At 38.8% G+C, this 115,343-nt stretch carries 130 protein-coding genes, 11 tRNA genes and 1 other RNA gene (2 of these 142 cut by a window edge); 68 read left to right on the top strand and 74 right to left on the bottom strand.

Going from position 1 to position 115,343, the window contains the following annotated elements; genetic code table 11:
• Both QFX38_01000 and QFX38_00995 read right to left on the bottom strand, forming a co-directional pair.
• Positions 1-101: the 5' portion of a metal-dependent hydrolase gene (locus QFX38_01000; GenBank protein MDI9623449.1), read on the bottom strand. It extends 586 nt beyond the left edge of the window; only the first 101 of its 687 coding nucleotides appear in the window; the start codon lies at positions 99-101; the stop codon falls past the left edge of the window.
• A gap of 8 nt (positions 102-109) precedes the next feature.
• Positions 110-832, bottom strand: a complete 723-nt coding sequence (locus QFX38_00995; GenBank protein ID MDI9623448.1) for a succinylglutamate desuccinylase/aspartoacylase family protein — start codon at positions 830-832, stop codon at positions 110-112.
• A gap of 94 nt (positions 833-926) precedes the next feature.
• Here QFX38_00995 and QFX38_00990 point away from each other — a divergent pair, with 94 nt between their 5' ends.
• Positions 927-2,105: an argininosuccinate synthase gene (locus QFX38_00990; GenBank protein ID MDI9623447.1), complete on the top strand. Its 1,179-nt coding sequence runs from the start codon at positions 927-929 to the stop codon at positions 2,103-2,105.
• Here QFX38_00990 and QFX38_00985 read toward each other — a convergent pair.
• Positions 2,074-3,588 carry an NAD(P)H-hydrate dehydratase gene (locus QFX38_00985; protein MDI9623446.1) on the bottom strand — a complete coding sequence of 505 codons (1,515 nt, stop codon included), beginning with the start codon at positions 3,586-3,588 and terminating at the stop codon, positions 2,074-2,076. The genes QFX38_00990 and QFX38_00985 overlap by 32 nt on opposite strands.
• 91 nt (positions 3,589-3,679) lie before the next feature.
• Between QFX38_00985 and QFX38_00980 the strand changes: the two genes are divergently transcribed.
• Positions 3,680-5,629, top strand: a complete 1,950-nt coding sequence (locus tag QFX38_00980; GenBank protein MDI9623445.1) for a 3H domain-containing protein — start codon at positions 3,680-3,682, stop codon at positions 5,627-5,629.
• Here the strand turns inward: QFX38_00980 and fhcD are convergent.
• The 3 genes from fhcD to QFX38_00965 are packed head-to-tail and all read right to left on the bottom strand — an operon-like array spanning position 5,626 to position 8,076.
• Entirely contained in the window at positions 5,626-6,519 is an 894-nt protein-coding gene (fhcD, locus tag QFX38_00975; protein ID MDI9623444.1) for a formylmethanofuran--tetrahydromethanopterin N-formyltransferase, read from the bottom strand. The two genes, QFX38_00980 and fhcD, sit on opposite strands and share 4 nt — an antisense overlap.
• Positions 6,520-6,571: 52 nt before the next feature.
• Positions 6,572-7,588 (bottom strand): UPF0104 family protein, encoded by a 1,017-nt coding sequence (locus QFX38_00970; protein MDI9623443.1) that lies wholly within the window; start codon positions 7,586-7,588, stop codon positions 6,572-6,574.
• 5 nt (positions 7,589-7,593) lie between these two features.
• The gene (locus tag QFX38_00965; protein ID MDI9623442.1) at positions 7,594-8,076 is read right to left on the bottom strand and encodes a metallophosphoesterase; all 483 of its coding nucleotides are present in this window, start codon (positions 8,074-8,076) and stop codon (positions 7,594-7,596) included.
• A 154-nt stretch (positions 8,077-8,230) separates the two neighbouring features.
• Here QFX38_00965 and QFX38_00960 point away from each other — a divergent pair, with 154 nt between their 5' ends.
• The 3 genes from QFX38_00960 to QFX38_00950 all read left to right on the top strand — a co-directional run bounded on the left by QFX38_00960 (position 8,231) and on the right by QFX38_00950 (position 10,689).
• Positions 8,231-8,449, top strand: a complete 219-nt coding sequence (locus QFX38_00960) for a TRAM domain-containing protein (protein MDI9623441.1) — start codon at positions 8,231-8,233, stop codon at positions 8,447-8,449.
• Positions 8,450-8,535: 86 nt separating this feature from the next.
• Positions 8,536-9,978 carry a TrkH family potassium uptake protein gene (locus tag QFX38_00955; protein MDI9623440.1) on the top strand — a complete coding sequence of 481 codons (1,443 nt, stop codon included), beginning with the start codon at positions 8,536-8,538 and terminating at the stop codon, positions 9,976-9,978.
• Between the two features lie 60 nt (positions 9,979-10,038).
• The gene (locus QFX38_00950) at positions 10,039-10,689 is read left to right on the top strand and encodes a TrkA family potassium uptake protein (GenBank protein MDI9623439.1); all 651 of its coding nucleotides are present in this window, start codon (positions 10,039-10,041) and stop codon (positions 10,687-10,689) included.
• Here QFX38_00950 and QFX38_00945 read toward each other — a convergent pair.
• The 10 genes from QFX38_00945 to QFX38_00900 all read right to left on the bottom strand — a co-directional run bounded on the left by QFX38_00945 (position 10,686) and on the right by QFX38_00900 (position 13,140).
• Positions 10,686-11,300, bottom strand: a complete 615-nt coding sequence (locus tag QFX38_00945; protein MDI9623438.1) for an MBL fold metallo-hydrolase — start codon at positions 11,298-11,300, stop codon at positions 10,686-10,688. The two genes, QFX38_00950 and QFX38_00945, sit on opposite strands and share 4 nt — an antisense overlap.
• A gap of 36 nt (positions 11,301-11,336) precedes the next feature.
• Positions 11,337-11,479, bottom strand: a tRNA-Trp gene (locus tag QFX38_00940).
• Positions 11,480-11,507: 28 nt separating this feature from the next.
• Positions 11,508-11,581: transfer RNA gene (locus QFX38_00935), tRNA-Cys, on the bottom strand.
• A gap of 119 nt (positions 11,582-11,700) precedes the next feature.
• Entirely contained in the window at positions 11,701-12,108 is a 408-nt protein-coding gene (hjc, locus tag QFX38_00930) for a Holliday junction resolvase Hjc (GenBank protein ID MDI9623437.1), read from the bottom strand.
• 41 nt (positions 12,109-12,149) lie between these two features.
• Positions 12,150-12,225 (bottom strand) — tRNA-His (locus QFX38_00925).
• Positions 12,226-12,249: 24 nt separating this feature from the next.
• Positions 12,250-12,333: transfer RNA gene (locus tag QFX38_00920), tRNA-Leu, on the bottom strand.
• A 45-nt stretch (positions 12,334-12,378) separates the two neighbouring features.
• Positions 12,379-12,453: transfer RNA gene (locus QFX38_00915), tRNA-Glu, on the bottom strand.
• 5 nt (positions 12,454-12,458) lie between these two features.
• A tRNA-Ile gene (locus QFX38_00910) sits at positions 12,459-12,532 on the bottom strand.
• 4 nt (positions 12,533-12,536) lie between these two features.
• A tRNA-Asn gene (locus tag QFX38_00905) sits at positions 12,537-12,609 on the bottom strand.
• Positions 12,610-12,771: 162 nt separating this feature from the next.
• A complete protein-coding gene (locus tag QFX38_00900) occupies positions 12,772-13,140 on the bottom strand; it encodes a zinc ribbon domain-containing protein (protein MDI9623436.1) in 369 nt (122 codons plus the stop codon).
• 82 nt (positions 13,141-13,222) lie between these two features.
• On the opposite strand from QFX38_00900, the gene QFX38_00895 reads away from it, so the two are divergent.
• From QFX38_00895 to hisE, 5 genes are read left to right on the top strand one after another with little or no spacing between them, the layout of a single operon-like run.
• On the top strand, positions 13,223-14,230 hold the full coding sequence (locus QFX38_00895) for a radical SAM protein (GenBank protein MDI9623435.1): 1,008 nt from the start codon (positions 13,223-13,225) through the stop codon (positions 14,228-14,230).
• A 36-nt stretch (positions 14,231-14,266) separates the two neighbouring features.
• The gene (gatB, locus tag QFX38_00890; GenBank protein ID MDI9623434.1) at positions 14,267-15,616 is read left to right on the top strand and encodes an Asp-tRNA(Asn)/Glu-tRNA(Gln) amidotransferase subunit GatB; all 1,350 of its coding nucleotides are present in this window, start codon (positions 14,267-14,269) and stop codon (positions 15,614-15,616) included.
• Positions 15,617-15,631: 15 nt separating this feature from the next.
• Positions 15,632-15,871 (top strand): DUF504 domain-containing protein, encoded by a 240-nt coding sequence (locus QFX38_00885; GenBank protein MDI9623433.1) that lies wholly within the window; start codon positions 15,632-15,634, stop codon positions 15,869-15,871.
• Position 15,872: 1 nt separating this feature from the next.
• A complete protein-coding gene (locus QFX38_00880; protein ID MDI9623432.1) occupies positions 15,873-16,682 on the top strand; it encodes a CBS domain-containing protein in 810 nt (269 codons plus the stop codon).
• Positions 16,672-16,965: a phosphoribosyl-ATP diphosphatase gene (gene hisE / locus QFX38_00875; protein ID MDI9623431.1), complete on the top strand. Its 294-nt coding sequence runs from the start codon at positions 16,672-16,674 to the stop codon at positions 16,963-16,965. Before QFX38_00880 ends, hisE begins: the two co-directional genes overlap by 11 nt.
• Here the strand turns inward: hisE and larB are convergent, their stop codons facing one another.
• Positions 16,966-17,724, bottom strand: a complete 759-nt coding sequence (gene larB / locus QFX38_00870) for a nickel pincer cofactor biosynthesis protein LarB (GenBank protein ID MDI9623430.1) — start codon at positions 17,722-17,724, stop codon at positions 16,966-16,968.
• Positions 17,725-17,802: 78 nt separating this feature from the next.
• On the opposite strand from larB, the gene hypF reads away from it, so the two are divergent.
• On the top strand, positions 17,803-20,100 hold the full coding sequence (gene hypF / locus QFX38_00865; protein ID MDI9623429.1) for a carbamoyltransferase HypF: 2,298 nt from the start codon (positions 17,803-17,805) through the stop codon (positions 20,098-20,100).
• Here hypF and QFX38_00860 read toward each other — a convergent pair.
• Entirely contained in the window at positions 20,095-20,565 is a 471-nt protein-coding gene (locus tag QFX38_00860) for an ArsR family transcriptional regulator (GenBank protein MDI9623428.1), read from the bottom strand. The two genes, hypF and QFX38_00860, sit on opposite strands and share 6 nt — an antisense overlap.
• A gap of 99 nt (positions 20,566-20,664) precedes the next feature.
• Here QFX38_00860 and QFX38_00855 point away from each other — a divergent pair, with 99 nt between their 5' ends.
• The 3 genes from QFX38_00855 to dnaJ are packed head-to-tail and all read left to right on the top strand — an operon-like array spanning position 20,665 to position 24,161.
• Positions 20,665-21,180: a nucleotide exchange factor GrpE gene (locus QFX38_00855; protein ID MDI9623427.1), complete on the top strand. Its 516-nt coding sequence runs from the start codon at positions 20,665-20,667 to the stop codon at positions 21,178-21,180.
• An 11-nt stretch (positions 21,181-21,191) separates the two neighbouring features.
• Positions 21,192-23,006, top strand: a complete 1,815-nt coding sequence (gene dnaK, locus QFX38_00850) for a molecular chaperone DnaK (protein ID MDI9623426.1) — start codon at positions 21,192-21,194, stop codon at positions 23,004-23,006.
• A gap of 30 nt (positions 23,007-23,036) precedes the next feature.
• A complete protein-coding gene (dnaJ, locus tag QFX38_00845) occupies positions 23,037-24,161 on the top strand; it encodes a molecular chaperone DnaJ (GenBank protein ID MDI9623425.1) in 1,125 nt (374 codons plus the stop codon).
• 5 nt (positions 24,162-24,166) lie between these two features.
• Here the strand turns inward: dnaJ and rnpB are convergent.
• From rnpB to QFX38_00825, 4 genes are all read right to left on the bottom strand, one after another.
• Positions 24,167-24,488, bottom strand: an RNA gene (gene rnpB / locus QFX38_00840) — RNase P RNA component.
• 22 nt (positions 24,489-24,510) lie between these two features.
• A tRNA-Met gene (locus QFX38_00835) sits at positions 24,511-24,585 on the bottom strand.
• A 381-nt stretch (positions 24,586-24,966) separates the two neighbouring features.
• On the bottom strand, positions 24,967-25,431 hold the full coding sequence (locus tag QFX38_00830) for a hypothetical protein (protein MDI9623424.1): 465 nt from the start codon (positions 25,429-25,431) through the stop codon (positions 24,967-24,969).
• Between the two features lies 1 nt (position 25,432).
• Positions 25,433-25,858, bottom strand: coding sequence for a hypothetical protein (locus tag QFX38_00825; protein MDI9623423.1), 426 nt, complete (start codon positions 25,856-25,858; stop codon positions 25,433-25,435).
• 89 nt (positions 25,859-25,947) lie between these two features.
• On the opposite strand from QFX38_00825, the gene map reads away from it, so the two are divergent.
• The 4 genes from map (at position 25,948) to QFX38_00805 (ending at position 28,502) form a co-directional block, all read left to right on the top strand.
• A complete protein-coding gene (map, locus tag QFX38_00820) occupies positions 25,948-26,847 on the top strand; it encodes a type II methionyl aminopeptidase (GenBank protein MDI9623422.1) in 900 nt (299 codons plus the stop codon).
• Between the two features lie 122 nt (positions 26,848-26,969).
• Complete coding sequence (locus QFX38_00815; protein MDI9623421.1) at positions 26,970-27,755, top strand: class I SAM-dependent methyltransferase; 786 nt, start codon at positions 26,970-26,972, stop codon at positions 27,753-27,755.
• Complete coding sequence (locus QFX38_00810) at positions 27,736-28,266, top strand: macro domain-containing protein (protein MDI9623420.1); 531 nt, start codon at positions 27,736-27,738, stop codon at positions 28,264-28,266. Before QFX38_00815 ends, QFX38_00810 begins: the two co-directional genes overlap by 20 nt.
• Entirely contained in the window at positions 28,263-28,502 is a 240-nt protein-coding gene (locus QFX38_00805; protein MDI9623419.1) for a DUF4190 domain-containing protein, read from the top strand. The genes QFX38_00810 and QFX38_00805 overlap by 4 nt, the downstream gene beginning before the upstream one ends.
• 28 nt (positions 28,503-28,530) lie before the next feature.
• On the opposite strand, the gene frhB is transcribed toward QFX38_00805, so the two are convergent.
• The 4 genes from frhB to frhA are packed head-to-tail and all read right to left on the bottom strand — an operon-like array spanning position 28,531 to position 31,896.
• Positions 28,531-29,376, bottom strand: a complete 846-nt coding sequence (frhB, locus tag QFX38_00800; protein MDI9623418.1) for a coenzyme F420 hydrogenase subunit beta — start codon at positions 29,374-29,376, stop codon at positions 28,531-28,533.
• Between the two features lie 13 nt (positions 29,377-29,389).
• Positions 29,390-30,202: a coenzyme F420 hydrogenase subunit gamma gene (gene frhG / locus QFX38_00795; GenBank protein ID MDI9623417.1), complete on the bottom strand. Its 813-nt coding sequence runs from the start codon at positions 30,200-30,202 to the stop codon at positions 29,390-29,392.
• Complete coding sequence (gene frhD, locus QFX38_00790; GenBank protein ID MDI9623416.1) at positions 30,199-30,675, bottom strand: coenzyme F420-reducing hydrogenase, FrhD protein; 477 nt, start codon at positions 30,673-30,675, stop codon at positions 30,199-30,201. The genes frhG and frhD overlap by 4 nt, the downstream gene beginning before the upstream one ends.
• Positions 30,676-30,678: 3 nt before the next feature.
• Positions 30,679-31,896 (bottom strand): coenzyme F420 hydrogenase subunit alpha, encoded by a 1,218-nt coding sequence (frhA, locus tag QFX38_00785; protein MDI9623415.1) that lies wholly within the window; start codon positions 31,894-31,896, stop codon positions 30,679-30,681.
• Between the two features lie 227 nt (positions 31,897-32,123).
• On the opposite strand from frhA, the gene QFX38_00780 reads away from it, so the two are divergent.
• The 4 genes from QFX38_00780 (at position 32,124) to QFX38_00765 (ending at position 33,574) form a co-directional block, all read left to right on the top strand.
• The gene (locus QFX38_00780) at positions 32,124-32,618 is read left to right on the top strand and encodes a PepSY domain-containing protein (protein ID MDI9623414.1); all 495 of its coding nucleotides are present in this window, start codon (positions 32,124-32,126) and stop codon (positions 32,616-32,618) included.
• Positions 32,615-33,346 (top strand): proteasome assembly chaperone family protein, encoded by a 732-nt coding sequence (locus QFX38_00775; protein MDI9623413.1) that lies wholly within the window; start codon positions 32,615-32,617, stop codon positions 33,344-33,346. Before QFX38_00780 ends, QFX38_00775 begins: the two co-directional genes overlap by 4 nt.
• A gap of 54 nt (positions 33,347-33,400) precedes the next feature.
• Positions 33,401-33,475 (top strand) — tRNA-Arg (locus tag QFX38_00770).
• A 24-nt stretch (positions 33,476-33,499) separates the two neighbouring features.
• Positions 33,500-33,574 (top strand) — tRNA-Arg (locus QFX38_00765).
• Between the two features lie 115 nt (positions 33,575-33,689).
• Here QFX38_00765 and QFX38_00760 read toward each other — a convergent pair.
• The 16 genes from QFX38_00760 to hpt form a co-directional block, all read right to left on the bottom strand.
• Positions 33,690-34,853 (bottom strand): TIGR00375 family protein, encoded by a 1,164-nt coding sequence (locus QFX38_00760; protein ID MDI9623412.1) that lies wholly within the window; start codon positions 34,851-34,853, stop codon positions 33,690-33,692.
• Between the two features lie 6 nt (positions 34,854-34,859).
• A complete protein-coding gene (locus QFX38_00755; GenBank protein ID MDI9623411.1) occupies positions 34,860-35,633 on the bottom strand; it encodes a proteasome assembly chaperone family protein in 774 nt (257 codons plus the stop codon).
• Between the two features lie 12 nt (positions 35,634-35,645).
• Positions 35,646-35,810, bottom strand: a complete 165-nt coding sequence (locus QFX38_00750; protein MDI9623410.1) for an RNA-protein complex protein Nop10 — start codon at positions 35,808-35,810, stop codon at positions 35,646-35,648.
• The gene (locus tag QFX38_00745; GenBank protein MDI9623409.1) at positions 35,807-36,586 is read right to left on the bottom strand and encodes a translation initiation factor IF-2 subunit alpha; all 780 of its coding nucleotides are present in this window, start codon (positions 36,584-36,586) and stop codon (positions 35,807-35,809) included. Before QFX38_00745 ends, QFX38_00750 begins: the two co-directional genes overlap by 4 nt.
• A gap of 9 nt (positions 36,587-36,595) precedes the next feature.
• On the bottom strand, positions 36,596-36,775 hold the full coding sequence (locus QFX38_00740) for a 30S ribosomal protein S27e (GenBank protein MDI9623408.1): 180 nt from the start codon (positions 36,773-36,775) through the stop codon (positions 36,596-36,598).
• A gap of 15 nt (positions 36,776-36,790) precedes the next feature.
• Positions 36,791-37,069, bottom strand: a complete 279-nt coding sequence (locus QFX38_00735; protein MDI9623407.1) for a 50S ribosomal protein L44e — start codon at positions 37,067-37,069, stop codon at positions 36,791-36,793.
• Positions 37,070-37,186: 117 nt separating this feature from the next.
• Positions 37,187-37,804 (bottom strand): hypothetical protein, encoded by a 618-nt coding sequence (locus tag QFX38_00730; protein ID MDI9623406.1) that lies wholly within the window; start codon positions 37,802-37,804, stop codon positions 37,187-37,189.
• Positions 37,805-37,821: 17 nt separating this feature from the next.
• Positions 37,822-38,556 (bottom strand): proliferating cell nuclear antigen (pcna), encoded by a 735-nt coding sequence (pcn, locus tag QFX38_00725; GenBank protein MDI9623405.1) that lies wholly within the window; start codon positions 38,554-38,556, stop codon positions 37,822-37,824.
• 85 nt (positions 38,557-38,641) lie between these two features.
• Positions 38,642-38,998, bottom strand: a complete 357-nt coding sequence (locus tag QFX38_00720) for a hypothetical protein (protein MDI9623404.1) — start codon at positions 38,996-38,998, stop codon at positions 38,642-38,644.
• 25 nt (positions 38,999-39,023) lie between these two features.
• Complete coding sequence (locus QFX38_00715; protein ID MDI9623403.1) at positions 39,024-39,338, bottom strand: transcription factor S; 315 nt, start codon at positions 39,336-39,338, stop codon at positions 39,024-39,026.
• Between the two features lie 70 nt (positions 39,339-39,408).
• Positions 39,409-39,834, bottom strand: coding sequence for an NUDIX hydrolase (locus tag QFX38_00710; protein ID MDI9623402.1), 426 nt, complete (start codon positions 39,832-39,834; stop codon positions 39,409-39,411).
• A 12-nt stretch (positions 39,835-39,846) separates the two neighbouring features.
• Positions 39,847-40,446, bottom strand: a complete 600-nt coding sequence (locus tag QFX38_00705; GenBank protein MDI9623401.1) for a DUF99 family protein — start codon at positions 40,444-40,446, stop codon at positions 39,847-39,849.
• Positions 40,443-40,706, bottom strand: a complete 264-nt coding sequence (locus tag QFX38_00700; protein ID MDI9623400.1) for a DNA-directed RNA polymerase subunit L — start codon at positions 40,704-40,706, stop codon at positions 40,443-40,445. The genes QFX38_00705 and QFX38_00700 overlap by 4 nt, the downstream gene beginning before the upstream one ends.
• Positions 40,707-40,722: 16 nt before the next feature.
• The gene (locus tag QFX38_00695; protein MDI9623399.1) at positions 40,723-41,295 is read right to left on the bottom strand and encodes an exosome complex RNA-binding protein Csl4; all 573 of its coding nucleotides are present in this window, start codon (positions 41,293-41,295) and stop codon (positions 40,723-40,725) included.
• 90 nt (positions 41,296-41,385) lie between these two features.
• Positions 41,386-42,375, bottom strand: a complete 990-nt coding sequence (gene dph2 / locus QFX38_00690) for a diphthamide biosynthesis enzyme Dph2 (protein MDI9623398.1) — start codon at positions 42,373-42,375, stop codon at positions 41,386-41,388.
• Position 42,376: 1 nt separating this feature from the next.
• Positions 42,377-42,946 (bottom strand): hypoxanthine/guanine phosphoribosyltransferase, encoded by a 570-nt coding sequence (gene hpt, locus QFX38_00685; protein MDI9623397.1) that lies wholly within the window; start codon positions 42,944-42,946, stop codon positions 42,377-42,379.
• A gap of 94 nt (positions 42,947-43,040) precedes the next feature.
• Between hpt and QFX38_00680 the strand changes: the two genes are divergently transcribed.
• From QFX38_00680 to QFX38_00640, 9 genes are all read left to right on the top strand, one after another.
• Positions 43,041-44,372, top strand: a complete 1,332-nt coding sequence (locus QFX38_00680; protein MDI9623396.1) for a signal recognition particle protein Srp54 — start codon at positions 43,041-43,043, stop codon at positions 44,370-44,372.
• A 10-nt stretch (positions 44,373-44,382) separates the two neighbouring features.
• Entirely contained in the window at positions 44,383-45,585 is a 1,203-nt protein-coding gene (locus QFX38_00675) for a tRNA pseudouridine(54/55) synthase Pus10 (protein ID MDI9623395.1), read from the top strand.
• 812 nt (positions 45,586-46,397) lie between these two features.
• Positions 46,398-46,688: a 50S ribosomal protein L21e gene (locus tag QFX38_00670; GenBank protein ID MDI9623394.1), complete on the top strand. Its 291-nt coding sequence runs from the start codon at positions 46,398-46,400 to the stop codon at positions 46,686-46,688.
• 6 nt (positions 46,689-46,694) lie between these two features.
• The gene (locus tag QFX38_00665) at positions 46,695-47,030 is read left to right on the top strand and encodes an RNA polymerase Rpb4 family protein (GenBank protein MDI9623393.1); all 336 of its coding nucleotides are present in this window, start codon (positions 46,695-46,697) and stop codon (positions 47,028-47,030) included.
• Positions 47,031-47,050: 20 nt separating this feature from the next.
• Complete coding sequence (locus tag QFX38_00660) at positions 47,051-47,641, top strand: DUF655 domain-containing protein (protein ID MDI9623392.1); 591 nt, start codon at positions 47,051-47,053, stop codon at positions 47,639-47,641.
• Positions 47,641-48,468 (top strand): 16S rRNA (adenine(1518)-N(6)/adenine(1519)-N(6))-dimethyltransferase RsmA, encoded by an 828-nt coding sequence (gene rsmA, locus QFX38_00655; protein MDI9623391.1) that lies wholly within the window; start codon positions 47,641-47,643, stop codon positions 48,466-48,468. Before QFX38_00660 ends, rsmA begins: the two co-directional genes overlap by 1 nt.
• 43 nt (positions 48,469-48,511) lie before the next feature.
• A complete protein-coding gene (locus QFX38_00650; GenBank protein MDI9623390.1) occupies positions 48,512-48,940 on the top strand; it encodes a hypothetical protein in 429 nt (142 codons plus the stop codon).
• A gap of 3 nt (positions 48,941-48,943) precedes the next feature.
• Positions 48,944-49,141 carry a helix-turn-helix transcriptional regulator gene (locus QFX38_00645; GenBank protein ID MDI9623389.1) on the top strand — a complete coding sequence of 66 codons (198 nt, stop codon included), beginning with the start codon at positions 48,944-48,946 and terminating at the stop codon, positions 49,139-49,141.
• A 2-nt stretch (positions 49,142-49,143) separates the two neighbouring features.
• Positions 49,144-49,731, top strand: coding sequence for a class I SAM-dependent methyltransferase (locus QFX38_00640; GenBank protein MDI9623388.1), 588 nt, complete (start codon positions 49,144-49,146; stop codon positions 49,729-49,731).
• Here QFX38_00640 and dapF read toward each other — a convergent pair.
• Together dapF and lysA are read right to left on the bottom strand one after the other, a co-directional pair.
• Positions 49,723-50,589 carry a diaminopimelate epimerase gene (gene dapF / locus QFX38_00635; protein MDI9623387.1) on the bottom strand — a complete coding sequence of 289 codons (867 nt, stop codon included), beginning with the start codon at positions 50,587-50,589 and terminating at the stop codon, positions 49,723-49,725. The genes QFX38_00640 and dapF overlap by 9 nt on opposite strands.
• A 14-nt stretch (positions 50,590-50,603) precedes the next feature.
• Positions 50,604-51,887: a diaminopimelate decarboxylase gene (gene lysA, locus QFX38_00630; GenBank protein MDI9623386.1), complete on the bottom strand. Its 1,284-nt coding sequence runs from the start codon at positions 51,885-51,887 to the stop codon at positions 50,604-50,606.
• A 41-nt stretch (positions 51,888-51,928) separates the two neighbouring features.
• Between lysA and QFX38_00625 the strand changes: the two genes are divergently transcribed.
• Positions 51,929-52,336: an NUDIX domain-containing protein gene (locus QFX38_00625; protein ID MDI9623385.1), complete on the top strand. Its 408-nt coding sequence runs from the start codon at positions 51,929-51,931 to the stop codon at positions 52,334-52,336.
• On the opposite strand, the gene QFX38_00620 is transcribed toward QFX38_00625, so the two are convergent.
• From QFX38_00620 to hisF, 4 genes are read right to left on the bottom strand one after another with little or no spacing between them, the layout of a single operon-like run.
• Entirely contained in the window at positions 52,310-53,482 is a 1,173-nt protein-coding gene (locus QFX38_00620; protein MDI9623384.1) for an acetylornithine transaminase, read from the bottom strand. The genes QFX38_00625 and QFX38_00620 overlap by 27 nt on opposite strands.
• Before the next feature lie 24 nt (positions 53,483-53,506).
• The gene (locus QFX38_00615; protein MDI9623383.1) at positions 53,507-54,013 is read right to left on the bottom strand and encodes a hypothetical protein; all 507 of its coding nucleotides are present in this window, start codon (positions 54,011-54,013) and stop codon (positions 53,507-53,509) included.
• Positions 54,013-54,888, bottom strand: a complete 876-nt coding sequence (locus tag QFX38_00610) for a DNA glycosylase (GenBank protein ID MDI9623382.1) — start codon at positions 54,886-54,888, stop codon at positions 54,013-54,015. The genes QFX38_00615 and QFX38_00610 overlap by 1 nt, the downstream gene beginning before the upstream one ends.
• Before the next feature lie 15 nt (positions 54,889-54,903).
• On the bottom strand, positions 54,904-55,728 hold the full coding sequence (hisF, locus tag QFX38_00605; GenBank protein ID MDI9623381.1) for an imidazole glycerol phosphate synthase subunit HisF: 825 nt from the start codon (positions 55,726-55,728) through the stop codon (positions 54,904-54,906).
• Between the two features lie 177 nt (positions 55,729-55,905).
• On the opposite strand from hisF, the gene QFX38_00600 reads away from it, so the two are divergent.
• From QFX38_00600 to QFX38_00575, 6 genes are all read left to right on the top strand, one after another.
• Positions 55,906-56,304 carry a hypothetical protein gene (locus QFX38_00600; GenBank protein ID MDI9623380.1) on the top strand — a complete coding sequence of 133 codons (399 nt, stop codon included), beginning with the start codon at positions 55,906-55,908 and terminating at the stop codon, positions 56,302-56,304.
• 58 nt (positions 56,305-56,362) lie between these two features.
• A complete protein-coding gene (locus QFX38_00595) occupies positions 56,363-57,154 on the top strand; it encodes a methyltransferase domain-containing protein (protein ID MDI9623379.1) in 792 nt (263 codons plus the stop codon).
• Positions 57,155-57,170: 16 nt separating this feature from the next.
• Positions 57,171-57,437, top strand: coding sequence for a hypothetical protein (locus tag QFX38_00590; GenBank protein MDI9623378.1), 267 nt, complete (start codon positions 57,171-57,173; stop codon positions 57,435-57,437).
• 1 nt (position 57,438) lies between these two features.
• Positions 57,439-57,588, top strand: coding sequence for an FHA domain-containing protein (locus QFX38_00585; protein ID MDI9623377.1), 150 nt, complete (start codon positions 57,439-57,441; stop codon positions 57,586-57,588).
• Positions 57,589-57,653: 65 nt separating this feature from the next.
• Entirely contained in the window at positions 57,654-58,550 is an 897-nt protein-coding gene (locus QFX38_00580; GenBank protein ID MDI9623376.1) for a DUF4350 domain-containing protein, read from the top strand.
• Positions 58,547-59,854 (top strand): protein kinase, encoded by a 1,308-nt coding sequence (locus QFX38_00575; GenBank protein MDI9623375.1) that lies wholly within the window; start codon positions 58,547-58,549, stop codon positions 59,852-59,854. The genes QFX38_00580 and QFX38_00575 overlap by 4 nt, the downstream gene beginning before the upstream one ends.
• A gap of 7 nt (positions 59,855-59,861) precedes the next feature.
• Here the strand turns inward: QFX38_00575 and QFX38_00570 are convergent, their stop codons facing one another.
• Entirely contained in the window at positions 59,862-60,635 is a 774-nt protein-coding gene (locus QFX38_00570) for a metallophosphoesterase family protein (GenBank protein ID MDI9623374.1), read from the bottom strand.
• 146 nt (positions 60,636-60,781) lie between these two features.
• Between QFX38_00570 and QFX38_00565 the strand changes: the two genes are divergently transcribed.
• The 5 genes from QFX38_00565 (at position 60,782) to QFX38_00545 (ending at position 62,814) form a co-directional block, all read left to right on the top strand.
• Positions 60,782-60,857, top strand: a tRNA-Arg gene (locus QFX38_00565).
• Positions 60,858-60,965: 108 nt separating this feature from the next.
• Positions 60,966-62,003 (top strand): permease, encoded by a 1,038-nt coding sequence (locus QFX38_00560; GenBank protein MDI9623373.1) that lies wholly within the window; start codon positions 60,966-60,968, stop codon positions 62,001-62,003.
• Between the two features lie 15 nt (positions 62,004-62,018).
• Entirely contained in the window at positions 62,019-62,279 is a 261-nt protein-coding gene (locus tag QFX38_00555; GenBank protein MDI9623372.1) for a thioredoxin family protein, read from the top strand.
• Positions 62,280-62,295: 16 nt separating this feature from the next.
• Positions 62,296-62,550, top strand: a complete 255-nt coding sequence (locus QFX38_00550; GenBank protein ID MDI9623371.1) for a thioredoxin family protein — start codon at positions 62,296-62,298, stop codon at positions 62,548-62,550.
• A 3-nt stretch (positions 62,551-62,553) separates the two neighbouring features.
• Entirely contained in the window at positions 62,554-62,814 is a 261-nt protein-coding gene (locus QFX38_00545) for a thioredoxin family protein (protein ID MDI9623370.1), read from the top strand.
• A 160-nt stretch (positions 62,815-62,974) separates the two neighbouring features.
• On the opposite strand, the gene cobI is transcribed toward QFX38_00545, so the two are convergent.
• The gene (gene cobI, locus QFX38_00540; protein MDI9623369.1) at positions 62,975-63,676 is read right to left on the bottom strand and encodes a precorrin-2 C(20)-methyltransferase; all 702 of its coding nucleotides are present in this window, start codon (positions 63,674-63,676) and stop codon (positions 62,975-62,977) included.
• Between the two features lie 96 nt (positions 63,677-63,772).
• Between cobI and QFX38_00535 the strand changes: the two genes are divergently transcribed.
• Positions 63,773-65,446, top strand: coding sequence for an ATP-dependent DNA helicase (locus QFX38_00535; GenBank protein MDI9623368.1), 1,674 nt, complete (start codon positions 63,773-63,775; stop codon positions 65,444-65,446).
• Positions 65,447-65,491: 45 nt separating this feature from the next.
• On the opposite strand, the gene QFX38_00530 is transcribed toward QFX38_00535, so the two are convergent.
• Together QFX38_00530 and QFX38_00525 are read right to left on the bottom strand one after the other, a co-directional pair.
• Entirely contained in the window at positions 65,492-67,069 is a 1,578-nt protein-coding gene (locus QFX38_00530; protein MDI9623367.1) for an FmdE family protein, read from the bottom strand.
• On the bottom strand, positions 67,044-68,279 hold the full coding sequence (locus tag QFX38_00525) for an FmdE family protein (protein ID MDI9623366.1): 1,236 nt from the start codon (positions 68,277-68,279) through the stop codon (positions 67,044-67,046). Before QFX38_00525 ends, QFX38_00530 begins: the two co-directional genes overlap by 26 nt.
• Positions 68,280-68,830: 551 nt before the next feature.
• Here QFX38_00525 and QFX38_00520 point away from each other — a divergent pair.
• Positions 68,831-69,550, top strand: a complete 720-nt coding sequence (locus tag QFX38_00520; protein ID MDI9623365.1) for a DUF4013 domain-containing protein — start codon at positions 68,831-68,833, stop codon at positions 69,548-69,550.
• A gap of 35 nt (positions 69,551-69,585) precedes the next feature.
• Here QFX38_00520 and QFX38_00515 read toward each other — a convergent pair whose 3' ends face one another.
• From QFX38_00515 to QFX38_00500, 4 genes are all read right to left on the bottom strand, one after another.
• Positions 69,586-70,374 (bottom strand): radical SAM protein, encoded by a 789-nt coding sequence (locus QFX38_00515; GenBank protein MDI9623364.1) that lies wholly within the window; start codon positions 70,372-70,374, stop codon positions 69,586-69,588.
• A 7-nt stretch (positions 70,375-70,381) separates the two neighbouring features.
• Entirely contained in the window at positions 70,382-70,588 is a 207-nt protein-coding gene (locus QFX38_00510) for a hypothetical protein (GenBank protein ID MDI9623363.1), read from the bottom strand.
• A gap of 145 nt (positions 70,589-70,733) precedes the next feature.
• Positions 70,734-71,759 carry a H(2)-dependent methylenetetrahydromethanopterin dehydrogenase-related protein gene (locus tag QFX38_00505; protein MDI9623362.1) on the bottom strand — a complete coding sequence of 342 codons (1,026 nt, stop codon included), beginning with the start codon at positions 71,757-71,759 and terminating at the stop codon, positions 70,734-70,736.
• Positions 71,760-71,978: 219 nt separating this feature from the next.
• Complete coding sequence (locus tag QFX38_00500; protein MDI9623361.1) at positions 71,979-72,953, bottom strand: TRC40/GET3/ArsA family transport-energizing ATPase; 975 nt, start codon at positions 72,951-72,953, stop codon at positions 71,979-71,981.
• A 209-nt stretch (positions 72,954-73,162) separates the two neighbouring features.
• Here QFX38_00500 and QFX38_00495 point away from each other — a divergent pair, with 209 nt between their 5' ends.
• Genes QFX38_00495 through leuS form a run of 3 tightly spaced genes read left to right on the top strand, consistent with a single transcriptional unit; the run spans position 73,163 to position 77,121 of the window.
• Positions 73,163-73,942 carry an NAD+ synthase gene (locus QFX38_00495; GenBank protein MDI9623360.1) on the top strand — a complete coding sequence of 260 codons (780 nt, stop codon included), beginning with the start codon at positions 73,163-73,165 and terminating at the stop codon, positions 73,940-73,942.
• Between the two features lie 13 nt (positions 73,943-73,955).
• Positions 73,956-74,267, top strand: a complete 312-nt coding sequence (cutA, locus tag QFX38_00490; GenBank protein ID MDI9623359.1) for a divalent-cation tolerance protein CutA — start codon at positions 73,956-73,958, stop codon at positions 74,265-74,267.
• Between the two features lie 19 nt (positions 74,268-74,286).
• Positions 74,287-77,121, top strand: a complete 2,835-nt coding sequence (gene leuS / locus QFX38_00485; protein MDI9623358.1) for a leucine--tRNA ligase — start codon at positions 74,287-74,289, stop codon at positions 77,119-77,121.
• On the opposite strand, the gene QFX38_00480 is transcribed toward leuS, so the two are convergent.
• Together QFX38_00480 and hisG are read right to left on the bottom strand one after the other, a co-directional pair.
• Complete coding sequence (locus QFX38_00480) at positions 77,109-77,870, bottom strand: fumarylacetoacetate hydrolase family protein (protein MDI9623357.1); 762 nt, start codon at positions 77,868-77,870, stop codon at positions 77,109-77,111. The two genes, leuS and QFX38_00480, sit on opposite strands and share 13 nt — an antisense overlap.
• Before the next feature lie 11 nt (positions 77,871-77,881).
• Positions 77,882-78,745, bottom strand: a complete 864-nt coding sequence (gene hisG, locus QFX38_00475) for an ATP phosphoribosyltransferase (GenBank protein MDI9623356.1) — start codon at positions 78,743-78,745, stop codon at positions 77,882-77,884.
• A gap of 84 nt (positions 78,746-78,829) precedes the next feature.
• Between hisG and QFX38_00470 the strand changes: the two genes are divergently transcribed.
• Positions 78,830-80,125, top strand: coding sequence for an amidohydrolase family protein (locus tag QFX38_00470; GenBank protein ID MDI9623355.1), 1,296 nt, complete (start codon positions 78,830-78,832; stop codon positions 80,123-80,125).
• A gap of 2 nt (positions 80,126-80,127) precedes the next feature.
• Here QFX38_00470 and QFX38_00465 read toward each other — a convergent pair whose 3' ends face one another.
• Positions 80,128-81,777, bottom strand: a complete 1,650-nt coding sequence (locus tag QFX38_00465; GenBank protein MDI9623354.1) for a fumarate reductase subunit A — start codon at positions 81,775-81,777, stop codon at positions 80,128-80,130.
• Positions 81,778-81,861: 84 nt separating this feature from the next.
• Between QFX38_00465 and sepS the strand changes: the two genes are divergently transcribed.
• Genes sepS through ribB form a run of 4 tightly spaced genes read left to right on the top strand, consistent with a single transcriptional unit; the run spans position 81,862 to position 85,158 of the window.
• Entirely contained in the window at positions 81,862-83,457 is a 1,596-nt protein-coding gene (sepS, locus tag QFX38_00460) for an O-phosphoserine--tRNA ligase (GenBank protein MDI9623353.1), read from the top strand.
• Positions 83,457-84,071, top strand: coding sequence for an endonuclease V (locus tag QFX38_00455; protein ID MDI9623352.1), 615 nt, complete (start codon positions 83,457-83,459; stop codon positions 84,069-84,071). The genes sepS and QFX38_00455 overlap by 1 nt, the downstream gene beginning before the upstream one ends.
• The gene (locus QFX38_00450; GenBank protein MDI9623351.1) at positions 84,068-84,463 is read left to right on the top strand and encodes a CTP-dependent riboflavin kinase; all 396 of its coding nucleotides are present in this window, start codon (positions 84,068-84,070) and stop codon (positions 84,461-84,463) included. The genes QFX38_00455 and QFX38_00450 overlap by 4 nt, the downstream gene beginning before the upstream one ends.
• A 5-nt stretch (positions 84,464-84,468) precedes the next feature.
• Complete coding sequence (ribB, locus tag QFX38_00445; GenBank protein ID MDI9623350.1) at positions 84,469-85,158, top strand: 3,4-dihydroxy-2-butanone-4-phosphate synthase; 690 nt, start codon at positions 84,469-84,471, stop codon at positions 85,156-85,158.
• Here the strand turns inward: ribB and QFX38_00440 are convergent.
• A complete protein-coding gene (locus tag QFX38_00440; GenBank protein MDI9623349.1) occupies positions 85,153-86,649 on the bottom strand; it encodes an AAA family ATPase in 1,497 nt (498 codons plus the stop codon). The genes ribB and QFX38_00440 overlap by 6 nt on opposite strands.
• On the bottom strand, positions 86,646-88,025 hold the full coding sequence (gene gatA / locus QFX38_00435; protein ID MDI9623348.1) for an Asp-tRNA(Asn)/Glu-tRNA(Gln) amidotransferase subunit GatA: 1,380 nt from the start codon (positions 88,023-88,025) through the stop codon (positions 86,646-86,648). Before gatA ends, QFX38_00440 begins: the two co-directional genes overlap by 4 nt.
• A gap of 76 nt (positions 88,026-88,101) precedes the next feature.
• Between gatA and ala the strand changes: the two genes are divergently transcribed.
• The 4 genes from ala (at position 88,102) to QFX38_00415 (ending at position 90,963) form a co-directional block, all read left to right on the top strand.
• The gene (gene ala, locus QFX38_00430; GenBank protein ID MDI9623347.1) at positions 88,102-89,088 is read left to right on the top strand and encodes an alanine dehydrogenase; all 987 of its coding nucleotides are present in this window, start codon (positions 88,102-88,104) and stop codon (positions 89,086-89,088) included.
• Between the two features lie 255 nt (positions 89,089-89,343).
• The gene (locus QFX38_00425) at positions 89,344-89,499 is read left to right on the top strand and encodes a hypothetical protein (protein ID MDI9623346.1); all 156 of its coding nucleotides are present in this window, start codon (positions 89,344-89,346) and stop codon (positions 89,497-89,499) included.
• A gap of 66 nt (positions 89,500-89,565) precedes the next feature.
• Entirely contained in the window at positions 89,566-90,135 is a 570-nt protein-coding gene (locus QFX38_00420) for a LysE family transporter (protein MDI9623345.1), read from the top strand.
• A 33-nt stretch (positions 90,136-90,168) separates the two neighbouring features.
• On the top strand, positions 90,169-90,963 hold the full coding sequence (locus QFX38_00415; GenBank protein MDI9623344.1) for an HAD-IC family P-type ATPase: 795 nt from the start codon (positions 90,169-90,171) through the stop codon (positions 90,961-90,963).
• A gap of 10 nt (positions 90,964-90,973) precedes the next feature.
• Here QFX38_00415 and QFX38_00410 read toward each other — a convergent pair whose 3' ends face one another.
• Positions 90,974-91,729, bottom strand: coding sequence for a sugar phosphate isomerase/epimerase family protein (locus QFX38_00410; GenBank protein MDI9623343.1), 756 nt, complete (start codon positions 91,727-91,729; stop codon positions 90,974-90,976).
• Positions 91,730-91,827: 98 nt separating this feature from the next.
• On the opposite strand from QFX38_00410, the gene QFX38_00405 reads away from it, so the two are divergent.
• From QFX38_00405 to QFX38_00390, 4 genes are read left to right on the top strand one after another with little or no spacing between them, the layout of a single operon-like run.
• A complete protein-coding gene (locus QFX38_00405; protein MDI9623342.1) occupies positions 91,828-92,220 on the top strand; it encodes a PadR family transcriptional regulator in 393 nt (130 codons plus the stop codon).
• Positions 92,217-93,236, top strand: coding sequence for an ATP-binding cassette domain-containing protein (locus QFX38_00400; protein MDI9623341.1), 1,020 nt, complete (start codon positions 92,217-92,219; stop codon positions 93,234-93,236). Before QFX38_00405 ends, QFX38_00400 begins: the two co-directional genes overlap by 4 nt.
• A gap of 1 nt (position 93,237) precedes the next feature.
• Positions 93,238-94,398 carry an ABC transporter permease gene (locus tag QFX38_00395; GenBank protein MDI9623340.1) on the top strand — a complete coding sequence of 387 codons (1,161 nt, stop codon included), beginning with the start codon at positions 93,238-93,240 and terminating at the stop codon, positions 94,396-94,398.
• 9 nt (positions 94,399-94,407) lie between these two features.
• Positions 94,408-95,613, top strand: a complete 1,206-nt coding sequence (locus QFX38_00390; GenBank protein ID MDI9623339.1) for a PQQ-binding-like beta-propeller repeat protein — start codon at positions 94,408-94,410, stop codon at positions 95,611-95,613.
• Positions 95,614-95,711: 98 nt separating this feature from the next.
• On the opposite strand, the gene albA is transcribed toward QFX38_00390, so the two are convergent.
• The 6 genes from albA to QFX38_00360 form a co-directional block, all read right to left on the bottom strand.
• Positions 95,712-95,984 (bottom strand): DNA-binding protein Alba, encoded by a 273-nt coding sequence (gene albA / locus QFX38_00385; GenBank protein ID MDI9623338.1) that lies wholly within the window; start codon positions 95,982-95,984, stop codon positions 95,712-95,714.
• Between the two features lie 367 nt (positions 95,985-96,351).
• Positions 96,352-97,542, bottom strand: coding sequence for a nitrogenase component 1 (locus QFX38_00380; protein MDI9623337.1), 1,191 nt, complete (start codon positions 97,540-97,542; stop codon positions 96,352-96,354).
• 15 nt (positions 97,543-97,557) lie between these two features.
• Complete coding sequence (locus QFX38_00375) at positions 97,558-99,093, bottom strand: 2-isopropylmalate synthase (protein MDI9623336.1); 1,536 nt, start codon at positions 99,091-99,093, stop codon at positions 97,558-97,560.
• Between the two features lie 98 nt (positions 99,094-99,191).
• A complete protein-coding gene (locus tag QFX38_00370; protein ID MDI9623335.1) occupies positions 99,192-99,998 on the bottom strand; it encodes a DUF63 family protein in 807 nt (268 codons plus the stop codon).
• Positions 99,999-100,000: 2 nt separating this feature from the next.
• Positions 100,001-100,648 carry a PHP domain-containing protein gene (locus tag QFX38_00365; GenBank protein ID MDI9623334.1) on the bottom strand — a complete coding sequence of 216 codons (648 nt, stop codon included), beginning with the start codon at positions 100,646-100,648 and terminating at the stop codon, positions 100,001-100,003.
• Positions 100,645-101,673 carry a DUF1786 domain-containing protein gene (locus tag QFX38_00360; protein ID MDI9623333.1) on the bottom strand — a complete coding sequence of 343 codons (1,029 nt, stop codon included), beginning with the start codon at positions 101,671-101,673 and terminating at the stop codon, positions 100,645-100,647. Before QFX38_00360 ends, QFX38_00365 begins: the two co-directional genes overlap by 4 nt.
• A gap of 117 nt (positions 101,674-101,790) precedes the next feature.
• Here QFX38_00360 and QFX38_00355 point away from each other — a divergent pair, with 117 nt between their 5' ends.
• From QFX38_00355 to hisB, 7 genes are all read left to right on the top strand, one after another.
• Positions 101,791-103,092 carry a TrpB-like pyridoxal phosphate-dependent enzyme gene (locus tag QFX38_00355; protein MDI9623332.1) on the top strand — a complete coding sequence of 434 codons (1,302 nt, stop codon included), beginning with the start codon at positions 101,791-101,793 and terminating at the stop codon, positions 103,090-103,092.
• A gap of 226 nt (positions 103,093-103,318) precedes the next feature.
• Positions 103,319-104,512 carry a bifunctional 5,6,7,8-tetrahydromethanopterin hydro-lyase/3-hexulose-6-phosphate synthase gene (locus QFX38_00350; GenBank protein MDI9623331.1) on the top strand — a complete coding sequence of 398 codons (1,194 nt, stop codon included), beginning with the start codon at positions 103,319-103,321 and terminating at the stop codon, positions 104,510-104,512.
• A gap of 177 nt (positions 104,513-104,689) precedes the next feature.
• Complete coding sequence (locus QFX38_00345; GenBank protein ID MDI9623330.1) at positions 104,690-105,271, top strand: flavodoxin family protein; 582 nt, start codon at positions 104,690-104,692, stop codon at positions 105,269-105,271.
• A 48-nt stretch (positions 105,272-105,319) separates the two neighbouring features.
• Positions 105,320-106,882 (top strand): flippase, encoded by a 1,563-nt coding sequence (locus QFX38_00340; GenBank protein ID MDI9623329.1) that lies wholly within the window; start codon positions 105,320-105,322, stop codon positions 106,880-106,882.
• A 13-nt stretch (positions 106,883-106,895) separates the two neighbouring features.
• Positions 106,896-107,576 carry a TOBE domain-containing protein gene (locus QFX38_00335; GenBank protein ID MDI9623328.1) on the top strand — a complete coding sequence of 227 codons (681 nt, stop codon included), beginning with the start codon at positions 106,896-106,898 and terminating at the stop codon, positions 107,574-107,576.
• 11 nt (positions 107,577-107,587) lie between these two features.
• Positions 107,588-107,821 (top strand): ferredoxin family protein, encoded by a 234-nt coding sequence (locus QFX38_00330; GenBank protein MDI9623327.1) that lies wholly within the window; start codon positions 107,588-107,590, stop codon positions 107,819-107,821.
• Complete coding sequence (gene hisB / locus QFX38_00325; GenBank protein ID MDI9623326.1) at positions 107,784-108,362, top strand: imidazoleglycerol-phosphate dehydratase HisB; 579 nt, start codon at positions 107,784-107,786, stop codon at positions 108,360-108,362. Before QFX38_00330 ends, hisB begins: the two co-directional genes overlap by 38 nt.
• 263 nt (positions 108,363-108,625) lie before the next feature.
• Here hisB and QFX38_00320 read toward each other — a convergent pair whose 3' ends face one another.
• The 6 genes from QFX38_00320 to QFX38_00295 all read right to left on the bottom strand — a co-directional run.
• Positions 108,626-110,011, bottom strand: a complete 1,386-nt coding sequence (locus tag QFX38_00320; protein MDI9623325.1) for an NAD(P)/FAD-dependent oxidoreductase — start codon at positions 110,009-110,011, stop codon at positions 108,626-108,628.
• A gap of 38 nt (positions 110,012-110,049) precedes the next feature.
• Positions 110,050-110,880: a F420-dependent methylenetetrahydromethanopterin dehydrogenase gene (locus QFX38_00315; GenBank protein MDI9623324.1), complete on the bottom strand. Its 831-nt coding sequence runs from the start codon at positions 110,878-110,880 to the stop codon at positions 110,050-110,052.
• A gap of 270 nt (positions 110,881-111,150) precedes the next feature.
• Positions 111,151-112,209 (bottom strand): UDP-N-acetylglucosamine 2-epimerase, encoded by a 1,059-nt coding sequence (locus QFX38_00310; GenBank protein MDI9623323.1) that lies wholly within the window; start codon positions 112,207-112,209, stop codon positions 111,151-111,153.
• Positions 112,187-113,275: an oligosaccharide repeat unit polymerase family protein gene (locus QFX38_00305; protein ID MDI9623322.1), complete on the bottom strand. Its 1,089-nt coding sequence runs from the start codon at positions 113,273-113,275 to the stop codon at positions 112,187-112,189. Before QFX38_00305 ends, QFX38_00310 begins: the two co-directional genes overlap by 23 nt.
• A 10-nt stretch (positions 113,276-113,285) precedes the next feature.
• Positions 113,286-114,629 (bottom strand): Ni-sirohydrochlorin a,c-diamide synthase, encoded by a 1,344-nt coding sequence (gene cfbB / locus QFX38_00300; protein ID MDI9623321.1) that lies wholly within the window; start codon positions 114,627-114,629, stop codon positions 113,286-113,288.
• A 550-nt stretch (positions 114,630-115,179) separates the two neighbouring features.
• Positions 115,180-115,343, bottom strand: the 3' portion of a protein-coding gene (locus QFX38_00295; protein ID MDI9623320.1) for a hypothetical protein. It continues 1 nt past the right edge of the window; 164 of the gene's 165 nt are visible here — the last part of the coding sequence; only part of the start codon is in view: it crosses the right edge, with 2 bases visible at positions 115,342-115,343; its stop codon occupies positions 115,180-115,182.

Below are 115,343 nucleotides of genomic sequence, written 5' to 3'. Positions count from 1 at the left end.
GAAGACCCTAAAACGCTAAGTGCAAGGGCAAATATGTTCTGGAAAAAAAATGGTAAAGCAAAAACTAGAGAGAATATCACATGCTTTTTATAGGAGGACATGCCAACCACTAGATTATATTAAAGTATTTGAGGAAAGCTTTCATTTGAAGGAGCGATCTTTCAAGGCTTCCAAGGGTTAATGAACCATTCTTCGACACGACTTCACAAGTAACCGCGCCCACCCCACCAAGATTGCATTCATCCTCAAGAGCGCCTTTATAATGTGAAGCCGCATTCTCATAAACTATAACATCTGATGAGCCCATTCTACTTATATACTTTGCTATCAGATAACTTTTCCTACAAGGTTTCTTAGAACAGAAAATACTCTCCCTCCCAGGGTTACTCCTTGGCGCGGTTGAATGGAAATCCCCAAGAGCATCCACATTCAAACCAACCGCAACCTTAAATATAGTATTCGTCACAGAACCCGGAGCATGGGAAGAACGATTAAGATCAACGCCCTTAAACCAACGAGTATTGTTCATAGTCGACCATGGCGCGGCAAAAGGTATAACAAAAACCGTCCCAGTAATATCTAAATGAGCAAGAAATTTAATAAGTTCAAGAGTTGCAAGCTGCGGTGGAATCTCATTACCATGAACACCTGCAGTTATCATGACACGGGGCCTCCCCTCCCCCAAGGTCACGAGGGGAGTTCCCATCTTAGAATACTCGAACAATCTTCTAAAGGATGGATTAAACCTAAGGTACTCTCTTATAATAGCATTTTTTTCCAAATGGCCGCCGGAGTCCCTATAGATAATTTTAATATCGGAGGGGTCTAACACTATCCACACCCACACAAAAATTGTTAGGCCCATAAAATATAATAGCATACTAATGACAGAGTCACCTTTACAAAAATTATTTTAGGGTGATCTAATGGATAAAGTTGTCCTTGCATTTAGTGGAGGCCTTGACACATCAGTATGTATCAAGTTACTCGAGGAAAAATATAACATGGAGGTTATCACGGCATGTGTAGATGTGGGACAACCACGTGAAGAAATCGAAAGACCAGCCCAAGTCTCCAAGGAACTAGGCAATTATAAACATTATACAATAGATGCCAAGGGAGAATTCGCAGAAGATTACATTTTCAGGGCCATAAAAGCTAACGCATCATATGAAGGCTACCCGTTAAGCACGGCTCTTGCAAGGCCACTTATAGCCACTAAGATAGTTGAAGTTGCCGAGGAGGAAGGAGCATCTGCAATAGCCCATGGTTGCACTGGCAAAGGGAATGACCAGTTCAGATTCGAGGCCATTATAAGATCCATGTGTGATTGTGACGTTATTGCACCTATAAGAGATCTTAACCTTACAAGATCCGAGGAAATAGAGTATGCCAATTCCTGTGGAATACCATTACCACCAAAGAAACAATATAGTATAGATGAAAATTTATGGGGAAGGGCCATTGAAGGGGACATTCTAGAAGATCCTATGATGGAACCCCCAGAGGATGCCTTTAGTTGGACAAGAGCACCAGATGAAGCACCAGATAATCCTGAGACGATTCAGATAGGATTCAAGGATGGAGTCCCCTACGAGATTAATGGAGAGAAAATGGAACCTGTTGAACTTATAAAGAAGGTTAATTTTATCGCGGGAAAACATGGGATCGGCCGAGTAGACATAATGGAGGATCGTATCATAGGAATGAAAAGCCGTGAAGTCTATGAGACACCAGCTGCCCTTCTCCTAATAGAAGCTCACAAGGCCCTTGAACAGTTAACACTAACTAGGAACGAGCTTAAATTCGCAGATATGATAAGCGGCATTTATTCAGAACTAGTATATAATGGTTTGTGGCATGAACCCCTTAGGGAGGATCTTGACAAGGCCATTGACCATATGCAACGTCGCGTCACAGGCAAAGTTAATGTGAAACTACATAAGGGTAATATGAGAATCATAGGAAGAGAATCGCCCTACAGTTTGTATAATGAAAAGATTGTCTCATTTGAGGATAAAAGCTTTGATCAGCGGGAAATGAAAGGTATGGTTAAAAATTATGGGTTACAGGCTAGGTTATATCAGAAGTTGTGGAGGGAATAGACATGGCCTTGGGGATGAAATTGATCATCTCAGAGGCCGTGAAACCATAACCATATTCTTTTTCAGCCATTTCCCCTGCTCTACCGTTTATGAACGCTGCCAGTGCAGCTGCATCCATTGGCGTTAATCCTTGGGCCCATAGAGATGCTGCGATACCCGCAAGACAATCTCCGGTACCTCCTACTGTCATCCCTGGAGTCCCTGTTCTATTTAATCGCACTTTTTCACCATGGAATATCATGTCAATCGGCCCTTTTAATAATACAAGGCCTTTTATATTATTTGCTATTGAATGATAGGCTGTGACTTTCTCTTTAAAGTCTTCGATGATAATTGGAGACTTTAGTGAAAAGAATTCTCGAAATTCTCCCTCATGTGGTGTTAAGATAAGATTAGGGTAATCTTTGATGGTGTCTTTTTTTATTAGTTTTAATCCGTCAGCATCTATTACAAGGGGTTTTTCCATTTTCATGATTTCCTGGACGAGGAGGTTGAACGCCTCTGATGTATCGGGTTCTAAACCTCCCCCACAGCCTATTAGGATGCAATCAGCCCTTTTTGCCATTTTAAGTGCTTCTTTTAATATTTTGGTGTTGATGTGATCTCCTGGGAATCCTTTGACGATGAGATCTGGTGAATATGATTTGATAGGGAACATGGCGGACTCTGGGCATGCAATTGTCACAACATCTGCGCCGGCTTTGAGAGCGGCTAAACCTGCAAGTGCAGGAGCCCCTGCATATTCAGAACTTCCTCCTATTATCAGTATTCTACCATTTTCTCCTTTATGACTTGAACCTTTCCTCTTGGGTAATCTCAGAAGGTCTCCTGGTCCGGTGAATAATTCACAAATGATAGGTATCCCAATATCAGATACTATTATCTCTCCTGTGAAAGTCGGATCTGCCATTTTTAAGCCATCTTTCATCCTATGGAATGTCACAGTATAATCTGCTTCAACTGCAACATCCAACACTTCCCCTGTTTCGGGTTCAACGCCACTCGGGATGTCTACAGCGACTTTAAGTGCTTCAGATTTGTTTATGAGTTTTATGGCTGATCTTATAGGTTCTCTTAACCGCCCTTTTATGCCTGTACCAAGGATAGCGTCAACTATCACAGCACTATATAGTGTTTCAAGTTGGGATGAATCCTCAATTATCTTAAGCTCTAAAGGTACCGGAGAAATCCTCATCTTCTCTAGAACTTCCCAGTTTTTTTTAGCTTCTTTTGATCTTATCTTTGAAGGGTGGGCTAATAATATAACCTCGACTGTAAAGCCCATGTTTAAAAGGTGTCGTGCGGCCACAAAACCATCACCCCCATTACCCCCCGTACCTGCAAAGATTGTTACACGTCCATTATCTACCATCTTATTTATCTGCCGGGCAATAGCCTTTCCAGCATTCTCCATTAATGAAAGCCGGGGGATCCCAAGATATTCTGCATTTAAATCCACGACCATCATATCAATAGGCCTCATATTTATCAACATCCCAAAAAGGGTTATATTCATTAATAATGATATAATAGTCCTAGAGAGGATTAAGTTTTTCCATTTGAGGTTTTGTCCCATGCCCACACAAGAACCTAGGATTTCACAATGGGAATCTGCTGTCGAATATATACAGGCCGTACCAACGTCCATATTCTATTATGGGATATTAGCACTCATAATATTACTCATATATGGTATCATAGGTTCTATTTTTATTATGGGCCTCAACTTCTATGATGCAATCTATTTTACTATAGTCACCCTCGCAACTGTAGGCTACGGAGACATCGTACCCCATACAATTGGGCAGAAACTTTTTAGCGTGACCCTTGCACTTGGTGGTGTAGGCCTTATAGCATACGTTTTTAGCGTTGGTGTGGCGGTGGTTGCCATGACATTAGAAGAAACAATTTCGGGTGCAAAGATCCGTAGGATTATGAAGGCTATGGAAAACCATTTTATATTATGTGGTTTTGGCAGGGTTGGATCAGCCACATTTAAAGAATTGAAAAAGAGAAACCATAAAGTTATCATAATCGAAAAGGATAGGACGCTCGTTGAAAAAGAATTATGGGAGGATCCTAACATCCTCGCGATCCCAGGTGATGCCACAGATGAAGAACTATTAAAAGATGCTGGCATTAAGAGGGCGAGGAGCATCATCATAACAACTGGTGATGATGTGGATAATCTCTTTATTACACTCACATCAAGGGAGCTCAACCCTGATGTATGGATAGTTACAAGAGCAAGTAAAAAAGAAAACATAAAGAGATTATACAGGGCCGGGGCTAATCGTGTCATCTCCCCAGAGGTAAGTGGAGGGGAAGACATTTATTTCGCGGCCATGGAACCTACAATGGCAAAGATAACCGTAAAACATGAAGTCAAAGACATAGAAAAGGAAACAGAGATCATAATAAGGAACGGTTGCACCATCGAAGACATAGAATATCATCTTCCAGAATTTAAAAGGCCCCTCATACGGAAAGTTGAAGTTTCAGAAAGAAGACAATTAGAAAAATTCCTAAAGAGTCTGGAAGAGGATGCTCATCGAAGAAGATCCCTTGAGAGGATCTATGAGTCCGTGAGTGGCATACACTCCCATTGGATTTCAGGACCTGATAAAAAGGCCCTAGAAAAAGTGGTTGAAGAATTAGAAGAGGAAGGATTACTCTTAGGCGTGAACCTTTCAGAGGATGAAATAAAAGAAGTAGCACGTAAACATGGCCGCCTTGTGGAGGTCATAATAAAACCAGAAATGACAATAGTAGAAAACCATGGCGTGGAAGATATAAAAAAAGAAGCGGAGATCATAATAGATAATGGTTGCACCCTCGAAGACATAGAATATTATCTACCAGGTTTCAGAGAACCATTAAAACGAGAAATACACGTAGATAACATAGAAGACGTGGAAAGATTCGTTGAAGCTTTGAAAAAGAATCCTTCAAAGTATGAGGCCCTTGACAGACTTTACACACTCTCGGGTGGGGGTGTGCACAGTCACCGTGTTTCAGGGCCTGATACAAAAAGCCTTGAAAAGGTGGAAGATGAACTCAAAGGGCGTGGATTCCTTTTAGGTGTTAATCTCAGTCAAAAGGAAATAAAGGATCTGATCCAAAGATCTGGTAGGGTTGCTCAGATCCTAGTAAAACATGATGTTGGAGCTGTTGATGACAAAAGGATAATAGTGGAAAATGGTGGCAGGATACTTGACTCATCCCATTATCTCCCTGGGGTAAGGCAAATTTTAACAAGGAAACTGAACATTAAAAATTTTGAAGATCTTATAAATTGTGAAAAGGAACTTGAAAATCCAGATGCTAGAAGATCACTCACAGCACTTTATAAGATATCCCGCAATATACACTCACATACAGTGGCAGCCCCGGATGTGAAGATCATTAAAAAAATAGAAACTGAATTAAAAAAGAAGGGTCTGCTTTTAGGTGTGAATCTTTCAGAGGATGAGGTATGGGATATTATAGAAAAAGAAATGGTTGAAAAATTTTGTATAGACTAGAATAGTTCATGGAGTTTTATCTGATAGGCTCCAAGTTTTCCACCATAGTTCCCTGCGCTGATCTTCTTGACACCTGGCACTTTACAGGCTGCTTCTATACCAGCCCTTGTAGCCTCCTTCACAGCTTTTTCGTCGACACCATCAATGACTATTTCATAAACTCCGTTTACATCTTCTGGTATCTGGCTTCCCTCAACTTCATCCTTTAATGTGACGCACATTTTCTCATTTGTGGACGCGTCAAGGAACTTATACTTGTTAGCCCCTACCTTGGACCCTGAAGCAACTACTCCACCAGGGAATGGTGTTATAACACCACTAACAGCCTCTATTGCATCAACCGCTGCCTGGGCTGCTAAAAGCGCCGATCCTTGGCTATCGCCTAATATGAAGAAATTTCCACCAGCAACACCATCCTTTATCCCCAGGTCGCTTTCGATTAAGAAATCGCCGGACATTATAGGGATGGAATGGACTTTCCTGCCAGCTATTTCAAGATCCTTCTCATAACCGTCCCCAAAGAATTTTAATTTGAATCCGACATTCAATTTTTCATCAGGATCCTCCAACGCATCGAATACCGCAGTCGTTGGTGCTGTGAGTATGCCCATCCCTATCCTCTCAAGTAGTTCATGGTCTAGACCCTTTTTTGTGGGATTGCATATCATTATAGTGTATCCTGGTCTTCCATCAGGTGTCTCCTCTGGTGGTACATATGAATCTATACCCGCCTCGGCTGAACATCCTATGACAGATGTTCCATAGCCTGTTGCCTCCGTCGCGGCTATCTTTGCAAGTTTCTTGGTTGCTGCTGTGACAAGAACCCTTGAAACTTTAATATCGAAGGCTTCTGCAAATGTGTCCTCTATCTCGACCCCATTTATTTCCATAATATATCACCCACTTCTAGTATTATATAGACACATAATAGTACTTTCCCTTTTATAATTTTTCTGATAATTTTTTCACCACTGGCGCCCCGAAGTAAGGTAAACATGCAACCCCGAGGATAGATGTCATCCAGAATGAAATTAAACGTTCAACTACAGTTACAACCGCACTTATAGATGGTGAAATACCAGCTGCAGAATATAATATTATCATCATGCCCTCAATGGCCCCTAAGCCACCTGGAAGCAATGGGATCATCCCAATCAATGTTGCTACAATGAATACCTCTGCTATTACTATTAGTGTAACATTAGCCCCAAACGCGCAAAATATAAAGTAAACCCTTAGAATTTCCAGAAGCCAAAGCAGGAACGATAATGGTATACCATAAATGAATATTTGCTTATTCTTTAACATGACCCGCATGGAATCCTGGAATTCTATGATGGCATTTTTTATTTTAAAACTCCACTTTTCATAACCCCTTTTATAGAAAAATTTTAAAATGTTAGTTATCCAATTTGTGAATTTTTCACCAGCTTCGTTATCAACCGAAACATACAATGCCAACACAAATACTATTAATATGATAATAACAGCCACTATAAGTGATATTATCCAGATTGGGGAGAGATCGAAGTATAATATCATTGATACTATTGTGATGATTGCCAATATTATGAATGGGAACGTGTCAAGTCCTCTATCTGCTATTACTGTGGCGAGTGCAGATTCTATTGGTGTGCTGGAATACTTTCCTAGGATATAGGCTCTTACAGGTTCTCCACCACCCCTTGCACTGGGTGTTAAATTGTTTATTGCCATGCCCACAAGTAACATTGGGAGAAGATGTCGCTTCCTGATGTTAATACCAACCGCTCGAGTGGCTATCGACCATCTAAGGGTGAAAAGGCCAAAAGTTACAAAGTGTATAATCACCGCTAATAAGAGATAGAATGGGTCTGCTCTCTCAAGGTCCTTGGCGATGTCTGCAGGCCCTATAAGGTATATCATTAGGGCTATGATAGCAACCCCTACCAAGAGTAAAAGCAGACCCTTATGTTTCATTTTTATCATAACTCGACTAATTCATGGCTTAGATCATCCAAGTCCAAGAGTATGAATGTTTTTTTCCCTGAGACATAACCACATAATTCTCCAGGGTTTATTATCAGAGATCCTTTTTCTTCAACGCTATTTTGGTGGCTGTGACCCCTCACCACTACATCATATTTTCCGCATCTTGCAAGACAATCAACTAATTCTTCTTGGTGGCCGTGGATCATTGCTATACTCACACCATCAACTTCCACAACCTTAAACTCTTTCAAATCGCATATATTAGAATACGCAGCTCTTAAACCGTCTCTTTCGCCGTCATTGTTCCCGAATATAGCTTCAAATGGCATTTTAAGTTCATTAAAGTCCTTGGCAGTGAAAGGTGATATAAGGTCTCCTGCATGTAATACCATATCCACCCTTTCGCGGTTTAGGAAATCTACGGCTTCCTTTATAACTGGGATGTTATCATGTGAATCAGCCATTATAGCAATCATGTGCCCTCACCATAATAAATGTTAGTGACCATAACTTTATATACTATAAAATAAAACTTTTTATAAGGTAGGGTTTGAGCAAAAATGATCCTAATTTTTTTTTATGAGGATTAGGATTTTGCAATAACCCCACTATATCATAGGATGTGATGAATTGTTCGGAGATTATAGGAAAGAGAGTTACTCTGCACCTGTTAATGTTGGTGAAGAGTACGAGGTTAAAATAGAGGACCTAGGCCGGGACGGTGACGGAATCGCCCGCGTCGAAGGTTTCGTGATATTCGTCCCTGGTGCGAAGATCGGTGACGAAGTTAAAATAAGGATCAGCGCAACCAGGAGAAAATTCGCATTCGCAGAATTAGTAGAAGAATAATTTAATCTCACCCTTTTTAATATTTTTCCATAAAATTTTATTTTCTTTTTGAAAAAAATTTATATATACTTGTGCGTATCTCTCATATGATGAGATATGTTAGAAAACGAGATTTTCTGATTGTTGGAAATTTCCTTGGGACAATAATGCAAGCCATAGGTTTGATCGTATTATTACCTATAATAGTCGCAACCATATACAATGAGGGAAATTACCCTAGTTTTATTCTTCCCTCGTTCTTATCAATAGCTATGGGGACTCTGATTAAAACTATACTCAAGGATTATTTTGTCAGCGAGGATGTGATAAAGTTAAAGCATGGGATGATGATAGCATCCCTTGGATGGCTTTGGGCAACATTTATAAGCACGTTAATATTCCTACTCTTTTTAAACATTGATGTCACAAACGCCGCATTCGAAAGCATGTCATCATGGACTGGTACAGGACTTACAATATTTTCAGATGTCGAATCACTCCCCAAATCAATATTATTTTTAAGGAGCTTACAGCAGTGGATAGGCGGATTAGGGGTGATTATAGTAGTTATCGGCGTGTTAATAAGGCCCGGAACCGCCGCGTCAAGACTTTACAAATCCGAAGCTCGGGATGAGCGAATCAAGCCAAGTATAGTGAATACCGTTAAGATAATCTGGTGGATTTACATAACCTACACCCTTATTGGTATAACATTATATTGTATTGCTGGAATGCCATTATTCGACGCTATAAACAACACCCTCACTAATTTATCCACCGGGGGAATGTCAGTTAAAAATAATAATATAGGCTCCTATCACAACAACCTTATATATGCCATAACAATCCTATTAATGATCCTTGGAGGTACTAGTTTCATAGTCCACTACCATATACTAAAAGGAAATATAAAGCAAGCCCTCAAAGATGTTCAACTCCAAGCCACAATCATCATAATATTGATATTTTCAAGTCTTACAATCTTTCTTGGGAAAATACCATCAAATCAGGCCATATTCCATGTCGTATCAGCTTTAAGTTGTACAGGTTCAAGCATAGCCCCATCAAATGTTATGATAGTATGGCCCCCATATGTAAAGGTGATTCTAATTGCTTGTATGATAATGGGAATGGCTGCAGGTTCAACTACAGGAGCCATTAAACTCATAAGAGTGATAACAATTATTAAAGGAATCTACTGGGAGATAATCAAGATACTCGCACCTGAAGGTTCAGTCATCCCCCGGGAAATATCAGGCAAGAGTATAGGCGATGTAGAGATAAAAGAAGCCGGATCCTATCTAAACCTTTATCTTGGCTTCATGTTTATAAGCTGGTCAATCCTAGTATTATATGGGTATGAACCATTAAATTCACTTTTTGAAGTTGCCTCTGCACAGGGAAACGTAGGACTCAGTATGGGCATAACATCCGCCACGCTCCCCACAATCCCCAAAGTAGCCCTAATATTTAATATGTGGATCGGCAGACTAGAGATCATACCCATACTCGTCCTAATCAGAAGCATAATAGAAGCCTTTAAAAGATAAAAGTTTATTAATAATAAACTTAAACCTTTGAAATGAAAAATTTATTTCTCAGGTGTAGATATGTATGTTGTTATAATGGGTGGTGGAAGGGTAGGACTAACACTCGCAAGTTTCCTAATATCGGATGGACATGATGTAACGCTCATAGAAAGTGATGAATCATTATGTGCCGATGCCGCTGTTGAACTTGACGCCCTCGTAATCTGCGGTAACGGTACAGATACGAAAACCCTCGAAGAGGCTAACATAAAAGATGCTGATGTCTTTGTTGCGGCCACAGGAAACGATGAAGCTAACCTCTTAAGTTGCATACTCGCAAGAGAGTACAATGTCCCCAAGATCATTGCAAGGGTTAGTAACCCAGATCATGAAGACGCATTCCACAAGGTAGGCATTAAATACGTTATAAGCCCTGAGAGGACCGCAGCAGGATACCTTGAAAAACTCATAACCAGGCCCAAAGTGGCTGATCTTATAGTTCTTGGTCATGGGGATGCTGAAATCCTTGACATGACCGTGAAAAACCATGAAGTAGTCGGCAAAAGGATAGGGGATATTTCACCCACAGAAGAGTATATAATAATAGCAATTCATACCAATGGTGAAATTAAAATACCCCAACCAGACATGATATTAGAAGAAAATACCAAGATATCTGTCCTCGTGAAGATGGAAGCGGTCCAGAAAGTTACTAATCTCTTCGCAGGCTAAAATAGTATATTATATGCTAGTTCTAGGTGCTTGTTCCCATCCTCTACCCAGGGTCCGTGTCCTGGGAGGAGATACTTAACATCTAATTTTATGAGTTTTTTGAGGGATTTTTTCATTTCCTTGATGCTTCCACCAATGTCAACCCTGCCAAAACCACCATATGCAAATATGGTGTCACCAGAGATGAGAGTTTCCCCATCATAGAGGCATATGCTGCCCCTGGTGTGACCTGGCGTATGTATAATTTCAAAGTCTCCTATATTGTCTCCTTCCTCGAATTTCAAGTCCACTTTCATTGGTTCGATTGAAGCTCCGAACAAATATGCCGCTGTAGCTATACTGTCACCTTCTTCGAGTGGGGGGGCATCCATTCTATGTATGGCTATATCAGCATTTGGGAATAGTCTATTGCCCCCTGTATGATCGAAATGGCAGTGCGTATTTATAACCAATCTTATATCAGCTGGGCTGATATTAACTTTTTTTAAAGCTGATAATAGATGATTTTTATTGAGTCCTGTTCCTGTGTCAATTATAATATCATCGAGGATGTAACTGTTACAATCATGAATTGAACCCTCTATAAAAATAATATCCTTTATTCTCTGGATCAAAGTAATCAACCCTAAAAAAGGATGAATTAATGATGGGGTCACTGGGATTTGAACCCAGATCCTAGGATTTCTCTTGCCTCAGCACTCCAGTTGTTCATCATCTAAAATTGTCAGGAGCGCGCTTTCTTCAAAGACAACTGGAGTCCTAGATGCTAGCCTGGTTACACCATGACCCCCTATCAGTATAAGGAAAAAATTTTTGGAAGCCAAGGGTGAGATTTGAACTCACGTATAGTGGATCTGCAGTCCACCGCCTCACCAGACTAGGCTACCTTGGCTAAGATCCCCCCATTAGTTGCCTTCAATGTGGGGACAATTCATACTATCATTGGTAATCTTATAAATATTTTTCGCCCACCCACCTGGGGGTTCTACTCGAGATAATATGTTGGATTATCTAAAATTTGATTTGTTTTTCCTTACCAATAACCTCATAGATGTCTAATCCTTTCTCAAGTGCAAGTTTGAGGTCTATCTTATAATTTTTCTGTGGTGTTATTTCAAGATCATCTAAGGGTAAGAAAAACCATTTTTTATACTTGAACTTGATTCCAATGTATGGTTCAGCTCCAAACATTTTTGAGAATTTGCGCAAACCTTCCACCCTTTCAGATGCAATATAAATTTTGTCCTTGGATGTCGTTTTCACTTCGATTGCAAGGTATCTCTCTCCATTACCTGCTATTACATCAGGTAATGGTTTTTTAGTCGCCCCCCCAGAGGCTGGTGCTCTTATAGCGGCGAAATTGTTATCCCATAGCATTCTAACAAGATCTATCTCCTCTTTATAACCCTTTTTCGCCATCTGAAACCCCAAAAAAGCCATGATAAATGATATGATGAGAATGGGGCCGGGGCCGAGATTTGAACCCGAGTCGCGGGATCCACAGTCCCGAAGGATAACCAACTACCCCACCCCGGCTCTAGTTACCTCCCTTTTTGACAGTGCGGGGGCAGGGATTCGAACCCTGGTAGGCCTACGCCAACAGGTCCTAAGCCTGTCCCCTTTGGCCAGCTCGGGCACCCCCGCAATCCTAAAATAGGAAAAGGATAAAACAATTAGTAGGATTTTTGATGCTCCGGCCGGGATTTGAACCCGAGTCTTCGGCTCGAAAGGCCGAAATGATTGGCCGGACTACACTACCGGAGCATGGATGGGCCCAATGGGATTCGAACCCATGACCGCCCGGTTATGAGCCGGGCGCTCTACCTGGCTAAGCTATGGGCCCGTGACGCCGCCGACAGGACTCGAACCTGTGACCATTCGGTTAACAGCCGAACGCTCTACCTACTGAGCTACGGCGGCAGATTAAAATCTTTCAATTGAAGGGTCCACTAAAATTATAATATGCTCACCTAACGAGAGTGATATTCCAGCGTAGGATTAGTTTTATAATTATAATATATAAAATTTTTGGTAAAGTAGATTATCACATTGCAAACTTAGAATATGGGTTGGTCCTGTTTTCTATAAGCCTAGGAATGCTTTTATATTAATAGTTATGAGTAATGTTATGATTATCAGTGGAAGAATCGATGCTTTTTTCTCGGTGGCTGATAACAAGTATAGTATTGAAAATGCTGCTGCTAACCATAATGCTATTGGAGGTGCTATTACCCTTAAAATCCCATATGATATTAAGAATATAAAAGCTGCTATTATAGCCACGTCCCATTCAAAGGAGGTTTTAACAGCCTCTCCCATGGAACGAATAGGTTCTCCCGGTAAATGGTGACTTGTAGGCTTCTTTTCGATTGCTGGTAATCTGTTCCCGCATTTTTTACAAAAGATGGCATTTTCACTGTTTTTTTCACCACAATATGGACAATAAACCATAAAGAATCATCCCAATAAAATTTTTAACAATAGTATTATAGTCTAAGATTATAAAATATTTTTTTTGAGGTGAAAGTTTAACATGGACATTATCAAGTACCTAGAAAATCAAAAGATACTCAAATTACTCGAAAAGGCTAACAAGATCACCCTTAGCAAACATGGGGATACTATAACACTTGAAAGAGCTATATTCCTTTCTTGGTGGTGTGAAATGGGGGACTGCGCGTTCTGTTATATGAGCACGCAAAAACCCCTCATAAAAGACCCTAGGAAAGCAAGAAGAAATGTTAATGCGATACTCGCCGAGGCAGAAATATGCAAACGCATAGGATGGAACATCGAATTCCTTTCAGGAGGCTACAAATCATTCACTACCACTGAGATAAAAAATATTGCCAAATCAATAAAAGATATAACAGGATCCCCAGTTTGGCTCAACATAGGCATAACAAAAGACCTAGAAGAATATGGAGACGAAATTGAAGGTATAACAGGGGCCATAGAAACAGCCAACCCCAAATTACAAGAAAAGTTATGTCCAAGTAAACCCATAAACCAAATAATAGAAATGCTAGAACTGGCAGAAGAACTAGGATTTAAAAAGGCTATCACAATAGTACTTGGCATTGGAGAAACCATCAAAGATTTGGAACACCTTTTCAAGCTCATAGATAACCTAAAATTGGATCGGATAATATTTTATTCACTCAACCCACACAAAGGCACAATATTTGAGGACACACCACAACCACCCTCATTGTATTATGCTGGTATAGTCGCCGCCACAAGAATAAAATTCCCCAAACTTAAAATAATCACAGGCACCTGGATTGACAATCTGGCCAACATAGGACCATTAATACTCGCAGGAGCCAATGGACTTACAAAATTCCCACTATTTAAAATGTTCGGGACAAGATACGGTAAAAGGGTTGAAGAAGAAGTGAAATGGAGCGGTAGAAAACTTAAAGGCACATTCACAGACCATCAAAAGCTCCTTAAAGGGGAAGCAGATGAAAAATTAGAACCTTTTATAAAAAGATATATTGATATGTGCTTAAAAAAATCATATACACTAACCCAATGATCCTTACACTGATAAAATGGGGGAATAACCATTAAGATGAAATGCGGCCTCGAAATTCACGTTCAACTCGAAACAGAATCTAAACTGTTCTGTGATTGTCCAACAAATTACCAAGAAGTATCAGCAAATGAAAACATTTGCCCAGTATGCTTAAACCAGCCAGGGGCCAAACCATATCCACCAAATGAAAAAGCAATCGAAGGGACTATTAAAATCGCCCTCATGTTAGACTGTAAAATAAACCCAGAAACAACATACTTCCTACGTAAACATTACGACTACCCAGACCTCCCATCAGGTTACCAGCGCACTTCAATCCCCATAGGCTACAATGGTGAATTAAACAATGTCAGAATAAGAGAAGTTCACCTAGAAGAAGATCCGGGACAATACAAACCAGACCTAGGAGTAGTAGACTTCAACCGTTCAGGGATACCACTCATCGAAATAGTAACAGAACCAGACATAAAATCGCCAGAAGAAGCCAGAAATTTCCTTAAAGAACTAATAAGAGTACTAGAGTATAGCAAATGTGCGAGGGGCGAGGGTACCATGAGAGCCGACGTAAACATATCCCTAGAAGGGGGTAAACGCGTTGAAATAAAAAACATAAATTCCATCAAGGGAGCATACAAAGCCCTGAAATTTGAAATGATAAGACAAAAGAACCTCCTAAAGAGAGGAGTCGAAGTTAAACAGGAAACAAGAGCATTCCTAGAATCTCAAATGATCACAGTCCCCATGAGACTCAAAGAAGAAGCAGAAGATTACCGTTATATACCAGACCCAGACCTCCCACCCATGAAATTCCAAGAAAAATTACTGGAAAAAATAAAAGAAACAATCCCAGAACCCCCACACATAAAAGTTAAACGTTTCATGAAAGAATACAACCTAAAAGAAGAACACGCCAGAGTCCTCACATCAGAAATAGAATTAGCAGACGCATTCGAGGAAGTGGCTAAAGAGATAGACCCAGAATTCGCGGCCTTATGGATGAGGGATGAAGTAAAAAGAGTACTCTACTATAATAAGATGAGCTTCAAAGAAAGTAAAATAACAGCCCAGAACCTTATAGAATTACTCAAAATGATAAAAAACAAGGAAATCACAGTAAAAGCAGGTCAAAGGATAATAGAAAAAATGCCACACACAAGGAAAAATCCCCGCAAAATAGCAGAAGAACTCGGACTAATCGGGATAATAGACGAAGCAGATATCATAAAAGCCGTTGAAAAGGCCATAAAAGAGAACCCACAGGCCGTTAAAGACTACTATGATGGTAAGGAAGCCGCGATCAACTTCCTCGTTGGACAAGTAATGAGATTAACACGGGGAAAAGCTGATCCCACAAGGACACTCCAACTCATAAAAGAAAGAATTTGAGAGGGGCCACATAAAATGGCCAGGAAGGTCATAGATTTGATGATATGGCACCCAAAAGGTGATATCAAAAAATGTAAGATAAGTTACCTTCACAGAGGCGCCCATAAAAACTTGAAAACTATTAAAGGCACTGATATAAAGAAACTTGAAAAGGGATTCTTGATCCTTAAAAAAGGAACAGCCATACCATATCACAGGATAGTGAAAATAGAATGCGGAGACAAACTAATATGGAAAAAATGTGGAAAGGGATAACATGGGCAAGAAAGCACTAGTAAAAGATTACATGACAAGAGAAGTTATTTCAGTAACTCCTGACACTTCAACTGCTGAAATAATCAGGTTAATGAAAGAAACAGGACATGATGGGTTTCCGGTGAGAGATAATGATAGTGTTATCGGCATTATAACAGCATTCGACCTTCTAATAAAACCTTGGGTGAAAACCGTCAAGGAGATAATGTCCACTGATGTGGTGGTAGCAGACCAGGACATGTCATTAAATGATGCCGCTAGAGTAATGTTTAGAATGGGAATATCACGCCTCCCCGTTATTGACAAAAAAGGAAAGCTTGTAGGCATAATTACCAACACAGACATAGTACGTTCCCATATTGAAAGATCAACACCAATGAAGGTCAACTACTTTAAAAAGACACTAGAACAGCTCTACAATGTTAAACCAGAAGTTAAACGGATGAAAATCCCAATATCAAAGCTCAGGCCCACACAGAGTAAAATATACGCTGATGAACTCGAAGGAAGAATATACGAGATCAAAAAGGGACTCGCAGAACCCACAATAGTCGTTAAAACAGGAGATCGTTACATTCTAGTTGATGGGCACCATAGAGCTGTGGCATCACATAAACTAGGCTATAAAGAAATAGACTCTTATGTAATAGACATGAAAAAAGACCTCAAACTTGGAATGGAAAAAACTGCAGATATTAACAAGATATACACCCTAGACGATATTGAAATAATCGATGACGCCCAACATCCCCTCATAGCCATCACAACAAGTATGAAAAAAGCAAAATCGAGGAAAAAAGATGAAAAATGATATATTAAGAGAAATTTACATGGTTCTTGAAACACGCAGAGACAAACCAATAAATTCATACACATCCAATCTAATGAAAAACGATAACAAAACTGGAGAGGATAAAATACTTGAAAAGATTGGGGAAGAGGCAACAGAACTTATAATAGCATCAAAAAATGATGAAAACGTCCTAGAAGAGGCCGTAGACCTCCTATTTCACACCTTTTTACTCCTAGTTTATAAAGGTATAAAATTTGATGAAATCCTCGATGAATTTTCAAGAAGGAGAAAACCCCAATAATTATTCAAATGCTCTTATAATTTTTATTGCCAAGGCTGCTGCTCCAAAACCATTATCAATATTCACAACTCCAATACCTGGCGTGCAAGATTGCAACATTGAATAAAGGGCTGCGAACCCACCTTCACCCACACCATATCCAATGGAAGTTGGTACTCCAATAACAGGCACATCCACTAGACCAGCAACGACTGATGGTAGGGCACCTTCCATCCCAGCCACCACAATTATAATCTTAACATCAGCTTCTAGCATATCATACAAAGGTTGTACAAGCCTATGAATCCCAGCAACACCAACATCATAAGCTCTGATAACCTGACAACCATACTCCTCCAAGATAATTCTAGCTTCTTCTGCAACAGGTATATCAGCAGTACCAGCAGTTATTATACCTACCCTAGAATCTAGAGAAGTTCTGTCATCACCCTTCACAACGAGAATATGAGCCCTCTTATTATACTTGATCGAAAATCCCTTCTCTTCAAGCGAGGTTATCTTTTCCCGGATATTCTCGAATCTCTCAGGACTGAGGCGTGTTACGATCATAGGATCTGTTGGAGAAGACAAAAGGATCTGCACAATATCATCATCACTTTTACCCAATGCTAAAATAGCCTCTGGAAATCCTGTTCTTAATTTTCTCCCAATATCGAACTTAGCCACTTCCCTAATATCCAAAAACTGACTCTTTATAAGCTTTTCAGCCTCCTCAATTGAAATCTTACCATCCCTAAGATCTTTAAGTACGGGTCTCACGATGAAGACCACCCCCCAATATGATAATATAATAAAGTCTACAATATACACTTTAAAAAGTAACCGGTGAGGTGTGAAATGTACAGGGCCCACATTTTTGTCCAAGGGATAGTACAAGGCGTAGGTTTCAGGCCAACGGTCTACAGGTTAGCAAATAACCTTGAACTTAAGGGTTATGTTAGAAACCTTGGCAATATTGTAGAAATAGTCGTTGAAGGGGAAAAAGAGATTATAAGAAGATTTATCAATGATTTGAAATTGAAAAAGCCCCCAATATCGAAAATATCTAACATAGAAGTTGAATGGGATGAAATAAACCATTTGAGTTTCACCAATTTCGAAATCAAGGGGAGTTCTTCAAAACTTAAAGGGACATCTGTAATACCTGCTGACGTTGCAACGTGTGAAGCATGCCTATCTGACATGAATAATCCAAAGGATCGAAGACACCTTTACCCATTCACCGCATGTACTGATTGTGGGCCAAGGTTTACCGTAATCGAGGAAATACCTTATGACAGGGAAAGGACAAGTATGAAGGAGTTCCCACTTTGTGAAGACTGTCAAAGGGAATACAATGAGCCATCAGATCGAAGATACCATGCGGAGGCAACATGCTGCCCAGCTTGCGGGCCAAAACTTTCATTATACGGGGATGAGCCCATCCGTGTTGATGATCCGCTAAAAGAAGCTGCTAAGATACTAGATGAAGGTTATATAGTCGCCATAAAAGGTATAGGTGGCACACACCTTGCATGTGACGCTACAAACGAAGAAACTGTTAAAAGGTTGAGAGAGAGATTAGGAAGACCATACCAGCCTTTTGCTTGTATGTCACCTGACATAGAGACAATAAAAACTTTCGCAATAGTATCAAGTGGAGAGGAAAAAGTTTTAAAGTCAAGGAGACGGCCAATTGTCGTGTTAAAGAAAAGTGACCAATATTATCTCGCCCCATCAGTCGCCCCAGGCTTACATAATATTGGTATAATGCTCCCTTATTCTGGCATACACCATATGCTCTTTAAACATGCTGAAAGACCTGCTTATGTGATGACATCCGCTAACAAGCCAGGAGAGCCGATGATAATCAGAAACAAGGAAATACTTGGGAAACTTAGAGGCATAGCTGACTATTTCCTAATCCATAACAGGAAGATAGTGAATCGATGTGACGATTCTGTTGTCCGCTTCAGAGGGGGTGACATGGCGTTCATACGCCGATCCCGTGGCTACACACCAGAACCTTATGACCTTTCAAATTTATCATCAGATTCTAATGTTATAGCATTGGGTCCTGAGATAGATGTGACATTCGCTATTTTAAACCATGGAGAATGTTATCTTTCCCAATATATCGGTAACACTACAAAATATGATACTACAAGGTTTCTTGAAGACGCCCTTAGGCACCTAATGAGGATAACCGGGACCGAAGAGGTAGATGCGGTAGCTTGTGATCTGCATCCTAGATTTTTCACAACTAAACTTGCGGAAGAGTTAAGCAGGGAACATTCAGCCCCAGTATTCAAGGTTCAGCATCATCATGCCCATGCAGCCGCCCTCGCGGTAGATTCTGGAGTAAATGAATTTGTATGTATCGCAGCTGATGGCGTAGGATATGGAGATGATGGAACGGCATGGGGAGGTGAAATACTTTATTGCTTTGATGATCAATATAAGAGACTCGGGAGCTTAGCCCCACAGAAAATGCCAGGCGGAGACCTATGCGCCATATACCCTGCTAGGATGCTCTTTTCAATCCTAGGGGGCTATCATACTCTTGATTATCTCGAAGAACTTTTCAAGGAAGAATACAAGCAATATTTCCCCCATGGCGAGAAAGAGATACAATTGGTAAGAAGGCAATTGGAAAGGGATATTAATGTAGGCATAACCACAAGCACTGGCAGGATCTTGGATTCTATTGCAACAGCACTCCATATATGTTCCAAAAGAACATATGAGGGAGAGTGTGCGATGAAACTTGAATCAGCCGCTTATAGATCTTCAAATGACATTGATATACCTTATAAGGTGGATAAATACGAGGGTAGGTATGTTCTTGATACAACAGATCTCTTATTAAAAGTGATGGAGCTTAAAAAAGCGGGTGAAAAAACCGTGGATATAGCAGCAGCAGCTCAAAGATCTCTCTCAAGGGGCTTGGCTGATATAGCTGTTAGGGTCGCTGAAGATGTTGGCACAGATATAATCGGTGGATCAGGGGGCGTATTTTATAATGAGGCTATAAGTCTCACGATCAAGGATTATGTGGAGGAGATGGGTTATAGGTTTATACAACATAGAAATTCGTGTGCAGGTGATGGTTCAGTATCTCTTGGACAAGCTGTGATCGCCACTAGGAAACTATAGCGGATTTTCTTGTAGGATTTTCTCTGCTTTCTTTTTAAGGGATTCATAAACTCTTATTAACTTCTTTAATTCTTTCACCGCCCCTTTATCACCCCTTTTTATTCTTGTTTCTATTTTCATGAGTCTTGACCATTCACTGGTGAAAAATTCCTCATCTTCTTCTATAAGGTCTATTTTGAAGGTGTTCTTGTTTATTATGATGCTGAGGTGGATGTCATTAGAAATATTATAATATTTACGCGGTCTTCCACGTTCTATTTTCTTAAAGAAGGAGTCTAGTATCCCTACTTCTTCCATGGCCCTTAAATGTTCTATTATGGCCTTCTGACCTATCTTTAGCTCCTTTGATATTTGACTTACGAATCTTGGTTCCTCCCTTAGCAGGTTTATGATTTCGCGTCTTGTCCTGCATCCCATAACATCTAATAGGGCTTCCATGTCCATGTTATCTATATTCTTTGTCATTGTTATAATCATTTGACGAAAGATTTATATAACGTTTTGTAACTATAACTCTTTTGAACCTAAAATTATAACCTTTTGTAACTTTAATAGGGTGACCCAATGCCAAAACAGAAAAAGAAAAAAAGTGAAAAAGAACTTGAAAAATGCACAAAAAGATTAAAAGAACTCAAAAAAGAATTATCAAAAAAGGAAGATGAAATAGAAGAACATATTTCACATTTGCAAAGATTACAAGCCGACTTTGAAAATTATAAAAAACAAAGAGAAAAACAAGAAACCCAGATAATAGAATACGCCAATGAAAAACTCATACTAAAACTAGTAGACGTGCTAGAGGACATGGAACGAGCCATGGACAACTGCAAAAGTCCCAAAGACTTCGAAGATGGTCTAAATCTCATCTACAGAAAATTCAACAACATCCTAGAAAAAGAAGGCCTACAAAGAATACCCACTAAAGGAGAAAAATTCGACCCATTCAAACATGAAGCAATCCAAGTAGAAAACCATGAAAAATACAAAAACGGAGAAATAATCGAAGAAATATCAAGAGGTTACATGCTAAAGGACAAGATAATAAAACCATCCCTCGTAAAAGTATGTAAAAAGGACTAAGGGGTGATTAAGTGGCGAAAAAGGAAAAAATCATAGGAATAGACCTTGGGACAAGCAACTCTGCCGCAGCAGTACTCCTAGGCGGTAAACCCACAATGATACCAAGTGCAGAAGGCGCATCACTATATGGTAAAACATTCCCAAGTATTGTCGCATTCACAGAAGACGGACAAATGCTAGTAGGAGAACCAGCCAGAAGACAGGCAATCACAAACCCAGAAAACACAATCACAGCCATCAAAAGGAGCATGGGCACCAATAGGAAAATAAAAATCCAAGACAAAGAATTCACACCACAAGAAATATCAGCATTCATACTACAAAAAATAAAAAAAGACGCTGAAGCATTCTTAGGAGAAAAAGTGGAAAAAGCAGTTATAACCGTCCCAGCCTACTTCAACGACAACCAAAGAACAGCAACAAAAGACGCTGGCACAATCGCTGGATTGGACGTAGTTAGATTAGTGAACGAACCAACAGCCGCAAGCCTAGCCTACGGACTAGATAAAGAAGACGAAGAACTTGGCATAATGGTATTCGACTTTGGAGGAGGAACACTAGACGTAACAATAATGGAATTCGGGGGAGGAGTATTCGAAGTACAATCCACAAGTGGAGACACACAACTCGGCGGAACAGACATGGACAACGCCATCATGAACTACTTAGCAGAAGAATTCAAAAAAGAAACGGGAATAGACATAATGGAAGACGACAACGCAGTCCAAAGACTGAGAGAAGCCGCCGAAAAAGCCAAGATAGAACTATCATCAACAGTACAAACCGAAATAAACCTACCATACATAACAGCAGACTCTAGCGGCCCCAAACACCTCATACATACCCTAACAAGGGCAAAATTAGAAGAACTAGTAGATCCAATCGTCCGAAAATGTGCAGGGCCAATGGAACAAGCACTAAAAGATGCTAAAATGGGTAAAGAAGACATCGACAAGATAATACTTGTAGGCGGGCCCACGAGGATGCCAATCGTCCAAAAATTCGTCGAAGACTTCATGGGCAAACCAGTCGAGCGGGGAATCGACCCAATGGAATGTGTGGCAATGGGAGCAGCCATACAAGGTGGCGTGCTCGCAGGTGAAATAAAAGATATTGTACTATTAGACGTGACACCATTATCCCTTGGAATCGAAACACAAGGGGGCATATTCACTAAACTAATCGAAAGAAACACTACAATACCCACACGAAAGAGCCAAATATTCACAACCGCAGCCGACAACCAAACAGCAGTAGACATACACGTACTACAAGGTGAAAGGCCAATGGCAAAGGACAACATAAGCCTTGGCAGATTCCAACTAGTAGGAATACCACCAGCGCCAAGAGGAGTGCCACAAATAGAAGTAACATTTGACATTGACGCCAACGGAATACTAAACGTGTCAGCAAAAGATCTTGGAACAGGAAAAGAACAAGCCATGAAAATAACAGCACCACATAAACTATCAGAAGAGGAAATAAAAAAGAAGATCGAAGAAGCCAAAAAATATGCTGAAGAAGACCGTAAAAGGCAGAAAGAAGTTGAAATCCGAAATAATGCAGACTCCATGATATACACAGCAGAAAAAACCCTAGATGAACTATCAGAGAAAATACCCTCCGACAAAAAGGAAAAAATCAAAAAATTAATCGAAGAATTAAAAGAAGAACTCAAAGGGGATGACATAACAAAGATAAAATCAAAGACAGAAGAACTCACAAAGGCTGTCCAAGAGATCGGTGCAACAATATACCAACAAGTGCAACAAGAAGGCAGTGACTCAAATGATACAATCGACGCAGATTACGAAGTAAAAGATTAACCTACCCCCCAAATTTTTTTTGGTGAACCTATGCCAAAAAAGGATTATTATGAAATATTAGGCGTTGATAGAAACGCCAGTAAAAAAGATATAAAAAGAGCCTATAGGAGACTAGCGAGGAAATATCATCCAGACGTTAGCGACGACCCCAATGCTGCTGAAAAGTTCAAAGAAATCAGCGAAGCCTACGCGGTATTATCTGATGATGAGAAAAGACAAAGATACGACCAATTCGGCCACGCTGGAATGGAAGGATTCACACAAGAAGACATATTCAGAAACATAAACTTCGAAGACGTATTCAGAGACCTGGACTTTGATTTCAGCAGCATATTCGACATCTTCGGCTTCGGCAGGAGACGAGGTCCACAAAGGGGTGCTGACATAAATTACAGACTCGAAATAACACTAGAAGATGCATACAATGGCTTGGAAACCGATATAAAAGTTCCACATACAAGAAAATGTCCTGTTTGTAATGGGTCAAGGGCAGAACCTGGCAGCAGCACAAGGACATGCACCACTTGTAATGGCACAGGACAGGTAAGAAAAGTGCAAAGAACTCTTCTAGGTCAAATAATGAACATAACAACTTGTCCAGATTGTAATGGGGAAGGTAGAATCATTGAAAAACAATGCAACAACTGTAAAGGTACAGGAACGGTTAAAAAGACGAGCACGATCCATATAAGGATACCTCCAGGAGTCGAGGACGGCTCAAGGTTAAGGATTCCAGGAGAAGGTGAAATGGGCCCAAAGGGCGGGCCCCCAGGCGACCTTTACGTGACGATAAAAATAAAACCGCACAAATTATTTGAAAGGAAAGGAGCTAACCTCTATTTTGAAAAACCAATAAGTTTCGTCCAAGCAGCTCTAGGAGATATAGTAGAAATCCCAACCATGGAAAAACCAATCAAACTTAAAATACCCCCAGGAACCCAAACCGGAACCACGTTCCGTATAAAAGGTTATGGGATGCCTCATATCAACTGGGAGGGCCGTGGGAACTTATATGTGAAAGTGAGGGTTGTAACACCACAAAAGCTGAATAAGAGACAAAAAGAACTTTTAAGAGAATTTGCAAGGATTAGCGGTGACGAGATCAAAAAAGAAAAGGGTCTGTTCCAGAGGATGAAGGATGCTATAATATATTAGATGGAGCATGCCGAGAGTAACCCCCCTTCTGTTCATGGCAGCATTCATCTATGCGGGCCACCTCTGCCTCGTACAGTACTCATTGGCAGTATTTGCCCTTGCATCCCACGGGTTGGCCGTTTCACCGATCCCCCCACTGTCAATCAACCCCTTTAATTTGGTGTGGGGTCTCATTATCATCCAATGGGGGACGTGTCGTTTCTGCTCCAGAGCCCAGCCTCTCGGCTGATGCCTTGCGGCACCGTGGATCCTGTATGATGGGGGGAGTTTCCTCAGCCCCCACACAATGAATATGTGATGGGGGCCGGTAGCTGCCCTTCGGCTTACTCCATCAAAGAATAGTATTTGATAGCGGGGCCTAGATTTGAACTAGGGATCTCGGGGTTATGAGCCCCGCGGGATCACCAGACTACCCCACCCCGCTAAATAATAGATTATATAATAACATTATATAAATCTTTCCCCTAACATTTCTTCGGATCTTATTTATCGATCATTTAACGATTTTCTGGGAAGATTTAATTTTATTAGTGTAGGGTCCCATAGAGTGGAATAACCTTATTTTTTGGTGAATGAACTCTTCTATCTTGAGGTGGGGTCAATTTTATGAGGGAGTGGTTTTTAGAATTTATTATTCACAAAAGTTCGCATACTAAAAATGGGATTTTTTTGTTTAAAGTGTTTTGGTTGAATTTTGGGGGTGCTCTACAGGTTGTGGCGATTTACCTGTATAAATTTGTGTGGATGGGGTTAGTCTCCCCAATTTTGTGTTAAGGTGGGGGGTTATTTTGTGAAAGTGTGTGATTCACTTTATTTTATCTTCTAATTTTTTAACTCTTTTATCTAGTGATTCGAGTTTTTTATTAGTATAACCTCTATATTCATTGAATCTCTGTTCTAATTCGCTTATATTACGTGATACTAGGTCTAATCTGCTTTGTAAAGTTTTTATGTCATCTTTTGTGGCTAATTCCCAGTCTTTTATTAGTTCGTCGCTTTTTTCTTCTAGGAAAGCGTCTATTTTACTTGATATTATATCTGTGCTGATGGGCACTTCTCTTACTTTGTGTATTATCCTGTCGCTCACATCGGATACTTTTTCGCTTACGCTCATGCGTCCACCTTCCTCTTCAGTAAGTTTTTCCCCCATATTATAAACACGGGATCTTAGGCGTGTCTTAAAATTACTGGATTCCATGAGATAATAATATAATAAGACTATTATAGCCCCTGCGAGTATGAGTATAGCTAAAAGTTCTAATGCGCTCATACTAATCCCTCACCTTTTTCAAAATTTTATCCATCTCTTTTTCCTTTTTTTCTATGTCTTTTAGCATTTCTTCGAGTTTTCTGAATTCTGTTTGGGCTTCTAGTCTAGCTAATCTTTCACTTATTTCACTGTGAAGATATCCTATTCTTTGCATTATATTCTTGGTATCTTTTCTTATCTTCGCTAATTTCTCCTGCTGCTCCTTTGGAAGGGGTATTGTTGTCTCCATTAAACGCTTAGATTCAAGATCCTTTTCAACAAGTGAAATTTTCCTGAGTTCTATCTCCTTCTCAAGCAATAGAACATTATTCTGCACTTCCCTGACCTTCCTCCATTGGATGGCAATTATAACTATAGCTACAAATGCTATGAAAGCCAAAATCAAAATCATTAAATTCTGGGGTATTATAATACTACCTGTAGCCATACCACTCCCTCACATATATTCTTTTAACTAACGATATATATAGGTTTATAAGATTAAAATTTCACTATTGACCATAACATGTGATCATCATGGAAGAAGAATACAGAAAAGCTGGGAAAATACTATCAAAGATCCGGAAGAAAGCCTTCAAACTCGTGCAGGAAGATCTACCAGTTATAGAACTTGTAAATTTCGTTGAAGATAATATCATAAAAGAAGGGGCTAGACCAGCGTTCCCCTGTAATGTTTCAATAAATGATATAACAGCACATTACACTTCCCCAGCCAACGACAAAACCTTGATTAAACGTGGGGACCTTGTAAAATTAGATATGGGCGCGCATGTAAATGGTTATATAGCCGACACCGCCATAAGCATCCTCGTAGGAGATCATGATAAAAATTTCGAAAAAAACTTGAAAATGATCGAAGCGTCCCAGAGCGCCCTTGAAAATGCTATAAGCATAATAAAAGCTGGTGTAGAACTTGAAAAAATAGGGAAGATCATCCAAGACACCATAAATGATTTCGGTTTCAAACCAGTAGCCAACCTCACCGGTCATAGTATGGATAGATGGATACTACATTCAGGGTTATCAGTACCTAATATTAACGAGAAAAATACCCATAAACTCGAAGAAGGAGATGTTCTCGCCATCGAACCATTCGCAACAGACGGCATTGGATATGTAACCGACATGCCTCAAACATATATTTTCAGATTCTTAAGGGATAGACCCCTCAGAATAGCCCATGCAAGAAATGTTCTCAAAAAGATAAAACAAGAATACAAAAGTTTACCATTCGCCCAAAGGTGGCTAACAGAACATTTCGACCCTAAGAGACTTAACGCTTCCATGAGACTATTAATACAATCACGGGCGATCTATCCATACCACGTACTCCGAGAAAAGAGTGGCGCATGGGTATCACAAGCAGAACATACAATAATCGTTGAAAAAGACAGCTGCCAAGTTATAACTGAATAAAAACTATTTTCTCGCCAAAACTTTATATACCATTTTCGCAGAAAGGAATAAGATATAGAAGATTTTTTTCACATCATGTTTGGGGGGTTCAATCCTCTTCTCTAAAATTGGGGGTGAATTCTATGATCTTAGAAGGGCCAGTAGGCCTCTATCTTAAAGGTCTAATTGATGATCTTTTAGACGACATTGAAAAGAATGTGAATGGTAAAGTAGCATTAGATTTAGGTTGTGGGTATGGATATTATACAGTGGATTTGCTTCAGAGAGGATATGAAGTTGATGCTGTTGATATTTCAAGAAATTCAATCCAGATGACCCGAAAAAAAATTGAGAAAATGGAAAATCATCCAAAAGTCAAACTACATAATATAAACGCGTTAAAATTCCGACCAGGGAAAAAATATGATCTTATAATCTGTTTTGAAATGCTAGAACACTTATATGAAGATTTAAAGTTATTAAAATTGATCAATTCATGGTTAAAAGATGATGGAGTTCTATTAATCAGCGTACCCCACAATGAAAAGCTTTGGAACATAAGAGACGAGCAAGCCGGCCACCTTAGAAGATACTCCAAGGACGAAATCAAAAATAAATTGAAAAAGGCAAATCTAAAACCTACAAGGATACTATGCTACGGTTTCCCATTCATCAGATTATTCCTAGGAACCTATTTAAAAATTGAGGAAAAAATGCAAAAAAAGACCATAAAGGAGGACAAAAGCAACGTCCCACAAACCCTGCCAACTCTATTAAGGCGGATGAAAAAAATGAGCGCACCCATACTAAAAAATCTTTTCAAATTCGACAACTTGTTCATTAATAGCGATCGAGGTTTTGGATTAGTAATAATGGCCAATAAATTACCCAAAAGGAGTGTTAAGGACTTTGCAATACAAAGAAAATAAAATCCAAGTAAAAAAGGGTGATATTACTAACATCAAAGTTGATGCTATAGTTAACCCTGCGAATTCTTATGGTCTAATGGGTGGAGGCGTGGCCCTATCAATAAAAGAGAAAGGAGGAGCTGATATAGAAAAAGAAGCGATTTCAAAGGCGCCCATACCAGTAGGTGAGGCCATAGCAACAACCGCAGGGAAATTAAAGGCAAAGTATGTTATACATGCACCTACAATGGAAGAGCCTGCACAACCATCAAATATAAGAGCAATAAAGAAAGCGACACTTGCAGCCCTAAAAAAGGCGTCTGAACTTAAAATTTCATCAATAGCCTTTCCTGGTATGGGCACAGGTGTCGGTAGAGTGCCAAAAGACAAAGCAGCCCAAGCCATGATAGAAGCCGTAAAAGAATCCCCTGAAGAAATAGAGAAAATACTATTCATAGCATATAACCAAGAAATGTACGAGGCATTTAAAAATGCTATGAAAAATCTTTTAAGTAGAGGTGAGTTGATATGAGGAGTAATTTTGCCATTGCAAGTATAGCTATTGGAATATGCGCTTTCATACAGCTTCTTGGAGCAGAGAAGGCAATATTAGCAATAATATTCGGCATACTAGCCCTCAGAGAAATCAAGGAAAAGGAGCTAAATGGAAAATATCTAGCCATTGCAGGGATAATCATAGGTATAATCTATATGATACTTTTAATAGTCATATTACCCTCTATAATGAAGATACTGCCAAAAATATAGGCTCTAAAATAAAAAAAGAATAAGAGGATTAATAGGGTGTGGGTAACCCCATCTCCTTCCTCTCGGCAATAGTCTTCTCTGCCTTTTCCTTTTTCTGTGATGCCAACTTTTCAAGCAATCCTAGGCCCGGTTTAACCTCTTCTATAGGTTTGGTCTCGAATAAACCTGCTTCAAGCGCATCCTTGAATATTGACTCCCCCGTATCCGTTCTTAGAAATACGGTAGACCATCCGTCGGGAGTGCCTACAGATCCTGTTGACACATCTGCAAGTTCAGCTACATAATCATTGCATACTTTGCAACCGGCTTGTTCATATCCATGGGTTTCTTTAAGTGGTAGAGTGTAGACATCATCCTGGGTGTAGACCCAGAATTTTCCTTTACCTATGTCCATTTTCTCTACTAGTTCTAGGCTGAGTCCCATCTTTTCAGAGATGAATGTCTGTAATGAACTGTACGAGAAGTTCTCCATGCAGAATATTCCAATGAGTAATTTTATCTTATCAGCGAGGAATCTGACACCGAATGGATATGTTTGCATCTTCCTTATACCCATTAACTGGCAGGGTATGCCCACTGTACCTAGTTTTTCTATACCGTATTGTCTAACAGCCTTTTTAAGCATCCAAACATTTGGAGAGAACGTGTACTTTGTGCCTGCAGCTGCTTTCAGCTCATCTGATGTCATTGCAACCATAGGTTCTGGTTTCCAGAATTCATCTCCTGGACCAGCGACCACTGCACCCTCAATTATCTTTTCATCGAGAGCATATGATAGTAGTCCTGTTACAATCCCACCGTCCTGTGCAATCTTCAAAATCTCTTTATCAGTTGATCGGGCAGCAAATACTTCTTTGTATTTTCCTAAAACCATCTTCACAGCCTCCCTATAATCCTAACTCCTTCCTTATCTGTTCTTCTGGCCACCAACTCCTTGGGCATTGGACGTAGCATATTCCACATTTTATGCAACGGTCATTGTTGAGTTCAGGTCTTCCATTAACCATTTCAAGGGCTCGGGTCTGGCATGCCATGGCACATGTACCACAGCCTATGCAAAGGCCCTGGTTAACTATTTTGGTCTGCAAGTCGCATCCACAAGCCTCATTATAGCCTGCAAGATCTAACATAGGTTTAAGGTAGTCCATGTCATCGTTTAAAAGTGCTACAACGGCTTTGGCTATGATCTCGGGTGAGGGTGGGCATCCTGGCAGTGCCAAGTCAACATCTATTATAGATGATATGGGTACGAAAGATTCGTGTGCTGGTTGTGCTTGTTGGCCTCCTCTCGCATATCTTGTGAAGCAGCCTGTTGCAGCGCATGATCCAAATGCACATACTAGTTTGGCTTTTTCTCTTACCTCCTTCAATTCTTTTATGCTGTGCTCATCTTGCAGGCATACGGATCCTTCTACTAGGGCGAGGTCCATCTCGGGCATTTCCCATACATCCACCAAGGTATGTCCGTAAACTATCTCTACCATGTCAGTTAGTAAATCTGCAAGGATGTCGTAATTTTCTGTTAACGACATTGCATCTCCTGTACACCCACTTAGGTGGATGTAACCTATTCTTGGTTTTGCTTTTTCTTCTTCAGCCACTTTCTCAACCTCCTCTTTTGGAACTTCAACAGGTTTTTCTTCCTTTTCAGGTTTAGCCTCCAATCCTAAAAATCTTTTAATACGGGCAATTAAGCTCATTGGTAAACCCCAATTTCTTTTAAAATCATCTTAACCGCCTTGGGAATGGCCTTCTCGACTGGGGGTGTGAGGCCCATTTCCACGTAGGGGGCGGATATTTCCTTTGGTTTACACCCTATTACCACCACTTCGATTTTTTTGCTGAGTTCATGGAGGGGCTGGTTCACCGGCCATGAATGCATGTTCTCATAGGATCCTTTTGGGATCTCTTCAAGATCAAATTTTCTCAAGGTTCCGGGTTCTGCGTCGAATTCCACGACGTCCACGACTATTATCTTCCTCCAGGATTCGTGGGGAAGTGAGAACACATAATGTGGGCCGCCGGTACCTGCATCTATGAATAGAATGTTATCTGGCATTTTCTTGTCCTTGAAGTGTTCTTCAAGGGCTTGGATTACTGCCGGGCCGAAGCCGTCGTCCTTAAATAGGATGTTTCCACAGCCCACTACTAGAATCTCAGCTTCGTATGGCATGCTTTAGATCCTGACCATTTCACTTTTTATAGGAGTTTTATCTTCGTCGTCGATGACTATCACGTGGGTTGCACATGATAGACATGGATCATATGCCCGTATGACATGTGGAGCATAGTCATAATGGAAGCCTTCGGTTGCGGGCCCCATTGTTGGTATATTCCATGTTGTTGGGACAAGTGCGCTGTAGAATTGTATTTTACCATCGGCTACTTGGGCCATGTGAACGTCTAATCCTCTTGGTGCTTCTATTGCACCAACACCTAGTTTGCCTGTTCCAGTTATGTCAACGTCTGCCATTACTGGTGCTGAAGTGTCAAGCTCATCTAATATTTCAATGGCTCTTGAGAGTGCGGTTTTCATTTCAAGCGCCCTGGCGACGTGTTGTGCCACAACGCCTCTTTCTTTGAAGCCTTGGAATTCGACAAACCTGGCTCTTGGCCCTACTTCCACGCTTCTTCCATCGTATAAGGGTATTGTTGAACATGCTCTTTTGCCTATTTCTGGGTCGTCGTACCAGCTTTCTGGCATGACTTCTGTGAAGCGGTCTAGGTCGAATTTTGTCCTGTCACCATATATTTGGTGTGTTGCCAGTGTTGGCTGGTTGTGTGCTCCTAGTCCTTCTGGGAGTCCTTTTTCTTCGACTAAGCTTATTATGAGTTCTACGTGTTCGTTTACTTTTGGTTTGAGTTGTTTTAGTCTCGTGTATAATCTTTTTCTTGCGAGTTCTGTTATGTTATCTGCCATTCCCCCTATTCTAACATCTGAGGGGTGTATACCTTCTCCAGCAACCATGTCCACTACGTATTGGGCGTTTTTCCTTATCTCTGATACTGATTCTATGGCTGTTTTCATGAGGTTTTCAGGTACGAAGTCTTGTGCTATGAGGAAATGGTGTATTGCATGACTGTTTACGTGGTGCGCGGCTAATGTTAATTCTCGGAGTAATTTAGCGGCTTTTGGGGGTTCGATGTCGAGTGAATCTTCCACGGCTTCTGTTGATGCTAATGTGTGGGGTATGGGACAGACTCCACAAATTCTCTGTGTGAAGACGGGTGCTGTTTCAGGGGCCTTCCCAAGTAGCATCTTTTCAAGACCCCTTACAGGAGTAATACTGAAGTATCGCCCCTTTGTCACAATCCCTTCGTCATCGACTTCCAAGACAAGTTCTGCGTGGCCTTCCTGTCGAGTAGTCGGCGATATAACAATCCTTTCGCTCAAGTGTATCACCTCTTCTTTTTAGAATTCAAAAAAACCATCAAAGTTATATAAATATTTTTAAATGTTATAAGTTTTTCAATTAAAAAAAAAGTGAAAAATATTTATACTAGAATAAAAAATTAACAGAAATTAATAAAATCATAAAAAAATATGAATGGATAATACTATACAATTTTTATATTAAAAAAACATAATATGATCTGATAAATGATAGAAGGTGAAAATCGATGATAGACTCAAAGATTATAATTTCAGTGACGATAGTTTTAATCATCGGAGCCATCGCAGCAAGTTACCAGATAAGTAACAATCCCGAAATTTTATGGCAACCAACAAACCCTGATGGCACAATCCCACCCTCACCAGGGACCGGGGATGGAGCAGGAGGAGCTAGCGGAGCAGGTGGCGGTTCAACAGGCGGTGGTTCAACAGGTACTGGGGGTGGCGCAAGTGGAAGTGCAGGGGGATCTGGCAGTTCTTCAAATGGTATTAGCATTGGAAGTAATGGAGGTTATCCCGTGAGTCCATCAGAAGCCCAAAATATAGCTCAAGGGTACATAAAAGAAAAAGGCGCTACAGCAGGAACCCCACGCCTCGTCACCATAGGCGGGGAACCAGTATATGTAGTGCCAATAGAAAAAAATGGTAAAATCATAGGAGAAATCCATATAGACCCCATCACTGGTAAAAACATAGGAGGGGGCGGTGGTGCACCACCATGAAGGTCGAAACAAAAAATGAATCATGCACAATAGTATCTGAAGAAATTGAAAACGCCATAGTCCTCGAAGGATCCCCAGGGTTGGGTCTGATAGGTAACATCGTAGGATGGCTCCTAGTAGACGACCTCAAAATGAGGGAAATAGGATACATCGATTCTAAATATTTCCCACCCTTAGCAGTCCTCTACAGGGGTGTTGCAATACACCCCTTCAGAATATATGAAGGAGAAGGACTAGTACTCTTCCTATCAGATTTCATCCTACCATCATCAGTAGTCTACGACATGACCAATGCAATGGTAAAATGGATGAAAAGGAACAATAGCAAAGAACTAATAACATTTAACAGCGTCATCGTAAGACAAAAATCACACCTAGTCGCAGGAGCAGCTAACAGTAAAGACGCCTTGAAAAGACTTGGAGAACTGGACATACCCATACTACCATTCGGAAATATAAACGGGATCTCAGGAACATTACTAACAAGATGCGCCATAGAAAACATACCAGCATCTTGCCTATTCGGCGAGATACTAACACCCTATCCTGATCCAAGAGCAGCAGCAGAAGTAGTCGAAGTCCTCAATAAAATGCTAGGCCTCGAAGTAGACCCAAAACCATTATTAGAAGAAGCCCAAGCAATCGAATCAAGACTTAAAAAATTAGCAGAAAGAGTGCACAAAACAGAAACACCCACAACACCAACAGAAACACCAATATACATGTAAGAGACAAATATTTATATACTAAAAATTTACAATTTTTTTATCCATAGAATAGAAGGGCCCGTAGCCTAGCCTGGATAGGGCGTCGGACTTCTAATCCGAAGGTCCCGGGTTCAAATCCCGGCGGGTCCGCTACAAAAAAATATTCACCATGGGGGGCCCGTAGCCTAGCCTGGATAGGGCATCGGACTCCTAATCCGAAGGTCCCGGGTTCAAATCCCGGCGGGTCCGTTCACCAAAAGAAGATTACACTTAATCCAGCTGATTCTCATATTTCGATACCCTTAATATACCCTAATCTTTAATATCCTTGATCCATGAGCACTTGTGTCATTGACTTAAAATCCTATTTGAAATAAGCGTCCAAGGTGTTTTCTGGAAATCTTATTTCACCGTATCTGCCCCCACCACCAGGTATTATGATGAGGGAACCGTTCCTAAAAGCTTTTATTGCAAGGGCGGTTTCGCCATCTACTTCCCTTATTCTATCTAATGGAGCGTCAAGGAGCGCTTTTATTTCATTGCCGAACTCTTCTACAAGTTTTCCCCAAATCCTCTGGACATGACGTGTTGTAACACCCTTCCCATGCTTCATGCTAATTATTTCGGCAAGTGGCATGATATGGATATAAGGTGGGCGATGGCTTGGATGATGTGGCTTTTTCCATGTGGCTATTTCATGGATCCGATAATCTACACCCTTTTTGATGGTCCCACCACATGAACATTTCATGCTAAGTTTTATGGCCTCCTCAGGTTCATAGACTTTGTAACAGCGCGTGCATGCTGTGAGATGATATTTACCAAGCCTTGGGTCGAAACCATAATTTGCACATATATTCTTCCTTATTATAGACCTTTTAATAGAAGAAAAAGAAATTTCATCTACCTCTAATTGGTTGAATTCTCTGCCGAGACGGTGCGGCCAAGGGGAATGTGCATCGGAATTCGTCAAAAATGGTATGTCTTGAAGTTCTTTTATCCTGTCAGCCATGTCTGTGTCGGCTGAAAGGCCCAATTCCAGAAAATCAGGTGCTTTGCCATAACAGTCCTTGTAACTATCATAGGATTTGTATAAGCTGGTCCATGGTGTGAATGCATGGGATGGGCCGATAAGACCATCATATTCATGTACGAGGTCCATTATCTCCGACCCTCGCATTCTAACCTTGGGTCTGCCCTCTTTGTTAATGTTGGATGATGGTAACTTTTCTTTTAATTCCATGGCTGTTTCTATGGATGGTAAAATTAGGAGATGATGGACTCGTCTCAAGTCTTCAACTTCACTTGTTATTATGAAATCGCAGTCTTCATGGGAATATATACCATCCTCTGTGGCCTCTGTGGTTTCTATGATCATTTTAAGCCACTTGGGGTGGAATCCGTCACCGGTACCTACAAGGTCTAGGCCTTTAAGTTTTGCTTGTGGGGCTATGTTCTCTATTGTCATCTTCTGGGATGTTGCTTGAGAAAAGCAACTGTGTATGTGTAGATCCGCGTTTATTATCATCTGGGATCAGCCTATGTATCTGAGGTCTTCTTCGCCTGGTTTGAGCGTCATCCTCTCTATCATTTCTTGTTCCATTTGCTGAGCCTTTGATATCATCTTACGGGTTTCCCTAGCTCTTTCTTCAAGTTTTTCGGTGTCTATTTCTAAGTTTAGTAATTCCATGAGGACGTTGAGCAGTGCTCTCGCGGCCTCGGCATCTATATAATATCCTGGTGTTTCACCCATGAGACAGACGCCTTCCATCCCTCTGAGACTTCCCATTCCTAGTAGTAAACCTGAGGCACCGATTATACCACCATCAGCTGACCTTAAAATGACTCCATGCTTTTTTAATTTTTTGGCAAGCTCTATGTTGGTGGCGGCGCCGTAGACTTTTGAAACTTCGACTGGTTGGCCTGTGGCTAATCCTCCGAGGGTGTATATCTCTTTGACGCCATGTTTTTCCACAAAATCTAGTATCATGCCACAGATTTCATATTGTCCTTCTGGTGAAAGTCCTTGTGTGTTACCAATTAGTATTATGTAGTCTCTTTTTTCTTTGCCGACTGATTTCAGGTAATAAAATTCGTTTTTCATAGGTTCTATAATGCCGTTGTCATCCACTAGAACTTGTGGAGGAAATGATGGTGAGTAAAGTTCTGCGAATTTAGTGGCCTCTAATTCGTCGATGATATGATCAGCGGCTAATTTTCCCACGTGTCCTATACCTGGTAGAGCTTCTATGAATATTGGCTGATCTAATTTCACTTCTTCTAAAACCTTTATTATTGTTTCTTTCATTTTTACCCCCCATTATTTGTTAAATAGCATTTGTTTTTTTAAAATGCGCCTATATTTCCCATATTTATCCTCTGGGGAATATTTTGGCGGGGCTACATTCCTTGTTTTAATCCCACAATATGGGCATTTTTCTTTTAATGTGTATTCTCCACAAGAAGAACATTTTCGCATTTTCATGTTAATTCACGATGGAATTCTCCTTTTCCTCCTTCTTTCGTTATGATATCTATACACTTCTCCGCGGCCTTTTTAAGCTTCTTTTCGGCTGTTGGATAATCTGTCGATTTAACTACTAAACGGTAACGGGGTGCTCCAACAGCCTGTACAACTGCCCCTACTTTCTGAGCAGCCTTGAGGGCCTTTTTAATTATCTCTATACCATTAGGTGCATAGGATTTAATATCAACATAACCAGTTACTTGAACCTCTGGGGGTTTTATATTCTTCTTAGCGACTTTGGTAATCGCCTTAGCCCAATCTTTGGGGATTCCCTCTTCTATTAATGCTTTTTCACCTTCATCTGCTGCTGTTTCAAATGCACCGTAAAGATCGCCGAATATGTCCATCAGATCATAGCCTACTTCTTCATAGGCTTGATCAAGGTTTTTACCTAGACTTTTAGCTGCTAATTCTAAAAACTTTTCAGCCTTTTGTTCAATCTTCCAAGTTTGTATCTTTTTACGTCTCTGATCATCTCTTATACGTTTCATGGAAGCGTCGACATGTCCCTTTTCAGGGTTGACTCTTAACACCCTAGCTACGATCTTTTGATTTTCCCTGACAAAATCTCTTATATTCTTAACCCAACCAGATGAAACCTCTGAAATGTGTATGAAAGCTTCTTTACCAGGATATTCTTCAAGTTTTGCGAATGCACCATAACTTAAAACTTTATGTACAGTTGCAACTACTAATTCACCTTCTTCAGGCCACTCTTTTCTCCTTCTAACCATGAAAACACCTTAGTCTAAAACCTCTAGGATCTGGGCCTTTATTTTTGCTTTGCCACCAGTTGGTTCAACTAATGTTTTACCACATATTATGCATTGTACATAGGATGCGGCCCTGTCGAATACTATCTGTTGGTTTCCACAATCTAGGCATTTAACCCGTAAAAAGTTGCTCCTACTCTCATAGAACATGGCCACACCCTCCAATTATGTGGTGAATTCGACTCTTCCAACTCTGAATGTTCTTCTTTTTGTGTGGGATTTTCCGCATTCTTTACATTTTAAGCGTAAGTCTAATTTTTTCACGGGTTTATTACCTGAGGGTAATGGTCTTGGATATCCCCTGTAACCTGCGGTAACCCTCCTGAATTGTCTCTGACCCCATTTTAATTCGCTTGCTTTACGCCTTTTTGACTCTAGTATTTCATGGATGGTGTGTTTCCTACAATGTGGACAGTAAGTCCTTCTTTCCTTTGGAATCTTCATTTTGTAATCACCTCGGAATACCATTGTAATGTGAAAAAAATAATCTTCATGATAATTATTATTTTTTGCATGCTATTATATCAATGATCGTCTATTTATAACTTTGGTAGTGTTAGATTATTTATGTTTAATAAGCCGTCCTTTGCCAGAATCTACAAATATCCTTGCGGTGATTGATGGTAATCTGACAATATCTTGGGGTTTGAATGGTCCATAGACTTTTTCATCGACTCCAACAACTGCCGATGGCACCTCATCATATACTATGAGCGTTTCGATTTCGTTTTCGGCAGATTTTATTCTTTTTTCATTGGATTTTTCTGTGTTTGTTGGTTTGCTTTGTAATATTGGGAATACTCTAGAGCGGTGTTCAATTAAAAGACTTATAATAGATGAATATAATTTCTTTTCTTCAGGGGTTAGATTAGGTGGACTTTTATCCTCTAGGTCTAATTTGGGGTTTTTATTGAAAAGATTATATGATCTTTGGACGTTCATGACCGCGATATCAGTTATTTTATGTTCCCTACGTTCGCATATTTCCGTGGTTATCCTTTGAACATCCCTTAAAAGGTGGTGTCCCCTGCTATTTAATGGGTCTTTGCTTAAGGTGCCCATGAGTTTCTTCATGTAATCATGGGTTTTCTTGTAGAAGTCATCACCTACCCTTGCAAGTCCACGTTTGTCTCTCTCCTTTTTTTGTATTCTCCTAAGTTCCCTGAAGAAATCATCCAAACCTATTCATCCCCATATTATTCTTCGGCTTCTAAGCGTGGTGCAAGGAGGAAGCTTAATTCGCCTTCATCATTTGGCATTTTTAATGTTAACTTGAGGGGCATGTCATTTCCAAGGTTTATAATGGCTGTTTCAGAAAAGCGGTCGGCTCTTAGCATCTCTTTGATCTTGTCGAGTGAATATACGCTTCTCGCGGGTTCTTTTATTTTTTCGCCATGATAATATTCTATCATGGCATCGCCAAATTCTCCTGTGGCAGATACTATGAATTTTTCTTCGTCAACCTTGAATGTGATCTTATCAGAGAATATGTCGATATCTGCTATCGCATCTTTCAAAAGCGAAAATGGAACCTCAAACTCGTTTTCATATCCTATCTCTGGGGGCTGAGGGGTTTCATACTCGATATCTATTAATCTTATCTTGAATTGGCGTGTGGCCTCGCCTTCAAAGGTTAATATAAGGTTGGTATCATCACTTGTCATTATTAGACGATCACCTGCCCGGGCGCGTCTGAGGACCTTCATGAGTTCCTCTGTATCTATGTTGATCTTTTCAGGTTCTGGACATTCGTATTCATCAAAAAGTTCTTTATGAAGTTCAAGGTGTACGAAGGTTATATGGCTCCTGTCAAGGGCATCTAATCGCATGCCTTCACTGTCTACTTGTATTTGGACTTCATCAACAATCGATGAAATAGCATCAAAACTTGTCCGTAGAATGTTAGGGTCATTCAGTTCCGCCTTAAACATTTATAGTCCTCCTCAACTTTCTCTTTAAAAATTCTTGTAGGGGGGTATGATCTTTCATGAAAAGGAATATTCGATGTTATTCTTTTTATCTTTTTTTATCCTTTTCATTTTCAACAGCTTTCATCTCAGTATAGATGTCAGCTAATGGTGTTTTTGAAATGATTTTATCTTTTAGTGCAGTTACTATAATTAGGATCCCTATTATCATGAGAAAGGTTGCTATAATGGCGTGTTCACCAAATATGACATTATCTGCTACCTTTTTAACGGGTGAATTCAAATATAGAATGCCTAATATTAGAAATAGTATGCCTATGAAAACGCCAGCATATAATATAATTTCGCTTTTCTTATCCTCTAAAATCTTCTTGGTTTTTTCGAATCCTATCATATCTTGTGGGTTGTATTTTTTGAATTCTATCTTGGGGATATTCTTTTTCAAATCTTTAAAGATTTTATTGAGGTCTTTAATCGTATTCCCTCCATGTATATTTACATTTGGTGCATCTTAAAAAGCGGGTTTCGGCTTCATCGGCCCTTCTTGTCTGTTGCATCCACCAAAACGCTTCTTTATTCCCACATTTCGGACATTCGGCCTTGGTTGTGGGGAGGGTTTTAACATCTTCACCTGTGAATATGACGCTTTCCTTGCTTTCAATCTTCTCAGCTATCTTGTACTTGTTCGATAATTCCTTTGTGATCTTCTTTTCATATCCACATTTACATTTAAACTTTTTTTTGTCTGGGAACATTATAGCTCCACATTTTGGACAAAATTCCATCTTCTTCCTCCCTGATTATGAAGAAACTATTCATTGATATTTTTACCAGTGACCTCTATTCTGTACATTTTTACTTTTTATAATTTTTTATGAATTTGTATGCATCCTTGAGTATTGTGGCATGATCAAATGCTAATTTTATCTTCTTCAGTTCTTCCCATCTGAACTTGGAAACTTCACTGGCATCTGTATCTGCCTTTAATTTTCCACCAATTTGATGGGCTATGAAACATATGCTTATAACATGTCCACGGGGGTCGCGATCTGGATCTGAATAAACACCTAGAAGATGATCTAACTCTACCTTTAAGCCTGTCTCTTCATATGCTTCTCTTAAAGCTGCTTCCTCAACTTTCTCCCCATATTCTACGAAGCCGCCTGGAAGCGCCCAGAACCCTTTATATGGGTCTTTCTTTCTTTTGATGAGTATGATATTATCATCGGGGCAGATGATAACAATATCCACTGTTAGCAGAGGATTCTTGTATATTTTGATCACCCTCTACGTCTAGGCGTTACCCTTGGATTCGCCCTTTTCAACTCCTGCTGCGATAAGATGGGCTGCTCTTATAGGCTCTGGGATCGCGCTCCTTGTTGTTGAAATCTTAACTATCTCTATGGCATCCTCCAATTTTATACCCTTCACTTGTATGTAGATGGTGTCCTCAACCTTTACTGGGTATATTTCACCAGCCCTTTTTATAGCATCCCATCGCCGCTCCCAATCCTCAAATTTTCCTTTGAGGGCCTTCTTTATCCTTTTAAAATCAGGTATTTTCCTTATAACAACTATAATCGGCAAACCAGTATCTTTGAATACCTTTTCCACGTCAACGACATTGAAACCGCCTAGTGTTATCCCATCTAGCATTATAACACCCAATTGGTCGAAGTGTCTTGAATTTTTAACCATTTCAATTATCTTAGATGTAGAATCAGTTCCATCAACTTTTATATGGGTTGTTAGAACACCGTCCAACCATGAACCGCCCCTAAAGACTGTGCCAACAACCAGAACATCATCTTTAGTATGGGGCGTGAATGGGGCGTCATCGATCCCTAAAATTCTTATCTCGGATTTTATCTTCCTGAATCTTTTCTCTTTCATGGACTAGACCGCTTTATAAGATCCTTGAATTCTTTAGACTTTTCTTTAAGCGTCTTAGCCGCTCTTTTAAGGGATTTTCGCGGGTTATCCCCTCTTATGTACATGTGGGGTTCCCCTATTATGGGATGGTCTATGGAATATGCCACAGCTTTCACGGTTTCGTCTTCTAATAGTATTTTACGCAAAGCATTACAGAGTGTGTGGGTTTCACCTTCAAATATTATTTCCATTTCATCTTTTTCATCGCGGATAATCTTCACTTTCTCTCCTCCAATACTATTTGAGCCTATAATCCGTGGAGAGTTTCCTTTTCTCCCTGTTTCCACAATTTGGGCAGACAACCTCATCTTTTCCTGCTTTTTTCATGAAGTGTCTGCAACGGGTACACATAGCCTTTATAACCCCAAGGCCTCTCTGGGTGGTTTGGAGGTCTATACCAGTTAATCCCACTAGTCTGCTTACACGAGCCTCAACTATGTCACCTATCCTAAAGGCTTCTGTCAACTTTGATAGGTAGCCATTTGTCGCTTGTGAAATGTGAACTGCACCCACGAATGATGTTACGGGAGCTCTTGAACTGCCCTTAACATGGTGTATCTTCACTAGGGCCCTCTGACCCTTCACTTCAATAACTTCTCCGATGACTACTACACCCTCTTTTAATAGTGGGGGTGTTTCTGTCTTTGATATGACTTTTATGCGTTTATTTTTCTCATCCCTTGCAACTTCGCCTACAAAGAGTGATTTTATTTTACCCTTTTCTTCGTATGTCCCCTCTGCTGGTACGAATTCTTCTATTACTGCTAAAGAGTCCCCGGGAAAAACAAAATCCCCAGATTTTGCCTTCATCAATTCACCTCAATAAGATTAATATAAAAAAATAGTGTAAGTCCTTCTAAATTTACCTTTTTATTTTCTCATATATATACTTTGTATACCTTAGAATATGATTTCATCTAGGGTATAATCCTCCCATCTTCTTTTATCAAGGACCATCTCCAATTCTATGGGAGTTAAAATGGGCTTATCATACAGCTGATAATCATCTATGGGCATTCTTGGACAAGCAGAAACTACAAAAGCATCCAATTCCCTGAATGGGACGAGTAACTGTGGTGAAATATCCTCTAATATTATTATGAAGGCTTCTCTTCCGGACTCTTCAAGGACTTGCTTCAGGTTGAGAGCCAATGACAGCCTCTCCTGACCCTTCTTAGATGACATTATAACCCCCCATTTCTCAGCTTCTCTCGCCCTTGTAATGGTCGCGAATCTTATTCTTAAAATCCTATCAGCAAAATCTTCAATGTTTTTTGCCTTTCCAGTGTATGGATCTGCCGCGATAACTGGTTTCCCTGTGGATAATCTTATACCAAGGGGGTGGAAATCTCCACTACCAATAAATAAGTAAGCATCCACATTTAATTTTTTAACCGATGAGAAATTACAACCTAAAACTTGTCCCCTTTTCGTGCCCACCCCTTCGGCTGATAAAGCCCTTTTTCCATGATCTTCCAAAAATTTTATGGCTTCATCAAGTAGGTGTAAGTGTTGTGTTGTGGTAGCCACTCCTATTTTTTTATGTGCGGATAATAATCTGAGGGATGACCTGAGGGCTGGTATTATATCAATTTTGGCGTATGCTTCTATGAAAATGACCGGGATCTTATAATCGAGTGGTAATGGTGTATGACCATAATGGATTAGAAGATCGACTATATTCTCTAGTTTAGTATCTGCAATGTCACATGCGCCATAACATGGATCGGCGGATATTATAACAGTAACCTCGAGTTCTTTTTCAAGTTGCCGGGCCAGCTTTAATGCATGGATTTTAAGGCCGTCTGGGAACTGTAATCCTATTATCCTGGGATTATGCTCTTTAATCTTTTCTATGACTTTGCGTGTTTCAAATTGGTAATCTGCCAATCTAGGCCTCCTCTGTGGGCTTTGTTATTATTTTATCATCGATGATATCCACTTTTATTAGTGTGTTTATTTTGTAGCCTGTTTTTTCTTCTACGAGTTTTTTACCTTCGCCTTTTTCTATTATAACTATGACTTTAGCCACTTCTACGTCCATTTTTTTGAGAGCTTCTAGGACTGCTAATAATGTTCCCCCAGTACTTACGACGTCGTCTATGACAAGGAGTCTGTCACCTTCCTGGATGCCGTTGATGTATAATTCTCCTTCGCTATATCCTGTGGTTTGGTGGACTGCAACTTCGCCTGGGAGGCCGTATTCGCGTTTTCTTACAACGACGAATGGTATTCTTGTTTTGAGTGATAATGCTGTGGCAAGGTGTATGCCCATAGCCTCTATACACACTATTTTATCAACATCTAGAGTATAGCGTCTTGTTATTTCATCAACCACCTCTTCCAGCATTTCTGGGGTTGTGAGTGGTATTCCATCAGTTATTGGGTGCACGAAGTAATTGTATTCTCCTTTTTTTATGATGGGTGCTTTTTTCAATGTTTTCTCCAATATTTTTAGCATTTCCATCACAGGATTTCATATTCGATAAATATAAATTTGAAATTCTCTAATATAATTTTGTAGTTATTAATCTAATTTTCCTATAGTGATTATCATGTTAGGCAAACTAGGCAAGAGTCTTGCAAAGACCATGAAAAAATTGGCCGGGATGACCATAGTAGATGAAGAAGTAGTGAAAGAGGTTATAAAGGATATACAACGTGCATTAATCCAAGCAGATGTTAATATAAAACTCGTATTCAAATTATCCAAATCAATAGAGGAAAGAGCCCTCAATGAAGAACCCCCAAAAGGTGTCACCCCAAAAGAACATATTATAAGGATAGTATACGAAGAAATGGTGAAACTCGTTGGAGAAACTCCAAAACCCCTCAAAATAGACAAAAAACCATATAAAATACTCTTTGTAGGACTGCAAGGAAGCGGCAAAACAACCACCATAGGTAAACTAAGCCGCCACCTCCAAAAAAAGGGACTAAACACAGCCATAGTATGTACAGACACATGGAGACCAGCCGCATTCGACCAATTAAAACAACTCACACAAGAAATCAACATACCAGTCTATGGAGAACCAGAAAACAAAAACCCACTAGAAATCGCGGAAAAAGGACTTGAAAAATTCAAAGACTACGACGTTATAATTTTTGACACGGCAGGACGCCACAAAGAAGAAAAACACCTACTCAAAGAAATGGAGCAACTATCAACCACAATCAAACCAGATGAGACAATACTCGTAATCGACGGTACAATAGGACAACAAGCAAAAGAACAAGCCCGTGCATTCTCCCAGAGCACTCCAGTCGGGTCAATAATAATAACAAAACTTGACGGATCAGCCAAGGGCGGCGGCGCATTATCAGCAGTTGCAGAAACAGGAGCCCCAATAAAATTCATAGGCACCGGCGAAAAACTAGAAGATTTCGAAGTCTTCGACCCCGAAAGGTTCATATCCAGACTCCTAGGAATGGGTGACATCAGAAGCTTGCTAGAAAAAGCAGAAGAAATAGCAGAAGAACAAGAAGTAAGTGAAGAGACAGTAGACGCCATCCTCACAGGCAGATTCACCCTAAGGGAAATGAAATCACAATTCGAAATGATGGGGAAAATGGGCCCACTACAGCAAGTTATAAACATGATACCAGGCCTTGATAAACTGCCAAAAAACGCGCCCAATGCAACAGAAGAAAAAATCAAAAAATACCTTACCATAATGGATTCCATGACAGAATACGAACTGGACCATCCAGAAGCGATCAAACATTCAAGGATAAAAAGGATTGCAAGGGGTTCAGGCACAAGGAACGAGGACGTGAAAGAACTCCTAAAGTATTACAAGGTTACTAAAAGGGCCATGAAAGGCCTTGGAAGACGGAACAGAGGAGGTCCAATGGGACAATTAGTGAAACAATTCCTACGTTAAGGAGTCAAAGATGGAGACTAAAAAGAGACTAGAAAAATTACTGGATATCACAGAGGGGAGCATATGCCCAAATTGTCTGGGACGCAAATTCTCAGATATTATACCAGGACCAGGTAATGTTAAAAGGGCTGAAAACCTAACCAAAACCTTCAAATTAAAAAAATCAACTGATAAATGCAAAATCTGTAAAGGAATACTAGAAGATCTTGAAAAAACAGCAGACTATGTCGAAGAGAAAATAAAAAAATTAAACCTTGAATTTTCAACCATACTAGTAGGGAGCAGATTACCAGAAAACCTATTAAGCGCTGATGAAGAAATAAACAAAATATTAAACATAGAAGTTGAAAGCATAAAAAAGGAAATCAACAGAGAACTTGGAAAAATCCTAAAAGAAAGATTTAATTGCAGGGTAGACTTCGAAAACCCTGATATTGTTGTTAAAGTTAACTTCAGAAAATTAAAACCACGAGTATGGATACAGATAAACCCATTATTTATAGAGGGCAGATACAGAAAACTCATAAGAGGCATACCCCAGACCAAGTGGCCTTGCAGAAAATGTAAAGGCCGAGGATGTCCAAGGTGCAATTTCACAGGTAAAATGTACCCCACTTCAGTCGAAGAACTAGTTGCAGAGCCCGTGCTCAAGGCAACTCAAGGTTCAGGATCAAAATTCCACGGAGCCGGAAGAGAAGATGTTGATGTGAGAATGCTCGGGAGAGGAAGGCCCTTCGTGCTCGAAATCAAAGAACCTAGGATAAGAAAAATAAACTTAAAAAAGATTTCTGAAGAAATTAATAAATCCGCTAAGGGCAAAATCGAGGTTCTAGATTTAAAATTCTCCAACCGCAACCGTAAAGTAGAAATTAAAACCTCATCCCCTTATAAAATTTACAAGGCAAAGGTAAAACTAAAGGACAAAATCGAACCATCAACCTTGGAGAAACTGAAATCTCTGAACTTGATTAAACAAAGAACCCCAAAGAGAGTCGCCCACAGAAGAGCGGACAAGATACGGAAAAGAAGAGTAATCGACATTAAATGGAACATAATCGACTCTAGAACCCTTGAGGTTACATTAAAAACTGAGGGAGGGCTCTACATAAAAGAGCTTATTTCAGGTGATGATGGAAGGACAAAACCCAGTATAAGTGAAATACTTAACACTCACGCAGAATGCATCGAACTTGATGTCATAGAAGTTGGATGACATAATACTATGGGATAAACCACATGTTAGGTGACAAGCAGAATATTTCCACCTATCCAAGAACACATAACAGTTGCGACATTTCATTTATACAAAAGCTAACCACTTTTTATGGTGTTAAAAAGGGCAAAGATGACCAGTAAGTAAGCTATGCTTCGGATTAATATAAGAACCAGTGTATTGCTAGGGTATCCTGTTAACTGGGCCAAATGAGACACTCCAAAAAGTCCAAAAGATAAACCAATGTAAAATAGAAGGGGATTTTCAAATTTCCGGAACCCCCAATACCCCATTACTAAAATTATCATGCAAAATATGAAATTAACAGTAAGTATTGGTTCTAAAACGATCGGCACATTCATTCACCTCATTTATAATTACTTTGTATGTTATACCATATAATATAGCCTATTAAACTAGCCTAAAGGAATATGTAAGTCCCCTAGAATCTCACTCCCCAAAAATACTTGAAACTACTGATACCCTTTTCCAAAAGATTTTAAATATCCTAATAAGGTATAAGTCACTGTAATGGGGGCAGGTACCGGCCATTTAATGGGGGGAGCAAAAAAACCTTAAAATTTTACGGTGCAGAGCCCCCCCAATGAGTAGTGGTGATCTTTCCTAGATAGAAGGGAATACCCTATATAAGTGAAATCAGTAGCTTTTGATAGGCATTTATGGACTTCTATAATATGTCATTTACTTAGGGTGGGAGTCCCCAAAAGGGGAAAATATTTAGGTGAGAAAATATAATAAATCAATTTGCTGTGTGATCATTCTAATTTTTTAAGATCATGGAGGTTTACAATATGAAAAGATCAAAGGGTTTCAGGAGTAAAACAAGATATAAACTTCAAAAGACTAAAAGAGTTGGGAGGACAAATCCTATAACAAGGAAAATCCAAAGTTTCGAAGTGGATGATCTTGTACATATAATAATAGATCCTAGCATCCACAGGGGACAGCCACATCCACGATTCCATGGTAAAACAGGGCGAATAGTTGATAAAATGGGAAAATCATATGTTGTCACGATAAAAGATGGTAAAAAGGATAAAAAACTCATTGTAAGACCCGAACATCTCCAATTGCAAGAGTGATCTATGATGATAGGTAAAAAAGTCCTTGAAACAGAACCGGTGCCCATGGCAGAAGTTAAAGTAATCCTGGAAAAATTCGCAGATAAACATGAATTCACATACGAGCAGAACCTTGCACTTGAACATGTGAAAAAATTCTCTAAGATAGATTATGAAGACGCGCAAAAATTGATAGAAGAACTCACAGAACTCCCTAATATAAAAAAGAAACATGCAGTGCGACTTGCAGATCTCATGCCAGAGGATGTTGCGGATATCCGTCTAATATTTGCCAAAGAAAGGATACCTATAAAAAATGAAGATTTTGAGAATATCCTGAAAATAATAGAAAAATACAGATAATTTTTTTGAGTTGGGGTCTCATGGAAGAGTATGCCATCATCCTAGACTATCTCCCATTGGGGTATGTGAGCGAAGGCCTAGGCGGTTTCAAAAGAAAGCCAGTAGCCCAGGCTATCGGCAAAGACGAGTTCACGCTTTTAGAATTAACACCAAAACCTGGTGTGGATCTTGAAATCCACGAGGAAGTTTATATAGGGAGGGGTAAAAGGGATAAGATAGCTAGGATAAACAGGCGACTCCGTCACAACGAATTAACAGCCACGGCAAGAGTTGAATTACCCTATGTCATAGAGGAAATTATAAAATCAAATGAAGAAAAGTTCGTCAAATTCTTTAATGAAGCAGGACCCATAAGCACAAGACTCCATCAATTAGAATTATTACCAGGGATTGGTAAAAAGCACATGTGGGACATCCTCAAGGCGCGTGAAGAGAAAAAATTCGAAAGCTTTGAGGATATTAAAAAAAGAGTCCCCATGTTAGCAGATCCCGTTAAAATACTTGTTAAAAGGGTTCTCATGGAATTAGATGTTAGTAAGGCAAAGAGGGGTAAAAGAAAATACGTACTTTTCACAAGACCGCCCAGAAAAAAGGTTGAACCAAGAAAATAATGAAAGTAAACAATCTAGCAACTGAAACTAAAAATATACTAAAAAAATATGGTATCCGTTTAAATAAAAGATTAGGTCAACATTACCTTATCGATGATTCCAAGAGGCAAAAAATATTATCCTATGCCGATTTAAAGGATGACGATGTCATATTAGAGATCGGCCCGGGGATCGGAACCCTTACAATCCCCCTAGCTTCAAAGGCAGGAAAAGTCATAGCCATCGAAAAAGATAAAAAAGTCGCCACCATCCTAAAAGACAGGTTAAAAAATCATAAGAATGTTGATTTAATCATAGGCGACGCCTTAAAAATTGATTTTCCATACTTTAACAAGATAGTGTCCAACCTACCTTACAAGATATCATCACCTATAACATTTAAACTGCTCGAATATGATTTCGACTTTGGCATTTTAATGTACCAGCGAGAATTTGCAGAGAGAATGATCGCCAAACCAGGAACCAAAGATTATTCACGCCTCTCAGTAGCCTTATATTTCATGGCCAATATCGAGATCCTAGATTACATTCCAAGAAGTGCCTTTTTACCGCCGCCAAGGGTCGATTCTGCCCTTATTAGATTAACTCCGAGGGAGAAGATTAATGGAACATTTGAGAGGACTTGCAGAGCCCTTTTCCAACATAAAAAGAAAAAAGCCAGGAACGCCCTTATCCAATCATTCCATGAAATTAGTAAAGAAACAAATCCAAGAGAAATAGTGGATCATATAGATCCTAGATTATTGGAAAAGCGAGTTTTCACATTAACCCCAGAGGAGATACTTAAAATTTCAAATGAACTTAAGAGAATAATCCAAGACCATTAAATGGAGTTAAAAATTTAAATATAATTTAAAATATTCCACTATCATGATAGTTGCAAGACCCGAATGGTTTGGAATAAGAAAATATAGTGGATGGGGCGTTAGTATCAAAACATGGCAGGGTGCGGTTTACATTGCAGCAGTCATCAGTTTCCTTGTTCTCATTCAACTAACGCCTTTGAACACAGAACAAAGAACGATCATAACAGTAGCATGGCTAATTTTCGTATTCATAGATCTTTTCGATGTAATGTGGAAAGTCAAAAAGGATGAAAGAGAATACTTACATGAAGCAGCAGCAGAAAGAAATGCAGCATGGGCTATGATGACGATACTCGTCATTGGTATACTTACAGAACTCCTCTATAACGCAATGCAAAAAAGGGTATACGTTGACCCATTCATGGTAACAGCCCTAACAATAGGTGCGATTGTCAAATCCATCAACTACTACAAACTAGAAAGAGAAGCCTAAAATATGAAGAACAATATACGTATTCTAAGAGAAAATTTAGGCCTCACACAAGAAGAACTTGCAGAAAAGGTTCAAGTGACAAGACAGACCATTATAGCACTCGAAAAAGGAAGATACAATCCATCACTGGAATTAGCATACCGGATAACAAAGGCGCTTAAAAAAGAACACATAGAGGATGTTTTCATTTTCGAGGATTAGCCATGATAAAATACAAGCACTTCAAAATCCAAATATGTGAAAATGTCTATGCTCCAGCAGAGGATACATTTTTACTCGCAGATAACCTTAAAGTAAAAGAGGGTGATGAAGTCCTTGAAATAGGGACAGGAACCGGTTTAGTGGCTATAGTTGCCGCTGAAAAGGGTAATGTAACAGCCACAGACATAAACCCCTATGCCATTGAATGTGCAACGAAAAACGCCAAGATTAACGATGCAAAAATAAGAATATTGCAAGGAGATCTTTTTGAACCTGTTAAAGGCGAAAAGTTTGACGTTATATTATTTAACGCGCCATATCTTCCAAGTTCGGATGAAGATTTGACAGGCAAGATCATTGACAAAGCTTGGGATGGTGGAGAGGATGGTAGAACCATCATAGACCGCTTCATCAATAAAGTTAAAAATCACTTAAAAAAGGGCGGTAGAATCCAGATGGTGCAATCATCACTTTCAAACATAGAAGAGACAATAGAGAAATTAGAGAATATGGGATTCCATGTTGAAATAACAGCCTCTGAAAAGTTCTTCTATGAGAATATAGTGGTCATAACAGCTGAATTACCATGATAGTATGCCATCAAATACCAGAACAGCATCACCCTCCATATAAGCGCCTATTCTATCGTCCACCTTATAAACTTGGATTTTAAGTTCACCACCAGGAAGATGAACAAGTACTTCATCATCCAATCTCCCTATCCTGTTACCTGCAATAACCGTGGCAGTGGCACCAGTTCCACAAGCTAGTGTAGGTCCAACACCACGCTCCCATGTAACCATCCTAACTTCTGATGGGTTTAAAATCTCAACGAAATGTACATTGATCCTCTCTGGAAAGACAGGATGATTTTCTATGAGAGGTCCAAGTCTTTCCAAATCTACAGACTTTAAATCATCCACGAATATGATAGCATGTGGATTACCCACATTAACGGCTGTAAGCTTTATATCTTGGTCATCAACTTCAAGATGCTCTTCTATGAATTCGTCCTTGCCAGTTTTCATCGGTATTTCAGCAGTTTTGAAGGTTGCGAATCCCATATCTACACGTGCAGAGGTCACATATCCCCTATCAATGTTTAAATCTACGATTTTGAGGCCTGCGAGGGTTTCTACTTTGATTTTCTCTTTTCTTATGATGGCGTTATCATATACAAATTTGGCAAAGCATCTTATACCGTTACCGCACATTTCTGCTTCGCTTCCATCAGCATTGAATACTCTGAACCTTATATCACCTTCACCTTTTGGAGGTTCTATGAATATGACGCCATCCGCGCCGATGGAGAATCTCCGTTGACAAATTTCGGATACAAAATCTGGTTTTTCATCTTCGCTTATACATTCTGCTCTACTTTCATCCACGATTATATAATCATTGCCTAGTGCGTGCATTTTAGAAAATAATATCATCCTTGTCATCATCTACACCTTTTATTCTATTTTAGGAGTCTTGGTGGGATCACCTGCTTACTTATAAGGTCTGAGAAATCTTCCCTCTTCCTTATGATCTCGGCTTCACCATCTTTTACAAGGATCTCAGCTGGTCTAGGCCTTGAATTATATTGTGATGACATGGAAAATGCATATGCACCAGCATCTAATATAGCTAATAGATCCCCTTCTCTGAGTTTTGGAAGTTTTCTGTCCCTTGCAAAAAGGTCGCCTGACTCGCATAAATTTCCTGCTATATCAATCTTTTCTACTGGTTTTTCACTGGCTCTATTTGCCACGATTATATGATGGTATGAACCATACATCACGGGCCTTACCAGGGTGTTAAACCCGGCATCAACACCAGCAAACTTCCTATAACTTTCTTTTATGGTGTTAACTCTAGTTAAGAGGCAGGCAGCGTCACCCACTATGTATCTTCCAGGTTCAAGGTACATTGTAGGTTTTCCAAGGGAGTATTCGTCTAATTTTTCCATGAAGAGGCCTGTTATCTTCTCAGCAAACTCTTCGATATCTAATGGTTTTTCACTTGGATGATATGGTATTCCAAGGCCCCCGCCAAAGTCTATAAATTTGAAGTCTATGTTTGTGGCCTTTGATACTTTACCTGCTATGTCCATGAGCTTTTCAACAGCTAGCATGAAGGGTTCTGGGTCGAGTATACCCGAGCCTATATGTGCATGGATCCCTATGGGTTGGAAGCCGAGTTCCTGGGCTAACTTGTAAACTTTAATGGCTTCATCTTCTCTTATACCAAATTTACTAAGTTCTCCGCCGGTTATGCAATGTTCGTGGTGTCCCGCGCCTACCATGGGGTTTATCCTAAATGATATCTTAACATTTTCTGGATCTGTTATTTTTGAAAGTCTTATAAGCTGCGATTTCGAGTCGATGTTTATCATAACCCCTGATTCGGTTGCGAAGAGTATTTCATCATCCCTGAGATTATTACCGGTGTATAGGATTTTCTCGGGTTTGAAACCTGCAAGTAGGGCCATGTATATTTCCCCTGGGGAAACGGCGTCAATTCCGCTACCCTCCTCTTCAAGTATCCTTAAAACAGCGAGATTTGTATTTGCTTTACAAGCATATAATATTTGGAAGTTGGGATAATATTTTGTGAAGGCTTTGTGGAGTCTCTGGTAATTTTCTCTTATCCGTTTTTCATCTATGACATAGAGTGGTGTGTCATAATCTTCAGCAAGTTTAACTGCATCTGCTCCACCAATTAACAAATGTCCTTTATCATTAACTTCAACATTTAACATGAGGATCACCTACATAATATTTTTGTGGGGGGTTTTGGGAGATGAAACCGTTCATACCAGTTGTGAGGGCACTTATACTAGAAGATGATAGGATACTATTACTTAAAAGGTCGGCTAGTTCCAGGACAAACCCTGGGTTATGGGAACTTCCGGGGGGTAAATTGTTAGATGGTGAGACGCTTGACGAAGCACTTAAGAGGGAAGTTTATGAGGAAACAGGTCTTATAGTATCACCTATTAAGGTTATTGGGGCGTTTCAACAAGTTTTCCCATTCAAGGTGTCTGTGAATATCATCTTCCGTGTTAAGGTCGAGGATGGTATTCTAAGTTTAAGTGATGAACATGAAGCATATAAATTTATCAAGATAGGGGAAATCAGAAATTTTAAAGTTTCTCCTTGGCTCAGTGACTTTAAGGAATCCTTAAATGGAAGCAAAGATATTATCTAGAACCTCGATAACCTTGTCTATTTCATCTTTTTTTATGACTAATGGTGGTACAAGTCTTATAACTTTATCAGCTGTACAGTTTATGAGTACTCCCATTTTTCTCGCTTCATCAACTATTTTATCACACTTTATCCCAAGTTCAACACCTAACATTAAACCATAGCCTCTAACATCCTCTATAATATTATATTTACTCATTAAATCTTCTAAGCGCCCTTTAAAGTATTCACCTAATCTCTTGGCATTCTCTGCTAGATTCTCACCTATTATAACTTCTATGGCTGCTATGGCAGCCGCACAACCCAAGGGGTTCCCGCCGAATGTTGATCCGTGGTCTCCTGGTTTGAATGCTGATGCTACATTTTCATTTGCTAGTACAGCGCCTATAGGGTAGCCTCCGCCCATGGCCTTGGCCACTGTTGTTATATCGGGTTGTACGCCGAAAAGTTCTGATGCGAACATAGCCCCTGTCCTTCCAAACCCGGTTTGAACCTCATCGAGGATGAAAAGGATATCATTTTCTCTTGCAAGTGCCTGAACATCCTCCAGGTAGCCTTCTGGTGGGACTACAACCCCCCCTTCACCTTGTATGGGCTCTAGTAGTATGGCTGCGGTATCATCTGTTATTGCATTTGCCATGGCTTCAATGTCACCATATGGTACATGTTTAAAACCTGGAGGTAATGGTTTGAACGGTTTTTTGTATTTGTCTTGTCCAGTTGCTGTTACAGTAGCGAGTGTTCTACCATGAAATGAATTTTCAGCAGCTATTATCTCACCCTTACCAGTATATTTTCTTGCGAGTTTTATAGCGCCTTCGTTTGCTTCTGCCCCACTATTTGCGAAGAATACTCTGTCATGGGGTGATATGGAAGTGAGTAATTTGGCCAATTCTGTCTGTTCTTTGTTATAGTATATGTTGGAACAGTGTATGAGTTTTTGGGCTTGGTGACAGATGGCTAGTGCAACTTTCGGATGTGCATGTCCAATACTGTTCACTGCGACCCCTGCAAAACAATCAATGTATTCATTACCTTCAATGTCCCAGACTCGAGCTCCTTTACCATGTGATAGGACGATAGGCTGGCGAGAATAAGTTTGCATGATATACTTTTTTTCAAGCTTAATTATCTCATCAGCATCCATAAATATCACCACTTCCTGTTTAGACTAGTAGATTATCTTTTTGATATATTCATAGAGTGGATGTTCCTCATTGATGGTATCCAAGAGGATCCCTTGGATCTTATAAGGGGGATATGATCCTTCACTTGTCCGAATATAACCTTTTTTCACATCTTTCACTTTAAGAATCTTGTCATCTATTATTACATTTTCACCCTTTTTAAATCCTGAGGATTTCTCCTTAACTATAAGAAATTCATTAAGTTGGGGCTTTTTCATGATTAAAATTTGAGGTTCAAAGCTTCTTTCATGGATTCTTTGAATGATCTTGTGAAGGGATTCCTCTCCCATTTCTTCCAGTATATAAGATTTTATGGTGTCATCAAGGGCTTTTCTCATCCTAATCCACGCATCGGCTTCTCTACATCCTATCTTGTCACGTGTGACGCGTTGGGGGCACCTCCAGCAATATTTCTCATCCAAGGATTTTAGAAGTTTCCTATAGGATGCTGAACACCTTTCCTTGAATTCTTGGACAGTTTCTTTTATCATTAGACACCCTCAAATATCCCAGATTTCCTGGCATAATTATAAAGATACAATTGCACATAACCAGCATAATCTTTGAACTCGTCCCTTACGAAATCCCTTAACTTTTTATTATCGACACCGAAAAGGTGCTTCATTATCCTTTGGATCCATACATCAACAGGGAAGGCTTCCAGTTTCCGGAAACCATAAAGTAATATGCAATCCGCAACCTTGGGGCCAACCCCTGGTAACTTTAAGAGTAAATTGAAGGCCTCATCATAATCCATTGCCTTCAAATCCTTGATTGGTATCCTTGAGACCATCCTAGATGTCCTTATAATATATTTGGCACGGTATCCTACGCCAGCTGAACTTAAAATGTCTTCGTTTAAGCTGGCTAGAATGTTTGGAGTGGGGAAACTATAAAATGTTCCCTTCGAGAATTGGTATTCTCGCCCCCAAAATCTTTTTATATGGTTTATTGCCTTAGTCCAACGTTTTATGGAGCAATTCGCTGAAGCTATAGATGAAATAATACATTCAAAAACATCCTTAGCCAAAAAAAGTCTAAGGCCCTTTGAATAATTTATTATAGAATCGAGAGGAGGATAAGAATATAAAAAATCATAAAAATCTTCTATATTAAATCTAAGGTCAAATATATGATTTATCTTTTCTTTAACCCTGGATAATGGTATTTTTTCAAATGATTCTATGTTTATGTGGAGTTCATCATCTGATTGTTTTATTGTTACAAGGGAAGGTTTATTATCCACCATTAGTAGTTCACTATAGCATCCCCCGTGGCTATGCCATGGTGGTTGGGACGTTTGGCCGCTGTACATTGTAGTTTCAAGGTCGAATTCCTTTGCCTTGATTTTAAAGTATTTTTGCATCCTCACCAAATCCCTTTATAGTCTCACTGGGATTCCCCTCTCTTTTAGATATTTTTTCACGGTAGGAATCGGGTATTCGTTAAAGTGGAATATGCTCGCTGCTAATGCAGCATCGGCTTTACCATCTGTAAATGCCTCATACATATGTTCAGGTTCGCCAACCCCGCCTGATGCTATAACTGGAATGTCAACATTCTCGCTTACAGCCTTTGTTAATGGAATATCATAGCCTTTTTTGGTACCGTCACGGTCCATGGATGTCAAAAGTATTTCACCAGCCCCCCTCTCTTGGCATTCAATAGCCCATTCTATCGCGTCAATACCTGTAAATTCGCGGCCACCGTAAATGCTGCATTCATACCAACAGTAGCCATCCTCAACTTCTACTATAAAGTGTTCATCTGATTCTCTGGGATTATCAACATATCTTCTTTTTGCGTCGATGGCAACCACACAAGCTTGGGATCCCACGATCTCGGAAGCTTCGTTGATCAAATCAGGATTCTTTATTGCAGCAGTGTTCACTGAACATTTATCAGCGCCGGCTTTAAGCATTTTAACGAAATCTTCTGGCTTCCTTATACCACCACCCACACATATGGGTACGAAAACATTCTCTGTGGTGGCCTCCACGACATGGATCATTGTCTCTCTTCTTTCATGTGAAGCCGTTATATCCAAAAATACTATTTCATCAGCACCATCTTCATAATAACGGTTCGCAAGTTCAACAGGATCTCCTGCATATTTTATCTGTTTGAATTCAACACCTTTCACAACCCTTCCATGGGGTACTTGTAAATCACAATCAAGACATGGTATTATTCTCTTTGTAAGCATTTTAATCACCTTTATATCCTCTTATGTTCCCGTTTATAAATCTAAGTTAAAGTTGGGCTATAAAGTACACTATGTGGATGCTTAGTTCTAATCACGCAATTTTTAATGATTAATTTTATATAAAACTTTTTATAAAAAATAGAACAAATTTCTTTAAATTGGGAGGTTTTATATTTTTTGAAAAAAGAAAATTGGATTGGAATTATTGGGGGAATGGGTTTCTTTTTGATCATTTTATTTATCCTAAATTTCAATTCAGATTTTGATCAAAAATTAATTAATGATGTTGAATCGGGCGTGCCAACGGATGAATTAATAGCAAGGATAGAAGATGAAACCGAAAAAGAGAGATTAGAAGCAGAAAGACGTCTAGAATCCCATCTGTGGGATATGAAATATTGGGGACAATCTAGTTTACCGCCCGAAGAAGAGCTCAAATATGAAATAGAGATATATAATGGACAAATGAGATCTATTTCAGAATGTGACAGAATTAGAAAGCAATTCGTTAAAGGAGAGATTTCTAAAGAGGAGTTTTTAGCAAAAATTAAAGACTTAGAGATTTACGAGATATGATATGTGCAAAATACCTTGGAGAAATTTTATAGATCACTTGTCTTAGGAGAGGATTACAATTCGTTTTGATAAAAAGGAATTTTTAACAAATAAAGAACTTGATGACCTTTATTTTGATTTACAAGCCAAGATTGATTTAACTCAGCACCCTGGTGGTCTAGAATCAACCAAAAGGCTTATTGACTTATGTCATATAACTAGTGCTTCATCTGTTTTGGATGTTGGCTGTGGTGTGGGAAAAACTGTATGCTACCTTGCAAAAACAATAGGATGTAAGGTTCATGGCGTGGACAAAAATGAGAGGATGATCAAAAAGGCCAACGAGAGGGCAAAAAGGAATAAAATCGAACATTTAGTTAGTTTTATTATTGCAGACGCCCAGAAAATGCCGTTTCCAAGAAATCACTTCGACTCCATTATAAGTGAATCAGTAACAGCATTTATAGAAGATAAAAGAAAAGCACTAAGGGAATATGTAGATGTAATCAAACCAGGTGGATATGTGGGGCTTAACGAAGTGACCTGGGTCAAAGAAAACCCTCCAAGATCTTTGGTTAGATATTTGATCCACAGTGCCAATGGGACAATCCCAGAAAGCCCGAATAGTTGGAAAAAGTTGCTTAAAGATTCTGGATTAAGAAATATCAAGACTGAAGTCCATCCTTTCAATTATTTAAACCATGATAACGAATCTGAGAATATCTACAAGGCTTGGCACAGACTTATAGCCTTATATTTTGAAGAATCATCCTACAGAAAACACATACTAAAAATTATGATAGGAACATGGCAAATGCCTGATAATTTCTTTGATTACATGGGATATGGGATATATGTCGGCAAAAGATAATATGAGGTTTATCTGAATGTTTGATATTTTTGCGGTGGCTTTAATAACCATAATCACAGGAATAGCTATAAGAAGCCTTTATGTCAAATTTTCACAAAGATCTAAAATAAAAAAGACTACAATAGTCAATAAACCAAAAAAATCGTTTGCAAATCTCGTTCTACCAAGAGATCGACAAATCCTAATAGAGGATTATGAAAGGACTTTTGGGAGGGAAGATTTCTTAGGCGTTCTCCTACCCGATAACCTATTATTTATCGGGAAAGAACATTTCAATTACTAAAATGGATGACGGATGCTACATCGAAGACTTAGACACAAAAAATGGGACTAAAATAAACGGAAATGAAATAAAAGGTTTAGGAAAAATAAAATTGGAGAATCAGGACGAAATATTGGTGGCGAAAACATTACCCATCAAATATTTAGAATAATAGAAGTTGATCACGTGAATATACCATCAAATAATATTAAATTGATAATTTTCCTTTCTCTAATCATGCCCATAATTGTCATTCCAAACATTTTCGCGGCCCAGGATGGTCCCAAGGTCCTTTTTGATGAAACAGGACCATATGGGAAATATTATACCATATATAACCTTGGACCATATGGTGCATCAAGTTTCGCTACTTTATTGGAATATAATGGAGCTAGTGTCTCCAGATTAACCGACGCGCCCTTAACTTATGAAAAACTTAAAAACTACGATGTTTTGATTTTAATGGCCCCTGGACGTAATTATACCGACCAAGAAATAAATGATATCAAAAAATTTGTAAATAACGGTGGGGGCTTACTCCTCGTGGGTGAACCTTGGGGGCCCCAAGATGGTGATAAGAATTATGCATTCAACAAAATCGCAAGAAGCTTTGGTTTAGATTTTGCATTCAACGAGATAATCATAGACACAAAACATAATGTAGGTATTTCTAGACTCATAAAAACTGATAATATCAAATCACATCCCATAACATCAAATACATCTGAGATCTATTATATTACAGGGGCTTATCAAGATCCTGGAGCGGCTGAAGTTTTAGTTTATTCTGATTCCGATTCTTGGTCTGATCATGGATATGTAACTAGTGAAGGAGAGTCAGCGAACAATGAAATAAAAGAAGCTGATGAAGTAACAGGGCCTCTTCCACTTATATCTGCCATGGATTATGGGAGAGGCAGGATAATAGTTATAGGTTCTGCGCAGACATTCGTTAATGCTTGGCTCTACAAAGGTAACGCGTGGAAACTAGGCCTTAATTCTGTTAACTGGCTTGCTGATCATCCCATCCCCCCTAACTACAAGGCCGCGGGTTTAATCTCCCCTACCCTGGGAGATTTGAGTTATAGAATCCTTACAATGGTTGCTTTCACCTTTTTTTATGTGCTGGTTTGATATTTAAAATAAAAAGTGACAAGAAAGCAGAAATGTCACAAATTTTAAAAACGATTAAAAATTGGAAATTTAACAGTTTAATCAGTTTAAACGCCGTTTTTGCGGTTATTTCAATTCTTTTATTCATCCCTATAAACTTATATTTGCTTGATAGTTCAATGCCAGAATTTTATGACCCTTATTTTGCCTATACTTTAATCGTAACTGGCATTTTACTTTTCTTCTTCAATTCTATGATATTATATAACATGATTCACAGGAGAAGACTTGTAACCAATCACTCATATTTTAATATCAGCATACTCTTGTTTTTTGCTGGTTTAACAATGATTCTTGGGGATTTATTCTCATTCCCAATGATGTTCATATTTACAATAGGCAGTTTTTTCCTAATTATTCCCTTTTTACTTAATCTGTGGATTATAAGAGGATACGGTCCAGACCTTATAATAGAAGGTAAGGAATTTGATCAACTGAAAAGATTATCAATGAAATCACTACCATTCGAGCTTCATACATACTATGATGATCCAATTTTTATCGGGGAGGGTGGATTTGGAAGAGTCTTCAAAGCCACACGTAAGGATGATGGGAAAGAAGTAGCTATTAAAATACCAAAGTCTTTTGATAAGAGATCTGAGAAGATTTTCGTATCAGAAGTTTCCAATTGGAGCAACTTGGATCATCCGAACATCGTGAAACTTTACGATTTTAAGATTCTGCCCATCCCATATATTGAAATGGAGTTCTGTGAAGAATCTGTTGCCAATTTAAAATATCCTTTTAAAAAGGCGGTTTCAATTGTCCATGATGTTGCAAAGGGGCTTCAATATGCACATGGAAAAAACATCATCCATGGGGATGTGAAAACATCCAATATATTAGGCCATGAGGGAATTTACAAGATTTCTGACTGGGGTTTAAGTAAATTAAAAATAGAGGGATCTATAACATTATCTGGGGCCACGCCACAATATGCGGCTCCTGAACAAATTTCACAAGAGTTTGGTAAAGCTGATGAGAGGACAGACATTTATCAGCTTGGTGTTGTATTTTATGAACTTGTAACAGGGGAGATACCATTCAAGGGTGAAATGTCAGAGTTATATAGTTCTATTCTTAACATTCGGCCAAAACCTCCTTCAGAGATTAATCCAGATGCAAGTATGGTTGAAGATATCATTATGAAATGCCTTTCTAAAAATAAGGAGGATAGGTATTCCTCTATGGATGAACTAATCGAGGAACTTGAAAAATTCTACAAACCTGAGCCTTTAGATTCAAAGACTATGAAAACTCCCTAATCTTTAACTAGTCCAGATATTCAACCATTTTTAGAAGATCTTTTCCATTTTTGATCTCCTTTTCTAGGTCTAGTTTAAGATATGCTCTTTTACCCCGGGTGTAACTCGACGATAAAATCAATTGTCTTTTACCTATCAATTCAACCCCTCTAACGGGTGTATGTCCCACTATAATAGCATTACATCCAATATTTTCCAAAAAAGAGTTTATATCCTCTTTTGTATAATCACCATACCTATTCCATAAAAGTTCAAACAATTTCCTGTTTTCTGAATAACCTGCGTCAGTGATGTTGATTATATCATCAATCCCTTTTATATAATTTGAAGGCCCTGCATGGCTAATAAATACTTTATTTCCAGTTTTAACAGCTACTGGCAACTTTTTAAAAAATTTGATGTAATCTTGCAATTTCTTTTTCCATTGAATTCCGAATCTTTGTTTAAGTAATGTTTCAAAATTTAAAGTCAGATTCATACCAGCTTTATAAATTGTTGTTTTAGATATGAGAGACCATTCATGATTGCCCAGGAGGAGGTGGAAATTTTTAGAATTTTCAAATTTATATTTCGCTGAATCCAATATTTCTATGGATTTATCATTTTTAAGGCCCATTCCATGGATTAGATCACCAGTCTGGATCAAATGATTCTCTTCGTCCCTGAAATCTTCCCATATACGCATAAATTGGTTATAATCATCTATATTACCATGGATATCTGTAATAACAAGTGCTTTGCCTTTTTTAGGCAATTCAACCAATTTTCCATTATTAAACATGATATTAATATAATTTGTTGATATTTAAATTCTTTGTATTTACACAAAGTTTTCTGTAATTTCTGGCCCCATAGATTGTTGAGTTAAAAAATCGAAGAATTTATAAATATAATAAACAAAAATAAAAACGTAAAATTGATTTTTCAGGGCCCGTGGTCTAGTCTGGAATAGGACGTGGGACTTCGGATCCCAAGGTCCCGGGTTCAAATCCCGGCGGGTCCGCTCACATACACTATAAAATTCTATTTTTTCACAGAGTTTTATGATATAGTTTGATCAAAAAATTATATATTAAAAGATTTGGATATATAGATATAGGGGTGGTGGGTGATGAGCATAATACAAATCCTATTATCAGGATTATATGCCCTTGGAGAATATCTTTCAGCACATGTTCTCACCTGTTTAGTACCAGCTTTCTTCATTGCAGGTGCAATAAGCGTATTCTTATCCAAGGATGCTGTATTAAAATATTTAGGCCCACAGGCCAAAAAGGTAGTCTCTTATGGTGTTGCATCGGTTTCTGGGTCGATACTAGCAGTATGTTCTTGTACAGTGTTGCCATTATTTGCAGGTATACTCCGTAGAGGGGCTGGTCTAGGCCCTGCTACAACATTTCTTTATTCGGGTCCTGCTGTCAATATACTGGCTATCGTATACACAGCCGCTGTTTTGGGTTATGATTTGGGGGTTGCAAGAGCCATAGGGGCTATTTCAATGTCCATTGTAATCGGCTTTATCATGGCAACAATATTCCAAGAGGAAAAGAGGGCAAATATAATGACAACAACAGTCAATGAAGAAGGAGAAAGTAATTTATTCCCTAAATTATCAGTATTTTCTTTACTCATATTGATTCTAGTTGTCGGAGCGTCAAAAATCGCATTATTAACTAAGTCAATATCCCTTTTAGCCTTCATAGTCTTGTTAATCTTCTGCCTTTTAAAATGGTTTACAATAGAAGACGTAAAAGAATGGTTAGAGGAAACATGGGGATTTTTCAAGATGATATTTCCACTGCTCTTGGTAGGAGTTTTTATAGCTGGCATACTCCAAGCACTATTACCACAGAAAATAGTCGAAGCTTACCTAGGCGGTGAAGGTATTTTACCAAACTTCCTAGCGTCAGTTATAGGCGCTCTAATGTACTTCGCAACCCTCACAGAAGTCCCCATAATAAAAACATTAATGAATCTAGGAATGGGCAATGGACCAGCATTAACACTTTTACTTGCAGGTCCAAGCCTAAGCCTCCCTAACATGATAGTCATAGGAAGAATAATGGGCATCAAAAAAACGATCATATACATAACACTTGTAGTTATCATATCAGCGCTAGTAGGATACGCTTATGGGAACATATTCTAATAAGGAGGAAATAAAATGAAAGAAGTTGTAATAAAAATTTTTGGGACAACACCCCCTTGTCAAAAGTGTAAACTAGCTGAAAAAATAGCAGAGAAAATGGCTGAAAAATTCGAGAACGTTAAAATAGAAAGATTCGATGCTTTAAGCGAAGAGGGGGACAAATATGGCATAATGGTCACGCCAACTATAGTAGTGAATGACAACATAGTCGCCACGGGGAAAGTTCTTTCAGAAGAAAAAATGGAGGAAATAATCAAAAGAAAATTAGAAAAATAGTATGTGAGGTGAATACATGGTTAAAATTGAAATATTCACTGCTGAGCCGCCATGCCCAGGTTGTTTGAAACTATTAGAATTGGCGGACAAAATCAAAAAAGAACACCCCGAAGTGGAAGTTATAAAGCATGTCGGGCCATCAAAAGCTCATGAAAAATACAATTTGACCGTTGTCCCAGCTATAGTCGCTGAAGAAGGTTTAATCAAAATAATGGGGGTTTGCCCAAGTAAAAAGACAATGATCGCAATACTAAAAGAACTAGGAGTGTAAAATATGAGTGTGAAAGTTGAAATTTTCACATCAGAGCCGCCATGTTCTGGAGGTCGCTTACTACTAAAACTCATAGAGGAAATAAAAAAAGAATATGGAGACAAGATCAACATTAAAATATACAAAGGTCCTAGTGAAAAAACAGAAGCTTACGATATAAAAACAACCCCAGCAGTGGTCATAGACGAAGATATTCGAATAATTGGCGTCTGTCCAAGCAAAGAAACCCTAAGGGATGCTTTGAGAGAGGCGGGAGTATCCTAAAATTGTCCATGATCTTATAACTTCAAATTTTAAAATTTTCAAATCAAAAAAGAAGTACCCCCATTTCGAGTGAAAAACAAAAGCATTTGTAGGTAGAGTACAAAGCATCAATGACTTTTAAACCCTCCAAGCACCTCTGTTCCAAAAGTGGATAAAAAGTTTACTCTTCCCTATTTTTGAATTTTATTATTGTCGTTGAAAGATAATTTGGATCTTTCATAAAACCTTCATAGATTTTTTCATCTTCCATGCTACAATTTTGGACAGATATCACCTTTTTTGCCCTTGGATCTTCACCTATTATATTCTCTAATTCACTTCCATGCTTAGGTACTTTCATTATAATACAAGTATCGGCATAGGATATTATCCTTCTAAATCTTTCATCTACCCGTGACACCACCACTAATATCTCATCACCTTCAACTAATGTCATGGAAGCACTGGCGGCGCAACCAGCAAAAGATGTTACGCCCGGCACTATTTCGACCTTGAAGCCAAAATCCTCTATACGCTTTTGAAGATAAGAAAATGTACTATACAAGGAGGGATCGCCAAGAGTTACAAATGCAACATCATCACCCTTTTCTAGTTCGATGGCAACAAGCCTAGCAGCCTTATCCCAATGCAGCTCAAGCTCATTAACATCCCTCGTCATGGGGAATACTGGCTCAACTAACCGGTAATCATCCCTTTCAGCCAATATGTCTTCAATTATCGAAAGAGCCTTGCTAGGCTTATCTTTGGAAGATCTCGGCGCGCATATTACCGGCACGCTCCTAAGGATCTTAACAGCCTTGATTGTGAGAAGTTCACTATCCCCAGGACCTACACCAACGCCAATAAGCTTTCCCTTATCCAATCCTAACACCAAAAAATCTCTATTATTATATCACTTATATATCTAACCTACAATAAAAAAGTCCATGAAAAGATTATTTCATGTTCTGATTGTGGAATGTTAAAAGATAACTGTATATGTAAAAAGGATAGAGGAGGTTCAATATTCCTTGATAGAAGAGATTATCCCCATATCCCAGATAAGATTCTAGAAAATTTCCCCTTCCGCAAGCCAAGACTTGGACAACTAGATATAATAAATGATATCCATGAGGCCATAGAAGAGGGCTACAAGTATATTATTTTAGAAGCTGGGACTGGAACAGGGAAATCAGCTATAGCAATTACACTTGCAAGGATATACCGGCCAGCATATATCCTTACAATGACAAAACAACTCCAAGATCAATATGCCAGGGAATTTAAGATACCCACTGTTAAAGGCAGAGCAAATTTTTATTGCAAAAATGATGATTTCGAATCCACCTGCGATATTGGAACATGCCAAACCACACCATCATCCGAGGATTTCCACTGCCCTTATGGCGTAAGCCGCGGAGAAACACTATTCTTCAAAGAAGCATTCAGAGATTCCCACGGAAACAAAATCTATTTCAGATCAAGGGAACATTGCCAATATTGGGAACAAAAAGCCCATGGGATAAACAGTCCCATAACCCTCATGAATTATGATTATGCTTTCCTAGAATTAAATTATGTCGGCCACTTTGGTAAAAGAGAATTAATGGTATTGGATGAAGCCCATAACATAGAAAACAAGCTCATGCAAAGACTTGAAGTCAACCTTTCCAATAAAAGGCTGGAAAAAGATATAGAAAAGAAGATACCCCAATCAATGTTCGAAGAAGACGACCCCAGAGAGTGGATACTCCCAATAGAAGCCATATCACAGGACTACAAGGATCTTGATAAGAGTCAAATGCCTAAAAGACGGGCAAATAGGATTAAGAGGATGATAAAACGTCTAGACGAGCTTAAAAAGAGCCTTGAAAATGAACCGGAAAATTGGGTTATAGACACAGAAAGTGAAAAAGTGTCCTTTAAACCACTACAAGTCAATAAATACGCCCCAGATTACCTTTTTTCGCATGCAAATATATGCTTGTTTATGAGTGCAACAATACTTTCAGATAGGATGTTCTGCCAATGGCTCGGTATAAACCCCGAGGAATCGTACTTCATAAAAGTTGACAGTCCATTCCCAGCTTCAAGACGGCCAATAGAACTAAAACTTGTTGGAAGAATGTCAAAAACGAGAATAAAGGACACAGCCCCCAAAACACTCCCCATATTAAAGAGGATACTAGAAAGGCATAAGTATGATAAAGGACTCATACACACCCACAATTATCGCTGTCAAAAATTTATATTAAAGAATATAGATGACAAGCGCCTTATAGGACATAATACAGGCAACCGCGAAGAAGTATTAGAATATTTCGAAAAAAGCAACAGTCCACTAGTCCTTGTAAGCCCATCAATGAGTGAAGGCGTCGATTTACCCTACGACAAATGTAGATTTCAAGTAATCTATAAAATACCATTCCCCTACCTTGGAGACAAACAAGTTAATATGCGCCAACAGAGGGACAAAAGATGGTACGCTTACAAGACCATCATGACCTTAATGCAAGCATATGGTAGAGGTATGCGCGCCCACGATGACGAATGTTATACTTACGTACTTGATGCTAACATAACAATGCTCTTTAGAAGCCCACTATACCGCTCATTATTGCCCGAATTCTTCAAAGAAGCTATAATAAAATAACAAAAAAGAGTAAAATTTCATATTTAAAAAATAGAATGTAAGGGGTTAGATTTTGAAGCCGCCTCTGAGGAATCCGAACGCTGCAAGACCGATCAATATAAGGCCTCCCATGACACCATAAATGTACCATCCTGTACCCGTTGAACCGCCACCAGGAGAAGCTCTTGTAACCTCATAAGCCTTACCTCGTTCACCCCCATGACCAGGAGAAGCAGCAGCAACTCCTGCAGACCCTGAAACAGCACCTACAAAGGAACCAATGAAACCAGGAGAAACACTCGAACCACCAGGAATGCTAGGAACGCCTGGAGCATTTGGAGTGCCAGGAACACCGGGAGTACTAGGAATGCCAGGGACACTTGGTGTATTGGGAACGCTTGGAACATTTGGCAGTAAATCAGAGAGCTGACGCTCTGGTAACCCCATGAGGAATTGTATGGCATTACCTGAGGGTGAACCTGCAGCTCCCGAAATGATCATATTCATTTCTTCTCTTGTAATATATTTTATCGGTGCTTCATTAGCTACTATGTATGGTGAGCGCACACCAGTAGGTTCTTTTCCCTTGTACCAATCTATATAGGCTCTGAGACCATTTGCTCCACTTTCGAAACTTGGCCATTTGAATGTGATTACCACTGCCCTTCCGATGTTTAATTTTTCATCCCAGATTATTAATATGCCTTCCATTTGTCCGCCTTCAACAGAAGATGATCCTGTATTAAGTAGTCTTTGGTTGTAGTATGTTCCTTGTCCTGGTGATACGCCTAGGAGTAGTAGGAGTCCATCCTCTTTGCAGTAGGTTGTTGTTGTCACGTAAATGTACTTTTCATTTTCTCCTCTTGGATAATTTTTGTATATGTAGTCTGCTATGAGGTATGATGGTGAGACCCCTGGGCAGACATGGTTGTGGAACAGGTAGACCATTAGCATGTCGAATGGTGGATCATAGGACCATGCATTTGCGATTGTAACTACATTATTCCAATTTTTAAATACCCTAGATACTGTTGGGTTGGTGTAATTCCATCCAGCTCCTATGTCATATACTGGCCCTTTGGTATCGTTTGATATTATGAATCCTTTAACTGGATCATAGATTAGTTGTATAGCATAGAGTATTTCATCTTCTTCTGTGATGTTAAATGAGAATCTTCCGAATCCGCCGGATTTGCCTATAACTTCTGGGGTGTAGCTTCCATTTTTTATTATGAATGTGAACCATAGTTGACTCCAAAGTGAGCTGTGGACTGGTAGTAATGTTTTTCGGCTTAATCGTGACCCTAGAACTTCATAGATTCCATCCCATATTGGACTTGTATCTTGGTTATTTAAGCGTGCGTAGCCTGCTGATGTCAATACAAGGAGTCTGAGATTGTCTTTTTCTACTTGTATTCCTGCCTGTCGGAATAAATTCTTCGCCAAATTGGCGGCCTCGATACCTATTTCTTTGAGTTGGTTGTAAGTTAAGTTACCTTTAATGTACGTTTTATTGTCTGGTATTGCATTTACAAGGTTGCTCTGACTTAATATGTATTGCATGTCTAGTCCATGAGCATCTTGAACTGTTGTGCTTCCTATTCCACCTGCTAGGTAATTAACTTGTTCTTCTGTTGTTGTCAAATGCGTAGAGTATTTTTACTAGCGATTCTGGGCTTGTTATAAGTTTTTGGATTGCCCATGCGTTGAATTTGAGCTCGGTGACTGTGTCTTCTTCTACTGTTGCTTTTGTTTCTCTTCTGAATTGTTCTGTTAGTTCTGTCCAATTGTAGGTCATTATAATGAGTATTCCTGTTCTTGTGTTTGAGTTCCAGCGTATAAACCCTACCATATTTGCATCATCTGTGGTATTATATCCAATGTAGGCTCTTTTTCCTGGGGTTGAGTCCATTGCATATACGAATACATCATCATCTGAGCCTCCAGGAACTCCTATGACTATATAGGAAGTGGCTTCTGCGCCTCCGGTTCCTGTGCTTGGTGGATAGTATTTGAGTAGTGTTTCTATCATGGCGTAGCCGCTTATGGTTCCTAGGCATACGTGGCCATGGAATGCTGCTTCTCTTAGTATGTCTGCTGGTAATCCTAGTGCCCATGCGTTTGCTAGGCTCGCTATTGGGAACGCATCACTTCCAAGTTTTTGTGTGAGGTTATTCCATTGTGCTTTTGTCATGTTCTGGGATACTGTTCCGATGTAGGTTGGTGTTAGGCTGGCATTTTTGAAGTATACTAGGATTAGGTCGTTTCCTTTTCGTGTTATGAATGCAAAGTCTAGGGGGTCTAACCTTGTTTTTCTGAGTAGTAGTAGGTTACCTTTACCATAACTTATGATACCTTGTGCTTGGTTGAGTATACCTTCAAGTGCGTCTTCTGATGTACTATTTTTGTAGTATGCGCTGCCTGCTGTTGTTATCACTAGTACTTTTCCTGTCTTTGTGAAGTTTAGGATTTGGTTTGCTTTTTTAGTTATTTCTCTTCCTATTTTGTATGTTTGTGTTGCTTTTAGTTGTATTTGTAGGTGTGTGTAGTATTTTGGGTCTTGTGGGTTTGTTGGGTTTTTGGTTGGTGTGAATTGTTTTGTTGTTGTTTGGTATCCTGGTGCTTTTATTGTTATGTTGAATCCTTTTTCTGGTTGTGGGTGTTGGAATGTTATCTTGGTGATGTTTGCTGCTGGGTCGAAGTATTTTTGGAATTCTATTTCTTGTCCATTGGAGTCTGTGAGTTTTTCTATTGTTGGGTTTATATCATCGGGGTATTCATAGGTTATTTTCAGGCCTACTTCACATGTGCTGTTTGTTGCTGAAACAGCGCCCACAGAAACCAAGGAAGTCAACAGTAACAATAAAAGAAAAACCTTCCTCTGCAATCCAACTCCACCTCCCTTTATCATCAAAAAACCATTAGCAATAATAATATATAAATATATATTATTACGATTTTTGTACAATTTAAATATAAAGTAATAACAAATTTTTATAAAATCTAACAAATTTTTTAATTGATGAAAAATGGAATAGGATGATATTGTCAAAGTTCATGGCCATTTTTGTCCTAGGACAACTACTGATTTAAAATTGGCGAAATCGTAACTGAAAAGTCTGGAAAAATGAAAAAATAGTTGCTATAATAGAAAATTGTAGTATTACAATTTAATTCATGAACGAATGCACATTTGCAAAAGAAACTTAGCCTATGAATTTTAGAATGGTATTTTTAAACCTTTCTAGTGTTTTGCTAATTGAAAATCTCATGTGTTTATTGTAAGTAAAAAGCAGTTGATCTTTTCGTGTTCTATGAATCCCATTTTTTGAAATTTTTTCAGATAATATTTTATACCATGCAAATAGATTATATAATGGTAACAATTTAGTAGAAGGTATAAATATGAAGGTTGGTGAAATTGTAGGCGAGGCCCTTGACTATCCCGGGACAAACTTGAAAAAAGTAGTAACATTGGGAGCATTGACCATACTAAGTTTTTTAATAATTCCATTATTCTTCGTCGTCGGGTACTGGTTAAGAGTCCTCAAGGCTACAATAGCAGGTTTTGATGAGCTTCCAGATTTCGATGAATGGGGTGAAATGTTCGTTGACGGACTTAAAGTATTAATTGTAGGCATAGCTTATATGATAATACCAGCGATACTCTACTTTGGCGGTGGTTATTTAATCAGGTCAAATCCTATTGCTGGGATCATTACTATAATAATAGGGATTATCCTAGCAGTTATATTTGGGTTGGTAGAGCAAATTGCACTAGCTCATATGGCATTCAATGACGAGCTAGGGGCAGCATTCCGAATCGGAGAAATATTAAATGTCATATCAGAGATTACATGGATAAAATATATCATCTGGATCATTGGCGTTGCAATAATAGAATCCGGTGCGATAGGTGTAACCCTAGCGATACTTTACCTCATATTCATACCCATCATTTTGGCATTTGGGGCTTTATCAGTGATACAATTGCTTTCAGGAGCTGGATTAGCAGTGATCATTATAATAGGTATCATTATCGCTTTGATTATCTATCTTTTCGTGGCACCTTATCTTGCTATCTTCCATGGCAGAGCACTCGGCCGCCTATATGCAGACAGATAAACTTACCCCACATTCTCTTTTTTTGTATGATAATTTTAGATGTTTAGTTTGTCCTTTTTGTAATCTTTTGTTGATCTTCTTTTGAATGTTCCATCTGGGAATACTGTTATCCATGTTTTCTTCTTCAAGGGTTTACTTTCTCTTCTGCAGCTTCTGCTTATAATAACATTCTCAAGGTGTTTCTTCGCAAGTTTATAGGCTTTTTCCATTTCATTGGTTGTTGGATTTCTTGATAGGCCACATTTTTTGAAGTCGTTAATGCGATATTCTATCCAAGGGTTGATAGCCGCTATAAATTTGGCTATATCCTCTATTTCGTCTTCTTCAACGATTCCTGGGATGTATAATGTTTTTATGACGAGTTTGGCGTTTTCCTGGATTGTTTTTATATTTTTTAAGATCTTTTTATTGGAAAAACCAGTATACCATTTATGTTTTTTATCATTTATTGCTTTTAAATCGACCAGAAATTCTTGGACACCTGCCTCGACCAAGTCTTTGATGTATTCCTCGTCAAGCAGATATGCGTTAGTTTCTAGTATGATGTATGCAAAATTTAATTTGGAGATTAGCTCTATGAGGTAGTCTCGGTCTAATGTTGGTTCTCCTCCTGTTATGAGGATCTCCTCTGGCAGTTTTCCATAATATTCTCGGGACGATTTTTTTACAAGTTTCACGAGTTCTTCTATGGTTAATGGTCTGCCTGCAGGTTTTCTCGCGTTACTAAAACATCCTCTACACTTGAAATTGCAACCTGATAATGTTATCCATATTCTGCATGATATCTCTGATAAGGTGATAAATGGTACTTGTCTATATTCCACATTATCCCTATTCCACATTTCTTATTATGCTGAGTGGGACTTTGATTTCTCCTGGCTTGTAATTCTGGGCTATCCATGAATTAACTATTGTGCACAAGAATAAAATATCATGTCCTTCATTGGATTTTTTCAAGATTTCCTTTGCAAGCTCCTCTTTATTTTTTATCTTCAACTCGTAAACCTTTTCAATAAGGTCTAATTCATCTATTGTCATCTCTTACACCAAAAAAATTATATGTCATTCAAATTAAAAAAGTATTCCTTAAGGTAACGATCAAAAGGAAAAATAGGGCTCCTAAAAGAAAGTATCCGACCCTTAATGGGATTTGATGATAAAAAAGACATTAAGGGGGTTTTTTCTATTCGAACATTTTTCTCATGCAACGTCTGATCGTGCCTTCAGCTGCCCTGCCACCCATGATGTTCTTAAGCTCTTTTGTAAGTGCCTGCGCAGCTACGAGATCTGTATGTTCTATTTCACCTTTTTCAATCCATTTCATGACATTGTCATCTAAGTTGGAGAGCATGTTGAGTGCTGCGTCTAATATTTCCTGTTCCTTGAGTAAGTGCATTGAAGTTGCGCTTTTGACTAACAATTCAGGGTTTATAGCCTTTAACATTCCGTCGACTCCTGACGATTCCACAAGGGATGCTACAGTCTGGAGTGTCATCAGTATCTGTTTTTCCACCATCTCTACTGGGGCCTTGATGACCTGAGTGCCGACATAATAATAGTCAAGGACACCTGCAAGTGTCACAGCTGTGACAAGGGATCCCATATCTGCAACTGTACTTGAAACGTCAGCTGGGACTACATAAGCTTTTTTACCGCAGCTCTCAGCTAGCTCGACACATTTTTGTATCTGTTCCTCGCTTGCAAGTTCAAGTTCGCTTGTTGCACGTCCACCGATCACGTAATGGCCATGGTAAGGTGTCCCTGGGACGGCCGCTGGGTGTAAAGATGCGATACCAATGTCCTGTCTTTCTCTTCTAAGCTCCCTTTCAAGGACGTAATATAGCACTACTGGAGAGACCGTGCAGGTATTTGATATGATCCCCCCATCTGGAAGATGTGATATTATATTCTTAGCAATTTCAAAAGTTTTTTTACCGAATGGTGTGAATAGTATGGCGATTTCTGAGTTAGAAGCTGCCTCGATATCATTATCTGTCACTTTAACCCCGGCATCTTCCACCTTTTTCCAGTGCTCATCTTCGAGGATGTTCCTGTTTGGTTCTGCGAGGATGACATCATGACCTGCCTCTGCAAATTCCATTGCCATCCTACTACCGCCAAATGGGGGCTCTCCACCAAATTTTTCAGGTAAATTCAAATGTCTAACATAAAGATCTTGATTACCAGCGCCAAAAACTGCTACTTTCATGTCAAACCAACCCCTCTACTAATACATGTGATTAGATTATCCACTTTGTTTTATAAATTTTTAGTTTCCTCGGTTAAAAATCCAACTTCATAGAAGGTCCTAGTTTCATTATTGATGACTTTAATAAAAATGGGAATGGGGGGGCGCCTTCAAAATTTACTAATAGTTATACGTTGTGAGGACTTTTGATGGAGAACTATGGGTGGAGTGTCGTATTTTTTATGTTTTTTCTGTTAATGGTTTGCCATAGAGTATCTCAGCTATTTTTTCTAATGTTTTTATACCTTTTGCTTCTTTTTTGAGTAGTGGAACTTGTGCTAGTATTTTGTCGCTGAATTTTTTCCGTATCATTTCTAATCTTTCTTGTTGTAGTCTTCTTCTTGCCCTGCAGAATTCGCAGTCGCTTTCTTCTGGTAGAACCTGGTTTACTATAACAGCGTCTGTGTGGATGTCATATTTTTCAAGTGCTTTCATAGCCCTTTCGGATTCGTAGATTGACATTTCTTCTGGGATTACGATCATTTTAAATGATGTTCTCTCAGGGTCTGACATAACAGCCCTTGCTTCGCTGATTTTCTTTTTTGTGGCTTCAAGGTCTTTTAATGTTCTGTCTTCTTCTTCTTCGTCTCCCATGAATGGCAGTATGTTCTTGAATGCCCTTGCAAACGCTCCTATTTGTCTTCTAAGTTTTATTAATTTTCCCACCCAAGAATCCATCATTTCTGGGAATGAAAGGAGTCTGAGAGTGTGGCCTGTTGGGGCTGTGTCGAATATTACAACATCATATTCGTCTGTTGTCATATATTTTAGGAATTGGTCGAAGGCTGCTGCTTCGTCGATTCCCGGAGACATGGATGCCATGTCCATTTGTTCTTGTAAAAGTTCCATGCCAGGGTTTGCTTCTGATTGTTCTTTTAGTTTTTCTTGGTATTCTTCCATTGCAATCTCAGGGTCTATTTCAACCGCATATAAATTTTCTTGGATGAAGGTTGGCACATGACTTATTTTTTTTTCAAATGAGTCGGATAATGAATGTGCAGGATCTGTTGATATTACAAGTGTCTTTTTACCGGACTTGGCCATCCAGAGTGCTGTTGCAGCTGATATGGTGGTTTTACCCACCCCTCCTTTACCTCCTACAAATATGAATGTTGTTTTTCCCTTGCTAAATTTGAACAGGTCTTTGAACGCCATTGCATACCTCCAATAAATGTATCATCCTTTTTTTAGAATAAGATCCCATTACTTTATAAGTGGATCGTATAACCTAATAATAGTATATCATATATTAAAATTTCCATCAAAAAAAATGTTCCCATATAATTGATGAACCTTCTATCTATGAGGTAATTCCTAAGATGATGGTATAATTTGATTCTAAAATAAAGATCCGTGGTGTTAGTATGGATCTTCCCCCAGTTAATGAGAAAGTAATATATCAGATTAAAAAATTTATAAAAGATAAGGTCGAAGATGCCAGAGCTGATGGTGTGGTTCTTGGTTTAAGTGGTGGGATTGATTCAACAGTCACCGCCTATCTTTGCAAGGAAGCGCTGGGCCCTGATAGGGTTCTAGGAATTATAATGCCCACGAAGACTACAAGTCTCATTGATATTAAACATGCGCGTATGGTGGCTGAAATTCTAGGTATAGAAAATGAAACAATCCAAATGGATCCTCTAATCAAGCCTTTCAAATCTCTATGTTACCATAAGGGTACAAAACTTGCAATGGGCAACCTTAAAGCCCGGATGAGGATGGTGATATTATATTACCATTCTAATTCATTAAATAGGCTTGTGGTGGGCACTGGTAACCGTACAGAACTCTTAGTTGGTTACTTTACGAAATATGGTGATGGTGGTGTGGACATACTACCCATAGGTTGCCTATACAAAGGTCATGTTAAACTTATAGCAGAGAAATTAGGAGTGCCCGTGGAGATAATAGAGAAAACACCAACTGCAGGCTTATGGTATGGGCAGACTGATGAAGAAGAACTTGGTATAAAATATCCCATCCTTGATAAGATATTATACCTGATGGTAGACCAGGGCTTAGATGACCAGAACATAAGTGAAAGGGTAAAAGCGCCCATAGGGGAGGTCAAACGTATAAGGATGATGGTCAAAAACTCTCATCATAAAATAAACCCCCCTGAAGTCCCAAATATCAAATTCTAAAGGATGGTAGAATATGTTTGCTATGGTATATATAACAACATCAGGGTTAGAGGAATCAGAGAAAATAGGTAAAATTTTAGTTAAAGAGAGACTAGCAGGATGCGTGAATATAATACCTTCCATAAGATCATTTTATTGGTGGGATGATAAAATAGAAGAGGATGAAGAATCCATACTGATAGTTAAAACCATCGAGGAGAATGTTAAAGAAATTATAAAAAGGGTCAAAGCCCTACATAGTTATGAAAATCCATGTATCATCCATATTCCCATCAAAGGAGGATCAGAAGATTACTTTGAATGGTTATTAGGGGAAATAAGATGATTATCTGGGCGGTGATCCATTGGATATCGAAAGAAAATGGCAGAAAAAATGGGAAAAAGCAGGGATTTTCCAAGCCAATCCCCAAGGTGATAAGAAGCTATTCTTGACGGTGGCTTATCCATATCCAAGCGGTGCCATGCACATAGGCCATGGGAGAACCTACACTGTACCAGATGTGTATGCACGATTTAAACGAATGCAAGGCTATAATGTACTTTTCCCAATGGCATGGCATGTTACGGGCGCGCCAGTCATCGGAATAGCCAGGAGAATCCAAAGAAAAGACCCATGGACATGGAAAATATACCAGGAAGTCCACAAAGTCCCCCGAGGGGAACTGGAAAAATTCACAGACCCAGAATATATTGTTGAATATTTCAGTAAAGAATACAAACGGATAATGAAAGCCATGGGTTACTCAATCGATTGGAGAAGGGAATTCAAGACAACAGACCCCCAATATCAGAAGTTCATCGAATGGCAGATAAAAAAATTAAAAGAGAAAGGATTAATCCGCAAAGGAAAACATCCAGTAAAATATTGCCCAGAATGTGAAAACCCAGTAGGAGACCATGACCTCCTAGAAGGTGAAGGTGTAGGCATAAACCAACTCACAACACTCAAATTCAAACTAGAGGACTCATACTTCGTAGCTGCAACATTCCGCCCAGAAACCATCTTCGGAGTCACAAACCTTTGGTTAAACCCAAAAGAAAAATATATTAAAGTGAAAGTTGGTGGGGAAAAATGGATTATAAGCGAAAAATCATATGAGAACTTATCACAACAAAAAAAGGACATGAAAATCATAGAGGAGGTCAACCCAGAAGAACTGATAGGTTCAAAGGTTAAAAATCCCCTGACAGGTGAAAAGCATCCTATACTACCCGCATATTTCGTCGACCCAGAATACGGTACAGGCGTCGTATTTTCAGTCCCAGCACATGCACCAGCAGATTACATAGCACTCCGCGACTTAAAAAAGGATAAAAGATTACAAAAAAAATACAAAATAGAAAATATCCTTAAAGGGATAAAACCAGTGAATGTAATAACAATTGAAGATTATGGAGAATGCCCAGCTTGCGAAATCATCAAAAAGTTCAAAATAAAAAATCAAAAGGATCCAAAATTAGATGATGCCACAAACGAACTCTACAAGATCGAACACGCCAAAGGTAAGATGAGCCAACACATACCAGAATATAGTGGCAAACCAGTGGCAGAGGCCCGTGAGAAGATAGCGGAACACCTAAAATCAAAAGGCAAAGCTGATGAAATCTTTGATTTCGCCGAACATCCTGTGATCTGCCGATGTGGGAGCCGTTGCATCGTTAAGATAATGGAAAACCAATGGTTCATAAAATACTCAGACAAAGAATGGAAAAATCGGACCTTAGAATGCCTCAACTCCCTTAGAATAGTACCGGAGGAAGTGAAAGCAAACTTCGAATATTACATTGAATGGCTAGATGACTGGGCCTGCGCAAGGAGAATAGGCCTTGGAACGCCCTTACCATGGGATCCTGACTGGATAATAGAACCTTTAAGTGACTCAACAATTTACATGTCATACTATACCATAGCACCGCATTTGAGAAGATTACCAGTTAATGCCTTAGATGATAAATTCTTCGACAAAGTTTTCTTAGACCAGGATAACAAACTTAAAATAGATGAAAAGACAGCTGACAAGATTTCAAAGGAATTCAATTACTGGTATCCTTTAGATTGGCGATTATCAGCAAAAGATCTCATAGGCAACCATCTCACATTCCATCTGTTCCATCATTCCGCCATATTCCCGCCATCTAAGTGGCCTAAGGGTATAGTAGTATTTGGCATGGGCTTGCTTGAAGGAAAGAAAATGTCATCATCAAAGGGGAACGTTGTACTATTATCAGACGCTATAGAAGCCCATGGAGCTGATGTTGTAAGACTGTTTCTAATGTCATCTGCAGAACCATGGCAAGATTTTGACTGGAGGGAAAAAGAGGTTATAGGCACTAAAAGGCGCCTTGAATGGTTCAGAGAATTCGGAGAGGAAATTTTCGATATGATAGGATCAAAGAGATTATCTATTTCAGAAATCCCCGAGCCGACATCTTTTATTGGTAAATGGATGATGGGCAGGATAAACCTCAGGGTAAGGGAGGCTACGAAGGCTCTTGAGGGATTTCAGACGAGAAGAGCCCTTCAGGAAGCGTTTTTCTTGTTGAGGAAAGATGTTGATCATTATATGAAACGTATAAGAGACCGCGTGGACAAAGAGGCTAGAGATATTCTCAGATACCTTCTAAGCGTATGGATTCGTTTAATGTCACCTTTCATTCCACATACTGCAGAGGAAATGTGGGAAAGATATGGCGGTGATGGTTTCGTGTCAGAAGCTCCCTGGCCAAAAGCCCATGAAGAATTTATAAGTCCAGAGATCCAAAAAGCTGAAGAGATAGTCCAAGAGACCGTTAAGGATATAATGGAGATCAAAAGGATCCTAGATATAACACCTAAGAAAGTGCATGTATATGTTGCCCCGGAATGGAAATGGAGAGTACTAGAGATGGCCTATGAGATTGGCAAACCTGATATGGGAGCTTTGATGGGACGAGCCATCTCTGAGGGAATACATGACGACAAGAAGGAACTGGCAGATTTTATAAAGAGGGTCCTTAAGGATATTGTAAGGGGAGAGTATCCTGGACGTGTTGATGAGTATAAAATATTATCTGATGCCAAAGATTACATGGAGGAAGAAGTTAATGCAAAGATAATAATCCACGAAGATGCTGAGTATGATCCAGAGGGGAAGGCTAAAAATGCCATCCCTTATAAGCCTGCGATCTACTTAGAGTAGATCACCTTATTTTTAAGTGTTCCTATACCCTCTATGGATGCTTCGATTTCATCACCTGGTTTCATGGAACCTACACCCGGGGGTGTTCCTGTTGCGATGATATCCCCTTTTTTTAGGGTCATTATATTTGATATGAATTCCACGAGCTCGTATACGTTGAAGATCATATTTCGAGTGTTTGAGTATTGTCGGAGTTCTCCGTTTAAATGTAGGGATATTTCGAGTTCATGTGGGTTGATATCTGTTTCTATCCATGGCCCAATTGGACAGAATGTGTCGAAGCTTTTGGCGCGCGTCCACTGTCCATCCTTTCTTTGAAGGTCTCTAGCCGTAACATCATTTAATATGGTGTAACCCGCTATAAAATCCTTGGCATCTTCTCTGTCCACATTCTTGGCTTCTTTGGATATTACTACCGCCAATTCTACCTCATAGTCAACTTCACAAGACATAACCGGATAAATTATAGACTCGCCATCTCCTATAATACTGCTTGGGGGTTTCAAAAATATTATAGGCTCTTCAGGAATTTCCATTCCCAATTCGTCCGCATGGTCCTTATAATTGAGGCCCACACATATTATCTTCGAAGGATTCACTGGAGGGAGAATCTTCACATTAACCGGGCATTTTCTTAATCCTTTGTGATTATTGGTCAAATAGTCCTCTGCTGACACTTCTATGATCCTATTATCTTCTATAAAACCGTACCTTGCTTTATTGTTGTATTGGAATCTGAGGAATCTCAATTTATCAACCTCTATTGTATTATTCTTTCGATGGGGACTACAAGGATGTCCTTTGCACCAACACGTTTGAGCTCATTAACAACTTTAAACACGTCTTTTTCATCTACCACCGCATGCACTGCTACTATACCATTATCTGATAAAACCTTGGATACCGTAGGGCCTGTCATCCCAGGCATAACCTTTTTAACAGCTTCTAGTTGGTCTTGGTCGACATTTAACATGACAAGTTTTTTGCCTTGCGCATCTAGGACTCCTCTGATGCCTGTTCTAACTTCTTCGATAAGTTTTTTCTTTTTATGGTAGCTTTTATGGTTTGCTATGAGTTTCACCGAACTTTCGAGTATTGTGTCCACGACACGAAGATGGTTCATTTTTAAGGTTGTACCAGTACTTGTCAAGTCCACTATAAGATCTGCAACTCCAATGAATGGTGCTATTTCTGTTGAGCCGCTGAGTTCAACTATTTCAGCATTTATACCCTTCTCTTTTAGGTATTGGCTTGTGAGTTTGGGAAATTCTGTCGCTATTATAGATCCATCCTCGATATCTTCGGGTTTTTTTATATTTGAATCCTCTGGGGCTGCTAATACAAGTTTCGCCCTTCCAAATTTGAGATCCTCTAGGATTTTAACATTGCTTCCCCTTTCCATTATAAGATCTAGGCCTGTTATTCCAAGATCTGCCGCGCCATCAGCAACAAACTCTGGTATATCAGTGGCCCTAGTGAACATGACCTCAATGTTTGGATGTTCTGTTTGTGAGAATAATCTTCTTTTCAAAGTATCCTTTAATCCAATACCTGCTTTCTCCAATAATCTTATGGTAGGTTCGCTTATCCTACCCTTTGATGGGATCGCCATTTTAATCTTCAATATAATCACCCTTTAATCATAATGTGGGGGGATAAGATTATATAGCTTCTACTTAAATTTTAATTATACGAGAGGGGGATTCTGATGGAGACAAAAAATATTCTAATAAGAGATGCTCAGATTTTAGATGCCCATGGCCCAAAGAAGGGTTCGGTATTGATAGAAAATGATAAGATAAAAGAGGTATCCCCTAGTATCAGCCCAGGAGGCGCTGATAAGGTGATCAATGCGCAGGGGAAACTTTTAATCCCCGGGTTTGTGAATACACATACTCATCTTTCAATGACACTCTTCAGGGGAGTTGCTGATGATCTTAAACTCGAAACATGGCTTAATGATTATATTTGGCCCCTCGAAGCGCATCTTAATGGCGAATATTGCTATGCTGGGGCTCTTCTGGGTTGCGTGGAGATGATAAAGTCAGGAACAACAACATTCAATGACATGTATTTCTATATGGATCATGTGGCAGAAGCTGTGGAGGAAACCGGTCTGCGTGCTGTGATAAGCCATGGAATGATAGATTTTAATGATGAAAAAAAGAGGAAGGCTGAGATAAAAGAATCGAAAAGGATAATCAGAAAATGCCACGAGATGGCTGATGGGCGGATAAAAGTTGCCTTGGGGCCTCACAGTCCATATACTTGTTCCAGACAACTTTTAGATGAAGTGAGAAGCCTTGCAGATAAACATGGGCTCCTTATACATATTCATGTGGCCGAAACAAAAGATGAAGTCAGACAGGTGAAAGAAAAGTATGGTGAGAGGCCGTTCATTTATCTTGATGAGATTGGTTTTCTTGGTGAAGATGTTATCGCCGCACATGCTGTGTGGCTTTCATCATCTGAAATCCATATCCTAAAGTCAAGAGGTGTTAAATTGTCACATAATCCTGCTAGTAACATGAAGTTGGCATCTGGGGTTTCGCCTGTTGAAGAACTTATAAATATGGGAGTATGTGTCTCCCTTGGGACTGATGGGGCCGCTTCAAATAATAATTTGGACATGCTTGAGGAAATGAAGATAGCAGCATTATTGCAAAAGATAGATAAAATGAATCCAACAGCCTTGAATGCTGGGACTGTATTTAAAATGGCTACGATAAATGGGGCTGCCGCATTGGGAATGGCTGATGAGATCGGGACTATAGAAGTGGATAAGAAGGCCGATCTTGTCCTTATAAATACTAGGAGAAGTAGTTTAACCCCTTGGAGGAATCCCACATCCCATCTTGTCTATGCCGCTTCTGGCTGTGATGTTGAAACTGTAATTTGCGATGGTGAAATTCTAATGGAAAATGGTAAATTAAAATCATTGGATGAAAGATATGTTATTGAACTTGCAGAGAATGCAGCCGAAGAGTTAATCTCTAAGGCATAATCTCATCTTTTAATAAAGTATGGCTTCCTGTTTTTACTTAAGACGATGCTCTTTTTCCATTCATCCCTCGTCTCCGGGTAATCTTTTCTAAAGTGGGATCCTCTACTTTCTTCACGGATGATTGCCGATCTTGTTACGAGTGCCGCTGTTTTAAGCATGTTCTCGACTTCCAAGGCCTCCTGGAGGTACTTGTTGAATCTGCTGCTCTCTGGGACATCTAATCTGTCGAGTTCTCCCTGGAGTGATCTTATAGTGGAAAGGGCTGATCTGAGGGATTTTCCATCTCTTATAATGGCCACATTTTCCCACATAGTATCATGTAATCTTCTTTTAATCTCAGCTGGTCTTAGATCGCCTTCCCTAACCTTGTTCTTTATTCTATATTCTTCAGCTTCCACATACTTTCTGTTAAGTTTGAAATCATTTTTAAGGGCGTTCTTTGCGGCTGAAATACCTGCTCGTCTACCGAAAACTTGAGTGTCAGCTAGAGCATTCCCACCCAGCCTGTTAGCCCCATGGACTCCACCAGCCACTTCCCCAGCTGCAAAGAAGTTTTTAAGGTTTGTACGACACCATGGGTCTATTCTAACACCACCCATGAAATGGTGGGCTGTTGGAGCTACCTCCATTGGCTCTTCTCGGATGTCAACACCCACATCCAAAAATTGCAAGAACATTGTCTCTAATTTCTCCTCTATTACATTATCTGGTAAGTGAGTTACATCTAAGTAAACGCCACCATTCTCTGTCCCACGTCCTTCCATGATTTCATTGTAGATAGCCCTCGAGACAACATCCCTTGTTGCAAGCTCCAATCTAGGGTCATATTTTTCCATGAAACGCTCGCCATCTTTGTTTAGGAGTATGCCGCCTTCGCCCCTCACAGCTTCTGTCACAAGGACGCCCCTGCGAGATTCTGGCCACACCATCCCTGTGGGGTGGAATTGGACTTGTTCCATGTCGATGAGCTCTGCACCAGCATTCCATGCTATGCTGAAACCATCACCACCCTTCTGTAGCGTGTTTGAGGTGACGGGATAAATGTGTCCAGCCCCTCCACTTGCAAGTATAGTGGATTTCGCGTTAAAGCATATGGGCCTTGAATCCTTTAATGAAATGCCCATAGCCCCTTGTACGCTCCTTCCATCCTCATCAACTATTAGGGATGTTATCATAACCTCATCTAGGGTTTCTATGCCTCTCCTTGTTATCTCTTCTTTCAATGCTGTTATAATCTCGTGTCCTGTCCTGTCACCTTGATAACATGTTCTACGATATGTTTGACCCCCGAATGGTCGCTGATCAAGTATTCCTGATTCTTGCCTGTCAAATAGAGCCCCGTAATTTTCAAGATCTATAAGACGATCAGGCGCCTCATTAACTAGGATCCTTACAAGTTCAGGATCATTTATGAACCCGCCTCCTTTCATAGTATCTTGGTAGTGGATTTCAGGGTCATCCTCAGCGTCCACGAAACCGAAGGCTGCATTATAACCACCTTCGGCCATCCCAGTGCATCCTGATTTGAATGATAAGCCCTTTGATACTATCAGGGCTTCGAGGTCATGCTCTGATACTTCTATGGCTGCTCGGCTGCCAGCACCTCCAGAGCCTATTATGAGAACATCACATTGATACACTTCGCTTTCCATAATCTATAATTTATCCAGTTACATATTATAAGTGTTATAGACAGATGAAAAAAATGTTAGGAAAAGGGATAATGGGGGTTAGATTTGAAAAGAAAGGATATAATAAAATTAGCTAGGAAAGATTTTGAAAAGGCATGGGTTGAAACAGGCAAATTACTCAAGAAACCCCACCATGACATGGAATATCCCCGTTTAAGGTTTAAAATGGGAAGATCCCACATCCTTTATGACACAATATGGAGATTAAGGGATGCTTATCTTAAACTAGGATTTGATGAAGTTGTTAACCCAATATTCATTGATGAAGAACATATCTACAAACAATTTGGACCTGAGGCTCCGGCAATACTTGACAGATGTTTTTATCTTGCAGGATTACCCCGCCCGGATATAGGCTTGGGCCTTGAAAAGATAAATGAAATCAAAAAATTGGATGTTAAAATTGATGATAGGAAAATAGACAATCTAAAGGAGGTTTTCAGATCATATAAAAAGGGAGTTCTCGCAGGGGATGATCTAGTAATGGAGGTGTCATCAGCACTTGACGTGAGTGATGATACCGGTCTAAGGGTCCTTGAAAGGGTTTTCCCAGAGATAAGGGATCTAAAACCCCTCCCCACAAAGAATACACTACGTTCACATATGACATCTGGCTGGTTTATAACACTGGAATATTTACATGATAAGTGTAGGCTCCCATTAAAATTGTTCTCAATAGACCGATGTTTTAGGAGAGAGCAGAGAGAGGATTCAAGCCATCTTATGACATACTATTCAGCCTCTTGTGTAATAGTCGATGAAGAAGTGACATTAGATGTTGGTAAAGCTGTTTCAGAGAGTCTTTTGGAATATTTCGGATTCTCTAAGTTTAAATTCCTCCCTGATGAGAAAAAGTCGAAATATTATGTTCCAGGGACTCAGACAGAAGTTTATGGTTACCATCCAAAGCTTAGAGAATGGGTTGAAATCGCAACTTTTGGCTTATATTCCCCAATAGCACTTTCTAAATACGGTATAGACAAGGATGTGATGAACCTTGGTCTTGGAGTTGAAAGGCTCGCAATGATATTATCAGGAGAAGATGATATACGACAGATGGTTTATCCCCAAATATACAAAGAATGGGAGCTTTCTGATAGAGAACTTGCAAGCATGCTCAGGATAAACTTGTATCCTGTGACCGAAGATGGTCGAAAACTCATGGAGAAAATAATAGATGTATGGAGAAAACACGGAAATGAACCTTCACCTTGTAGTTTCACAGTATATGATGGCAAATTTTTAGGGAGAAATGTTAATGTAGAGGCTGTTGAAGTGGAAGAAAACACCCGTCTTTTGGGCCCTGCTGCCAATAATAGGATATTTATTTATGATGGAAACATACTAGGGGTTCCAGAAGATGAGAAACTTGACACAAAACTTATAAAAGAGGCCAGGAAGAAGGGTATAGATACAGGTATAACCTATATAGATGCCCTTGCCGCAGAAGCCGCATATAAGATTGAAGAGATGGTGGTAACAGGTTCAAATGCTGTTAAGATTAGAAGTACTATTGCACGTTCACTTTCCGACCTTAACTTGAAATTAGACAAGGTTGGTATGAGATATATTACAAGTAAAAATAAGGTAATAGACCTCAGAGGACCGACATTTTCAACAATAAAAGCTAGGATAAAATAATGTACTGGAATCGTCTCATAGATACGATGGCACATCTACAATGTGAATGGTCAAAGAAGGTTATCAAGGAGGATGTTATTTCACACTTTAAAAGTATATGTGGTGCAGATGTTTCCTTCACAGTGAATAATAAAGGTATAGCAGCGGCCGTAATAATGGACCTTAACCTAAAAATTGTTGAAAGAAAATACAAAAAAGTAGAATTACCTATACCCTATTTAAGTGGGTTTTTAGGCTTCAGAGAAGCTGACGCCATTTTAGATGTTGTTAAAGGACTAGAACATCCATTTGATGTTCTCATGGTCAACGGTAATGGCACATTACATCCAAGAGGTTTTGGATTGGCGAGTCATGTTGGAGTTCTATTAGGAAAACCCACCATCGGCATCACTAAAAAGCCTATAAAAGAAGCTGAAAGGGATAATTCGCTTTTAAAGATAAATGGTAAAGTTGAAGGTAAAATAGTCAATGGTATGGTTGTAAGTGTGGGACATAAAATAAGTTTAAAAACTGCTGTGAAAGTAGTTAAAAATACAAGTATATATAAGATGCCAGAACCACTCAGACAAGCCCACATATTCTGCACACAAAAGGCCAAAGAGGAACTAAAATGAAAATTAATGGGATCATAACATCAGGATCCGGAGAAGGAGCCTACTACATGTCAAAAAGATTATACAATCTTCAATTCAAGGAAAAACTAGGATTTGAACCATATCCAGGAACCCTCAATATAATAATCCAAGAAAAGTATGTCCCTTTTATAAGAGAATGTCTAATAGGTGCAAAGAAAATAGAAGGAAAAGGCGAATTTGGAGACGTACTATATGTAAAGGCCACCCTTAATGATAAAATCAAAGGAGCCCTTGTGTTCCCGGTTAAAACACACCACCCACAGCGTATACTTGAATTCATAGCACCAGTTTATATTCGCCAAACACTTAAATTAGAAGATGGAGATACCGTCACCCTATACCTAGACAATTGTGAAAAAATAAAATCGTGATTACAATGATCGAAGAAGCACTAAGGTCACTAAAGAAAGGTGAAATAGTACTAGTCTTTGACGCTGCAAACAGGGAAAGAGAAACAGACATGATATTAGCCGCGGAACTCGTAACACCCGAACATATAAAAATACTCAGAAACGATGCAGGAGGCCTAATATGCGCTCCCGTATCAGCAGAAAACGCGGAAAAACTTGGAATACCATTCATGACTGATATAATGCAGGTTGCAGGCAAAAAATATAAAGTGCTTAAAAGATTATCACCGCATGACATACCCTATGATGAAAAATCAGCATTTTCCATTACAATAAATCACAGAAAAACATTTACAGGGATAACAGATAATGACAGGGCCTTGACAATAAGGGAACTCGCACTATTATGTAAAGATGGTCAACATGAAAGATTTGGAGAATTTTTCAGATCACCCGGTCATGTGACATTGTTAAGAGCCGCCCCAGGCCATGTTCTCAACAGAAAAGGGCATACAGAAATGAGCATAGCTCTAATGGAGATGGCTGGCCTAACAGAGGTTGCTGTCTGCTGTGAAATGATGGATGACAAAAGTGGTAATTCATTAAGTACTAGGGATGCTCAAATATATGCCAAAGAACATGATCTCGTCTTCCTGGATGGTTCACAACTCATCAAAGCATATAAAGAGATGAAAGCTTCAAAAGAAGAACTATAAACTGTGTTTAAATTTCTCCTCCAGAACTTTTATTGGAATATACCCTCTAAATGAAGGTTTACAAGCTACTGAGCATATCTCTGAAATGTTAATATTTTCTTCGATTGTTTTTAAGGCTGTAATACAAAAATCTTCGAGTTTGATTTCTATTTCTGGGGTTCCACCCCTCTCACTAATATCGACTTTTGGGAGCTTATAAATGAAATCACAGTCTAACGCGTGTTTTATGAAATCCGCGGCCTTCATGAATATCTTATCATCATAGACTCTGTTAAGGATAACCCCTCCTATTTCAATTCCTAATTTTTTCATTAGCTTTCCATGGGCCACTGTCTCAAGCGCTGCTGATTCTATACCACCTTTACTACAATTTGAAACTAATATTACTGGTATGTCAGCGGCGAATGCTATTTCAGCAGATGAGTATGGAGTCTTTTCATTTAGCATCCCTGTTATGCTACTCATAACACCCTCTATGATAACAATGTCATAATTTGAATCTTTTAATCTCTTTAGAACATTTTCAAGTGGCATCCAACCAAGGTCGGCTATTCTTATAGAAGAGTATTCTTCCATTTTCTCTTTTATAAGGTAAAGTGCTGGTACTATATCCCTTACATCAGGTCCAACCTTTAATACCCCTACTTTGAATCCTCTCTTGCGGAGCGCCCCTGCAATACCCGTGGTTATAAATGTTTTACCTGAACCAGACCCTGTACCTGCTATCATTACCATCAATGGACGATCAGGCCCTTTTCTGTTCTCTGGGATTTTGATATTCGTGTCAATGGCCAATTCGGATTTTATCTTTTTGATGAGGAGGCTGTTAAGTTTTAGTATCTTTTCTTTGTCCGCCTCATTTGCACCTAAAAATTCTAAGATGTTTTCAACTAGTCTTGGATTATAATCAAGGCAACCATGGATTAAAGTGCCTAGTATATTCCCTTCATCGTTACAAACTCCTGATAAGATCTCTTGGGGATTATCCTTATAATCGCTCCTTTTTATCTTTGAGTAGAATATAGGCTTTGCATCTCCTTTTATCGCCCCATAGGTGTGGCAATGGAATCCTATTATGGTGGTTCCAACAAGACCCTTTGTCATGAATGATTCACCAACAACGGAAGCTTCAACCCTATCATTATTTATCATGGGCTCAAAATTAACATTTAGAAGGCCCAAACCCTCCCTCTTAATTGGATAGGGAGATCTTCGACCTATATTAGTTTCTTCACCAAGTACTTGGAATCCTGAGCATATACCTATGATGAAACCGTCTTTTGCGATTTCTTTGACTTCACGGGCAAAATCCGAACTTATCGAACCAGATTCTATTATGCTGCCTCCAGGAATTATCAGACCATCTAGTACTTTGTGGGCTGGTTCGCCTTTGACTAGGCCATTTTCTTTGACGATATCTGTGGGTAAGTTGCCGAAATCTTCAAAAGCTGGTACTGAACCTTTCAAATATGCTAATCCTATCCTCATCATCTTCGTCCTTTAAGTATTGATTCTATCTCTATCATGGCTTTCATGATTTTCCAATCTTCTAATGGTTTGGCTTGTAACTGTAAACCTACAGGGATCCCTTTAACTTTACCTATTTTCATGCTAGCAGCCGGTATACCTGCCAAGTTCGCTATAACTGTTAAAATGTCATAAGAGTACATTTCCATTGGTGTGAGAGATGTTCCAATCTTGTGCGGTAATTTAGGGACTGTGGGTCCTAATATGACATCAACGTTTTTGAGAACTTTTTCTATTTCTCTTCTTATGAGTGAGCGTGCTTGGAGGGCTCGCCTATAATATTTACCAGAGAATTCTTTCTGGCTTATATATGATCCAATTTGTATTCTTCTTAGAACTTCTTCACCGCAGACATCCTCAATTTTATAACCGTATTTCCTCCCATCATATTTTCTAGTTGCAGAAAAAAACTCCACATAATTTATAAGATAGTAGGTTGGCAGGCAAAGGTCAATATATTTAAAGGGGAGTTCAACCACATTATAGCCTTCTTCTCTAAGCAAGTTGATGGTATCCTCTATTATATCAACTATTGGATCGTCTGTAACTTCATGGAATTCTTTCACAACCCCAAATGTTAAATCTGATCTCTCTTCATCGAATAATCCAATGAAGGATGTTCCTTCAGATTTTATTGTTGTAGGATCCTTGGGATCGTAGCCACTTATAACATCAAGTAATAGTCCTATGCCATATAGGTCATTTGATAGTGGTCCTATTTGGTCGAAGCTCATGGCAAGGTCCAGGAGGCCTTGTCGGGATACAAGACCGTAAGTTGGTTTGAATCCGTAAACGCCACAGTGTGATGCTGGGTTTCTTATGGATCCTCCAGTGTCTGATCCGAGGGTTAAGTCACACATTTGAGCTGCTATTGCAGCTGCGCTACCTCCACTTGAGCCTCCGGGTATTCTGCCCTCTGCTGCTGGATTGTCTGTCACGCCAAAATAGGATGTTTCAGTGGAGCTGCCAGCTGCAAATTCGTCCATGTTGGTCATCCCAATAATTATACCATCTTCTCTTTTTATCCTTTCTATGACTGTGGCATCATAACTTCCACGGTAATTTTCAAGGGTCTTAGAAGCTGCCGAGATCATGAAATCTTTAACATTAATGTTACTTTTCACACCGATCACTAAACCGGCTAATCTACCGAGCTTTTCACCTTTTGATATCTTTGAATCGATTTCAGTAGCCTTTTTAATAGCATACTCCTTGTTTATTTCTATGAAAGCGTTTATCTTGGAGTTCTTTTCATTTATGATCTCTAAGAAATTTTTAACATTTTCTTCTGCTGTTAGTTCATGTTCTTTGATTGCCTCAACTTTACTAGCGATATCCATTGATAACACCCTTTATTAAAGTGATAAATTATACACATATAAGATTTTATCCACATATGCTGGTTATGGTGAGCAGATGAAAAAAACTCTACTATTAAAAAAAAGTGACATCGAAGATCTTGTAGACATGGATGACGTCCTAGTAGTTGTCGAAGAAGCATTCAAGGAGTATGCCCTTGGTAGGGTTCAAATGCCCCCTAAAAGTTATCTATTTTTCACTGAGGGCGATCTTAGGATCATGCCATCCTACCTAGAAGGTCCAGGAGTGGCTGGGGTGAAATGTGTTAATTCCCATCCAAAAAATCCCAAGAAATATTCCCTACCTACGGTAATGGCCATCATAGAACTAGTTGACCCGGAGGATGGTTTTCCACTTACGATAATGGACGGTACTTGGGTTACGGATATGAGAACCGGAGCCGCTGGGGGAATATCAGCAAAATATCTTGCGAGACCAGACTCGAAAAAACTTGGCATAATAGGGGCTGGTAGACAAGCATACACCCAGCTTATGGCCATTAAAAGCGTATTAGATATTGAGGAGGTTAGCGTATACTGTCGCACACCATCAACCAGGGAAGAATTCGCAAAGAAAACATCTAAAAAATATGGTATAGATGTTATACCCGCAAGCACTGCCAAGGAAGCTGTTAAAGGCAAGGATATTATAGTCACGGCAACCCCTTCAACCAAACCCATTATAAAATCGGATTGGACACCTCCAGGTGTTCATATATGTGCAATCGGGGCCGACGCCCCCGGTAAACAAGAATTAGATCCTAAGATACTCATAAGGGGGCGAGTTTTCGTAGATTCGTGGGAACAAGCTTCTCATAGTGGCGAAATAAATGTACCCCTCAAGGAAGGCCTATTATCAAAGGATGATATAGCAGGTACTTTAGGCCAGCTTATAATAGGTGAAATTCCAGGGAGGATCAAAGACGATGAGATAACCATATTTGATTCAACGGGCTTATCGGTACAAGATATGGCAACAGCAGCATTGATATATGAAAGGGCCTTAAAGAAGAAAATAGGAGTTAAAATAAACTTCATGAAATGAACTATTTGTTATTAGAGGGTGGATTCCCAGCATTGATGGGTTTTACTTTAACTTAGCTTTTAATTCCAGTATTTTTTACAGAGCCCAACAGCATTTGGATTATTTTTTTAATTCAACTTTGAACCATTTTTTATGTTGTGAAAGTTCCTAAAGGAAATATTCCTTTTATCCATTATAGGGTGAGATGTTCGCCGAAAAAGATAATAATATATCAGAATATAATAAGAGATGATATGTTTGAAGGGGATGTTTTTAATGGAATCTTATATTAGTAGTCTTTTAATTCGGATGGATCATGTTTATGAGAGGATGAAGATTCTCAGCAGGACAAGGGCGCTTAAAAAGGAGGATATGGAAAGGATAGATTACCATTTAACCCAGATCATGAAAATACTTAATGAGTGTGCCTAGTGTGATTAGATGCTAGAGATTCTACTTTTCGCCGGAACCTCCTTTATGATCGGACTTTCAGGTGCCATGGCCCCAGGTCCTCTTTTAACAGTGACGATTTCAGATTCACTTAAAAAAGGATCTAAGGCGGGCCCATTGTTAGTATTAGGCCATGTTATAGGAGAAGTTTTGCTTATTCTACTCATACTGGGGGGGTTGAGTTGGTTGATAACTTCTTCTTTGGCATCTGCCTGGGTGGGTTTGATAGGTGGGGCTGTTATGATATTCTTGGGTTTGAATATGATGCGGGATACAACTCCTATAATGGAATCTGGAGATTTTAAGGATTTTGGCTTGGTGTCTAAAGGTTTTATGACTAGTGTTTCAAATCCGTACTTTTTTATATGGTGGGGTACTGTAGGCGCTGCATTGATGTTTAAGGGCATGGAATTGGCGAAATTGACAGGATTGGCAGCTTTTCTCATCGGGCATTGGTCTTCAGATTTTGCATGGTATGGTATTGTCTCATTCTTTTCTGCTAGGGGTAAACTAATATTAAAAAGTAGTTACAAGTTTATAATATTAGCTTGTGGCGTTTTCCTCATTATAGTTGGATCATATTTTATTTTCACATTTTTTAATAGTCTAGTAGCATAATATTTTTTTGATAAACGAGAAATAATTTTTTTGATGAAGAAAGCTATTGTATTTGATAATTCAGGAACTCTTACTGAAAGGTATAGGGCGATCAAAAAAATTAAAACAGGTAAGATCTGTGATTTTATCAGTTCACTAGATCTGGTCGAGTATAAAAAAAACAGGGCCCTTGTAGTTCTCCAGACAGATCCTGCATCTTGTATAATTAACGCTAGGCCGAACCAGACCATATATAATTTCATAATACGAAATAATATAGATTTGGGTATAAGTTACTCCAATATTGATATAACCAAGGATGAAATCTTAAATATACTAAAGGATGATAATAGTAAAGTCAAAGATATACAGGATACCATAAGGGCTGTTTTAGAGAGGGGATATGATATTGAGATATGTAGTGGTTCAGGGTTCATACTCAATATAGAAAAAGGAATAGTTGAGTTCACCATAACAGCTGGTGGTAAATTATTCCCAGAAGTTTTAGATGTCGTATCAGAGCTTAAAAAGAGGGGTATAGATATTTATGTTGCCTCTGGTGACAGGAAAGGGGCTTTAGAGAAGCTCGCGAACACGATTAATATACCAACTTCAAATGTTTTTGCTACAGTAGATGCAAAAGGGAAAGCTCTTGTCATAAAAAAGCTCAAAAAAGAATATAACAAGGTTATGATGGTTGGTGATGGTCTTAATGACATCCTAGCACTTAAAGAGGCAGATATTGGTGTTCTAACTTTACAACAGGATAATAAGGTTCATGATAAGCTTTTAAAAGTTGCTGATATCATCATATATAATATAAAGGAGATCTTAGACATAAAATTTTAGAATCATAGTCCTATAATCTTTTTATTAATTTTTTGATCCTTGATTTGCTTTTTAGGACATTTTTATAATCGTTAACTTCTATTATACCTTTTTTGACATGTTTGAGTAGTTTTAAATTAAGGCTGCCTTCACCAACTGGTAAATGTTCATCTTTTTTACCATTATTATCGTTTATATGATAATATGCTATATCTTCAATTTTGAAGAAATTTTCAAGGTCACCGGTTGTATTGGCATGTCCTATGTCCACTGTGGCAGAGCACTCACAAGCTTTGATGAATTCTTCATGTTCACGGGGATTGTTGCAAAGGTAGGAATAGCGGCCTGGCATGTTTTCGATGGAAAGCTTAACTCCAAGATCTTCTGCATAAATGGAACAATCCCTGAGTGTTTCTTTCGCAAATTCAAGTGCCATGTTTCTTATTCTCTCTTCTTTTCTATGTATGAGTCCTGGGTGTGTTGTTATGGTGGTTGCACCAATATTATAGGCTAATTCTATCGTTTCAATTGTCTGTTTTTTGGTTTCCTCTCTGATGCCTTGGTTTATGCTGGCAGGGTTAAGGTCAATTGTAGGTGCATGTAGGAATAATTCAACATCATAGGATTCTAAAGATTCTATGAATAATCTATCTTCCAGTAATCTTCTTGGCCAATACGGACCTTCGCAGAGTACTTCGATGAGTTGGAAACCATCTTTTGATGCTATTTCCAGCATTTCCTCAACTGTTTTCATGAATAATGCCAGTGTAGAAAAGCCAAGTTTCATGCTAGACCCCCTCCTTTTATTTTTCTTTTGTGGTGGATAAAAATTTATATATATCAAAATTTGATATATCACAAAACTTATATAATGGGTGGCTTACTATGAAAGATTACAACAATCACATAATAAAAAGTTTCATGCGAGGATTCGGGAAGACAATGATCCTACTAATGATAAATAAAGAAAGAATCCACGGATACGAAATAATGAAAAAACTCCACAAATTTTATTCAATAAAAGGCATGACACACAAGATAAAACCGCCAGGTCCAAGTATAATCTATCCAATACTCCACGATCTCGAAGAAAGAGGACTTATAGAAGGAGAATGGGAATCAAAAGGCGGAAAAAGGGTTAAATATTACAAGATAACACCTCAAGGTGAAAAAACAGTCCAAAAGATCAAACATATAATGAAAGATCACATCATGAAGATCTGGGAGGAATTCTGGGAAGAAATACCTTCAAAAAGGCAAAAAGGAGTGAAAAAATGAAATATGCCATAGAAACATTCAATTTAACTAAAAAATATGGAGACTTCACCGCAGTCGATAGCTTAAATATGAAAATAGAAAACAAGACAATATTTGGATTCCTAGGCCCTAACGGAGCCGGTAAAACAACCACAATAAAAATGCTCACATGTCTCATACCACCCACAAGTGGCACGGCCAAAGTCGCAGGATATGACATAATAAAAGAACCAGACGATGTAAGACAAAAAATAGGAATGGTACCACAACTCGTAAGCTTGTACAAGGATCTTACAGTAAGAGAAAACATAGAATTATGCGCTGATTTTTATGGTATGCCACCGGAATTGAAAGAAGAAAGAATCAACGAACTCATGGAAATGGTCGACATAAAATACGCAGAAAACAAACTCGTAAGACACCTATCAGGCGGACAACAACAAAAAGTTTCCCTCGTAGCCAGCCTAATACACCAACCAGAAATTTTATTCTTGGACGAGCCAACCATCGGCCTAGACCCAACAACCAAAAGAGTACTATGGGATCTCATAGGTGAATTAAACAATGAAGGACACACTATAATACTCTGCTCACACGACATGTACGAAGTCGAACTACTCTGTGACCACGTAGGCATAATAAACCAGGGAGTACTAGCAGCCTTTGACACTCCACAAGCACTCAAAGATGCTGTGATCAAAGAAAAAGAATCAAAAGTAGCCAAAATATTAAAAAAGATAAAAGAAGAAAGTGAAGAGGGCGAAATTGTTGAAAGAGAAGGTAGAGAAATAAGCGTATTCATAATTAACCTTACAGATAAAATTATTGAAGAAATAAAGAAACTACCAATAGTCATAGCAATCAAAAAGCATCATCGCAATCGTATAACGATAAAGATAGATGAAAGGTCAGAAAATGGCGTTAATACTGTCATAAAAACCATCCTAGACAATGATGGGATTATAAAATCCATTTCAACAAAAGATCCGAGTTTAGAGGATGTTTTCATAAAAGTAACATCCGAGAAGGTGAAATAAAATGGAAACAAAAAAGATCATGTGGATGATCAAAAAAGACCTCTTGGAATTATGGAGGCACAAACCACGCTTAATAGCCATACTACTATTCCCAATAATCGCAATAGTTTTCTTTGGTTATGGGATGGGAGGATCCCTTGAAAATATCCCAATAGTTATAGTTGAACAAAGCCACGGCCCAGTAACCAACCAAACAGTCTCAACTATAAAAAATATGAGCTTATATGATGTCAAAGAAGTGACATCAGACCCGGATCAAGCAAAAGAGATGGTGAAATCCGGTACAGTTAAAGCCGCCATTATACTACCACCCAATTATGACGATTTAAAAAGTAGACAAGCTCCAACAGTCGTTTTATATGTTGATTCATCAGATCAACTTGCAACTCAAGCAATTGTACCAGCAACACAAACATTATTTGCAAGAATTTCAGGAGAAATCGTAGCCCAGAAAATGCAAATAGAAAGCCAGACAAGCCCCATGATACAGAATGAGAGTTCTAACATGTTTCAGAGCATCATTAACACCATTAATTTTGAAGTTGATAAGATATACGGTGATGTGAAATATATGGATTTTCTAATCCCGGGTATACTAGCAATGACAGTAATGTTCGCATGTATGGGCGGTATGGGACGCTCAATCGCCGGTGAAAGAGAGACAGGAGAACTTGCAAGACTTTTCATGACGCCAACAAGCATAGCGACAGTAGTTGGTGGCAAAATCATCTCCAAACTGATAACGGAAACAGGAAGAGCCCTAATATTGCTCATAGTTGCCATGGTACTTTTCGGTGTAACAATAAAAGGAAGCATGCTCTTAACTCTCCTTTTACTTGTGTTAACTGCCCTATGTTTTGTGGGCTTCGGTATAATGATATCTGCAAGGGCAGAAACACAAGAAGATTACATGCAAATGATAATGCCATTTCAAATGCCAATGATGTTTGTATCAGGAGTCTTCTACCCAATAGAAACCATGCCATGGTTCTTTCAGAAACTAGCATATGTATTCCCATTAACCTACGCAAATAATGCCCTAAGGGCTGTAATACTAAAAGGAGCCGGTATCACTGAAATATGGTCCGATATCATAATATTACTCACGTTTACTCTCATATTCTTCGTATTGGGTGTTATAAGGTTTAATAGAGACATATGAGGTGATATGATGAAAAACAAGGAAATAATCATAGGATTCCTAATAACATGTGTTGTTCTTGGTCCTGTGTCCGCTGTTGATTGGCCTATGTTCCATGGTAACCCCGAACATACAGGTTTTTTAGAAGAACCTAGTGATTTCGCCCCTCACCCATGGACAGCAAAAATAGGACCAGTTAATGCTTCATTAGCAATATTTAATAAGCTAGCATATATCGGATCCTTAGATGGTAAAATATATGCAATAGATCTTGAGGATGGTATAATCCTCTGGGATTATAAAACTGGGGCAAGTATAGTGTCATCACCAGCAGTGAAAAATAACACTTTATTTGTAGGTTCGAAGGACGGGTATCTTTATGCTATAGATACAGAAACTGGCGAACTGAAATGGAAATTTAAAACAGGCAATTCTATAGAATCTTCTCCAGCGGTTTCAAATGACACTGTCTATATTGGATCGGACGATTGTCGTATTTATGCTATAGACATGGAAACTGGTTCAAAAAAATGGGATCTCTACCTTGGCGATTCTATAAAATCCTCACCTTTACTTGTAAATGATACATTATACGTCGCAGCTACAAATGGGAGATTATATGCAATTGGGACAGAAAACGGAACAGAAATATGGAATTACACTACAGGAGACGCTATCTATTCGACTCCAGCTTTCTATAATGGGACGGTTTACGTCGCGTCAAATGACGGCCACATCTATGCTTTTAATGCTACTGATGGGACGATAGAGTGGAAATACAATATTGGCGATAAAGTTTATTCATCTCCCACCATAGATGAAAGGGATAACAGCCTGTTCATCGGAGCTGATAATGGAAACTTCACATGCCTTGACACTAGGGATGGGCGATTAAAGTGGTCATACCAAGCTGGAGGTTCTATAAAATCTACAGCAGCCCTTTTTGACGATTATGTGACTTTAGGTTCGGATGATGGCACACTATATGTTTTGAATAAATATAGTGGAAAAGAAGAATGGAAATATTCACCAGGCTATTATCTGTTTAATTCACCAATAAGGTCCTCCCCAATAGTTTATGGGAAGACAATATATTTCGCATCAGAAAATGGATACCTATACTCTCTTGATAGTGAAAAAAGGGAAGGTCCAACGCCAATATTCGCATATTATATTCTTGGGATGTTCATAATCATAATTGGAATCATAATATGTGTGAAAATATTGAGCAGATAATCTATAAAATCCTCTAATTATGAACAAGTCGGGGATTAAAAAAAATGTAAAATGGTATGGATAATCCCCGACACTCCCTAAAAAACTTCAAAATTTTTCTATTTTCTTAACTGGATTTCAATTGCTGAAACGTTGGTGGCTGTTCCTTCGTTACCAATGATTTCCTCTGTGGAAATATCAATGTTGGCAACTTCAATGTCCGGTATGAAACGGTTTTTCACAATCTCGGCGACATCAACAGCCCGGCTTATAGCCCTGCCTCGGGCTTTTAATATCACCTCATCAGCTCCGCCGTTCATTTGGGTTACAACGGCCAACACATAGTTCATGACGGGTTTGTTTCCAATGTATACAACATTTTCCTCTGACATCACTTAACCTCCAATAGAATGTCTTAAACTCATTTCGGTCCATGGACTCTCATTTTTTCTGGTTATCCGCTGCTTCTAGAACATGTACGGATAACCTTCCAGCCTCCTATTTTCATTGGCTGGCTTTCAAGGAGGTGAAATACCCCCACGTCTTTCAAGTCCCATTTGAAAGCTTTTCCATTCGGGGTTTGTCTTCTCCCCCACATATCGGAAACTATTACATTCATTATGTTATTATGATTAAAGGTTTTTAAAGTTTTCGAAAATGATTATGTACAGAAAGTATTTAAATATTTTTTTGTCTATCTTTATAGTCCTTGTAATATTGTTCCTCACAGGTTCAAAAGAAGTTGATCTATTAAAATTATTATTTTTTAATTAAATCAAGTATTTTTTGTGAAATGTTGAGGGCCCCTTGGAAGCCCAATGTTAATTCTTTTCCGTGCATTACATCTAAAACTGGAATTTGAAAGTTATAAGAAAAATATGATTCTCCTAAGCCTCCCAAAATTATGTTGGGTTTTTCCTTTTCTATAAACTTTTCAATCTCTCTAAGCTCTGGTTCGATGAGTATCTTTGGTTTTGCATCTCCGATAGCCCATTCAAGTTCTTTTAGCGTATATTTTCCGATCAAGTCTATCGATACTAATATGGGTATCATTCCAAGTTCTCTGACAAAGGAGGTTAAAGCTATGGCTCTTGTGGGTCCTGCGATTATAGCGGCCTTGTAACCATTGAGTTTTTGGTGGAAATAATCAATAGAGGGTTTTAATTTATCATATTCTTTTTGGAGGGGATAATCTAATTTGAAATGGTCTATGAGTGTTTTGAAAAAATTTAATGAATTTGAAAATCCCATGGGGAATGGATAATAGATGAATGGCATTTCAAATTCTTCTTTGAGTATTTCGCAAGGCATGATGCCTGAAATGTCACAAAAGGAATAATTTAAGTGGGCCAGAGGGATATTTTTTATATCTTCTAGGCTGCTTCCACTTGTAAGCACACAGTTTATATTTATACCTATCTTCTTAAGAGTTTTCTTAAGTTTTAAAAGGTCAGGACCCCCTCTGAAGACGCCTATAAGGTTTATTGACGGTTTTTCTGTTTTTTCATTAGTTTGGTTGGGTATTGTGATATCTTTTATAAGTGTTTCTAGTACCTCTTCGTATCCTCCACTTTGATCTGATTCAAAACCCCCTGAACTTATAGTTATGATATCCGCGTTTATCTCATCTTTTAATTCTCTTGCAACTTTTTGGATATCTTCTCCAATTATACTTGTTGAACAAGATGTCAAAATGGGGATTAAATCGGGCTTGTATGTTCTGTCCACTGTTATAATTGTTTCTTCCAATTTATTTTCTGCTCCGAAGACTATATCTTCTTGTGATAATTCGGTGGAACATATTCGTATCTTTGAACCGCTTCTCACGCTTAGGAGATATCTTATGTGATATGCACAGCCTCTTGGACCATGTATGACTGGTATGGTATTCTTTATGCCTATAAGAGCTCTTATAGCTCCAAAGAGTTTGCATGTGGACATTGGTTCCATCTGGAGGTCCACCTGTCATTTTAGGGTGAGTATTTTGTTTATGGCGTCTAGGACTGCTTCTACACTAGCCATTACAATATCTTCTCTCGTTGACCTTCCTGTTGCTTTATTGCCTTCTTTGTCACTCATCACCACAAAAACTTCTGCGAGTGCATTTGTGCCCCCTGTTATGGCCTCTATATTATATTCTTCCAATTCTATATCAGCAGTTTCACTCACTAAGCTGTGAATGGCATTTATGGCCGCGTCAACTGGTCCTACCCCCGTTTTTGCCGCTGTTTTGATCTTGTCTTTGATTCTGAGTTTTACTGTCGCTGTTGGCATCACGCTTTCTCCTGTCATCACTGCTATACCTTCTAGTTTGACTATTTCCTCTGGTGCGCGTCCTAAGATCGTGATGGCCATTGCCTTAAGGTCTGCGTCTGTCACCCGTTTACCCTTATCACCGAGTTCTTTCACTTGTTCGTAAAGCATTTGGATCTGTTCATCGTTCATTTCTATGCCATGTTCTTCTAGTTTTGATTTTATAGCCTTTGTACCCGTATGTTTGCCCAGGACTATTCTCCTTTTATGTCCTACCATTTCTGGTTTTATAGGCTCGTATGTTTCGGCCTTTTCTTTCACGCCATGTACGTGGATCCCTGCTTCATGAGCAAATGCGTTTTCACCTGTAATAGCCTTATTGGGTGGCATTTTAACTCCTGTGATCTTTGAAACGAATTCTGAAATGTCAACAAGTTTTTTGGTCTTTATATCCACTGGGATTCCATAGTGTACGATTAGGGCCATGACAACCTCTTCTAGGGCTGCGTTGCCCGCCCTTTCTCCTAGTCCGTTAATGGTGACATGTACTTGGGTTGCCCCTGCTTCTACTGCTGCGAGTGAATTTGCGACTGCGAGTCCGAAATCGTTGTGGCAGTGGACACTTAATGGTACCTTAAGGTTTTCATTTAGTTTCCCTATAAGGTGTTCCATGGCGCGTGGTATCATGACGCCTACTGTATCTGGGACGTTTATAATGTGAGCTCCAGCGTCTTCCACAGCCTTGTAAATTTTGAGCAGATAATCAAATTCTGTTCTTGTGGCATCTTCGGCTGAGAATTCTACTTTAACTCCATGATCTCTTGCGTATTCAACTGCAAATATTGCTTTTTGGAGGATTTCCTCTTTATCCATTTTGAGTTTGTATTTTCTATGGATGGGTGATGTGCCAATGAATGTGTGGATGTAGTCCACATCACAAGCTAGTGCCTCGTCAAGATCCTTTTTTAATACTCTTGCCAAGCCACAGATGTTCGCGTCTAATGAAAGTGATGCGATATTTTTCACAGCATTTTTTTCACCTGGAGAAGCGGCTGGAAAACCGGCTTCTATTATGTTCACTCCCAGCTGATCTAATTTCTTGGCTATACTAATTTTTTCATCTACTGTAAGGGCTACTCCAGGTGTTTGTTCACCATCTCTTAATGTTGTATCAAATATTCTAACTTTTCCTGGGAGCTTCATTTCATTTTTCACTTCATCTATGTATTTCACTTCCTCTATGGACATGGCAATTCCTCAAAAGGAGCTGGATTATAATATGGGGAGATTATTGATTATTATTATCTTATTATGTTTATAAAGTTTCCTCTCCCATAATTGATAGATTATGTTGCCATGCAAAGACTTAGGAAATTTCTAAGTCCAGGGGCGAGGCCCAAGATGAATATACTAATTTTCAAAGTGTTTTTCACGTATTTATCTTCGAAACCTTCAATAAGATATAGCACAGTTAATATTACTAATATTTTTAATGGGAACATTACAAAGGCTGTGTTGGTAATGTTTGTAAGGAAGGTTGGCAGTACATGTTGTTCCCAGTAACCATAAAAATCAACAGCGACAAAGGTTGTGGAAGCATCAAATAAATGGACTGATAAAACAGCCAAATTGTCCTTATCGTTCAGAAGATCCCATCGCAACCCCAAGATCGCGAAAATACTTGTGAAAGCCAACCATATAGCCAATATACTTAAGAAAGGTGTGAGATTAAATGGTTTTAAGTATATAATGTTTGGGATTGAAAGTATAAGGCCAGTCAAGAATATTATATGTTTATAATTCCATCCAAATTTCTCCTCGAGTTTAACAGATGCTAACAGGGTTACTATCGCTGTTAAACCTACTATAATATAAATTCCTGGCGTGACAAGAAAAAGTGTAAGTGGATAAACACCATTATCAACCAAGGCCCTTGCACCAGATCCTAAAAATATAAAGGGGATGATTGGTAAAAAAAGATCCCTAGGATCTTTTTTAATCCACTTAAACATCCTTATTATAATTAATACCACCAGGCCAAGAACCAGACCAAATACTATAGTGTTAAATAGGGTATAACCTGGATGAAGGTAGAAAAAATTTTCCTGTAAAAATTTTATAATAGGATCTAGAATGTCTTTGTGGGCTAACATTTTTAGATTCTTTTAATTTTTTTGTTAATTACTTCTTTTAATATGAGGTGTAAAGGTGTTCTACTCCCCATGGGCTTGGTTCTCCCTTTTAATATGGCGGTAAGTATATCATCTATATTTGGCTCGGAATCTATTTGTGTGAAGCAAGTTCCGATGGCCGCTATAAAATGGGCGTCACTTGAACCTATCATTGGAAGGTTCTTTTCCTTTGCGAGTCTTCTAGCTCTCCAATTTGAATAACCGAAAATATAACGGGAGTTCAAAGTTTCTATAGCATCAAACTTTAAATCTTGGACATTCACAAAAAGGCCTTCTCTGTATCTTACAAAAGGGTGAGGGATTATTACAATAGCCCCTTGTTCATGTATACTATCAACAGCTTCTTGGGGTGTAACACCCTTTTTTATTTCATCTTGGATGCCAAGGGCTAAAATATGACCTTTAGATGTGCTTATCTCCATTGCAGGCACTACTATGATGTCCTTGAAATTTTTAGCTTCTTTTTCAGCGACCCTTGAACCTTGCATAGTGTCATGGTCTGCGATTGCTATCGCATCAAGGCCTATCCTCCTTGCTCTTTTGATTATCTGTCTGGGTGTTCCCTTCGCATCACCGGAATATATACTATGGATATGTGGGTCAAGTATCATGGATGTTCTCCCCGATGATATATTACACTTTTTATGAGTCCAACCGGTCCTGTCATCATCACGTCTCCTGCAGGGGTGGCATGATATACTGGAAGATTCGTCTTGTCAAGTAATCTGCGTTGTGGTCCTGTTACCACCACTTTTTCAAATGTTTCTATGGCATTGATTATATGTGCTCCATGGCCACCGTCTCCATGGACTTGGGAGTGTGTGAGGGTTCCGTTTACTAATTTTTTGATGAGTTTTTCGATTTTATCAGGGTTTAACATTTTTGTGTGGTGTTCCATAAGCCCCATGATTTTACCGTTTTTGATGGTCGCAGCTAATGTGTGGCCGTTGCCAACATCTAGTACTACAAGTTTTTCATGTTCTATGATTTTGGTGTCTTGGAGTGCGCCTGTTATGGCTGCGAATTTTGAGTCCATGAGTAATGGATTGTATTTTTTTAAACTTTTTTTGATTGAGTTCATCCTGGTGAAGTATTTGGGGATTTTATTTGGGTATGCGAATTCTTCAGGTGATGTGGGTTTTTTGAGTTTTTCTTTTATTTTATGGAATCTGAAGTCCCTGTCTCCCATTTTTTCTGAGTGTCCGTGATCTTGGACTGCGATTGCGAGGTGGTCAAATTCTAGTTTGATGTTTAGATTTGATAGGGCTGTTTTTAGTGCTTTTATGTTGATGTCTGTGAGTTTGATTGTTTTCCAGTCTTTCGGGTTTTCTTTTGATATCTTTATACCCATCTTTTTTACTTTTTGGAGGTTATCTTTTATTGTTCTTGCTGCTTCTGGTGTCATTGTTATTTTGTATCCTTCTTTGAGATGATCTTTGATTGCAAATGTTATTGGCCCGCCACCCATTGTGTTTCCTGTTAGGAATAAGTTTTGTTTGGTTTTTCTTATTTTGTTGGCGAGGATTTTTGTGGGGGATGGTAGTACCATTTTGATTGAATTTTCTATATTATGTTTTGAATTGTATAACATTATGTCTTGTGTTCCTACTCCTATATCGATTGCGAGTATTTTCATGGGAGATTATTAGGGTGTTATGTGTAAAAAATGTAAACGTATATTTTTGTACAGCAAAGCTTTAAATAGTACTCTATAGATAATTTGGTATCATGCCAATTTATGAAAGGTGATCAAATGAACAAGATAATATTAGATGAAAAAGAATTACCAAAAAAATGGTATAACATAAACCCAGACCTACCAGCACCACTACCAGAACCAAAAAACCCCGAAGAAAAAGACAACATAGGTAAATTACCCCAAATGTTTTCAAGTGGCGTGCTAGAACAAGAAATGTCCATGGAAAGGTGGATAAAAATCCCAAAAGAAATCAGAGAAATCTACAAGAGAATAGGAAGGCCAACACCACTATTCAGGGCTAAGGGCCTCGAAGAAATGTTAGATACACCCGCCAAGATATACTATAAAAGAGAAGATTACTCACCAACAGGAAGCCACAAACTCAACACAGCAATAGCACAAGCATATTATGCGAAAAAAGACGGTGCAGAAAGACTTACAACAGAAACAGGTGCAGGACAATGGGGGAGTGCATTATCCCTCGCATGTTCACTAATGGGCCTAGAATGCAAAGTATACATGGTAAGAGTATCATATAACCAAAAACCCTATAGAAAAACCATAATGCAAATCTACGGGGCTGAAATCGTACCATCACCAAGCAAAGATACAGAATTCGGACGTAAAATATTGAAGGAAAACCCAGAACACCCAGGATCCCTTGGAATAGCAATATCTGAGGCCATAGAAGAAGCGCTGCAAAATGAAAAAACATACTATTCGCTCGGAAGTGTACTAAACCATGTACTTTTACACCAGACCGTCATAGGACTTGAACTAAAAAAACAACTTGAAATCGCAGAAGAAACACCAGACATTATAATTGGATGTGTGGGTGGAGGAAGCAATTTTGGTGGGACGGTACTACCTTTTGTGAAAGATAAAATAGATGGAAAACTCGACTGTGAATTCATAGCATCAGAGCCCGTAGCCTGCCCAACTCTCACCAAAGGAGAGTACCGTTACGATTACGGTGACACAGCAGGAATGACACCACTACTTAAAATGTACACACTAGGACATGACTTCATACCTCCATCAGTACACGCCGGCGGCTTGAGATATCACGGAATGGCACCACAAATTGCACTACTAGTAAAGGAAAACATAGTAAAAGCGCGAGCTGTTAGCCAAAAATCAGTATTTGAAAGTGGTGTGACATTTGCAAAGGCAGAGGGTGTCATACCAGCACCAGAAACATGCCACGCGATAAAAGTAGCAATTGACGAGGCCAAAAAGTGTAAAAAAACTGGCGAAGAAAAAACAATAATAATCAACTTTTCGGGGCACGGATTATTAGACCTCCAAGGATATGAAGACTACCTCATGGGCACCCTACCAGAAAACAACAAATAAATGCTTTAAATTTTTCCCTAAAAAATGCAACCTCATATTCCCAATTACACTACTTTTTATATTTTAAATTACAAAATATTAAAAAATCAATATAATCTCACTATGCATATTTCCCTGTTTAGTACCTGAATCTGAAAAATTATATGAGTCTCCAGTCCACAAGCAGAAAATAATATCACAAATGAGAAAAATCATATATAAAATTAACAAATCTTGGAGGATTCGAATGTATAGGATCGGTGAAGCGCTTATAGGAAAAGGCAACGAAGTCGCCCATATAGATCTTATAATAGGGGATAAGGAAGGCATTGTAGGCTCAGCCTTCGCAACTGGACTTACAAATATTTCAATCGGCCACACGCCCTTGCTTTCTGTTATAAGACCTAATTTAATGACAAAACCTGCAACATTAATGATACCTAAGGTGACCATTGGAAATTTGGAAGATGCTAATAAAGTATTCGGACCTGCCCAGACAGCTGTTGCAAGAGCTGTTGCAGATGCTGTCGAAGAGGGAATAATACCAAAGGAGAAGGTCGAAGACTTGGTCATAATTGTGAGTGTTTTCATCCATCCCGAGGCGGAAGACTACCAGAAAATCTACCATTATAATTATGGGGCGACGAAACTTGCAATAAGAAGGGCTATGGAAAACTATCCATCAATTGAAAAGATCCTTTCTGAAAAAGATAGGGGCGTGCATCCAGTCATGGGGTTCAAGCCTATAAGATTATGGAACCCACCATATTTACAAGTTGCCTTAGATCTTGAAAGTATTGAAGAAATGGAAAGGGTAGTGGATGTTCTTCCACCACGTGAGAGGATATTGCTCGAGGCGGGCACACCACTTGTCAAAAAATTTGGTGTGGGGATTGTAAACAGGATAAGGGAATTAAGAAAGGATGCATTTATAATAGCAGATCTTAAAACTTTAGATGTGGGGAGGATGGAAGTTAAGATGGCGGCTGACGAAACAGCAGATGCAGTTGCCATATCAGGGCTTGCAACAAAAGCAACAATTGAGAAAGCTATCCATGAAGCACAAAAACAGGGCATATATTCTATCCTTGACATGATGAATGTTGAAAACGTCCAAGAAAAACTTGAAGAACTTAAATACAAACCTGACATCGTACTTTTACATAAGAATATTGATGTTGGAACAGCAGAAGTTTCAGAATGGGGGAACATCCCAGAAATAAAGAAGATCATAGGTGAAAGAGGATTAGTAGCTGTGGCTGGTGGGATAACACCATCCAAGACAAGAAGAGCCCTTGAAAGTGGCGCTGACATAATAGTTGTTGGAAGATATATAACTGGGTCCAAGGATCCGAGAAGAGCAGCAGAGGATTTCCTAGAGGAATTACCACCAGATCCTGACACTATGAGACTACCACATGAAGAAGACGAGGCCATTTAACATTTTTTTATTATCCAAAGATTTTAACTTATAAGTTAAAAGTTATAATTTATAAGTTATCAGTGAATTTAAAACCGTACACAACAAACAATAAAAAAAACTATCCAACACCACAAAAACTATAAATATTAAAGGAATATGGCTGTTCTAAAAAAAGATTTGAATTCAGGTGAAATAATGGATGTAATCGGCATATGCGGAAGTCCCCGCAAACAAGCCACAGAATACGTTCTGAAAAAAGCGCTTAACAGACTAGAAGATGAAGGATATGAAACAGAATTTTTCACTGTCAGAGGAAAAGACTTGAACCCTTGTAAACATTGCGATTATTGCCTAAAGAAAAAGGAATGCATAAACAAAGATGACATGTACACCCTTTATGATCTCCTTCCAAGGGCAAAGGGCATAGTAATGGCGACACCAGTTTACAATGGTGGGTTAAGTGCCCAGACAAAAATTATAATAGACAGATGCCGAGCACTCAACATGAAGGATTATGATATTTTACGTGGGAAAATCGGAATGGCAATTGCCGTGGGTGGTGACAGATCAGGAGGACAAGAACTTGCAATTCAACAAATACACACTTTTTATATAGCCAATGGCGTGATACCAATAAGCGGAGGATCATTCGGAGCAAATCTTGGCGCATGTTTCTGGTCAAAGGACACGTTAGAGGGTGTTAAAAAAGATAAAGAAGGATTCAGAAGCCTCCATAAGACCCTTAAGATGTTCATGAGATTCTTGAAAAAAGAATGATAATTTTTATAAAGACCAAGAATCTTTTATTTTTTCTTGGGTGATTTAATGAGCTTGACAAATAGCACGTCAAAACTAGTGAAAGGCAGCTTCCTTATAATGGTCAGCAGCCTCCTTTTCAGAGTTGGAGGATATATATACAGAGTATTCATGACTAGATTGCTTGGACCCGAAGGTTATGGTCTTCTCGGTTTAACATTCCCCTTGCAAGGGATATTCCAAATACTTTCAGCTGGTGGTCTGCCACCAGCCATTGCTAAATATGTCGCACAACACAAGGCACTCAATGAGGATCAGATGGCAACACAAGTTCTTCACACTTCTTTGAAGCTGATGATCATCCTTGGTCTCAGTTTTTCTATTATAATATTCTTCTTGGCACCTTGGCTTGCAAATGATGTTTTCCATAAACCCCTTTCAGTTTATCCTATACAGGCTGTTTCGCTTATCACACCATTTAGTGTTATTGTAGGTGCATTTAGGGGTGCCTTCCAAGGTATCTATAAAATGGAATATGTTGTTGTGACACGGGCTATTGAACAAATATTCATGATAATATTCGCAGTCATATTTGTAATGATCGGCTTTTATGCGGCCGGGGCTGTTATAGGTACAGGTTTCGGTTTTATAGCATCTGCCATTTCTGCACTTGTAATTTATAAAAAGTTACTTAAAGATTACCTGCCCCCAGTGGAGCCTGAAAATAAATTGAACTTCCAAGAAGAGTTAGGATTAATGAAAGTCCTTTTAAGTTTTTCCATTCCAGTAATTATAACAGCATTATCTGAAATGGCCATTTATGATATAAGCGTTTTTGCTATAGGTATATTCCTAGCAACCAAGGCAGTTGGTTATTATACTGCAGCGGATCCAATCGCAAGATTACCCCTTATAATCTCCCTTTCGGTTGCTACAGCTGTTTTACCAGCCGCTTCAGAAGCTTCAGCGCTTAAAGACAAAAGTTTGCTTGAAACTTATGTAGTACAATCCTATAGACTTGTCATGTTATTTGTTCTACCATTATGTGTTGGTATCGCAATATTTTCAAAACCTATACTTGAACTCCTCTTTGGGGGTGCTTTCATTTATGGTGCCGGTGCACTTACAATACTTGTGGTTGGCATGACATTTTACACACTCTTCGCAGTATCTGCAAGCATCACCCAAGGAATAGGCTACCCACGTCTTCCAATGTACATATTATTGATAGGTACTCCTATAAACCTCATACTTAACATTATCATGGTGCCAGTCTACGGCATTGAAGGGGGTGCTCTTGCAACAACCATCGCAACATTCATTATAATGGTGCTCTCTTTATGGAAAACATTCCAAATCACCAATGTGAGACCACCATACACCGCATTTTGGAAGATAACACTAGCATCCGTTATAACAGCCATTCCACTCATCATAATACCTAATACAATAACAGGACTTATAATAGCACTTATAATATCATCCCCAATATATGTAATAGCACTATTAATCGTGAAAGGCTTCGAAAAAAGAGATATACGTCTAATGAAACGTTTCAGTTCAAAAATGGGGCCTTTAAAGAAGCCGATCAACAAATTAATCGACCTTATCGATAAATACACTCCCAGGTAATTGGGAGGATAACATGTCAAAAGAAAACTACAAATTAAAAATAAAAGGAAAAAACATCTGGCTCGATAATAAAAGGTTTAGATTACTCCAATCGATAAACGAATATAATTCGATAAGAAAGGCTTCTGAAAAATCAGAAATCCCATATAGAACAGCACTTCTATATATAAAGAGGATGGAAAATACACTCGGAGAAAAGATTGTTTCAACAAGAAGAGGCGGCGCTGGTGGAGGTGGAAGCAGTCAACTCACAAAGACTGGTAGAAATATAATACAAGAATACCTTAAAATGCAAGCCTTATTTAGAAGACAAGGCACATTTAATGAACTTGAAGGTATCATCAAAGACATAAACCTAGAAGATAAAATTATCGAAATCAAAGTGGGGAAAAATATTATAAAAGCCCCATTAAAGGAAAGATTTGAAAAGGGGGAAACGGTGATTCTACTAATACATCCAGAAGACATATTACTCATGGACAAAAAATATAAGATAAGCGCAAGAAACCTCTTAAAAGCCAGGATTAAATCCATCAAACCTAGCTATAATATCCTCAAAGTTAAATTAAAAATGGATAATATAGAGTTAACAAGTTATATAACAAGACAAGCCCGGGATGCCATGAAACTAGAAATTGGCAAAGAAATCTTCGCAGGATTTAAGGCAACAGCCATAGAAGTCATAAAACCGTAAAAGGTAACTATATGAAAATAATCATAGATCATGAAAAATGTACAGGTTGCGGGGAATGTAAAGAATCATGTCCCAAAGGCGGTAAAATATGGACGATAGATCGGAAAAGGAAAATAGCGATCCCATCCAATCTCGAATATTGCCATCTTTGCATTATCTGCGCAAGCAGATGCCCTGCGGAGGCTATAAGAATAATAAGGGATGATAATTATGAGAAAAGCCCAGAAATCGAGGAAAACCCATGAAACAGAGGTTAAAGTGGATATAAACTTGGATGGTGAGGGAAATTATATCATCGACACAGGACTTAAATTCCTCGACCATATGCTAGAATCCTTCGCTATACACGGACTATTTGATCTTGAAATAAAAGTAAGGGGAGATTTAGAAGTCGATGATCACCACACCATCGAAGATGTTAGCATAACATTAGGCAAAGCCTTCAAAAAAGCCCTATCAGATAAAAAAGGTATAAAAAGAATGGCTCATGCAATAGTACCAATGGATGAATCGCTCGCGATGGTGGCGGTGGACCTTGGAGGAAGGGCATATTCAGTCCTTGACATGGAATTTAAGAGGGATGAAGTTGGTGATGTTTCAACAGAAAACATTCCACATTTCATGGAATCATTCGCAAAAAATGCTGAAATTAACATACATGCAAAGGTCAATGGAAGAAACGATCACCACAAGATAGAAGCTCTTTTCAAGGCATTTGCAATCGCGCTAAGAAGTGCTGTGAAAATCGAACATCAAAAGATACCGAGTACAAAAGGCGATTTATAATTTTTAACACATACGATTGTTTCATAATAAGCGCATGTTACAAAATTATAAGATAATATTTTAAGGCTTCAAAAATTGAAGCCTTCACATTTCTGAAACCGTCATAACAATTGTAGAAAAAAATGATAAATGTTTTTTTTTTGAATCTCGTTACAAAAAATGGGGACTGTATAATCACAATTCGACATAGAGAATAAAAAATGAGAGATTGGTATTGTAAATGAGGAGGCACGGATTTGTTGACGCTGATCTGGGGGGGTAATTTAAGACTTTGAAGATTTATTTATATGTTCGGCGGCTATAAGTGCCGTAGCGGCAGCGCCTACAATACCCCTTGAAACTCCCGCACCGTCCCCTACAGCATATAATCCGCTGATTGGGGTTCTCATATGCTTGTCCACTTTTATTCTCATTGCATAAAGTTTTATCTCGGGAGCATATAAAAGCGTGGAATCTGAGGCCACCCCTGGTATGACTTTATCAAGCGCTTCTAAGCCTTCTATTATATCAAGGACTATCCTGTAGGGTAGGACAAGTGCGATGTCTCCTGGTGTTACATCCTTTAATGTTGGCTTCACTGGACTCCTTTTTAATCTCTTCCAAGTGGATCTTCTCCCTTTCCTAAGGTCTCCTAATCTTTGTATTATTGGTTTGCCTCCACCGAGTGTGTTAGAAATTTTTGCGATTGAAAGGGCATATGCAGATGTATTTTCAACCGGCTCTGTAAGCTCAACTTTGACTAAAAAGGCAAAGTTAGTGTTATCAGATGATTTTGTGCGCATGGAATGCCCATTAACCCCTTTAAAATCGTCATAGGCTTCCTCGACCACGAAACCTCTGTTGCAGACGCAGAACGTTCTTACAAAGTCGTCGTAGCTTTTTGTTATAATATGGAATTTCGGATCCCAATTTATCCTTGTAATATCCTCCATTACAATACTGGGGACTTCAACTCTTACTCCAATATCCACTGGATTGTACTTTATAGGGATTGAAAGTTTTCTCATTTGCTCTGCAAGCCACATGGAACCGGATCTGCCAGGTGCAAGGATCAAAAATCTACATTTTATTATGTTCTCATTCCCATTCTTATCCTTAACTTTGAGCCCCTCTATTTTTCCATTTTTTGTTATGATATCTAATGCCCTTGTTTCTAGGAGAAATTCCACACCTCTTTTTTCAAGGTCTTCTTTTATAGACTTTATGACCATGGGCGTCTTATCGGACCCTATATGTCTTTGAATGATGGGAATAAAATTTATACCCGCTGCAGCTGATTTTTTCAAAATCTTTTCCACTTCTTTTTCCTTGGGTGAATATAATTCCTCTGGGGCTCCATGTTTGAGGAAAAAACTGTCAACTTCCTCTACAAGCTCCCATGCCTTTTTTTTATCTACAAATTCTTCTAAGTCGCCTCCAATATCTGGTCTTAAGTTTAGTTTCCCATCTGATAATCCACCAGCCCCTCCAAGGCCACACATTATGTTACAAGGCGAACATTTTCTACATATACCATCTTTTAGGGCTGGACAATATCTTTTGTCCATGTCCCTTCCTTTATCAACCACTAAAACTTTTAAATGGTCTGCTAGTTTGTCTGCGGCGATGAGACCTCCGGGACCTGCCCCGACTATTATTACATCAAACACGAAAACACCAAAAAAAGAGTAAAATAAAAAAATAGATTTTATGAAGGTTTCTCGAGTAGTTTTTCCTTGGATAGTGTTTCTCCTTCTTTTCCGTGTGGTGTTCTCTTCACGGTATCGTTGGATTTTTCTATTTCTCTTGCTTCTTCTGCTAGTTTTGCGGCTGTTGACATCATTTCGTGTGCAGATGCTACTATTGGTATGTATTTTTCTGGGTCTTGTACCATGAAGCATCCTTCGACGTCAATGTCAGCGACTTTTGTTGCTATTTCATATGCTGCCATGGCCTTTGCTTTTGCATATGGGTTTTTGAAGCCTGCAGCTTCTACTGCCACGTCTCTTGTAATTACGAGTTTTGGTAGTTCAATTTCTTTTCCAGCTTCTACATCAGCTATCATGGCGTCGATGGTCTCATGGACTACTCTGTATGCTCCTGTTAATGCAAGTACTTTCATTAAGTCTGCATTGAATGCTGCCATTTCAGTTGGGTCTAGGAATTCTCTTCTTGCACCTATCATGGAGTCTGCTTTGACTATAATGTAACCGAGTCCTTGTTCTTCGATTTCATCTTTCACACGAAGTCCTGGAGCATCTCCCACTATCATTGCGGGTACGTCGGCTTCGGAGAGTAGTTCTCTTGCCCTTGCAGGTCCCGGTGCCGCTGGGTTTGGGCTTATGAATATGACAAAGTCTCTGTCTAGTTCGAGCATTTTGGGGACTACAAATTCTATATCATCAGGGTTCATTTTTGTTCCAGATCCCATTACACGGATCTCGACATTTGGTCTGTCAGCTCTTTCATCAAGTACTAGGTCGATCACTGGGGATGTTCCAAGGTTTCCACATTTTAGTACACCGATCTTTGCAACCATTTTATATCACCAAATTTTATTATTCCAGTATTTATTAAGTATTTTTTCATCTAACATTTATAGTTAAATTTTTATACCAGTAAGATGAAAAAGGTGATTGTGAATATTTTTTTCTGCCTCTAAAGCCCCAATCATGTAGGACTCTTATACTAAAAGCTGCTTGTAGGTAATTCTGGATTTATTTTTCCTTCGTTATCTTATAAAAAAACTTCCATTTGTAAAAATACAAATGGGATGATATGAGGGGATAATCCTCCAAGTTAGATAAGTTCACCTAAATTTTGATCGGGCTCCCCATATTTTTTTGAAACTTTTAAAACCGCCGCATGAACCTTCTGGTTGGAAGTTTTCCAGTAAGTTGATCAATTTCTCTAAAGACTCCTCTGCAGTTGAAAGGAGGTAAGCTGAATCTGGAGGCTTTAAATCATATATTAAATGGTTTATGTCTTCTATTTTGGCTATTGGTATGCCTATTTTTTCACAGAGGTCGATGCTTGCATGTTGACGATGAAATCCTGCGATTTTGATTGAAGGAACCCCGAGAACGCCGGCTTCTATTGTGACTCCCATACCAGCAGCATAGATCATAGCCTTTGAAGCTTTCATTAAACTTGGAAGGTCAACAAAACCTTCTAGAACGTGGATTTTTTTTGAGGTTATATTTTTTTTGATGAATTTCCTATCAAATCTGAAAGGTGCCAATAAGACATCTTCCCTTAACGCTTCCAATGCCTTGATTAGAGGGGAAATATCATGGGTTTTCAAATCGCCTCCAAGTACTGCAAGTATGAATTCTTGAAGATTGTACTTTTCTTTAACAGCCTCTGGATCTTCAAGTTTTAAATTTTTGACATAGATAGCGTGGGGATAGCCTCCTATGTTTTCTACGTTCTTTAAATGGTAATTTCTTTCAAGATATTCTTTGTATTCAGTGGAAGGTGCTGTTACAAGGTTGGCAAATGCTATCATTTCAATAGGGTTATAAATGTCCTGTTCAATATGTAGTACGGGTATTCTAAGTAGTTTGGCGGCTGCAATACTCTTTCGCACATCACCTGCATTACCACAAGTTAAAAGGATATCTGGCTTGCTTTCTCTTAAAGCTTTAACAGCCTTTTTAATATCTGATAATATCCTAGCCGTGATAAGGATCTTGTTACCATTAGAACGTCTACTCTCCCCAATAGGATATATACTTTGACAATAAGGTTCTAAAAGTTCTTTAACGCCTGTTCCATGTGATAAAGCGATGAAATTGGCGTTAAATTTTTCCATTAATGGTATGAATGTCTTTGCGGGTGCTAATTCAGCTGCGATGGCCACTTTCATAATATGCCTCCTTTATTATCGCGGCCACAGCCATTAAATAGAATATCCATACTACAAGATCTGTTGGGCCTGTTTCAATCCATACAAGAGTGTGAGCTAATATTATCGCGTATAAAGCTGTGAAGAAATCTTTTTTGATCTTTTGGATTATATGGAGTAAACCAAGGATTAAGCCTATGATGAACATTTGTAGTATCATGGCAAAAAAACCGAAGTCTAGAATTGCGGGTCCAAAGATTGTTGAGGTGCTTGAATGTTTATATCCTAGGACTGTTGTTCCCACAATAATCCTAGGATCGGTGGATGTGAAAAATCCTGTTAAAGTAGAATATAATAATCTACCATGTGTAGCGCCCTCAAATTGGATTACACGGTCAAAAACTGTTAATGTATACCCTGCGCGATAAAAAAATAATTCTATAGGATTTAAATTCCAATGCTGCCATTCTATAGATTTAACGGCGACATAGCCTATGACAATGGTCAGGGAAATTATAAGGATTCCAATGAGGGTAAGCTTTTTTATGGAAATGTGTCTTGTATAATATAAGTTTATAAGTACACTGAGTAATATGACCACTGTAGTTGTCCTGTATCCTGTTAAAGCGAACAAAATCAGTCCAAGGATGAAAAATCCATAATAAGAGTCTCTTTTAAATCTGGCCAATAAGAAGTTTATGGAAAACAAAAATAAAAGATAAGATATGAACCAGATTTTGGTTAGGGCCTTGGCTTTAAGGTATCCGCTAAATAATGGTATACCACCAACATTGTACAAGTTCCATGCCGCTAATATTATACTTATGATTAGGATAATTAATAAAATTGGCTCATAAATGTGGTTAGATTCTCTTTTAACCTTAGATGGGGATGATTTGAAATTTGAGGATGTTAGAACTCCTAAAGCGTAGAATAGTGAACCTATACTGATATAGATTATGGAGATGGGTGATGGGAAATTTAAGCCTCTGATTTTATAATGGAATGCTACATATGCCATTAGGAGATATGCTATGATTGCAACAATTATGATATAAGGTGAAAAAATGTCCTTATTCTTAAACATGGATATCATCTTACTGTTCTAGTGCATTGGATGTTAGTGTTGCTGCAAATTTTGGACATGAAGCTGCATGTATATGAATATAACTTGCGAGGGTTTTTTTAGATGTGAGACCGTCCATCCCTTTTTTTATGCCCTTTCCTCTTTGTATTTTAAATGCAAATTGTGGATTGCCTGTAACTTTTATGTTTGAGTAATGAAATTCATGTCCTTTGAAAATTTCAGTTTTTGGAGATATTATGTTGTCCATTGTTGATTTTGCTATTACATAACTTAAACCTTGGACTTTCCGCGTCATTGTAGACTTGTAAGGGAATATATTGCACATTTCATGTCCATCTAAGGATCTTGAAAGATATAATAGGCCTCCGCATTCTCCGAATATTGGTTTTTCATCTTCATGGAACTTTTTAATGGAATTTTTCATTGAAGTATTTTTTTCGAGTTGTTTTGCGAAAATTTCTGGGTATCCTCCGCCAATATAGATTCCGTCGACGTCAGGAATCTCCTCGTCATGTAAAGGGCTGAAATAACATAAACTGGCTTTATTATCTTTTAAAGCTTCTAGGTTTTCCATGTAGTAAAAGTTGAATGCTTCGTCATATGCTATGCCTATTTTAACCTTTTTATGGTTTTTTACTTGCCAGAGGGGTTCTCTTTTGCCTTTTATTTTTTTAGCGTTTTTCATTATATTTTTGAGTTCATCAAGGTCAATATATTCTTTTACCACATTTCCCCACTTTTCTATTGAAAATTTTAGATTTTCACGTTCCACTGCAGGTACCAATCCTAGATGTCTCTGTTCAACCTTCAAATCTTTTCTTCTAGGTATGCCACCGATCACTTTAGTATCTGAAAGTTCTTCAATGGCTTTTTTAGTTTTGAGGTAATGTCTTTTATTTTTAACTTGGTTTAGGATCACCCCTTCGATTTTAACCTCTGGGTCTAATGCTTTGAAACCAAGTACTATTGCAGCTGCACTTTTTACCAGACTTCTAGAATTAATTATCAACACAACAGGAGCGTTTAAAGCTTTCGCTATTGATGCTGTACTCCCAACATCATCAATTGGACTTATACCCTCATATAAACCGCGAACACCTTCTATAATAGCCATTCGCGCATTAGATGTTTCCATGCCCCTTATAAATGCTTCTCTAATCTGCCCATCTGACATGAAAAACGAGTCAAGATTACGTGAAGGATTACCTGTGGCCATAGTATGATAAGATGGATCTATATAATCTGGGCCAACCTTAAAGGGTTGAACACCCTCACTGGATAATGCCTTCATTATACCGGTAGAAATGGTGGTTTTACCAACAGCACTACCACTACCTGCAAGCACAACTCTCATAATATAGAATCCAATAAAACTTCTATTTAATTCCTTCGACAAGAAGGTTCGTTCATAGTAATAAGTCAGAAAAATCGTTATAAATTGTTATATTCGCATTTTATAGAACCTATCTGCAAATGGAATATGCGAAAGTATTGAATCATATTCTTGTATCACATTAAGTGAGGAAATTTTAAGCCCGACGTGTACTTTAGCTAAGCAAGAACCCATCTAATAGAGAAGTGAAAGCCAAGGTATACTATAAGGATCCTTTTATGTCCAAATTTACCTTAACAAGAAAAAATAAATTTTAACAATACCAAAAGCCTATTGACTTCCTTTGTGTGGGGGTAGGATATGGCCGTCCGGAATTCGTCTCCAATCCGATACTCATAAAATATCATCAAAAAAATTATATATAATATTCCATCTACAGATATGTCCTTCTTAAAAAAGGCAAGTCAAAATTTTTATCGCAGATCCCTCGAAAACAGAAGTAAATCTGTGTAACAATTTGTGGTTTCTGCAGGGCTTAAAGGTATTTATAATCAGCCAATAAATTACTTTTTTATTCTACTTTGGTGCCACCCCATATTGCTATGAGTCCAACAATTATTTTCAATGCTGCATGCCAAACCGGATCCTTGAGATTTGGAAATGGGAATCCAACAAAACCGAGTATACCCATTATTATTAACAATATACCAATTATGTAAAGTAACCATTTTGTCA

The sequence above is a fragment of the Methanothermobacter sp. genome, from assembly GCA_030055615.1.
Taxonomy (GTDB): domain Archaea; phylum Methanobacteriota; class Methanobacteria; order Methanobacteriales; family DSM-23052; genus Methanothermobacter_A.
Note: the sequence above shows the minus strand (reverse complement) of the source record. Positions and strands in the feature narration are given on the sequence as shown.

Bases quoted from the DNA above. Each gene is read 5' to 3' on its own strand.
- QFX38_00990 (MDI9623447.1), top strand. From the start codon at position 927: ATGGATAAAGTTGTCCTTGCATTTAGTGGAGGCCTTGACACATCAGTA.
- QFX38_00985 (MDI9623446.1), bottom strand. From the start codon at position 3,588: ATGAGGCCTATTGATATGATGGTCGTGGATTTAAATGCAGAATATCTT.
- QFX38_00980 (MDI9623445.1), top strand. From the start codon at position 3,680: ATGCCCACACAAGAACCTAGGATTTCACAATGGGAATCTGCTGTCGAA.
- fhcD (MDI9623444.1), bottom strand. From the start codon at position 6,519: ATGGAAATAAATGGGGTCGAGATAGAGGACACATTTGCAGAAGCCTTC.
- QFX38_00970 (MDI9623443.1), bottom strand. From the start codon at position 7,588: ATGAAACATAAGGGTCTGCTTTTACTCTTGGTAGGGGTTGCTATCATA.
- QFX38_00965 (MDI9623442.1), bottom strand. From the start codon at position 8,076: ATGATTGCTATAATGGCTGATTCACATGATAACATCCCAGTTATAAAG.
- QFX38_00955 (MDI9623440.1), top strand. From the start codon at position 8,536: ATGATGAGATATGTTAGAAAACGAGATTTTCTGATTGTTGGAAATTTC.
- QFX38_00950 (MDI9623439.1), top strand. From the start codon at position 10,039: ATGTATGTTGTTATAATGGGTGGTGGAAGGGTAGGACTAACACTCGCA.
- hjc (MDI9623437.1), bottom strand. From the start codon at position 12,108: ATGGCGAAAAAGGGTTATAAAGAGGAGATAGATCTTGTTAGAATGCTA.
- QFX38_00900 (MDI9623436.1), bottom strand. From the start codon at position 13,140: ATGGTTTATTGTCCATATTGTGGTGAAAAAAACAGTGAAAATGCCATC.
- QFX38_00895 (MDI9623435.1), top strand. From the start codon at position 13,223: ATGGACATTATCAAGTACCTAGAAAATCAAAAGATACTCAAATTACTC.
- gatB (MDI9623434.1), top strand. From the start codon at position 14,267: ATGAAATGCGGCCTCGAAATTCACGTTCAACTCGAAACAGAATCTAAA.
- QFX38_00885 (MDI9623433.1), top strand. From the start codon at position 15,632: ATGGCCAGGAAGGTCATAGATTTGATGATATGGCACCCAAAAGGTGAT.
- QFX38_00880 (MDI9623432.1), top strand. From the start codon at position 15,873: ATGGGCAAGAAAGCACTAGTAAAAGATTACATGACAAGAGAAGTTATT.
- hisE (MDI9623431.1), top strand. From the start codon at position 16,672: ATGAAAAATGATATATTAAGAGAAATTTACATGGTTCTTGAAACACGC.
- hypF (MDI9623429.1), top strand. From the start codon at position 17,803: ATGTACAGGGCCCACATTTTTGTCCAAGGGATAGTACAAGGCGTAGGT.
- QFX38_00860 (MDI9623428.1), bottom strand. From the start codon at position 20,565: ATGACAAAGAATATAGATAACATGGACATGGAAGCCCTATTAGATGTT.
- QFX38_00855 (MDI9623427.1), top strand. From the start codon at position 20,665: ATGCCAAAACAGAAAAAGAAAAAAAGTGAAAAAGAACTTGAAAAATGC.
- dnaJ (MDI9623425.1), top strand. From the start codon at position 23,037: ATGCCAAAAAAGGATTATTATGAAATATTAGGCGTTGATAGAAACGCC.
- QFX38_00830 (MDI9623424.1), bottom strand. From the start codon at position 25,431: ATGAGCGCATTAGAACTTTTAGCTATACTCATACTCGCAGGGGCTATA.
- QFX38_00825 (MDI9623423.1), bottom strand. From the start codon at position 25,858: ATGGCTACAGGTAGTATTATAATACCCCAGAATTTAATGATTTTGATT.
- map (MDI9623422.1), top strand. From the start codon at position 25,948: ATGGAAGAAGAATACAGAAAAGCTGGGAAAATACTATCAAAGATCCGG.
- QFX38_00815 (MDI9623421.1), top strand. From the start codon at position 26,970: ATGATCTTAGAAGGGCCAGTAGGCCTCTATCTTAAAGGTCTAATTGAT.
- QFX38_00805 (MDI9623419.1), top strand. From the start codon at position 28,263: ATGAGGAGTAATTTTGCCATTGCAAGTATAGCTATTGGAATATGCGCT.
- frhB (MDI9623418.1), bottom strand. From the start codon at position 29,376: ATGGTTTTAGGAAAATACAAAGAAGTATTTGCTGCCCGATCAACTGAT.
- frhG (MDI9623417.1), bottom strand. From the start codon at position 30,202: ATGAGCTTAATTGCCCGTATTAAAAGATTTTTAGGATTGGAGGCTAAA.
- frhD (MDI9623416.1), bottom strand. From the start codon at position 30,675: ATGCCATACGAAGCTGAGATTCTAGTAGTGGGCTGTGGAAACATCCTA.
- QFX38_00780 (MDI9623414.1), top strand. From the start codon at position 32,124: ATGATAGACTCAAAGATTATAATTTCAGTGACGATAGTTTTAATCATC.
- QFX38_00775 (MDI9623413.1), top strand. From the start codon at position 32,615: ATGAAGGTCGAAACAAAAAATGAATCATGCACAATAGTATCTGAAGAA.
- QFX38_00760 (MDI9623412.1), bottom strand. From the start codon at position 34,853: ATGATAATAAACGCGGATCTACACATACACAGTTGCTTTTCTCAAGCA.
- QFX38_00755 (MDI9623411.1), bottom strand. From the start codon at position 35,633: ATGAAAGAAACAATAATAAAGGTTTTAGAAGAAGTGAAATTAGATCAG.
- QFX38_00750 (MDI9623410.1), bottom strand. From the start codon at position 35,810: ATGAAAATGCGAAAATGTTCTTCTTGTGGAGAATACACATTAAAAGAA.
- QFX38_00745 (MDI9623409.1), bottom strand. From the start codon at position 36,586: ATGGTTAGAAGGAGAAAAGAGTGGCCTGAAGAAGGTGAATTAGTAGTT.
- QFX38_00740 (MDI9623408.1), bottom strand. From the start codon at position 36,775: ATGTTCTATGAGAGTAGGAGCAACTTTTTACGGGTTAAATGCCTAGAT.
- QFX38_00735 (MDI9623407.1), bottom strand. From the start codon at position 37,069: ATGAAGATTCCAAAGGAAAGAAGGACTTACTGTCCACATTGTAGGAAA.
- pcn (MDI9623405.1), bottom strand. From the start codon at position 38,556: ATGTTTAAGGCGGAACTGAATGACCCTAACATTCTACGGACAAGTTTT.
- QFX38_00715 (MDI9623403.1), bottom strand. From the start codon at position 39,338: ATGGAATTTTGTCCAAAATGTGGAGCTATAATGTTCCCAGACAAAAAA.
- QFX38_00705 (MDI9623401.1), bottom strand. From the start codon at position 40,446: ATGAAAGAGAAAAGATTCAGGAAGATAAAATCCGAGATAAGAATTTTA.
- QFX38_00695 (MDI9623399.1), bottom strand. From the start codon at position 41,295: ATGAAGGCAAAATCTGGGGATTTTGTTTTTCCCGGGGACTCTTTAGCA.
- hpt (MDI9623397.1), bottom strand. From the start codon at position 42,946: ATGCTAAAAATATTGGAGAAAACATTGAAAAAAGCACCCATCATAAAA.
- QFX38_00680 (MDI9623396.1), top strand. From the start codon at position 43,041: ATGTTAGGCAAACTAGGCAAGAGTCTTGCAAAGACCATGAAAAAATTG.
- QFX38_00675 (MDI9623395.1), top strand. From the start codon at position 44,383: ATGGAGACTAAAAAGAGACTAGAAAAATTACTGGATATCACAGAGGGG.
- QFX38_00670 (MDI9623394.1), top strand. From the start codon at position 46,398: ATGAAAAGATCAAAGGGTTTCAGGAGTAAAACAAGATATAAACTTCAA.
- QFX38_00665 (MDI9623393.1), top strand. From the start codon at position 46,695: ATGATAGGTAAAAAAGTCCTTGAAACAGAACCGGTGCCCATGGCAGAA.
- QFX38_00660 (MDI9623392.1), top strand. From the start codon at position 47,051: ATGGAAGAGTATGCCATCATCCTAGACTATCTCCCATTGGGGTATGTG.
- rsmA (MDI9623391.1), top strand. From the start codon at position 47,641: ATGAAAGTAAACAATCTAGCAACTGAAACTAAAAATATACTAAAAAAA.
- QFX38_00650 (MDI9623390.1), top strand. From the start codon at position 48,512: ATGATAGTTGCAAGACCCGAATGGTTTGGAATAAGAAAATATAGTGGA.
- QFX38_00645 (MDI9623389.1), top strand. From the start codon at position 48,944: ATGAAGAACAATATACGTATTCTAAGAGAAAATTTAGGCCTCACACAA.
- QFX38_00640 (MDI9623388.1), top strand. From the start codon at position 49,144: ATGATAAAATACAAGCACTTCAAAATCCAAATATGTGAAAATGTCTAT.
- dapF (MDI9623387.1), bottom strand. From the start codon at position 50,589: ATGATGACAAGGATGATATTATTTTCTAAAATGCACGCACTAGGCAAT.
- lysA (MDI9623386.1), bottom strand. From the start codon at position 51,887: ATGTTAAATGTTGAAGTTAATGATAAAGGACATTTGTTAATTGGTGGA.
- QFX38_00625 (MDI9623385.1), top strand. From the start codon at position 51,929: ATGAAACCGTTCATACCAGTTGTGAGGGCACTTATACTAGAAGATGAT.
- QFX38_00620 (MDI9623384.1), bottom strand. From the start codon at position 53,482: ATGGATGCTGATGAGATAATTAAGCTTGAAAAAAAGTATATCATGCAA.
- QFX38_00615 (MDI9623383.1), bottom strand. From the start codon at position 54,013: ATGATAAAAGAAACTGTCCAAGAATTCAAGGAAAGGTGTTCAGCATCC.
- QFX38_00610 (MDI9623382.1), bottom strand. From the start codon at position 54,888: ATGCAAAAATACTTTAAAATCAAGGCAAAGGAATTCGACCTTGAAACT.
- hisF (MDI9623381.1), bottom strand. From the start codon at position 55,728: ATGCTTACAAAGAGAATAATACCATGTCTTGATTGTGATTTACAAGTA.
- QFX38_00590 (MDI9623378.1), top strand. From the start codon at position 57,171: ATGTTTGATATTTTTGCGGTGGCTTTAATAACCATAATCACAGGAATA.
- QFX38_00585 (MDI9623377.1), top strand. From the start codon at position 57,439: ATGGATGACGGATGCTACATCGAAGACTTAGACACAAAAAATGGGACT.
- QFX38_00580 (MDI9623376.1), top strand. From the start codon at position 57,654: ATGCCCATAATTGTCATTCCAAACATTTTCGCGGCCCAGGATGGTCCC.
- QFX38_00570 (MDI9623374.1), bottom strand. From the start codon at position 60,635: ATGTTTAATAATGGAAAATTGGTTGAATTGCCTAAAAAAGGCAAAGCA.
- QFX38_00560 (MDI9623373.1), top strand. From the start codon at position 60,966: ATGAGCATAATACAAATCCTATTATCAGGATTATATGCCCTTGGAGAA.
- QFX38_00555 (MDI9623372.1), top strand. From the start codon at position 62,019: ATGAAAGAAGTTGTAATAAAAATTTTTGGGACAACACCCCCTTGTCAA.
- QFX38_00550 (MDI9623371.1), top strand. From the start codon at position 62,296: ATGGTTAAAATTGAAATATTCACTGCTGAGCCGCCATGCCCAGGTTGT.
- QFX38_00545 (MDI9623370.1), top strand. From the start codon at position 62,554: ATGAGTGTGAAAGTTGAAATTTTCACATCAGAGCCGCCATGTTCTGGA.
- QFX38_00535 (MDI9623368.1), top strand. From the start codon at position 63,773: ATGTTAAAAGATAACTGTATATGTAAAAAGGATAGAGGAGGTTCAATA.
- QFX38_00520 (MDI9623365.1), top strand. From the start codon at position 68,831: ATGAAGGTTGGTGAAATTGTAGGCGAGGCCCTTGACTATCCCGGGACA.
- QFX38_00510 (MDI9623363.1), bottom strand. From the start codon at position 70,588: ATGACAATAGATGAATTAGACCTTATTGAAAAGGTTTACGAGTTGAAG.
- QFX38_00505 (MDI9623362.1), bottom strand. From the start codon at position 71,759: ATGAAAGTAGCAGTTTTTGGCGCTGGTAATCAAGATCTTTATGTTAGA.
- QFX38_00500 (MDI9623361.1), bottom strand. From the start codon at position 72,953: ATGGCGTTCAAAGACCTGTTCAAATTTAGCAAGGGAAAAACAACATTC.
- QFX38_00495 (MDI9623360.1), top strand. From the start codon at position 73,163: ATGGATCTTCCCCCAGTTAATGAGAAAGTAATATATCAGATTAAAAAA.
- cutA (MDI9623359.1), top strand. From the start codon at position 73,956: ATGTTTGCTATGGTATATATAACAACATCAGGGTTAGAGGAATCAGAG.
- QFX38_00470 (MDI9623355.1), top strand. From the start codon at position 78,830: ATGGAGACAAAAAATATTCTAATAAGAGATGCTCAGATTTTAGATGCC.
- QFX38_00465 (MDI9623354.1), bottom strand. From the start codon at position 81,777: ATGGAAAGCGAAGTGTATCAATGTGATGTTCTCATAATAGGCTCTGGA.
- QFX38_00455 (MDI9623352.1), top strand. From the start codon at position 83,457: ATGTACTGGAATCGTCTCATAGATACGATGGCACATCTACAATGTGAA.
- QFX38_00450 (MDI9623351.1), top strand. From the start codon at position 84,068: ATGAAAATTAATGGGATCATAACATCAGGATCCGGAGAAGGAGCCTAC.
- ribB (MDI9623350.1), top strand. From the start codon at position 84,469: ATGATCGAAGAAGCACTAAGGTCACTAAAGAAAGGTGAAATAGTACTA.
- QFX38_00440 (MDI9623349.1), bottom strand. From the start codon at position 86,649: ATGATGAGGATAGGATTAGCATATTTGAAAGGTTCAGTACCAGCTTTT.
- gatA (MDI9623348.1), bottom strand. From the start codon at position 88,025: ATGGATATCGCTAGTAAAGTTGAGGCAATCAAAGAACATGAACTAACA.
- ala (MDI9623347.1), top strand. From the start codon at position 88,102: ATGAAAAAAACTCTACTATTAAAAAAAAGTGACATCGAAGATCTTGTA.
- QFX38_00425 (MDI9623346.1), top strand. From the start codon at position 89,344: ATGGAATCTTATATTAGTAGTCTTTTAATTCGGATGGATCATGTTTAT.
- QFX38_00420 (MDI9623345.1), top strand. From the start codon at position 89,566: ATGGCCCCAGGTCCTCTTTTAACAGTGACGATTTCAGATTCACTTAAA.
- QFX38_00415 (MDI9623344.1), top strand. From the start codon at position 90,169: ATGAAGAAAGCTATTGTATTTGATAATTCAGGAACTCTTACTGAAAGG.
- QFX38_00410 (MDI9623343.1), bottom strand. From the start codon at position 91,729: ATGAAACTTGGCTTTTCTACACTGGCATTATTCATGAAAACAGTTGAG.
- QFX38_00405 (MDI9623342.1), top strand. From the start codon at position 91,828: ATGAAAGATTACAACAATCACATAATAAAAAGTTTCATGCGAGGATTC.
- QFX38_00400 (MDI9623341.1), top strand. From the start codon at position 92,217: ATGAAATATGCCATAGAAACATTCAATTTAACTAAAAAATATGGAGAC.
- QFX38_00395 (MDI9623340.1), top strand. From the start codon at position 93,238: ATGGAAACAAAAAAGATCATGTGGATGATCAAAAAAGACCTCTTGGAA.
- QFX38_00390 (MDI9623339.1), top strand. From the start codon at position 94,408: ATGAAAAACAAGGAAATAATCATAGGATTCCTAATAACATGTGTTGTT.
- albA (MDI9623338.1), bottom strand. From the start codon at position 95,984: ATGTCAGAGGAAAATGTTGTATACATTGGAAACAAACCCGTCATGAAC.
- QFX38_00380 (MDI9623337.1), bottom strand. From the start codon at position 97,542: ATGGAACCAATGTCCACATGCAAACTCTTTGGAGCTATAAGAGCTCTT.
- QFX38_00375 (MDI9623336.1), bottom strand. From the start codon at position 99,093: ATGTCCATAGAGGAAGTGAAATACATAGATGAAGTGAAAAATGAAATG.
- QFX38_00370 (MDI9623335.1), bottom strand. From the start codon at position 99,998: ATGTTAGCCCACAAAGACATTCTAGATCCTATTATAAAATTTTTACAG.
- QFX38_00365 (MDI9623334.1), bottom strand. From the start codon at position 100,648: ATGATACTTGACCCACATATCCATAGTATATATTCCGGTGATGCGAAG.
- QFX38_00360 (MDI9623333.1), bottom strand. From the start codon at position 101,673: ATGAAAATACTCGCAATCGATATAGGAGTAGGAACACAAGACATAATG.
- QFX38_00355 (MDI9623332.1), top strand. From the start codon at position 101,791: ATGAACAAGATAATATTAGATGAAAAAGAATTACCAAAAAAATGGTAT.
- QFX38_00350 (MDI9623331.1), top strand. From the start codon at position 103,319: ATGTATAGGATCGGTGAAGCGCTTATAGGAAAAGGCAACGAAGTCGCC.
- QFX38_00345 (MDI9623330.1), top strand. From the start codon at position 104,690: ATGGATGTAATCGGCATATGCGGAAGTCCCCGCAAACAAGCCACAGAA.
- QFX38_00340 (MDI9623329.1), top strand. From the start codon at position 105,320: ATGAGCTTGACAAATAGCACGTCAAAACTAGTGAAAGGCAGCTTCCTT.
- QFX38_00335 (MDI9623328.1), top strand. From the start codon at position 106,896: ATGTCAAAAGAAAACTACAAATTAAAAATAAAAGGAAAAAACATCTGG.
- QFX38_00330 (MDI9623327.1), top strand. From the start codon at position 107,588: ATGAAAATAATCATAGATCATGAAAAATGTACAGGTTGCGGGGAATGT.
- QFX38_00315 (MDI9623324.1), bottom strand. From the start codon at position 110,880: ATGGTTGCAAAGATCGGTGTACTAAAATGTGGAAACCTTGGAACATCC.
- QFX38_00310 (MDI9623323.1), bottom strand. From the start codon at position 112,209: ATGAAAGTGGCCATCGCAGCTGAATTAGCACCCGCAAAGACATTCATA.
- QFX38_00305 (MDI9623322.1), bottom strand. From the start codon at position 113,275: ATGTTTAAGAATAAGGACATTTTTTCACCTTATATCATAATTGTTGCA.
- cfbB (MDI9623321.1), bottom strand. From the start codon at position 114,629: ATGAGAGTTGTGCTTGCAGGTAGTGGTAGTGCTGTTGGTAAAACCACC.